Consider the following 115,343-nt stretch of genomic DNA (forward strand, 5'->3'; position numbering starts at 1 on the left):
TCTGAAGTTTTTTATTGAGGTCATCCACTTCCAGCCAGTTGTAAATGGGGAGTCCAAAAGTGCTTTCCGTGACAAATTCATTGCAACGTACGAGTTCAAAAGGAGTACTTAATCCGTCATCCTGTACTTTATAATCTCCGGAAACCACGCTTACATATCCTTTATATTCCAGCCTTATTTGTGCCGAACCGATAATATGACCGGCAGGATGCAGCGATACTTTTACGCCGTTGATGTTTATGACTTCACCATATCCTACGCTCTGGCATTCAATATCTTCACTGATTCTTTTATATAAAATTGGTTTTGTAAAATGATGGCAAAGATATTTTTTCATTCCCCAACGGGCATGATCGGCGTGTCCGTGGGTAATGACAGCCATATCGACCGGCCGCCAAGGATCAATGTAAAATTTTCCCTGGGGGCAATAGATACCTTTGTTTGTAAATGTAATTAATTTCAATGGGTAAAGATTTAAAATTCTATATTCAAAAATTCAACCAAAAACAGAATGTTTTACTTATTATCTCCATTAAGGATGCTTTTTACATTCTCTGAAAGAATTTCAACCGATTTTTCCATTTCATTACATGTAAAATTTCCGAAACCCAGACGCATCGCCGTACGATTTCTGTCTTGATAGAGTAAGGTTTTAGGTATAAACAGGTTATTCTGTGAACATTTTTTTGAAAGCTTCATAAGATTTACCGGAGTTTTCCATTCTGCCCAGAAAGCGAGTCCGCCGGAAGGTATTTTAAAATCGATGTATTCATTCAGGTGCTGTTCGAGTAAAGAAGCAAAATGATCTCTCCGTTCTTTATAGATTTTCAGGGATTTTTTCAGGTAACGGCTGATTTCTCCTTCCGCAATCATTTCGCCAAGAACATGTTCCATCAAAATATCACCCTGCCTGTCGATAATACCAAGATATTTTCTCATTTCAGCCATAAGATTTTCAGGAGCTACAATAAATCCCGTACGAAATCCCGGAGCCAATAATTTCCCAAAAGATCCAATGTAAATCACCATGCCTTTTGTATCAGCGCTTGCTAAAGGCAGAATAGGGCTTTTATCATAATGGAAATCATAGTCGTAATCGTCTTCAAGAATAATAAAACCGTACTCCTGTGAAAGGTTTAAAAGTTCCAGTCTTCTTTTTGCACTCAGCGTTACCGTAGTAGGATAGTGGTGGTGAGGAGTGAGATACAGCATTCTGATTTTTTGCTTTTTACAGATTTTCCGTACTTCTTCCACGCTGATGCCTTCTTCATCAATCGAAACAGTACGGATATTAACTCCGGTACGCTGAAAGATCATATTAACGGAAAAATAACTTAGCTCTCCTACCAGTACGATATCGCCCGGAGACAACAAAATTTCCGAAACAATATAGATGCTCATTTCCGTGCTTCTTGTAATGAGAAGATTATTTTTTGAAATAGGCAATCCTCTGGACAAGTTTAAATATTCTGATAGATGCTCCTTAAAAAATTCACTGCCGTCATAATTGTACTGTCCGATTTTGTGAGCTTTTCTCTTTAATATTGAACTGTAAATACCGGAATACTGATCTACCTGCGTAAGCCGTATATCCGGGATTCCATCATTAAAAATATACTCGCAGGCAGAATGTTCAAAAGGATTATCGAGAATATTGGAAGTTTTGAAAGAAAATCCAGCTTGTTTAGGATAGTTTTCCAGATTATTTTGCCCGGAAGTCTGTATTATTGATGCATTTTTTTGTTCATTTCCTATTACAAAAGTTCCTTTATTTGGAAAAATTTCTATCCACCCCTGAGCCAGAAGCTCTTCATATACAGAAACAATTGTATTGCGGTGAACTTCCAAAAGTATGCTCAGCGTCCTTGTTCCCGGAAGCTTTGTACCAAACGGAAGAAAACCGCGCTGAATGGCATTGATCAACTGATTGGAGATTTGCATATAGACAGAAACATTGGAAGATCGGTCTATTGTTATAATACTTTGGTAAGGAATTAAAACCGGACTATTCATTATCTTAAAACTGGCACTATACAACCATCCGGCAATATACTACTTTTAAAGCAAAACTATAAAAAATGACACTTTATAATCTTCTGGAAAAAATTGTCACTGATGATGAAGTTCACGCCAAATGGCTCAATACATTATCTTATATGGAAAATGCTGGCGCCCGAAAAATTTCGGCATGTGAGCATCCTTCCGATGTAAATCTTATTCAGCTGAAGCATGCAGCAGAAGAACATCGCCACGCCTATTATCTTAAAAAACAAATTCTTAAGATTAACTCAAATACTTGTGAAAATTACCAAAGAGAACATTTGCTTGCATCTACTGCTACCAGGCAATACCTTAAAAATCTTGACATAAAAACTTGTAAATATTTACAGAATGAATTTTCGTTGACTAAGGAACAGTTGAAGTATGCCGCATATCTTTTTGTGACGTATGCAATTGAAGTTCGTGCAGATGAATTATATCCGGTTTATCAGGAAATTCTTACGAAATATAGCTCAAAGATCATGGTTAAATCCATTATTCTTGAAGAAGAAGGCCATCTGGAAGAAATGATCAGTCAGCTGGATAATTTTTGCGAGCAATGGAAAATTCATGCAGAACATATTCTAAAGATAGAAAACGATCTGCACCAGCAATGGATTGACAGCATTTCACAGGAAGTTTTGAAGACAGAACATGTGTAATCATTTTTTACCGTTGGAGGAAGCTTTAGAAAAAAGAAAACAGGCGGGAATCTTAAGAACGTTACGAAGCAGAAAGGAAGGCGTGGATTTTTATTCCAACAACTATCTTGGATTTGCAAAAAATAAAACTTTCCTGAAACTGCTTTTAAAAACGGTTCAGGAAAACCCTGAATTACTCGAAGGAAGCACCGGTTCAAGGCTCATTAGCGGAAATACTTCTGTGGTTACAGAAACGGAAGAATTTATTACCAAAGAGCACCAATATGAATCTGCACTTTTGTTTCCTTCCGGATATAATGCTAATCTTGCTTTATTTGCTGCACTTCCGAACCGTCATGACACGGTTATTGTGGATGAAAAAATTCACCGTTCGGTACATGATGCCTGTAAAATGTCAAATGCTAAAAAAATAAAATTCAGGCATAATGACTGCGGACATCTTGAAGATATTCTGAAAAGACAACAGGGTACTGTTTATATTGCGATTGAAAGCCTGTATTCCATGGACGGAGATTTTTCTCCTATCTCGGAGATTGCAGATCTTGCCGTAAAATATAACGCCGCTCTTATTGTGGATGAAGCTCATGCTTTCGGGGTTTTCGGATATGGTCTTGTCGACAGATTTCATCTTCAAAAGAACGTTCTTGCAACAGTCGTGACTTACGGAAAGGCATTAGGAACACACGGAGCCGCCGTGTTGACGAATGATATGATAAAATCTTACCTCATCAATTTTGCCTCATCTTTCATCTATACCACTGCCGCCCATGATTTCTTATGGATGAGCATTAGAAAAGGATATGAATTTTTAAATGAAAACAATACAGCACCTGTTCAGCTACAAAAAAATATCAACATTTTCCGAAGAGGTAATATAAAGAGTCCTTCCGACGAAAACAGTCCGATACAGGCCATCATAATTCCTGACAATCATCAATTGAAGATGCTGGCAGAAACATTATCTGATAACGGTTTTTTGATCTATCCCATTTTCAGCCCGACCGTAAAAGAAGGTACCGAGCGACTGAGAATCTGCCTGCACAGCTTTAATACAGAAGAAGAAATCGTCATGCTTACAAAAATTATTAATGAATTTATCTGAAATAAAATGCAACAAGAAGAACTTTCAGTACAGAAATTATTCGTTACCGGAATCGGGACCGAGATAGGAAAAACCGTTTGTTCTGCAATTTTAACGAAATTTTTTAATGCAGAATACTGGAAACCCATACAATCCGGAGATCTTGATTTTTCCGACAGCATGAAAATAAAGAGCTGGACCGGTGAAAATACAATTTGCCATCCCGAAACATACCGTCTGAAGTTGGCGGCGTCACCTCATCAATCGGCAAGAGAAGAGGGGATTACTATTGATTTGAACAATTTTAAGCTTCCTGAAACACACAATAATGTAATTGTAGAAGGAGCAGGAGGCCTCATGGTTCCATTAAATGATGAAGATGTAATGATAGACCTTATTCAAAAACTTAATATTCCCGTTGCATTGGTGGTCAAAAATTATTTAGGATGCATCAATCATACACTATTATCGCTTATGGCCTTAGAGCAAAGAAAAATCAAATTAAAATACATCATGCTGAACGGAGATTTTCCAGCGGATACTGAAAGAATCATCCTTAAAAACACCCAACCTGAAACTGCTGTCATTAGAATTCCTCATTTAGATGAAATAACAACTGAAAATATAGAAACTGCTGCAAAACAATTAGAAAAGATATGAAAGAAAACACAACGTTACGAAATGACTGGACCCGGGAAGAGATCGAACAGATCTACAATCTTCCACTTCTTGAGCTTATCTACAAAGCTGCTACCGTACACCGCGAATGGCATAATCCCGAAGAAGTTCAGATGTCTACTTTACTTTCCATAAAAACAGGAGGGTGTCCGGAAGACTGTTCTTACTGTGGTCAGGCAGCCAGATATCACACCGATATCAAAGTTCAGGCATTGCTGCCTACGGAAAAGGTTATTGAACACGCCAAAAAAGCAAAAGAAGGAGGCTCTTCGAGATTCTGTATGGCCGCGGCGTGGAGAGAAGTTCGCAATAACCGGGACTTTGACCGTGTCATTGATATGGTAAAAGGCGTTAACGAACTGGGAATGGAAGTATGCTGCACACTGGGAATGCTTACCGAAGAACAGGCAATTCGTCTGCAGGAAGCAGGTTTGTATGCCTATAACCACAATCTTGACACTTCAGAACAATATTACGAAGAAATTATTTCAACCAGAACATTCGACAACAGAATCAATACGATCAATAATGTAAGAAAAGCCGGAATTACGGTATGTTCAGGGGGAATTATCGGATTGGGAGAAACACACGGCGACAGGATCTCCATGCTTTTAACCTTAGCAACAATGCCTAAGCATCCGGAATCAGTTCCCATCAATGCATTGGCAAGAGTGAAGGGTACACCACTCGAAAATAATGAGAAAACGGATACATGGGAAATGGTAAGGATGATTGCTACAGCGAGAATTATTATGCCTTCATCAATGGTTCGCCTCAGTGCAGGAAGAATTGAAATGACTGATTTTGAACAGGGCTGGTGTTTTATGGCAGGAGCAAATTCCATTTTTACCGGAGAAAGAGAGACCCTTCTTGTCACCCCGAATCCGGGAGTCTCTGAAGATATGCAGCTTCTGAAAACATTAGGATTAAAGCCTATGGTGAAAGAGAAAACAATGTGTTAAAATAAATGGTGAATGGTCATTTGTTAATTTTTTAAATTGGATTTATGAATTTATCTGAACGCGATAAAGCCGTCAACTGGCATCCTTATACCCAGATGAAGACGGCCGATGATATTATTCCGATTGTGAGAGGAAAAGGTATCTATCTTTTTGATGATCAAGGCAAACAGTATATTGATGCAGTTTCTTCATGGTGGGTTACTCTTCATGGTCATGCCCATCCTTATATTGCAGAAAGAGTTTCCGAGCAGCTCCATACTTTGGAGCAGGTTATTTTTGCAGGGTTTACCCACGAACCTGCCATACAGCTTTCGGAAAACCTGCTGAACATTCTGCCGGAAAACCAGAAGAAGGTTTTTTATTCTGATAACGGATCCACTGCTGTAGAAGTAGCTTTAAAAATGGCCATTCAGTATGCCTACAATGAGAACCATAAAAAAACGAAAATCCTCGCTTTAAAGAATGCTTACCATGGAGACACTTTCGGAGCCATGTCCGTAAGCGGAAGAAGTGTATGGACACAGCCCTTCAGCGAAATGCTTTTTGAAGTTGTTTTTATTGATGCTCCGACTACAGAAAACCTTGACAGCTTAAAAAAATTCATTAAAAATATTTCCGGGGAAATCGCGTGTTTCATTTACGAACCTCTTATCCAGGGCGCTGCAGGAATGCTGATGCATAAGGCAGAAGATCTTTCGGAATTAATGAAATTCTGCAGAGAACAAAAAATTCTGATGATCCAGGATGAGGTGTTTACCGGTTTTGGAAGAACAGGAAAACTATTTGCTGCCAATCATCTTTCTGAACAGCCGGATATGATGTGTTTTTCTAAGGGACTTACCGGAGGCACAATGCCGATGGGTATTACCAGCTGTTCTCAGGAAATTTTTAATGCTTTTTTATCTGATGACCAATACAAAACATTGTTTCACGGACACTCTTTCACGGCAAATCCGCTGGCCTGCACAGCAGCTCTGGCAAGTATGGAGCTTTTACTGAAAGAAGAAACCCGGCAGCATATTGAGCATATTGTAACAAAACATTCCGAATTTTCAGAAATATTAAGACAGCACCCAAAAGTTGAAAATATAAGGCAGACCGGTACAATCCTGGCATGGGAAATTATAAGTGGTCAGCAAACCTCCTATTTTAATGATATTGGTAAACTGTTGTATAAAGAATTTTTGAAAAGGGGAGTGCTTCTTCGTCCGTTGGGAAATATCATGTATCTGGTTCCGCCTTACTGCATTACAGGAGATGAGCTGGATCTTATTTATCATCATATTATAAAAGTTCTGGATGATTTTTAAAACCTTTAAATTCAGCATATACTCTTGGCTCATTATTTGAATTTTAAGAGCAAATATTTAATATGCTATCTGTATTTCTTTTACAATTTGACTTGAAAGAACTTCTTCTGGGACAGGAAGAATGGTCGTTTCTCTTGGAGATTGCGCTCAGGACCATTATTATGTTTGTGACGATTATTATCGGCCTGCGGGTTTTGGGGAAAAGAGGGGTAAAACAGCTTTCTCTTTTTGAGCTGGTTGTTATTATTGGTCTGGGGTCTGCGGCAGGCGATCCGATGTTTTACAGAGAAGTAGGTATTGTTTCTTCAATTCTTGTTTTTGTACTGATTATTTTAATGTACACTCTGGTTACTTATCTTATAGGAAAGAGCAAGAAATTTGAGACCCTTTTGGAAGGTAAATCAATATGCCTCATTGAAAACGGAGAATTTTCCATTGAGAACTTTAAAAAAGAAAACCTTGGAAGTGATGAGTTTTTTGCTGAATTAAGGCTGAAAGGCATTTCTCATCTGGGACAGATTGACCAGGCTATTGAAGAGGTTTCCGGTGAAATAAGCGTTTTTTATTTTGAGGATGAAAAAGTGAAATACGGTCTTCCAATTATGCCCGATTCTTTATGCAATCCTTTAACGTTTATAAATGATGGCGGATATTACTCATGCATATTTTGCGGACATACGGAGGAAAAAAATCCGGGAGTCGCAGGCAAATGCCAGAAGTGTAAAAAGGAAAAATGGATCCCGGCCAGCAACAGAAAGCGTATTACATAAAAAAAAGGCCCCTAACGGAGCCTAAAAAAACACAAATGATGAAAAAAAATTATTTCGATTCACAAATATAGTAAAAATTTGTATAAGTCAAAACTTAATTCAACTTATTTTATAAAATCTAAACCCCGCTAAAAACTTTATTTTACCCTGCATTCAACCTCTGTGATGTGGTACAAAAGCCAGTTGCAAGCAGAGCTAAAACCCCTACAGCAAAAATTTTCGCTGTATTTTTTATTCCTTCTCCAATTATTAAATTCTTTTTCGGAACCTGAAGAGATGCTGTTGTTTTCATATATTAAAGTTACAAAATAAATCATATAATATCAGGAACATATCTAATAAAAATTAGGTTAACAAAATACGTTTATGATTCCGGTCATAAAATAAGCTATGCAAAGCTTCCTATTTTTGAAGCATAGATATACTCTATATTTCAAGTTTTAAAAGGCAAACAAACTTCTCTGCAAAGAGGAGTTTTTTTTTGGAAGTATACATAAAGATATTAAATAAAAATCCCCTCCCGGAAAGGGAAGGGACTACACCCAATAGTAAGAAATTATTTTAAACAATAAATAATGATGCAATGGTTTGGGCATCACTACCCGTTAATATTTCATCATAAGCTGCAGAACCCGCTGCTGCTCCGAAGGCTGCAGCCGTATTAAATCCTGCCTGTACAGTGTTCTGCTCTCCTGCATACACCGGATTTGTTGCTGCAGGCATACTTCCGCCATCGGCAAGTTCTATCCATCCTTTGTTAGCCCGCATTCTTCTTACCTGTGAGGCATGCCTTGCTTCCACGGAATGTATTTGTAAAGCTGCCTGCAAAACTGTCTTATTGCTCATTACATTTCCCGCCTGTCCTTTATATGCACGCACTCCCGTGTCTTCAAAAGCCTGTGCCAATATCAAGAACTGGCTGTAATCGGTAAAAGGAGCAAAAGCACCTCCAGCGGTAAAATCAAAAGTAGGTTTTGCACCCGGTATAACATTTAGCGAAGTGAGGGTATTTTTAAGGAACGTTACGTGTGCAGATTCATGCTTGGCAATCTGCATGAAAACTGTCCTGTCCGAATTCGGAATCAGCCCTGCGGTGGAAAGTCCCATTGCATAATATTCGTTTTCCAGATATTCAAGAACCAAAGCGAGCTGCAGAGCATCGGTTAAAGTATTTTTATACGTATTTCCTCCGGTTAGATCTGCCGCTTTTGCAGGAGTGGTCATTATTGCACCCAGCCCGAGCGGAATAGAAGCTACCGCTGCTTTCTTCCCAAAAGCGGAAATGCTTGTTAACGTTTCTAATCTTGAAGCCTCTTTGGTAAAAAATTTATCGTCAGAAAGCTTATCCAGTAATTTAAGAATGTTCATAATGTAATTTTTTTGAAGTGAGTAATTATCCGATTCCCTGTTCTTTCCATGTGAAAGGTGTTTTTATGAATCCTCCCGCTGCCATAACGATATCTTTAGGTTCTTTAGCCAGATCAAGCCCGTTGTTGTCGATAATATCATCACCGGAAAATGCTGCCGTTCCGGGATTGATAAGATTCCTGATAGCTGATGCATGCCTTGCTTCCACAGATACAATTTTTCCGGCAATTACAAGATAATCCGGATTGGTAATGAATTTCCCTGCTCCGTTGTAAGCGGCAACCCCCGTATCTTCCAATGCTTTTGCGGTAGCCAATACAGAGTTTCGGTCGTTAAAATTTACATTCGGATATTGGAATTCCAGTGTTGGTAAAACATTGGAAGTAGCCCCGCTGATGGCTGCTTTAAAGAAATCCCGGTGTATCACTTCATGATGATAGAGATCGGTAAAAAGTTCTTTTTCTGCAGCTGAAATCCCGGAATAAAAATTATTGACCACCTTAGTGTAAAAATCGGCTTCCAGTTGTTCCAGGGCGTATGCATAATTGAGAACGCCTACATCGCCTTTACCAAGGTCGAAAACATCGGTTTGCATAAAATCGTATGCATCGTTATCGTCACAACCAACCAGTGCAAGTCCTGCTATAGCCAGACCCACGCCGCTCAGCTTCAAAAAATTTCTTCTGCCTGTATCCAGAGTAGCACCCTGGTTAGAAACATTAATTGTTTTTTTCATAATATTATTGGTTTAAGTGTTATACTTTTCGATAGAGAATAAAAAAACAGCATAACAAGTATGCTGTTTAACAACTAACACCACTACGGCATTAAAACCGTATCTATTACATGAATCACTCCGTTTGACTGATTAACATCAGCTATTGTAACGTTTGCATCATTTCCTTTAGAATCTCTCACGTACAGATTTTTACCTTTGGTCCAGAACGTAAGCTCTTCGCCTTCTACTGTTTTCATCATGCTTTTACCGTTGCCGGCTTTTACCGCAGCCCAGATTTCTTTAGCACTGTATCTGCCTGGTAAAACATGATAGGTAAGGATTTTTGTAAGCATCGCTTTATTCTCAGGCTTCACAAGGTTTTCTACTGTTCCTTTCGGTAACTTTGCGAAGGCTGCATCAGTAGGAGCCAATACCGTGAAAGGACCTTTTTCCTGTAATGTTTCAACAAGCCCGGCTGCTTTTACAGCTGCAACCAATGTCTTATGGTCTTTAGAATTTACGGCATTCTCAATGATATTTTTCGACGGGTACATCGGTGCTCCGCCAACCATTACCGTTTTTTCTTTCATGCTCTGGGCGGCTGCGTTACCACTGAATGCAAATGATAAAGCCATCATACCCAATACTGCGATTTTTGATTTTGTGTTCATTTTTTGATTTTTAAGTTAATATGTATTTGAATATATTTTTGTGTATACATCCATTTACGAGGGCGGTTCTATTTTAGTTTTAAAAAATTTAAAATAAATTATAACTCGTTAAAAACCAAGTAATTATTTTTGTAATAATTCATACATATCAACATAAAATTATTTAATTCAAGGTTTTTAACTATTATATTTGAAGATTATTAAACGGGTGATTAATTTTAATAAGCATTTAAAAGATGGTGTGAGTATTGCTTATTATCTGTTTTATTTTATTACATTTGAAAACAAAAATATTCGCTATTAAAACACAGTATTCGGAAGAGCAGCTGATCGTTTTGCTAAAAGAGAAAAACGAAAATGGTTTTCATTATCTGTATGACCATTATTCCGGCGCACTTTATGGTGTGATCCTCCGAATCGTTCAGTCTAAAGAGTACACCGAAGAAATCATTCAGGATGTTTTTGTAAAAATCTGGAATTCTATCCACCAGTACGATTCATCAAAAGGAAGGTTTTATACCTGGATGATCAATATTGCCAGAAACACAGCCATTGATTATTTAAAATCAAAAAGCTTTCAGAACGAACTCAAAAACCAACCGTTGCCGGATTTCGTATATAACTCTGCAGAACTTTCCACTACAAACAACTCATCAGATTTTATCGGGTTCAGTAATGTGCTGGAAAGTTTGGAGACCGACAAGAAGGAACTTATCGATCTTGCATATTACCAGGGATATACCCAGAATGAAATTTCCGAAAAGCTGAAGATACCCCTGGGAACGGTAAAAACAAAGATGCGTAACGCACTGATGAAATTAAAGGATTTATTAAAAGATTATCAATAAATTGAACACTAAAGGATACATATCATCCGGAATTATAGAATCTTATATTCTAGGTCTTGCTTCTCCCGAGGAGGCAGGTATTTTGGAGTGTGTGATGAAGAATAATGCTGAAGTAAAAGCAGCTTTTGAAGAGGCGCAGAAAACATTGGAAGACCTGGCCACAGCACAGGCAATAACGCCTCCCGATGATTTGCGGGCCAAGATCTGGAATAAAATTCAGCAGGAACAGAGTGCCGAAGAAATATCACCGGTCGTTTCCACAGTTATCCCTGCCGCCAAACCTCAGGAAGAAATCAGGATTCAGGGGAATACAAACTGGAAAACATATGCCGTTGCCGCATCCGTATTATTCCTGATAAGTATCGCCGGAAATATTTTCTGGATGAATGATCAGGCAAAAGCGAAACAGGAAATTGCCAGAATGAGCACTGAAAAGAAAAATCAGGATCTGGCCATGCAAAAGATGAATCAGAAAATGGATATGATTTCAAATCCCGACATGAAAATGGTGATGCTGAAAGGGGTAGAGAAGCATACGGAATCAAAAGCAATGGTTTTCTGGGATACCAAAACGAAAGCAGTGTATGTAAATGCAGACAAACTGCCGAAAGCTCCTGAAGGAATGCAGTACCAGCTTTGGGCAATTGAAGACGGGAAACCGGTAAATGCCGGAATGTACACGGAAGAAAAGGACAGCAAAATTGCACTCGCCAACATACCGAAAGCTCAGGCTTTTGCCATCACACTTGAAAAGCAGGGAGGAAGCCCGGTGCCAACGATGGAAAACATGTATGTAATGGGAGAGATTTAAAAAGCAAAAAAACAATAATAAGAAGATCAGCAAAAAGCTGGTCTTTTTTATTGATCAAAATATTTAAGAGCTATTTAATTTTATTCAATAAATTTTATAGCTTTCTTAATTTTCTAAATTAAATAAACGTTGTTTTTTCTTAAAATTAATAATGAGAATGTCAGTAAGTTGAACTGATTAAAGAATCAATATATTAATTTATATTTTTTAAGCTGAAGTATCTTAATGCCTAATGGAAAAAATAAATTTCAAATTAAACAAAGCTCTAAATTAAAAGTTCTTTGGTATGAAATTCTCTGTTAAAAGCAGTAAACCAATCATTAACTAATATGGAAAAACGGACAATTAAAAATACAGATTTACAGATAGCTCCCATTAACTTCGGAGGAAATGTTTTCGGATGGACACTGGATGAGAAGCAGTCTTTTGATATTCTGGACAGGTTTACTGATGAAGGCTTTAATTTTATAGATACTGCAGACACCTATTCCTGGTGGGTAAATGGGAAAGGAGGGCAGTCGGAAGAAATTATCGGAAAATGGATGAAAAACCGCGGAAAAAGAAATGACCTGGTGATTGCTACAAAAGTAGGTTCCGAAACCAAGGAACATGGCTTTGATATCAGCAAAAAACATATCCTCAAATCCGTAGATGAATCTTTACAGCGATTACAGACTGACCATATTGATCTGTATTATACTCATTTCGATGACAAGAAAACACTGGTAGAAGAAACACTTCAGGCTTATGATGAAATTATAAAAGCCGGGAAGGTACGTTATATTGCTGCTTCCAATGTTTCTTCTGAAAGGCTCCGAGAATCATTTGAAGCAGCAGAAAAGAATAATCTGCCAAAATACGTTGCCCTGCAGCCCCATTACAACTTAATGGAAAGAGAAGGTTTTGAAAAAAATTATGCTCCGTTAGCCGAAGAATTCGGATTGAGCGTTTTTCCTTACTGGTCGCTGGCTTCAGGATTTTTAACCGGAAAATACCGAAATGAAGATGATTTAACGAAAAGCCAGCGAGGAGAGGGCGCCAGAAAATATCTGAACCCGAAAGGAATGGAAGTTTTGAAAGCTTTGGATGAAATCAGTTCGAGACATAATGCGAAACCTGCAACTGTAGCATTAGCGTGGTTACTTTCTCAGCCTTTGATCACAGCTCCTATTGTAAGCGCAACAAGCGAATCTCAATTGGAAACTTTATTTGCAGCTCCAAAACTTCAACTGGAAAAAGAAGATCTTGATTTGCTCAACAAGGCAAGTCAATAGTATTATAAAAGCCGTTCAGAATCATCTGAACGGCTTTTTATTAATGCAAGGCTTAATCTATTAATATTATTATTCCGAATATTCTTTCAGCAATTGCCTGTAGCTCATCAATATGGTTGATTTTGAAATAAAACCGATAAACTTATTCTGAGCATCGACAACGGGTAGATTCCAGACACCAGTATCATCAAAGATCTGAAGAATTTCTAAAGGCTGATTTTCAGGGTGAATAATCGCAGGGGGCGCTTTCATGATCTGGCTTACCGATGTAGAAACTTCATCATTGGTAAACAGATAAGGACGGATATCATCAAGCGTAAGAATTCCCCGTAAGGTTTTGTTTTCATTAACAACAGCAAAAATATTCTTATTACCATTTTTTACCAGTTCAAATAATTCTTCAACCGGAGCAGTTTCGTTAATAACCTGAGAATACCGGTCGATAAAATCTTCCGTTTTTAAAGAAAATAAGATATTCTTATCATGTTTATTGGTGAAAATTTTCCCCTGGTCTGCCAGAGATTTTAATTCAGGTGAGATAGGCGAGAACCATTTAGCAATGAGGTAAGAAATAATGGAAGCAATCATTAAAGGGATAAAAAGATCATATCCGAAGCTGGATTCCGCAATCAGGAAAATAGCAGTCAGCGGTGCATACATTACACCGCTCATGGCCCCGGCCATTCCGACCAAAACGAGATTGGTAACAGGTACATCCGGAAATCCGATCTGTTGGCAGATTAAGGCAAATAAATACCCTACGGTACCTCCCGCAAAAAGCGAAGGTGCAAAATTACCTCCGTTTCCGCCACTAAAAATGGTGAATGAAGTTGCAAATGCTTTTAACAATAATACGAGGATTAAAAAGACAATAATCGTAAAATTGCCGATCTCAAAATACCTGAAAAGGCTGTTTTCTATAATTCTGTGCATATCGCCGTTGGTAAAAGCCTTTACCGTTTCATATCCTTCCCCGAACAGGGGTGGAAAAAGCACACACAATAATGATAAAACCGCGCCGCCGAACATTGCTTTACGCAATCTCGACATATTTAATTTTTTAATGAAATGCTCGACTTTCTGGGAAATTACCACAAAATATCTGGCATATAGGCCAGTTACAATTCCTAAAATAAGATAATACGGAACATTTTTATAGTTAAAGGCTTCCCTCGTATAAAATCTGAACAGTACGTCTTCCTGCAAAAGGATTCTTGACAGCAAACTGCCGCATACAGCAGCCACAACGAGCGGAATAAAGTCGGTAAAGACAACTCCCGTAAGAAGAATTTCAAAGGCAAACATAATCCCTGCAATCGGAGCATTGAAAGCTGAAGCAATCCCGGCTGTTGCACCTGCGGCGAGCAGCAAAGTTCGTTCTTTATAACTCAGTCGGTATGTTTGGGCAAAATTAGATCCGATGGCAGCACCCGTTACAGCGATCGGGCTTTCAAGCCCAGCCGAACCTCCAAGACCTACCGTTACCGCACTTTGTACAATCTGCGAATACATTTTTACCGAAGATACAATACTGGAATTCTGTGCAATTTCGTATAAAATAGCGCCAATTCCTTTCCTGTCCTGACCTTTGAAAATGGTAAGAACAATACTTGCCGTTAAAACAATTCCCAGAAAGGGAAAAATAATATAAAAAAGAATCTGATACTCAAAATGAACCTTTGTCGTAATGAAATGGTGAATGGCATGAACCAGCGACTTCAGCAAAACACCTGCTAAACCTGCCGTACAGCCCACCAATATCCCGGACAGCACAAGAAACTGGTTCCTGCTTAATCTGTTGTTGAGCCAATGTAGGATGAGTTCGTAGCTGCGTGCTTTTTCGAGCCCGTACTTTTGAAAGTCTCTTTTGAACTTGAGAAAGCTCAGAAACTTTTTCTTATGATGGATATTCACTTTTGAGATTTTATACCGTAAAAGAATGTTTACAGTTCTGTAAATTTATGAAATATATCATGAATATTAAAATCATGAATGCTCCGTAGTATCTCTTTTCGGTCTTAGAATTAATCTGATCGACGGATTATTGGTGATGAAAAGGCGCAGCCAGTTGAATGCCAGACGCACTTTGCTGCTAAAGCTTACCAATGGAATAATATGAATAAATAACCATGTAAGCCATGCCGTAAATCCTTTAAATGAAAATTTCGGCAGGTCAACTACCGCATCAAATTTTGAAATAATAGCCATGCTTCCCTTGTCGTTGTATTCAAAAGGGATAAGTTTTTTCTCATCTTCAATTCTTTTGAGATTTTTGCCTAAATTTTTAGCATGCTGAATTGCAACCTGTGCCAGCTGAGGATGTCCTTTAGGATATTTTTCTTCAGTAAGCTGCAACGCGATATCACCCAATGCAAAAACATTGGCTGTTCCGTTTACTTTATTGTAAGCATCTACCAAAAGCCTTCTACCTTTTCCAATAGCTTCCTCCGGAAGTCCCGGAACTTCCCGGCCAATGACACCTGAAGTCCAGATCAGAGTTTCAGTTTCAATTTCTTTTCCGTCGGAAAGGAGAACTTTGCAGTCTTTATAATCTTTAACCGCCGTATTCAGGATAATTTTAACACCAAGCTTCTTGAGTCTCTCGTGAGCCGCTTCCTGTGCCATTTTACTCATAGGAGAAAGAAGGGTAGGAAGGGCATCGATAAGGTAAATATTGGAAAGACCGAGTTTTATTTCAGGATATTCTTTTTCTGCGATATAACTTCCCATTTCTGCAATCATCCCTGCAAGTTCAACTCCTGTAGGACCGCCTCCCGCAATTACAATATTCTGAAGCTTTTGAGCTTCTTTTACATTTTTATTTCTTGCCGCTTCCTCCAGTGTAAGAAGCATGTGATTTCTCAAATAAAGTGCTTCATCAATTGTTTTCATAGGCAAAGCACATCTCTTAACATTTTCCATTCCGAAGAAATTAGATTCTGTTCCCAGCGCCAAGACAAGATAATCGTATTTTAAAGTACCGTTATCGGTTTCCAGAATATTATGCTCCGGATCTACTTTTACCAGACTTCCCATGTGAAAATTAACGCTTTTATAGTTTGAAATTAACTTCCTGAACGGATAACTGATATTGGATGCTTCAATAAATGAAGTTGCCACCTGGTAAATCAGCGGCGGAAAAAAATGATAATTGTTTTTATCAACCAAGGTAATTCTGAAACGGCTGTCATTCACCAAAGACTTGATAAGGTTAATTCCTGCAAAACCTCCTCCTACAATAACGATATGTTTTTTCATAAATATTATATTGAAATGGTAATTGATGAATCCAATAATAAAGCCAAAAACCGCATGTGGTACCAACCGCTATAAGTTATATGAATTTAAATTGAATAATACTCTTCCTGGTCACGGGCAACTGCACGATGTTTGTATCTTATAATTCACCAAATATTAAACAGTATTATATGAAAGCAGACATTTTAACGGAAAAACACAGATTAGGATTAGGGGGAGTTGCCATAGGTACCGCTTTTGAGCCGCTTACGGACGGGGAGTCGTATGAAGTTTTGCAGAAAGCATGGGATCTTGGAATACGATATTACGATACTTCGCCATGGTACGGACTTACAAAAAGTGAAAGACGATTCGGAAATTTTCTTCATGGCCAGAACAGGGAAGAATTTGTTCTTTCTACAAAAGTGGGAAGATTGTTTGTAGAAGTTCCGGAAGATGAAGTTCCACCGACGATGTGGCAGGATCCTCTGAACTTTGATTTTGAGCATAACTATACCGCTGATGCCATCAAAAGATCTATCGAAGATAGCCTGGAGAGATTGCGGCTGGATCATATCGATATTGTATATGTTCATGATCTTTCGGAAGACCAGGTGGGCGATCGGTATCCATATTTCCTGAAACAAGCAAGGAAAGGAGCTTTCAAAGTATTATCAGAACTGAGAGATCAGGGGATCATTAAAGCATGGGGAATGGGCGTTAACAAAATAGAACCCATTCTGGACTGTCTCGATTCTGCAGATCCCAATATTTGTCTTTCTGCCACTCAGTATTCTATTCTGGAGCATGAGGATGCAGTAGACAGGCTGTTACCAGCCGTAAAAAAAGCAGGCGTAAAACTTGTGTCGGGAGCGGGGTACAATTCAGGGTTTATTACCGGAAGACCGAGATATAACTATAAAGATGTTATCCCAAAAGGAATGACTGAAAAGCGCGACCAGATTTCAACGATCGCCAAAAGATACGATATTGATATTGTAGATGCTGCACTTCAGTTTGTATTGGCTGCGGAGGAATTTGCTGCGATTATTCCGGGAGCAAGTAAACCCGAACAGGTAGAAGACAATATAAATGCTCTTCAGAAGAATATTCCTGCAGATTTCTGGAAAGAGCTGAAATCGGAAGGATTGATTTACGAAAAAGCCCAGGTTCCTGGTTGATAACATTAACGGTCTTGAAAGTCAAATAATTTGATTTTTGAGACCGTTTTTATTTAGTTAATTCTTCTTACGTAAATATAATTTAGTTACAATTCATTGCACAAGCGTTAGTACTCATGGAATGCATGTGCGAATTCTTCGGTGAATTCCAAGCACTACAGGAAAAAATTATGGGAAACCTTAATTGAGTGAGTAGACTATTAATTAAGCAAAAAAAGCTGGAAATTAAGAATGTATATCTTCCCATTTCCAGCTTTCTATCTTCAGTTTTTTACGTAGATCTAATCGAGGGGTCTTCTACCTGATATAAGATTATAAAGAATAACTACAATTGCAATAACCAGCAATACGTGAACTAAATATCCTGTATCCATTCCCGGTACGATACCCAACATTCCTAAAAGCCACACTACTATACAGATAACTGCGACTAACCATAATATACTTCTCATAACTAAATATTTTAAGTGATTCGATTAACTATATACACATATTGTGCCTTTTTATAATTAATCTGTTAAAAAGGTACCACAGCGCATATAAATAAGTATGAAATACCGGAAATTACATTAAGATTAAAGAACTCCAAAATAAATAAGAGCAGATTCAATTCCATGATTGTCAACATCTTCAGTAATATAATCTGCTATTTTTTTAACATCCTCATTCGCATTGCCCATAGCAACACCAATTTTGGTAAATTTCAGCATCGCGATATCATTTCCGCCGTCTCCGAAAGCCATTGTCTCCGAAATATCAATACCGAAGTACTCGCAAAAATGCTTAATTCCAGTACTTTTTGTGATTCCTCCATGATTTACATCTGCGAATAACGGACTCCATCTGGAAGCTGAGGAATTTGGCATAACATTTTTCATAAAAGTTTCTTCATCGTCCTGCTTCAGAAAAATATTTGCCTGAAGCACATGATCCGTATCAATATTTTCTTTATCATGAACAGGCGGAACGGGAAGATTGATATGCGCATACATTCCCACAACTTCAGGGGCAGCATCATTAATCTCAACTTTGTTTTCATACATTAATGAATAACTTAACGGAAAGTTCTCTGCGTACCGTACAAGACTCTTTATATCGGAAGGGTCAATAAAATTTTTATCCATAACCTGTCCTTCAGCTGTTATGCAATAGCTACCGTTGAATGTAATAAACCCGTCAAAAGTAATATGCCCGATGTGGTCTAATGAATTAATGGAACGTCCGGTAGCAACAATTACTTTTATTCCTTTTGCACGAAGGCTTTGTATGGCTTTGCGGGTAGATTCGGGGATTGTATTGGTCTTAAAGCTGATGAGGGTGCCGTCAATATCAAGAAATACGGCTTTAATATTTGGATTTTCTGATGAACTCATATTGATGTTTGTGAAATTTATACAAAAATACACACAATAAAATTGTAGTAAGTTTTATAATTGTTAAATCATTTCTTTATAATACAAAAATATGGCATCATGATGATGACACTAGGTACAGTTCTTGTACATGTTTGAGGACACCAAATTACAATATTATGAAAAACAAAGAAGAAGCATCGGTATTGAATGACCTGCTCCATATCACCAATGACAGAATCGAAGGTTTTGCCAAAATAGAAGGGAAAGTCTGGGAAAATTATCCTGATGTAAAACCAGAATACGCCAAGTTGAATTCCCTTGCCAGAATAATGAAAAATGAGCTCATTGATCTTATTCAGGAAGATGGGGAAGAGGCAGATGACACGCCATCGGTTGCAGGAGCACTACACAGAACATGGATAGATATCAAAAACTCTTTTACTATAGGAAACAGGGAAGAATCTACCATAGGAAATGTTATATTCGGGGAAAAAGCAGCCGCTGAAGCCTATCAGAATGCTATAGACAGTGGAAAACTGAGCCAGAGAAGCCTAGATATTGTATCGGAACACCTGAAACACATCAAAGATTCTTATCATCAGTTCAGCAGGATGAGCGAGTACAAAAACGAATAACTCATAAATTTTACATTTAAATAAAACAGGACGCTTTTTCCGAAACGTCCTGTTTTTTATATCAATTAAAAATTTCATTCATCTCCGTAAGGATGATCGGCCGACCGTCCGTAATGACAATAGTATGCTCATGCTGTGCCATATAACCGCCTTTATTTCCGGCCATTGTCCAGCCGTCTTTCAGTTCAACTGCAATTTGTGAAGAGGTGGAAATAAATGTTTCGATGGCTACGACAGAATTTTTTCTGAACCGTCTGTTATCAAAACGGTTTCTGTAATTCAACAGTTCGCCCGGTTCTTCGTGGAGCCTTCTGCCGATACCATGTCCGCCAAGATTTTTAATCACTTTAAATCCGCGTTTCTTAGCTTCCGTTTCCATCAGCGAACCAATATCCGAAATTTTAATGCCGCCTTTAATATTGCTTATTGCTTTATGCAGGATATCTTTAGAAGCATTCACCAGTTTGTTATGGTTTTTAAGATCTTTTCCAATAACAAATGAATTGCCGTTGTCCGCCCAAAATCCGTTAAGTTCCGCAGAAACATCTATATTAATAAGATCTCCTTCTTTCAATACCCGCTGATCTGATGGAATCCCATGGCAAAATTCATTATCCACACTGATACAGGCACATCCCGGAAATCCATAAGTAAGGGCTGGAGCAGACCTGGCTCCGAAACCGTTGAGAATTTCAGCCCCAAAATCATCGAGTTCCTTAGTAGTTATTCCCGGCTTTGCAAAACGTTTCATTTCCTTTAAAGTATAGGCAACCGCTTCGCTTACTTTTCGCATTCCGATTAATTCTGATTCGTTGGTAATAGACATATTGATAATTTCATGCAAAGATAGTGACTTATTAATACGCGTCTTGTAACCTGTCAATACCAAATCCGTATTATTACCGAGACTGTATTTTAAGTAAAATTACGGTTGATCATATACTCATTTCTGTGGTATCTTTACAAAGACTAATAACCATGGAGACCAGAAACCATTTCAAACGGGGCGCATCCTGAAAAGCCTTACGAGTAAGGAGAAAAACACCTTTTTATGAATCACGTAAAGTACAGGGTTGGAAAATGGCTTCCATCCGACAGAAATTTCCTGAATCGCTGGATCGAAAAAAAAGTGGCTCAGGTACAGGCAAATCCGCTTCCGTTAAATCCTGCTATTGAAGATCTAAGAAATGCAATTTATAATGATGCCGTGCTCTATATGGGCTTTACCAGTATGTATGACCAGGTTCCTCAGGGTTATAATGATCAGGTAAAAAACTTTGAAACCATGCTCCAGATCATGAATCAGATTCTTCAGGAGGGACCTTGCTATAGCCAGATTGAAGACAAAATAGGGTTGGTAGGATTTCCTATCAATGCTATTCTGGACTGGGCTATGGGAACAGAAGGAGGATATCTTACCTTTACCAATTCTCTGGTCAATGAAAAACTGCAGATCATCCTGAATGAATGGAAAAACTTTCTCAGCTCTCCGGATTCTTGTTATGTATTGGTAGATGGTCCCGTCGACCAACCGCAGCCCGACTATACCAATCCTGTAGGGTGGTTTTCCCCAGAGGCCCTGGAAGCCATTGCCAGCATGGACCCACTGAGAGGTCAGGGAAATGACCCGTACGATGCGCTTAAAAATTTTATTTATAATTATCAGTGTCAGCCGGATCAGCCGTACTTCGGTTATAAAAGCTGGGATGATTTTTTCACCCGGGAATTTAATCCCGGCGTTCGTGAAGTCAGTGCAGAAGATCAGGATCCTTCCGTGATTGTGAATGCCTGCGAATCAGCACCGTATAACTGTGTTACCAATGCCATGATGAAAGATAAATTCTGGATGAAAGGGCAACCGTATTCACTTCTGGATATTATGGATAATCATGAACTTGCTCAGGAATTTGGTGATAACAGTACTGTTTATCAGGCCTTTCTGTGCGCAAAAACATATCATCGCTGGAACAGTCCGGTAGATGGGAGAGTGGTAGCAGTTCAAAATGTTCCCGGTACCTATTATTCTGAAGCACCTGCTGAAGGATATGATCCTGCAGGACCGAATGATTCTCAGGGATATATTGCTGAACTGGCTGCACGCGCATTAATCTTTATTCAGTCTGATAATGAAAAAATTGGTCTTATGTGCTTTGTAGCTATCGGAATGGCTGAAGTTTCCAGCTGTGAAATTACTGTTAAACCAGGAGATTATGTAAAAAAAGGAGATCCGACAGGTACATTTCATTTCGGAGGATCAACGCATTGTCTGATATTCCGGCCGGGAGTAAATATTAATTTTGATTTCCACGGACAGACTCCAAGTTTAAATACTTATAATATTCCTGTAAAAGCAAGAATTGGTGTGGTTGAATAAATCACAGACTATACAATATAAATTGTACTAAATTTAATATTATAAATTATTGTATAGAAATTATTTCCAAAGATCATTTCACAGAATAAATAATAAGACAGCTGTAACGGCTGTCTTATTTACTTTAAAAGCAGATACATAAGCTTCAAAATCATCTATTAAGATAATATTCAGTAAAATCAGAAATACACTCTATTTAACATAATATAAATTATAGGACTTTTTATAATGAGCATATTTTAATTTTTATCGTAACAAATTTGTGTAGTCAAATAACTTCATATATATTTGTAGCCAAATAACTACACATGAATTTAAGACGTGATGTATTTCAGGCCATTGCAGATCCAACCCGCAGATCAATTCTGATGCTGCTGGCTACTCAATCGATGACAGCCGGCGCAATCGCTTCCAATTTTGATACGGCAAGACCCACCGTTTCTAAACACCTTCAGATCCTTTCTGAATGCGAACTTTTGAAGCCTGAACAAAACGGCCGTGAAATCCTTTATCATCTCAACGCCGGTAAAATGAAAGAAATTGCGGACTTTATCGAACCATTCCGTAAAATGTGGGACGAACGCTTCAATAAGCTTGAAAATATTATGAAAAACTATAAACAAAAATAATATGGAACTCAAAACAAAAATCACCGCCGAAGACGGCAGACAGGAAATTTTTATTACCAGGGAATTTGATATTCCTTTAGAACTTCTATTTAAGGCCTATACAGACGCTGAAATCATCGCTCAGTGGATGGGAACTAATGTGTTAAAATTGGAAAACAAGCAGCATGGCAGTTATCAGTTTGAAACCAGAAACAACAACGGAGATGTTGTCTTTAAAGCACATGGAACGATTCACGATATTATGCCGGAACAGATAATTGTCAGAACTTTTCAAATGGAAAATACCCCATTTCCGGCACAGATTGAATTTTTAACATTTGAAAAAATTTCAGATGATAAAAGTAAAATCACTATTCAGACGATTTATAAATCGGTAGAAACCAGAGATCAGTTGCTTAAGCTGCCATTTGCCCAGGGGATTAATATGGCTCACAACAGATTACAGGAAATTGTATTATCTTCCGTAAATTAATATTAAAATAAGATCATTATATAAATCACTTTAAAGTGATAAATTTTAAATAATTCTTTAATAAAAACAAAATGGCTATAAAAACTTTATCTGAAGAACAAATAGAATCACTAATGGAAACTTTACGTACACGATTCACAAAAAATATGAACCTGCATAAGGATCTGGAATGGAATCCTATAGAAGAAAAACTGCGTAAAAATCCCAAAAAACTTTGGTCTTTGTTTGAAATGGAAACCACAGAAGGCGAACCCGATGTTGTAGGACGCGATGAATCCACAGGTGAATATTTGTTTTTCGACTGTTCTCCGGAAAGTCCGAAACGCAGAAGCCTTTGCTACGATTATCAGGCCTGGAATGCCAGAAAAGCCAATAAACCCGAAGGAAATGCTATTGATAAGGCTGCTGAAATAGGCATAGAAATATTGACTGAAGAGCAATACCGTAAGCTTCAGGAGCTTGGAAAATTCGACCTTAAAACTTCAAGCTGGATCAAAACCCCTGAAAAAATTAGGCAAATGGGCGGAGCTGTTTTTTGTGACAGAAGATATGACACGGTTTTCCTATATCATAACGGTGCCGACTCTTATTACGCTGCAAGAGGATTCAGAGGTTGTCTTAAAGTTTAATTTTTATATTTAATGTTGTTGGACTGCAAATTGATTTGTTTACTTCAAATTAATTTTGAAATAAAATAGTATTGCTATTTTAGCATTATTGAAATAATTTAATTCAAATAAAAAGGGATATGAAAAAATTAATCTTATTAGGTTCACTGTCGGTTTTTTTATTAAACTGCAGTAAAAAAACAGAGGCTCCTGCTGCCGACACAACCCAGACCGATACTGCGGTCACGTCAACAAAAACAGCCGATACGTTAAACGCTAAATCTTTCTGCTATATGGGCATTACCGGGAAAGATACCGTTTTTGTAAGTATTGATGATAATCTGGGAACGATAACCGGAAAAATGGCAACAAAAAACAGTGAAAAAGACAGTAATAAGGGCGAATTGTCAGGATTTAAATCCGGAGACACGCTGAAACTTACCTATGAATTTGCGTCAGAGGGTAAAACAGGAAATAAAAATGACATCTATTTCCTCCAGACCAAAGACGGCCTGAGTGAAGGCATCGGGGACAGAGATCCGGAAACGGGTACAAAATATGCCAATGAAAGCAAAATCAAATACGCCGGCGGAAGAGTCCTAAAAATTGCAGACTGTAATCTTGTAGCAAAAGCTTTAGAATAAAAACCTTCAGCAAGGGAGTCCTGAAAGGAGGACTTACCCAAGGATAGGATAAAATCCTATCACAAAATAAGAAAACAGCCTTTCACAGGCTGTTTTTTTTATAATTCATTGTTAATAATCTCAATAAATTCCTCAACCGGTTGATCCGCAGTATTCCAGGAAGTAATGAGACGTATTGCTGAAAAATCATCATCCATTTTTTTCCATACATAAAACTCGAATTTTTCTGAAAGTTTATCAATAAGACTGTTGCTCAAAACAGGAAAAATCTGGTTGGTATACGTGTCCGAAAGAAACTGTACTCCCCTTTCCTTCAGCGCATTTTTAATTTTCATTGCCTGTCTGTTGGCGTGTCTGGCAAGCTCAAAATACAGATCATCTTTCATCAGTTCCAGAAACTGAATTCCCAAAAGTCTGCCTTTTGCGAGCAGGGCACCTTTCTGTTTGATATTAAAAGCAAAATCCTGCTGCAGTTCTTTATTGTTGATAACAATAGCCTCCCCGATTAACGCCCCGTTTTTGGTGCCTCCAAGGTAAAAAACATCAGTAAGTTGCGCGACTTTTTCGAGAGTAAGATCAGTGGTTTCGGCAGTAAGCCCGTGTCCCATTCTTGCTCCGTCCATAAAAATATAAAGATTATTTTCTTTACAGAAGGTTGAAAGTTTTTCCAGCTCATCAAGCGTATAAACGGTTCCCAGCTCTGTAGAATTTGAGAGATAAACCAACTTTGGCATTACCTGATGCGGAACATTTTTATGGCTTTCCAGTACCGGAATAATGTCTTCCGGTGTGAGTTTTCCGTCTTCCTTTTCTATTCCCAGGATTTTATGCCCTGTTGCTTCGATGGCTCCGGTTTCATTGTTTAAAATATGTCCTGTGGATGCTGAAACCACACACTGATAAGGTTTTAATATCGAAGAAATTACAATCAGATTAGCCTGTGTTCCACCCGAAACAAAATAAACATCAGAATGCGGGTTGTTAATTTTTTGTTGTATCAGCTTTTTAGCCCGAACAGAATATTGATCTTCTCCATAACCCGGCTGCTGATCTTCATTATAAGTTAATAAAGCCTGTAATATATTGGGATGACAGCCTTCTGAATAGTCGTTTTTAAATGAAAATTTCATGATGTAAAATTAAAAAAACTAATAGCAACGAACATATATTATTAATAATATTTTGTTAGATTTGTAATTAAAATCATCTAACATTTTGAAAGCAACTCTTACGGAAGAAAATTATCTGAAAGCTTTATTTCACCTTGTCGACAGTGAAAGTAAAGTGACAATTAACGAACTCAGCAAGTTTTTGTCCGTAAAAATGCCGAGTGTAAACAATATGATGAAGAAGTTTGCAGACAAAAACTGGGTCATCTATGAAACGTACAAGCCGCTCATCGTTACCGAAAAAGGAAGACGCGAAGCCGCTCTGGTCGTTAGAAAACATCGGCTGACCGAAATGTTTCTGGTAAAAAAAATGAATTTCGGCTGGGAAAATGTGCACGAAATTGCCGAACAGCTGGAGCACGTGCATTCTACTCTATTTTTTGATAAGATGGATGAAATTCTTGATCACCCGAAATTTGATCCTCATGGTGAGCCAATCCCAGATAAAGACGGAAATATCATAGCTCAGGATCTGCAGAAGCTAAGTTCCTGTGATCCAGGAGAAACTGTAATTTTTGCTTCTGTAACACTTTCAGATGATTCCTTTCTCAATTACCTTACCGAAAGAAATTTACTGCTCAATAAGAAAATAAAAATCTTAAAAATCGAAAGCTTTGATAAATCTGTTACTGTAGAAGTCGACGGAAAACAGGAAATTTTAAGCAGGAAAGCTACCGATAAAATTTTGGTTAAAAGGTAGCTTCTACTTATCCACATTTTTTTGTGGATAACTTGTGAATTTTAACATTAAATTATTGTTTATAATGATTTTTATTTCTACATTTACTATGTAATACTACTGAAGTGGAAACATATTTTGCTTTTTTCAGTTCTAAAATCGCAATTAAATTTATAAAAATTTAAGCACAGCATTGTCGGCTGTGCTTTTTTATTGTTGTCTAATTAAAAAAATGAGATGTTTTATCTACTGAATCCGTTCCTAAAGAGCGGATTCTTTTATTAAATAAAAATATTTCAATAAATTTGGACCAAGGTCTCATAGTTCAACGGATAGAATAGAAGTTTCCTAAACTTTAGATCCAAGTTCGATTCTTGGTGAGACCACAATTTTATAGTGTTGCTAAAAAAACCGGCGTGTTGAGCCGGTTTAAAACAAAAATTGATATGGATATGATTAAGAAATAATCTACTATCTCTTAAAAACTAACATTACAAATTTATGTTTATTTAGAACAGGTAAAAATAATAACGTAATGATATTTGTCACTTTCTAATTATCAGTGCAAATATTATTCTATTCGCGTAAGCTGATCCAGCTTTTTAAGGAGAGTCGGAATTCTGAAATTTCCGTGCATCTGTTCTACTTTTACTTTAACCTCATCCACATACACTCCTATCGCTGTAACGAATAACGGAGTTTTACTTTCTCCTCTAAATACCGTCCTTCTCTGATCGTCCGACGAAATGAATTCGTTCTTTGCAATACCTATCACCGGAATTTTTCCTTCCAGCGCTTCAAATAAATGTCCTCCCAATCCTATTTTCCCTTTGTTATCTAAGGTAACGTATCCGTCAACAATAATCATATCTCCCTCATTCAGATTAATTTTATTTAAAAGGCTTAAAATACACGGAAGCTCTCTTTTATAAAAAGCTCCGCTTTCATAACCGGCGGTAACTGTTGTTTTTTCGGTAAAAATTTCGGTTTCTGTTTCAGAATCCCATGCTTCAAAAGCAATACACACTGTTTTTGCAAAGTTTTCGAAATAGTAGGTATCGAATGCGTAAATCATTATAAAGGCAATAGAATAAACTAATTTATGGTGAGTTTATTGGTTAAAAAATTCACCGAAATGCCACAGAACACCGGATGGATCATGAACGAAACATTCTTTTCCCCATGGCATTGTTTTCACGGGTAATATTTTGACGCCATATTTTTCCGTAAGATTTAATGTCTGAAGATAATTCCAGAACTCATCTGTATTTTCTACTTCGATGAAAAGCATGGTATTGTCGATCCAGTCTTTTACATAGGCATCCTGAAGATAAAAGGAAATCTCTTTCCATCTGAATAAAGAAAGTTTCGGCTCTAAAATTACTTCTTCAAAGCCAAGATCTTTATAAAAACTTCTGCTGATTTCAAAATTTTCAGATCCTACGAAAGGACGAATAGATTTCAGATTCTGATTCATAATATATTATTATTTGAAATTAAGATGAAATAAAAGGCAAATTGCATTAAGCCATCTGCCTTTATATTAGTATTAATATTTATTTTTTATCAACGATGATTCGTTCTGGCCTGTTGGCAATTTCCCACGCCGTTGCAAAAACAAGCTGGGTTCTTTTTGCGAGCAGATCGTAATCGATTTTTTCAACGTCGTCAGTTGGCTTATGATAATCTTCATGAATACCGTCGAAGAAAAAAGCAACCGGGACATTATTTTTAGCAAAATTATAATGGTCAGATCGGTAGTACAATCTCTGAGGATCACTCGGATCATCATATTTGTAATTCAGCTCCAGGTTATTGGTGTTTTTATTAGCTTCTTCGTTAATTACTTTCAGCTGGGAACTCAGCATTTCAGATCCGATCACGTAAACATATTGTTTCCCACGATTCTCCGGATCATCGCGACCGATCATATCAATATTAAGGTCAACAACCGTATTAGCAAGCGGGAATACCGGGTTGTCCGTATAATATTCCGAACCGAAAAGGCCGTGTTCCTCTCCTGTTACATGGAGAAATAAGATCGATCTTTTAGGGCCGTTTCCTGCTTTTTTTGCAGCCTGGAAAGCTTTGGCAATTTCCATTACGCCCACGGTTCCGCTTCCGTCATCATCTGCTCCATTGAAAACTACTCCATTTCTTGTACCGACATGGTCATAATGTGCGGAAACAACAACAATCTCGTCAGGTTTTTCAGATCCTTCAATAAATGCCAGAATATTTTCAGAGTCAGGAAGATTTGATCCTCCCCGTGCTTTCATGAATTCGGCAGGAACTTTCTGATAGTAGGAACCAAGTGCTTTAGGAAATGAAATTCCAAGGTTTTTATAGTAATTAACCATATATTCTCCTGCTTTTTTCTGTCCCGGACTTCCTGTGTCACGACCTTCCATTTCGTCGGAAGCAATAACGTATAGGTTTTTCTTCAGGTCAGCCGCATTAATCTCTTTATAAGCAGCAAGAAAGGCTTTGTCACCTTTCACAACCGGGGACTTTTGAGAAGAAGAAACATCAGAAACAGTTTTAGCAGTTCCACAGCTTACCAATACAACTGCTGAAAATATAGGAACTAATAGTTTTCTCATTTTTTTATTTAATTTCTCTAAAAATAACAAAATTTATTTACATTCCTACGCATGCGTAAATTTCTTATATTTGATTTAAATGCAAAGTATATGGAGAAAGTTTACGGATTTACACATTATTCCTTTTTTTCTGAAATGTCTGAGCTGGCGGTTAAAAATAACAGCTTCGATCTTTCACTGGGTCTTGCCGATTTTGATATAGATCCAAGCCTGAAAGCGTTTCTGAAAGAAGCAGCCGATTATTCCACGCATCATTATGAACCGCTTGCGGGAAGTCCTTTGCTGATCGAAAGCATTATACGCTATAATTCAAAAAGGAACAACAGTATTTTCCTTAATGAGAAGGAAGTTACCATTACCCCATGTGCAACTTTCACATTATATACCGCCCTTAAATGCATTGTAAATCATGGTGATGAAGTGATTGTAATTCAACCGTCCTACTATACTTACGCCCCTTCGATTGTTCTGAATCATGGAACTCCCGTTTATTATGATCTGGACAGTGATTTTAAAGTCAACTGGGAAAAATTAAGCAGCTGTATTTCGGATAGAACCAAGGCAATCATTGTTAACTCCCCACAAAATCCTACCGGAAAAGTATGGTCGCAACATGAGTGGAATCAGCTCTATGAATTGATAAAAGACCGGGAAATATATCTTATTTCCGAGGAAATTTATGATACATACTGCTACGACGGAGCCGAGCATTACAGCGCGTTTCTTCATCCTGAACTCCGGAAAAGATGCTTCTGCATTTTTTCTTTCGGTAAAATGTTTCATTCTACAGGATGGAAAGTGAGTTATCTTTTATCATCAGAAGATCTTACGGCAAAATTCAGATGTCACCAACAATATATTTCTTACAGTGCCAATGCTCCCTGCCAGTATGCAATAGCCAAATATCTTGATATTTTTGATCCTTGTAAAAACCAGATACTTATGCAGGAAAAACGTGATCTATTTAATGATCTTATTAAAAAAACGCCTTTTGTGGTTGAACATACCACCGAAGGTGCCGTTTTCCAGGTCGCTAATTTCAGAAATATCTCCAAGACCATGACCGATGTAGAGTTTTCCAAATGGCTTACTGTTGATAAAGGAGTAGCCTGCCTTCCGCTCTCTGCTTTCTATAATTCAAAAAATAATTCGGATTATGTGCGTTTCAGCTTTGCTAAAAATGATGAGCTTATCATTAATGCTTTGGAGCATCTTCGAAAAAATCTTTAAGTTATTATCTTGGTGAAATTACCATTGGTAAAACAGTCATAAAAAAGCACCGCTTTTGCAGTGCTTATTTATTTAATATTTTTAGAGGCTTAAAACTCTTACATCTATTCTTCTGTTCTTCGCCATACATTCATCGGTATCGTTTGCTTCACAAACAGGATGTTGTGCTCCGTACCCTTCAGCTTCTATCCTGTCACCGGCAATTCCCAGTTCCAGAAGTTTCAGTTTTGCCGTCTGTGCTCTCAGATTTGAAAGTTTCAGGTTGCTTGCTTCATTCCCTGAATTATCTGTGTAACCACCCAATTTTACCCTCATCGTCGGATACGCATTAAGTATTTCCACAAGATTTAAAAGCTGCGCGTCAGCACCTGTTTTCAATTCGCTTGATCCCGTTTCAAAATAAAGATTTTCTATGGTGAACCATCTGTTAGGATCCAAAACAGCCTGATCTTTACTTTTCACCAGATTATACATGGTGTATAACTGACTGTTTTCTCCGATGGAAATTTTTTTACCATCATTTAACTGAACTTCTTTCAATGCTCCTGTATCGTATACAAAATCTCCGTTTTCATTCAGGTATCCTTTTACTTCTGCAGGAGCCACAACCATAGCTGTATTGCCTGAAGCAGTGTTAAAACTTTTCGTTCCCGTTAAGCTTTCAATTTTTGCCTTTCTGTTAGCTTCAATTTTATCTTTATGCAGAACAGCCAATGTAGGAGCAATAACCAATGAAACGATAGACATCAGCTTAATTAAAATATTCATAGAAGGTCCTGAAGTGTCTTTAAATGGGTCTCCCACGGTATCACCTGTTACAGACGCTTTATGCGGATCAGAACCTTTATAATAAGTCTGCCCGTTAATATTCACTCCTTTTTCAAAAGATTTTTTGGCGTTATCCCAGGCTCCTCCGGCATTATTCTGGAACATTCCCATCAACACACCGCAAACCGTTGCACCAGCTAAAAATCCTCCCAATACTTCAGGCCCGAAAATAAAGCCGATAAGTAAAGGTGAAACGATGGCAATTGCTCCGGGAAGCATCATTTTTTTAATAGAAGCATCGGTAGAAATAGCTACACATTTTTCGTATTCGGGCTGGGCCTTCCCTTCAAGGATTCCCGGAATCTCCCGGAACTGTCTTCTCACTTCTTCCACCATCGCCATAGCTGCCTGTCCTACCGCAGTAATCGCAAGAGAAGAGAAGATAAACGGAATCATTCCGCCAACAAAAAGACCGGCAAGAACATCGGCTCTGTAAATATCAATTCCGTCGATGCCTGCAATTCCTACAAAAGCAGCAAATAATGCCAGAGCTGTTAAAGCTGCTGAAGCGATTGCAAATCCTTTTCCTGTGGCAGCCGTTGTATTTCCTACGGCATCCAGAATATCTGTTTTTTCACGGACTTCTTTTGGCAGTTCGCTCATTTCGGCAATTCCTCCGGCATTATCGGCAATCGGTCCGAAAGCATCAATGGCAAGCTGCATCGCTGTAGTAGCCATCATTCCTGCTGCTGCAATAGCAACTCCGTATAATCCGGCACAAAGATAAGAACCGTAAATACCTCCCGCTAAAACAATAATCGGTAATAAAGTAGATTCCATACCGACAGAAAGTCCTCCGATGATATTCGTAGCATGACCCGTGGAAGACTGTCTCACAATACTGGAAACCGGTCTCTTGCCCATTGCTGTATAATATTCCGTAATGATGCTCATTAAGGTTCCTACAACCAACCCTACCATGATAGCTCCGAACACACCCATTTTAGTGAATTCGTGGCCTCGAAGAACCATTTTATCAGGTAAAATATAATTAACTAAGAAATAGGAAGAAATGGCTGTAATAACAATACTTCCCCAGTTTCCTAAATTCAGTGCATTCTGAACGTTTGATGTAGACGAATCATCGTTATCATTTATTCTCACAAATAAAGTTCCTATGATAGAGAAAATAATTCCCGTTCCGGCAATAAGCATTGGTAGAAGAATCGGTGCGAATCCTCCTAACGAATCTTCGGAAATCGTTTCTCTTCCCAATACCATGGTTGCTAAAACCGTCGCTACATAAGAACCGAAAAGGTCGGCCCCCATTCCTGCAACGTCACCTACATTATCTCCTACATTATCGGCAATAGTTGCCGGGTTTCTGGGATCATCTTCCGGAATTCCGGCTTCTACCTTTCCGACAAGGTCAGCACCAACATCTGCTGCTTTAGTATAAATACCGCCACCTACTCTTGCAAATAAGGCAATAGATTCAGCACCCAGCGAAAAACCGGTAAGGATTTCTATCGTCCTTTCCATCTCTTGCGAATCTACATGCGCGTCAGGAGCAAAAATCTGTTTGATAATCAAAAACAAAGTTCCCAGACCAAGAACAGCCAGACCGGCAACTCCCATTCCCATAACCGAACCTCCGGTGAAAGAAACTTTTAATGCTTTTGAAAGTGAAGTTCTTGCCGCTTCGGCAGTTCTTACATTGGCTTTTGTAGCGATCTTCATCCCTATAAAGCCTGCAAGTGCCGAAAATACGGCTCCCACAACGAAGGCCAGGCCTATACTCCAGTGAGAATCGGCATTACTGGAACCCATTATCGCCAAAAGAATGGCTACAATCACTACAAAATAGGTTAAAATCTTGTACTCGGCCTTGAGAAAAGCCATTGCACCGTCAGCAATATGTCCGCTGATTATTTTCATTTTCTCGTTTCCCGCATTCTGCCTGGTTACCCAGTTACTTTGAATAAAAGTATACAGTAAGGCAACGACACCGAAAACAGGAATTAAATAGAACAGATCCATAGTTTAATATTTTTTTGGTAATAGAGTACTAAATATAATGAATTATTCTGATGTATTTAATGAAAAATATCATAGTTCTTTAAAAACCAATAATTTAAACGGTTAAGCTCTTGTGTGAATTGTTTTGAGTGATCACTTTAGCCCGGATTGAGCGGCATGTTTGAGCTCTTTTTGTTTCTGCGGCGCGGCTAAGCCGCGCCGCAGAAACAAAAAAGCGAGTAGCGAAAGCCGGAAATAGCTCCTAAATAAAATTCGGGAAATAAAAAAGGATAAACAATCTCGTTTATCCTTATATCAGATGGAGTTATTATTACCCTCCGTATTTGTTTGCATAATCTTCCTGGGAAGCCTTGATCACTTTTTTAGCGTGCTCCGCTCCGTATACTTCCTGGATTCTGCATTTTGCAGGCTCATCCGGTAGGTTTTTGTAGGTTAAGAAATAGTGCATTAATCGTTTCACTTCTGCTTCAGGCAATTCTGAAATATCTCTGAAATGTCCGAAAGCGTGGTCACCGATCATTACAGCAACGATTTTATCGTCAGCCTCTCCTCCGTCGATCATTTTGAAACCACCGATTGGAATAGCTTCCATCAAAAGACCTCCTGCATGAATATTGTGTGAACTTAAAACACAGATATCAAGCGGATCATGGTCTCCCATAGTAACATCAGTTGCTCCTCTTTCAACAGCTAAATTCATAACGGCAGCATCACAGTATGTTCTTGGAACAAAACCATATAATGCCGGAATAATGTTGGAGAATTTCTGAGGCCTGTCTACTTTCAAAAATCCTGTTTCTTTATCTACTTCATATTTAATGGTATCAGAAGGAACGATCTCCACGAAAACATTGACAACATTTGGCGCATCTTCTCCTGCAGAAATACCGTGCCATGGATGTGCTTTAAAATTTGGAATCATTATTTAATTTAATTTATTTTTTTAGTTAACTTATTATTAAAATTTCTCTTCTCAGGTCTTCTATTGTGGCAGAAATATAATCTTCGCCGTTTATAAAATTCATGATAAAAATGGTCTTGAACTCATCGAGCGTAGCATTTCCGCTGATTTCACTATAAGTTTTGTGAAGAAGTTCTATGATGGCATTTTTGGAATCAACAATATTCTTCCAGGAATTTTTGGTAATGTAAAGCTGTTGGGAAGCATTATAATCAAATTCTTCATTAATGTTTTTCTCTGTAAGGAAGATGAATTCATGAACAGCAAGGTCTTTATCAAAACGCTGAATAAGATTGGATGGCTTTATCCTCTCCATAAAGAGCGTCATTCTTTCATACGACTGTGCCTTGTTTCCGCTGTTCGACTTTACGGTGAGAAGTTTGATTTCCTGCTCTTTAAGCCTGATGTATGTAAATACGAATTGTCTCAGCAACACCAGAAAAGGTATTGCAATAATCAATGCAAATGCATAAGGTAAATATCCTGAAAAACTAGCCATAATTGAGGTAGCAAAATTAGTGATATTTTCTGAATTTATCATTGAAAATGATATAAGTATTCCCGATTCTTTTCTGCCTGATTTCCTGCAGAACAAATCGGGAATATTTGTTTTCCAATTGCTGTTAATATTTTAATTTTCATCTATATGATTGTCATAAATCGTATTTAATGAAAATTAAATATATTCTGAATAATTTTAAGAAAGTTTCTTTAAAATTTTACTTTGCAGATAAGGATATTCCTGAAGCTCACCTCCAAAGCTTTTGAAAAAAACTTCTATTCCCCGAATATTGCTCCCCATAAAATTAAATTCTTTCTCATGAATGTAATGATTCAGGATTTTATCGATTAAAAATGAAGGACCGTTTTCTGTTTTATAGGTTTCATCATTTATTAGTCCTAATAAAGAAAGCTTGCTGTTTTCATCTACTAAAACAGCGACATTGATCAGCTTCTCTTCCAGATAAGCAGCACAAAGTTTCAGTGAATTGCTGTGATGAAGAAACTTCAGATAGTCTTTAAACTTCTTAATATCGGTTTCTTTTTTAAGGCCTTTAAAATGTTTTTCAACAAAGGAAATGTGTTCCACATTCAGTTCAATCTCTTTATAAATGAGATGCTGCGCGCATTTTGCCGTTGATTTTCTGCCTTTGAAATATTTTTTTCTTCTTAAGATCACGTAATCAGAAACAGGAATCGTATAGTTCTTTTTTTTATCTAAATGCTCTGAAAATGAATTGTGATGATTAAAAGAATACAAAAAGACTTTATAATTTTTTTTCAGGAACTGTAAAAACTGATTATTAATCTCAATATCATCCTTCTCTGAAAAGACGCCCAATTGCTGGCAGAAAAGCGGCATAATGACAAAATTGATCCCAAACTTCTTTTTCAAAGGAACCGGTAAAACGGCTTTATAATCTTCATACACGAGAATCTCCCAGTTTCCCGAGAGCTCATCCAAAACTTCTTTTTTTGCATACCAGTTTTGTTGTGCAGAATTTTCCAGGCATTTTGAATATTTTTGGAAATCAATTTCATGATATTTAAGTCTTTTCATCATAATAATCCGTCGTCTGAAAAGCTAAAATAAGAATTCTGAGTAATGATAAGATGGTCCAGAAGCTGGATATTGAGTGTTTCACCGGCAATTTTTATTTTTTTGGTAATCTCAATATCTTCTCGGCTCGGCTGCAGACTTCCCGAAGGATGGTTATGGGCAATGATAATTCCCGTTGAAAAGTGATCCAGAGCTGTTTTAAATAAAACCCTGACGTCTACAATAGACTGATTGATACCGCCTTGTGTCAATTGTGTGAAATGAATTACTTTATTGCTCCTGTTCAGAAAAATTGCCCAGAATTCTTCTGTCCGTAAATCCGATAAATGGTTTCTGAAAATTTCGTAAGCCGTTCTGCTGCTCGAAATGACAGCTTTTTCTGGAACTTCCTGCCCCGCTCTTCTTCTGCCGATTTCCAGGGCAGTAGCAATGGAGATGGCTTTTACTTCTCCCACACCTTTAAATTTCATTAAATCCTTAACTGATAGCAGACTGAGCTGATTCCAGTTGTTATTCACGGAGGCCAGAATCCTTCTTGCCAGCTCTACTGCTGTTTCGTCCCTGTTTCCGCTGCCCATGATGATGGCCAGCAGTTCGGAATCGGAAAGTGAGCTTCTGCCTTTCAGCAAAAATTTTTCCCGGGGTCTGTCGTCTTCAGCTAAAAATTTAATGGACATGATAAAATGATTAATTAAAAACCCTGAATTTTCGGAGTAATGGTAAACGTTGCGGTACCGCCGCCCATCTGAACCGGCATGTTTCTTTCCGCAGAAATCAAAGCCTTTGTTTTGCTGTCGAAAACATATTTTCCCTTAATATCGGTATCTTCCATCACTCCTTCCACACCCTTCATCGTTGAATTGATGGCAAATTCAACCTTGTTATCTTTCGTACCTTTATACGTAAAACTGCTTGTAACAGGCATAATAGATTTCGTGAAAGGATTGGAAGTATCAACTTTCCAGGTAAAGCCTTCTTCCACCGTTTCTCTCGGAAAGGCAAACGGAATAATATTGTATTGGCTTAAAGCACTTTCATCTGCACTTTCTTTGGTAAATTTCTGCTTTTCAAGAATATTACCGAATTTATCTATTTTGAACGTAAACGGATTATTGATCATTGTTTTAAATTCCTCTCCCATTCCGTCATCGTTATCAGATGTTTCTCTTGAGTCAAAATGAATTTCTTCCCCAAACATTTTTTGGTTAAAAGTCATTCTCATGATTTCTCCTGTAATATAATAATTGGAACTTTTGTCTACAGAATCTACTCTGAATTTTATTTCTGTAGCATCATTCATACCTCCGTTATTATTGCCTTCCGTAGATGATGTATAGATCAAGGTCTGCTCAAAACCTTTAGGAAGGCTGAGTGATAGGTTTTCTTTCTGAAGTTCTTTTTTTTGGCAAGATATCACCATTAATAATGATGCAGCAAGAATAGAAATGTTTTTCATGAATTATTTAGTTTTAATAAAATGTATATAAAATTATTGTTTTTTCTGACCGATCGATAAATTTTGAAGTTTCATTAAATGCATTTTTTGAAAGCATGGGACATCCGAAACTCAAGCAGGCAGGGGCTGCAGACTCCTTATCCGGAATACAGTAGTAAGAATGCAGTACAATAGCTCTTGCTCTTGCATTGCTGTTGGTTTTATCCAAACCGTTCAGACGGTAAGCCTTTCCGAATTTCCCGTTGTAACTTTCGCGTATTTCATATTTTCCTAAAGAAGATTGATGAGAGCCATCAACATTACTGAATTGCAGCGAAGAAGAATTTTTTACGACAGATCCGTCACCGTGCGCAACAATGGCTTTCTGCAAAATTTTATCATTCTTCAGATCGTACACAAAATAGCGGTATTTGCCTGAAGGGATTTTAAAATTGATAAAAACAGCAAGATCCTGATTGTAATTTTTCCCTTTGATGAAATTTTTAAGTTCTGAAATTCTTGATGCCGGCAAATACGCATATTTATCTGAATTCTGGGATTCAAATTTTGAGCAAGACATTAAGAATAATAGTAAAAAAATAAAGGTTTTCATCATTTGCGGAACTTTTATTCGATAATCATTCCGTCTTTCATTATTAATTTCCGGTCGGTGATCTCTGCCAGATTCGGGTTATGCGTAACAATTACAAAGGTCTGATTATATTTATCCCTAAGATCAAAGAACAACCGGTGAAGATCATCCGCATTTTTAGAATCGAGATTTCCCGTGGGTTCATCGGCAAAAATAATCTTCGGAGAATTGATTAAAGCTCTGGCAACAGCGACTCTCTGAGCTTCACCTCCCGAAAGCTGATTGGGCTTGTGATGCAGTCTCTGCTCTATTTTAAGATCTTCAAATAAAGCATACGCTTTCTCCATGGCTTCCTTCTCGTTGGCACCAGCAATTTTTGTCGGCAAAAGCACATTTTCCAGGGCAGTAAACTCCGGAAGAAGCTGGTGAAACTGAAATACAAAACCAATATTCTGGTTTCTGAATTTAGAAAGCTGTTTATCATTCATATTTATGAAAGATTCTCCGGCAATGGTAATCTCCGTATCATATTTTGATGACGTTGTAGGCTGGTCCAGCGTTCCCAGAATCTGTAAAAGCGTAGACTTTCCAGCTCCTGATTCGCCCACAATTGAAACAACCTCACCCATTTTGATATGAATATCAACCCCTTTTAATACTTCTAAATTCCCATAAGATTTATGGATATTTCTTGCTTTAATCATAATCCAAAAATAGTGATTTGATTTGAAATCTGAACAGCAATAAAGAGGAATTTTATTATGTTTATATTTCCTTGAGCTGAGATCTTTTTTCAATTCTGTTCGCAAGCCAGCTTACATAAAACAGCTGAAAACTGTGATAGATCATGACGGGCAACAGGAACAACACTTTTTGATCTTCCGCAATTCCGAGAACCATTACAAAAAGACTTCCGTGAACCAAAGATTTCTTTGATCCACAAAAGGTTGTCGTTATAACATCTTCTCTATTAAAAAGCAGTTTTTTAGAAATCAGTTTCAGGATTTCGTATACTGAAAAAAATAAGATAACCACACTTGCGGCGATGATGATAAAAACTGTTGGCGCTACCGATGCAAAAACATTTTGGGTAAAAGCTTCTGAAAAACTTTCATAAACAATTAAAAGAATAATCATTTTATCAAATTCTGCAATGATCTTACTGTATCTGGTTACCCAGTTTTTCAGTAATGGATTTAAAAGCAGACCCAGAATGATCGGCAACAAAACTTTGAGTAATAATTGCTGAATAATTTCAGAGTTATCCATATTTTCCTGTCCGGGCTGAATGAAAAGGCTCATTAGCAAAGGCGTCATTGCAATTCCTATAATTCCTGAAATTGATGCATTAAATATGGCCGAAGTAACATTTCCTTTAGCAATGGAAACCATAACAACCGATGATGATACGGTGGACGGAAGACACGCAAGAAAAAATATGGAAAGCCAAGTGATATAATAGTCAGTATCTTTTGCAAATCCATAAAACAAAAAAACAAGCAACGGAAATATAATAAAAGTTCCGCACTGTATCAGCAGATGCAGCTTCCAGTTGGAAATATCCTTTACGATTTCTTTTATGTTCAGTTTTAAACCATACAGTAAAAAAATTGCGGCTATTCCCCAATCTATAAATCCTGATAAATTAAAATACAGATTATACTCGTCTTTGAAAGGAATTAGCTTTCCGGCTGCAACCATTATGATCAGTAATAAAAGAAAAATATTTTGTTTGTCTAATGTTATTTTACCCAGCTTCATAAATTAAATATAGCAATCATCATTCTAAAATTTACAGATAGTCATTAAAATTAGCTTAAAAATAAAAAGCTTACCAAAAATACTGGTAAGCTTTCTAATTATTTAAAATTTTCCTGAATTACAGTAACAATGTTAAAGGATTTTCAAGATATGTTTTTAATGTCTGTAAGAACTGAGCGCCTGTAGCGCCATCTACCACTCTGTGGTCACAAGCCAATGAAAGCTTCATAATATTTCCTACTACGATCTGTCCGTTTTTCACAACTGGTTTCTCAATAATAGCTCCTACGGAAAGGATAGCTGAATTCGGCTGGTTGATGATGCTTGTAAACGTTTCGATTCCGAACATTCCCAGGTTGGAAATAGAGAATGTAGAACCTTCCATTTCGTTTGCTTTAAGACCTTTGTTTTTCGCTCTCGCAGCCATATCTTTTACTGCAGCAGAAATCTGGGTATAGTTCATCTGGTCTGTATTCTTAAGAACAGGAACTACCAGTCCGTCCGGAATTGCAACCGCTACACCCACATTGATGTTTCCTCTGTGAATGATCTTGTCACCTGCCCAGCTTGAATTTACCTGCGGATGTTTTCTCAATGCAACCGCAGTCGCTTTGATGATCATATCATTAAAAGAGATTTTGGTATCCGGTAAAGAGTTGATTTCTTTTCTTGCTTCGATTGCCTTGTCCATGTTAATCTCCACCATCAGATAATAGTGAGGAGCTGTGAACTTGCTTTCAGAAAGACGTTTCGCGATAACGTTTCTTACCTGTGAATTCGGAGTTTCCGTATCTTCACCTTGTACAAAGCTTAATGCTACCTGAGCCGCAGCTGAACTTGCAGCAGGAGCTGAAGCACTTGGCTTAGAAGCAGAAGGCTGGTAATTTTCAATATCTTTTTTAACGATTCTTCCGTTTTCTCCTGAACCCTGAATGCTGTTGATATCTACTCCCTTTTCTTGAGCCATTTTCTTTGCTAGCGGAGAAATGGCTACTCTGTCTGTAGATGAAGTATTGGCAGCAGCAGCTTTTTCTTCTTCTTTAGCTTCAGGTTTCTGTTCAGCAGGTTTTTCTGATGATGCAGTAGCAGCCTTCGGAGCACCAACTGCTGAAACATCTGTTCCTTCTGGTCCGATGATCGCTAATACCGAATCAACAGGCGCAGCACCTCCTTCTTCAACACCTTGCTTCAACAATACTCCATTGAATTCGGATTCAAAATCCTGAACGGCTTTATCGGTTTCGATCTCAGCAAGAAGATCTCCTTCTTTTACGGTATCGCCGACATTTTTATGCCACTTGGCCACTTTCCCTTCCGTCATTGTATCGGAAAGTCTTGGCATTGTAATCACTTCCACTCCTGCTGGAACCTCAGCATCAGCTTGTTCTATACTGGTTGCATTGTTTTCGGTTTTATGGTCTTCATCCGTTTTTTTCTCTTCAGAATCACCAGACTTAGGAGCTTCACCACCGGTTAATCCTGAGATATCTTCTCCTTCATTACCAATAATTGCAAGTACGGAATCTACAGCAGCAGCTCCGCCTTCTTCTACTCCTACATATAAAAGGGTTCCTTCTACTTCAGATTCAAAATCCTGAACGGCTTTATCAGTTTCAATTTCTGCTAAAATATCTCCTTCCTTTACTTTATCTCCTACTTTTTTATGCCATTTAGCCACCTTACCTTCCGTCATTGTATCGGAAAGACGTGGCATTGTAATTACTTCTGCCATAATTTATTTTAATTTGAAAATTTGGTAATTTGTTAATTTGAAAATTAAAAAAGATATGATAATAAATCATTTTCAAATTTTCAAACTTTCAAAATTGACTTATTATCTTTTAGTTTTCTAATTTATCTAAGAACGGATAATCTTCCTGAGCATACACATACTCGTAGATTTTTTCTGCATCCGGATATGGTGAGTTCTCCATGAATTCGATACACTCTTCCACAAAATCTCTCGATTTGTTATCTGTTGCTTCCAATTCTTCCTCGGTAGCCCAGTTGTTCGCAAGAATTCTCTGTTTGATCAATTCAATAGGGTCATCATTTTTGTGGATTGCCACTTCTTCTTTAGATCTGTAAGGCTCTGCATCAGACATAGAGTGGCCTCTGTATCGGTACGTTCTTGCTTCAATGAAAGTAGGCCCGTCTCCTCTTCTTGCTCTTTCGATTGCCTCATAGGCAGCTTCAGCTACTTTTTCAGGATCCATTGCGTCTACCGCAAGGCATGGCATTTCATATCCCAGACCTAATTTATAGATGTCTTCGTGATTGGCAGTTCTTTTTACGGAAGTTCCCATTGCGTACTGGTTATTTTCTACAACGAAAACCACAGGAAGTTTCCAGTTCATCGCCATGTTAAACGTTTCATGTAATGAACCCTGTCTAGCCGCTCCGTCTCCAAAGAAGCAGATATTTACCGCTTTTCTGTCAAAATACTGATCTGCAAAAGCAATACCGGCACCCAAAGGAATCTGACCACCTACGATACCGTGACCTCCGTAAAACCTGTGTTCTTTGCTGAAGATGTGCATAGATCCACCCATACCTCCGGATGTTCCCGTAGCTTTACCACAAAGTTCGGCCATAATTCTTTTAGGATCTACTCCCATCGCCATCGGATGGATGTGGCATCTGTAAGCAGTGATCATACTGTCTTTGGTTAAATCCATTGCATGTGTAAATCCGGCAGGGATCGCTTCCTGACCATTGTACAAATGTAAAAAACCTCTGATTTTTTGCTTTAGATAAAGAGAACGGCATTTGTCTTCAAACCTTCTCCACATTGTCATATCTTCATACCACTTCAGGTATACCTCTTTAGAAAATTCTTTCATGTGTTGAGCTCTTGCTTATTTATTATGAAATAGTTGAGCAAAATTATAAAAAAAACTTTGTTTTTATTGTATACCTGCCCATTGTTTTTTTGGTTATAATATTATATTTACATAGTCAAACTTAATTATGGAAGAAAAACAGCCTTCATTTATTCATAAAATTTCAAGAATTATATCCGATTTTTTTAATCCTCTGGTTTCTTTGATCATTTTTTTCATTTTTATGAGTATTAAAAATTACTCTCTTCAGGATTCTCTTTTATATTTTCTTCCCATCTTATTAATGATAATACTTCCTGTGATCATCTGGCTGGTGTGGAACGTGAGAACAGGAAGATATACCAATATGGATGTTTCCAACCGAACCCAGCGCAAAAGCTTATATTTTTTTATTGCAGCCTGTGTAATCGCTTATTTTGCTTTCAATTACTTCAAAAACGGATATATTGATTTTGTCATGCTTTTTATCCTGATACTTCTTTTTGCCATGCAGATCAGTAATTATTATATTAAAAGTTCCATGCATACAGCTTTCAATATCTTCGTTGCAGCGTTATTTTTTGCTATTGATACAGTCACAGGACTGGTGTGGCTGGGCATTGCAGCTTTGGTAGGAATCACAAGGGTTATTTTAAAAAGGCACACACCACGGGAAGTGTTCATGGGTGCCGGAATTGCTATTGTGGTATCTTTTATATATCTTTATTGCAACATTCAGTTTCAACATTAAGAATTTCATATGAAAATAAATCATCTTACATCCGCTGAGGAAAACTTAATGAGACTATTGTGGAAACTCGGATCTTTTTATCTAAAAGACATTATGGAACAGCATCCGGAACCCAAACCACATCAGAATACAGTTTCTACCTATTTAAAAATACTGACTGAAAAAGGATATCTCTCGACGGAAAAAGAAGGAAGAATATTCAGATATCAGACTATTGTACCGGTAGAGGACTACAAAAAATTTCTGCTTGCCCAGCTTTCCGATAATTTCTTCAACGGTTCGGGAAAGGAAATATTAAGCTTTATGATTCATGAGCAGTTAATTTTAACAGAAGATCTTAAAGATTTTAATATTGAGGCAGACCCTGTACAAAAAAAAGAACCGGAGTTTGAATACGTCAATGAAATTCTCAATCCTAAAAAGACAAAAAGAAAAACAAGGAGAAAAAAAAGAAGAAAAGGAAAGAAAAGGAATAACCTCTCAACATATATAAAAGGCTGCCTCGCATAGAGACAGCCTTATTATTTGGCATGTATTATACAGATTACTCTTTAACTATTTTAAAGGACTGGTCTTTTCCTTCAGATTTAACTCTTAACAGATACACTCCCTTTTTAAGATCGGAAACATTTACCTGTTTGGTGTCTTTATCAATTGTTTTAATAAGCTGGCCGGTAAGCGAGAAGATTTCAATACTATTCAGCTTTTTGTCAGAATTGATGTTCAGTACATCTTTTACCGGATTAGGATAAATTTTAATATCTGTAGTATTTCTTGTTAAATCATTTACAGCCAGTGAAGACGCATCTACAACAGATACATTATCAATATCGATTCCTCTTGCCCAGTTTGAAGTTCCTTCAAAAGCAATCATATAGTTTGCAGACTTATTCGGAAGCGGTATGCTTACGTCAAGCCATGCTGCATTTTCTGTTGTATAAGAACTTCCTAACTGCGTCCAAGCATCCGAAGGATTTGCTTTGTAATAAATTCTCAGTTCATCCACATCACCGAACCAGTTAACATTCGCAAGACTGAATCTTAATTGAGGTGTGGCAAGTGCAGAAATATTAAGAGGCGGCAATAATAATTTTGCTTTATTCCCTGCCGTTGTCGTTCTGAATTCTGCCATTCTTGGAGCTGATTTAGGTGTTATTGAGCTGTTGCCGTTTGCCGTTACGTAACTCCAGGTAGCAGTTCCGCCTCCTGTAACGGCTTCATTTGCCCAACATGATGGGATTGTTGCTGTGTCGAAGTTTTGGGTATAAGGGAATGATGAAACCGGAGCACAGGTAGTAGTGAAAGATTTTACCGCCGTCCAAGCACTGAAGCCGTTTGTACCGCAATTGGACCGTACATAAAACTGATAACCGGTGGCAGCTGTAAGATTAGGAATAGTAGCAGATGCAGTAGACGAAGTAATTACAGTACCAGTTCCCTGGGTAAATCCTGTTGGTCCATACTCTATCTGATACGTTGCTCCTGCAGTAGGAGAAGCCGTCCAGCTTACATTGGCAGAACTAGACAGAACAGTATTCACGGTAACACCTGAAGGCGAACCGCATGAAGGAATTGGCCCCACAGAAATATCGTCCAGGTCAAAATAGAACATATCCGTCGTAGAAGAATAAAAACCTACATAGATGGTCTGCCCTACATACGCTGAAAGATTATAGGTATATCTATAAAAGTTAGCGCCGCTTGCGGGAGCTACCGATGCAGCTAATGTAGTGGTAAAAGCAGCAGCCGTAGGTGTGGTAGTAGAAATTTTCACACTGATGGTTTCAGGATATAGAGGATCCCGGCTTCTGGCATAAAAAGATAGGAAATCGCTCACGCCGGCAGTAACGGTAATGGCCGGAGTTACCAAATAATCATCGTGAGCTGAAGAGCTATAACCGATAGAAGCAGTATTGGCGCCACTGTAGGCCGTAATATTTCCTCCGGTATAGTCTACAATAGACCATGTATTGGTATCTCCGCCATTTAAAACGGTCCAACCTGTCGGAATTGTTGTTCCTGCATCAAAGTTCTGGGTAAATTGCGCGTTGGCAATAAAAGGCATTGCAAGCAATGCCAAAAGTAATTTTTTTCTCATAATTATTAATTTAATTTTGGTATGTTAACTTACAAACTTTCTGTGAGTTAGCCAAATAAAATATAAAAAATGTGAGAAAAATACATTATACTTACATAATTAATAAAATGATATAAATAGTATAATATAAAAAAAAGCGGCTCTTAAAAGAGCCGCTTATATTTTTACCAACGTTTTCCGCCGCCGTTACCGCCACGGTCTCCACCGCCGTAACCTCCACCGCTTCTGTTGTTACCTCCGTAACCTCCACTTCTGTTACCACCTCCGTAACTTCCGCCGCCTCTGTTTCCACCGCCTGCGTTGTTACTGAAAGTTCTTCTTGGCTTTTCTTCTCTTGGTTTAGCCTCTGAAACATTAAGTGTTTTTCCGTTGAATTCTTTCTGATTAAGAGCCTCAACAGCCTGCTGACCTTCAGCGTCTTCCATTTCGATGAAACCGAAACCTCTTGAACGGCCAGTTTCTTTGTCTGTAATGATTTTTACTGAAGAAACTTCTCCAAATTCTGAAAATAGATCTTGCAACTCGTAGTCTTTAGTTGCGTAATTGATGTTTGAAACAAAAATGTTCATCTGAGTAAAAAATTAAAAATGTTAAAAATGATTTGGTTTATAAAAGAAAAACAACATAAAGAATGAACAAATATTGATTCCAGATATAAGACAGGTGCAATATACAACTTATAATTTCATATCAAAAGCTTTTTTAAAAATATTTTAATAAAATTTTCAACTAAAACATAACTTTGTTAAAAAGTATTAATTCATCGTGAAATTTTTATGAATATTTAGTAAAGTTATAATTATTGTCAATATTTTACATTATGCTTAACACAGATTAATTTGCTTGCGTTGGCATCATTGAGGAAATAAATAATTTTCTTTCAGACTGTAAATGCCTATTGCTTGGATGGAGCTATATTTTAACACTAAATTTGCACCGGAAATATTACAACTATGAATTATCACACAAGAAAGTGGGTAAAACCCGAAGATCTGAATCCCAACCAGTCTTTATTTGGTGGCAGGCTGTTACAGTGGATTGATGAAGAGGCAGCTTTATATGCAGTTATTCAGCTTGAAAATAAAAAAGTAGTTACAAAATTCATCTCAGAAATCAATTTTGTTAGTTCTGCAAAACAGGGAGATATTATCGAAATCGGGATAGAAGTTTCAGCTTTCGGGTCTACTTCTCTTACATTAAAATGTGATGTTAGAAACAAAATGACACACCAGACCATTATTACGGTTGATAAAATTGTTATGGTAAATCTTGATGAAAGTGGCAATCCTGCACCTCACGGAAAAACAAAAGTGGAGTTTGTAAAAGACAGACTCAGTAAACAGGAACCCGAATGAAAATCTATATAAAAAATATGGTGTGTGAAAGATGCATCACTGCGGTTTCAGGTATTTTTAACGAAATCAATATCAACGTTAAAAATATCACTCTTGGTGAAGCAGAAACAGCATCTGAGGTTTCGGATGAGAAACTTCTTCTGCTGGAGAAACGCCTGGAAGATATAGGTTTCGAAAGAATTAAGGACTCGTCCCGACAGCTTGTTGAAAAAATCAAAAACCTCATCATTAAAAAAATCAGCGAACTGGATATTGATGAGGATTTTCTTCTGTCGGAATTTTTAAGCAGCACGCTCAACAAGGATTACAGCTCCGTTTCCAGAACATTCTCCCAAAACGAAAACATTACCCTTGAACAGTTTTTTATCCTTCAAAAAATCGAAAAAGTAAAAGAACTACTTCTGTACAATGAATTCACGTTAACAGAAATCGCAGGGAAACTGGGTTATAAGAGTGTTCAGCATCTATCTTCACAGTTTAGAAGCAGTACCGGTTTTACCCCATCAGAATTTAAAAAGCTTAAAGTTCATAACCGAAAACCACTGGATCAGGTCTAACTGAATCTGAGTGTTTTAGGTTTAAAGGTTTGAGTGTTTTAGTGTTTTAGTGTATTTATTTTATGGTAACATTATAATATTACAACTCCTACTTTCATACTCTACAACTTTATAACTCTACAACATAAACAAAATTCTATAAACATTATCCTTAAATTTATAACAAGCTTCGGAATACATTTTGGAAATTTGTTCTATAAATAAAGGATTATGCAATATCAATATACAATTCTCGGGATGACCTGCTCCGGCTGTCAGAAAAAAATTTCCGAAAAGCTAAACAGCCTGGAAGGAATAACAGCCGAAATAAATCTCGAAAATAACACGGCGATCATCACTTCAGATAAGGAAGTAGATCTGGATTTTTTAAATGAAGCCCTTAAAGAAGCCGGTAATTACAGACTTGAAAATCCAGGTCAAGCAGAGCAGGCTTTTATAAAACCTCAGGATCGTGTCTCCCCCTCATCGGTGTACTACTGCCCTATGGAATGTGAAGGTGAAAAAGTGTACTTTCAGCAGGGAAAAAGATGCCCGGTGTGCAATATGTACCTTGTTCCTATTGAAGAAAAACTTGCAAAAGATCCAACTTATAAACCTGTATATTCCTCTTCCCATCTTCCTGAAAATTTTAAAGATAATATCGGGAAATATTACTGCCCGATGTTTTGTGAAGGCAATAAAGTTTATCCTGAAAAAGGAGACTGCCCGGTCTGCAACATGCACCTGGAAGAGATTACAGAAGAACTCGTTAATAACTCAGCGCAACATACCCATCATCATTCTCAACAGCACGACCATCACCATCATGAACCGCCTAAGGTAACCGATGCAATGGCTGGTAAATATTATTGTCCGATGTTTTGTGAGGGCGATAAAGTCTATGACTCCAACGTCGGCTGTCCGGTCTGCGGAATGGGTCTGGTGAAATATCCCGAAAAAAAGGCGGCGCAATATACCTGCCCGATGCATCCGGAAATTATCCGCAACGAACCGGGAGACTGCCCGATCTGCGGAATGGACCTCGTTAAAATACCTGACAAAGAAGATGATAATGAAGATGAAACCTATAAGATCCTGAAAAGAAAATTTATTATTTCATTACTCTTTACCATACCTGTTTTTATTCTTTCTATGGGAGGAATGATGATCGATTTTCCGTTTTCTCATCAGATCCAGGGAGTCATTGAGCTGTCATTAACGCTTCCCGTGATTTTTTATTCGGGATGGTTTCTGATCAAGAGAGGCTGGGTTTCATTTAAAACCTGGAATTTAAATATGTTCAGTCTTATTGCGCTGGGTGTTGCCGCCGCATTTATTTTTAGTATAATAGCATTGGTTTTTCCTGGTATTATTCCTCACGAAATCCGAGGAGCGCATCACGAAACGCCTCTTTATTTTGAAGCCGTATGTGTAATTTTAACGTTGGTAATTTTAGGCCAGTTAATGGAAGCGGCAGCTCACAAGAAAACGGGAAATGCCATCAGGGAATTAATGAACCTTTCCCCTGACGAAGCCAATATTATCGTTAACGGAGAAGAAAAAAGAATCCTGCTTTCACAGGTTAAAATCGGTGACCTTCTGAAAGTAAAACCCGGTGAAAAAATACCCGTTGACGGAAAAATCACAGAAGGAAATTCTAATGTCGATGAGAGTATGATTACAGGCGAACCAATTCCTGTTGAAAAAAAGGTAAACGATAAAGTATCTTCCGGAACTATCAACGGAAATCAGGTTTTTATTATGAAAGCTGAAAAAGTAGGTGATGATACCCTGCTTTCACACATCATCAGAATGGTGAATGAAGCCAGTAGAAGCAAAGCTCCTATCCAGAAATTGACGGATAAAGTTTCAAAAATATTTGTTCCTGCCGTTATCCTGGCGGCTGTTCTCACCTTTATTCTTTGGCAGATTTTCGGTCCGGAAGGTAAAAAAAGCCTTTTTGCTTTTGTGAATGCTGTTGCTGTTTTAATAGTTGCCTGCCCGTGTGCTTTGGGTCTCGCCACGCCGATGTCTCTTATGGTAGGAATCGGGAAAGGTGCCAAAAACGGAATTTTAATAAAAAATGCGGAAGCACTTGAACAAATGAATAAGGTAAATGTTTTAATTACCGATAAAACAGGAACTTTAACCGAAGGAAAACCGTCAGCAGAATATATAGAAACATTGGATAACGATAAAACTTTCATTTTAAAACTAGCGTATTCTTTAAACCAAAATTCGGAACACCCTTTATCTACCGCAGTTATTAAAAGAGCAAAAGAAGAAAACATTAAACCAGAAAAGGTCGACGGCTTTGAAAATATTTCAGGAAAAGGCGTAAAAGGAAATATTAATGGAAGCACAGTATATGTAGGAAACGAGAGCCTTCTTGCTGCCCATGATATTTCAATTCCTGAAAATCTCAGACAAAAAGCTATCGAAGTACAATCGAAAGCGCATACCGTTTCTTATGTGGCAGAAAACGAAAATGTTTTAGGCTTCATCAGTTTTACTGATAAAATTAAGGAAAATGCTAAAAATGCAATTCAGCAATTGATCAAAGAAGGAGTTGAGGTAATTATGATGACGGGAGATAATGAACACACAGCAAAAGCAGTTGCTGATGAACTCGGAATCAAACATTTCAAAGCCAATTGTCATCCTGAAGACAAACTCAATGAAGTAAAAAGATTACAGCAGCAGGGAAAAATTGTTTCTATGACCGGCGACGGAATCAACGACTCTCCTGCCCTCGCCCAGGCCAATATCGGGATCGCAATGGGTACCGGAACCGACGTTGCCATGGAAAGCGCTGAAATTACTTTACTGAAAGGCGATATCTCGGGCGTTGCAAAATCAAAGCTTCTAAGCGAGAAACTGTTGAGAAATATTAAAGAAAACCTCTTTTTCGCCTTTATTTATAATGTTTTGGGAGTTCCGGTTGCGGCAGGATTATTGTATCCGTTTTTTGGAATATTATTGTCACCGATGATCGCAGCGGCAGCAATGAGTGTTAGTTCACTTTCTGTTATTTTAAATTCATTGCGGTTAAATTCGGTTGATTTGAATAAATAATTTAATCTCCCGCAGATTTAACAGATGTCTGAGAAAATTTAAAATCACCTATGGAAAATATGAAAAAAGAAAATCTATACATCGGCTGCTCAGGTTTTTACAATAATGACTGGAAAGGATCGCTGTACCCGGAAGATGCCAAAAGTAAAGACTTTCTTACCCTATATTCTCAGGAATTCAACTGTGTGGAAATCAACTCTACTTTTTACAGAAAACCGACTGCAAAAACATTGATCAAATGGACGGATGAAACACCGGATAAATTCAGGTTTTTTATTAAAATTCCGAAAACTATTTCTCATGAAAAAAGAATGAAGGACTGCAAAGAAGAAATAAATGTTTTCTGCGAACATATTGGATCTCATCTGAAAGAAAAATTGTCCGGTTTTCTGTATCAGTTTCCGCCTTCGTTCAAAAATACTCCGGAAAATCTGGAACTCATCTTAACTAATATTGACTTCAGCTATGTAAACGTTATTGAGTTTCGCCATGATTCCTGGTGGGATCAGGATGTTTTTGGTATACTTAAAGAAAATAATATTGTCGTTTCAGGTGTTAGCTTTCCCGGAAACCTGCCGGAAGATGTCATCATCAACCATCCTGCTATTCTCTATTACAGGCTTCATGGTAAACCTGTGCTCTACAAATCCGAGTACAGTGAGGAATTTCTGAAAGAATTAGCACAAAAAATTAAAAACGCTCAACATCAGACTTTTATATTTTTCAATAATACCTGGGGAACTTCAGCTGTCAAAAACGGATTGTATTTAAAAAGTATTTTGGAATAAAACGCTTCGTAAAAAATTTATTAAAATAAAATTAAAAAGTAAAATAAGCCTATAAAGAGGCATAATTTTTGTTAACAATTATTTGGATTTTTTAACAACTTTTAACAACTCAATTCCTTTTAATTTTATGACAAAAACCTTTGGGGAAAAGTCTCTAAAAAAGACTTTTCTTGGGATGTTTGCATTGATGAGTGCAACTTCAATTCTATGTAACAGCTGTAACCAGAAAAAAGACAAGAAAGAATCAGAAAAAATGATTCATAAAAACCATCCCGTCGCAAAAGCTGTCCCCAAAATCGATGAAACTGTTCCGCCCGATAAAAGAGTGATCTACCTTACATTCGATGACGGCCCCAACCATGGAACAGAGAATCTTCTTAAAATTTTACATAAAAGAAATGTCTGTGCTACCGCTTTTCTCGTCGGAAAGCATGCGTACGGCAGCAAAAAACAACAGCAGGATCTTCAGCTTCTGAGAAAAGATAAGCTGATCGAACTTGCCAACCACAGTTTTACCCATGCTCACAACAAATACACCGATTTTTATAAAAATCCTGTGGAAGTAGTTCATGATTTTGATACGGCCAAAGACAGCCTGAAACTCTACGATAAAATTGCAAGAACACCCGGGAGAAATATCTGGAGGCTCAACAATATTACCGTTACCGATCTGAAAAGTTCAGGCGATGCAGCAAACAGTCTGAAAAAAGCAGGTTACAAAGTAATCGGATGGGATCTTGAATGGAAACCAACCAATAGAATGGTATTAAAAGGAAACCATGAAGCCATGCTGAAAAAAGTAGACAGTATCTTTTTTAACGATCTTGAAAAAACCTCAAGGCATCTTGTTTTTCTTACTCATGACCAATATTTAACCGATGCCGATTCTATCAACGAGCTGGATCTTTTTATTGAGAAGCTTCAGAAAAGCAACCGTTTCGTTTTCAGAAAAATCTCGGAATATCCGGGAATTAATGAAATACTGAACTGAAATATTTCTTTAAACTTTATTTGATTTTTATTTACCACAAAAGGCCCAAAAGATTAAAAATATATTTAAAATTGTTTACTAGTAAGATTGATAATAAGATCTCATAAGTTTTTAAAATCTTTAATTTTTATTTTTTGTGATCTTTGTTTATCTAAAATAATTAAAACTAATCTTTTGTGTCTTTTGCGGTTAAATTAAAATTGACAAGATCTGATTACATTTTAATTTAAAATTCAGAAATTTGCAGGTATGAGTATTCAGGAAAATTACAACGATATCAAAAAACAGCTTCCTTCGGATGTACAGTTGGTGGCCGTATCAAAAACCCACCCCGTCTCCGCTATACAGGAAGTTTATGATTTGGGCCAAAGAGTTTTCGGAGAAAATAAAGTACAGGAGCTTGCCGAAAAATATCCTCTTCTTCCAAAAGATATCCAATGGCATCTGATTGGCCATCTGCAAACCAATAAAGTAAAATACATCGCTGAATTTATTGACACCATCCAAAGTGCAGATTCAGAAAAACTGATCATGGAAATCAATAAAGAAGCAGGTAAGCACAACCGTACCATCAATGTTTTGCTTCAGGTAAAAATTGCAGAAGAAGAAACAAAGTTCGGACTTGAGATTGAAGAAGCAAAAAACCTGTACAGAAAATACCTCAACGGTGAATTTCCCAATATCGTTATCACCGGACTGATGGGAATGGCAACTTTCACCGAAGACAGGGATCAGATAAAAAAAGAATTTCTGATTCTTAAAAGACTTTTTGACGAATTAAATCAGCTTCAGCCTTTACAGACATTATCAATGGGAATGAGTGATGACTTCCCGATTGCCATTGAATGCGGAGCTACTTCAATACGCGTAGGATCGGCAATTTTCGGAAGGAGAGATTATTCAAAATAGATGATTAGGTATAGTTTTTGCTAATAATTCAATCAAAAAATCTAAATTTGCAACTATGCAAAAAATCCTTATTGTAGAAGACGAAAAAGCAATCTCAGGAGTACTCCAAAGTATTCTTTCCGATGAACTTACTGACTATGAATTTGTAATCGCCGAAGACGGCCTTGAAGGTTATAAACAGGTAGAAAAAGAAGATTTCGCATTGGTGATTTCCGATATTAAAATGCCTAAACTTTCAGGAACAGAACTTTTGAAACAGAGTTTATCCCTAAAACCGGAATCCACTTTTATTATGATCTCAGGACACGCAGACATCGATTCTGCCGTTTCCTGCCTTAAAGACGGCGCATATGACTTCATTTCCAAACCTATCGATATCAACAGACTGATTACCAGCGTAAAAAATGCTTTAGCCAAAGAAAGCCTGAAGAAAGAAAATAAAAATCTTCAGACCGAAAACAAAACGCTCAAGAGAAAGGTAAGCAAAAAGTACCAGATGATCGGTGAATCAGCAGGTTTAAAGAAGATTCAGGATATGATTGAGAAAGTAGCCGCATCTGATGCAAGGGTTTTGATCACGGGACCGAACGGAGCCGGAAAAGAGCTTGTAGCTCATGCAATCCACAATCAGAGTGACAGAGCAAGAGGTCCAATGATCGAGGTAAACTGTGCTGCAATTCCTTCTGAATTAATTGAGTCTGAATTATTCGGACACGTAAAAGGGTCTTTTACCGGAGCGATCAAGGATAAGCAGGGAAAATTTGAGCAGGCCAACGGCGGAACTATTTTCCTGGATGAGATCGGTGATATGAGTCTTATAGCACAGGCAAAAGTATTGAGAGCTTTACAGGAAAGCAAAGTATCTCCTGTAGGAAGCGATAAAGAAATAAAGGTTGATGTAAGAGTGCTTGCCGCTACCAACAAAAATATGCAGAAGGAGATTGAAGCCGGAAGATTCCGTGAAGACCTTTACCACAGACTTTCTGTGATCGAGATTTACGTACCATCTCTGGACGAAAGAAAGGAAGATATTAAATCGCTTGTTGAGCATTTTGCCGGAATTATCTCTGATGAGCATGGAACTGCTCCGAAGAAATTTGATGACAAAGCTATTGATGCCCTAAAAGCACTTTCATGGACAGGAAATATCAGAGAGCTGAGAAACGTAGTGGAAAGGCTCATCATTTTAGGAGGAAACACTGTTTCAGCTGACGACGTTGCAAGTTTTGTAAGGAAATAATGTAAGTATTACTTCAGATAAATTATAAAATTGCAGTATCTCTTGTTACTGCAATTTTTTTTGATTAAAACTATGACCCATCAATTATTATGAACTTTTTACATAAAAATTATACCAAAGAATGCCTTACGCTCGCCCTGCCGGTAATGCTGACCCAGGTCGGCCAGGTATCAGTGAATCTTTTTGACAATATTATCGTGGGAAAGCTGCTGGGAGCCGATGCACTGGCTTCGGTTTCCTTAGGAAACGCGGTATTTTTCTCGATGTTTGTGCTGGCGTTAGGATTTTCTTTCGCGATTCCGCCGCTTGTTTCGGAGGCTCATTCGAAGCATGACCATAAAACCATTAACTCGGTTTTCAGTCATGGTTTTGTCATCAACATGACAGTCGGAATTATTTTAATGGGAATTCTGCTTTTAGCAATGCCGTTGCTCTACCATTCGGGGCAGCCGGAAAAAATTATTCCGGATACGGTAGATTTCCTTACCATTATGGCCATCAGCATTGTTCCGTTTATGGCATTTCAGACGTTGAGAGAAGTTTCGGAAGGTTTATCATATACGATTGGTGTCACAAAAGCCACAATTATCGCGAATATTATCAATATTGTTTTAAATTACATTTTTATCAAAGGGCTTTTCGGAATTCCGCCGATGGGGGTAAAAGGTTCCGCTTTGGCAAGTTTGATCGCCAGGATATTTATGGTCGTTTTCCTGTATTTTGTACTTTTAAAGCAGAGTAAAACACGACGGTATATCAAAGATTTCACTTTAAAAATCGAAGTTTTTTCAAAAAAAATGTTTGATAAAATGGTACGATTAGGTTTGCCGACTGCCCTCCAGATGTTTTTTGAGGTAACGGCTTTTGCCGGTGCGGCTTTTATCTGCGGACTGATTTCAGCACATGATATCGCTTCCCACCAGATTGCTTTGAGCATGGCATCATTTACATTCAATTTATGTATTGGGTTCAGTGTTGCTTCTACAGTGATGATCGGCAGAAAGCTGGGCGAACAAAACTTTACGGAATTAAGAAAAGTTGGAATCAACAACCTGAAGATCGCTTTTATTTTTATGGCCATCTGCGGAATTGTTTTTATTTTGGGAAGAAATATTCTCCCGACTTTTTTTACTAAAAAAGAAGAAGTCGAAGTCATTGCCTTAGCTGCAAAATTAATGATCATTGCTGCTTTATTTCAGCTTTCGGACGGAATTCAGGTAACGGCTTTAGGAACACTCAGAGGCATGCAGGATGTTAAAATTCCCTCCATTTATACCTTTATTGCCTACTGGATCATTACCATACCTTTAGGATATTTTCTTTGTGTGACCTTACAAATGGGTGCTTTCGGAATGTGGATCGCATTGGGTCTCGGACTTACCATTTCCGCTTTATTTCTGGTAAAAAGATTTCTCAATCTGTCTGCGAAAAGAATTAAGAGTAATAGGGAAAGTGAATTAAAAGCACAATAATCAACAAGTATTCTGAAAAGAATGAACGTACAGACAAAAAAAATAAAGATCCGTCAGGAAACATTTACCCTTACCAATCAAAGAGCTTTATTCTGGGAAGAGCAGAAAGCCCTTATTCTTTCGGATCTGCACATCGGAAAAACCGCCCATTTCCGGAAAAACGGAATTGCTTTGGCCAACCAGATTATGAAAAATGATCTGGAGCGGCTTTCGATCCTCATTGAATATTTTAAGCCAGAAAAATTTATTGTTGTAGGAGATCTTCTTCATGCAGGCGACAATTCGGACGTTGATGAATTCTGCAGTTGGAGAAACCAGTACACCGATCTTCAGTTTCATCTTATTGAAGGCAATCACGACAGGATTACCAAAAAACTTGAATCTAAACTGTGTCTGAATTTTAAATCTGAGCTGCTGGAAATTGAAGATTTTATGCTGATTCATGATTTTGAAAAAAAGCATCCTAAATTTCAGATTACCGGACACATCCATCCGGGATTTGTTATTAATTCCGCCGTTAAAAAAATAAAGCTTCCCTGTTTTGTGGTCACAGAAAATCAGCTTCTTTTGCCTGCTTTTAGCGAATTTACAGGACTGGATACAAAAAATCTTCCTAAAAAAGGAAGATTCTACGTATTTACTGATGCTGAGATCTATGAGATTTAATCTAATTAATCCAGCGTTTTTTTCATCATCAGATCGGTCTGCGCATCATTTCCTAACCGGAAGATGTGCTTATCAAATTCTGTAAAACCATTTTTAATATAAAAGCTTACGGCTCTTTTATTTTCTCCCCAAACGCCCAGCCAGATGTATTTTTTGCTTTGTTGCCGGGCAATTTCCAAAGCTTTATCAAACAGAAGCTGCCCTACTTTCTTACCTTGATGGGAACTTTTCACATATATTCTTTCGATTTCAAGAGAAGTTTCGTCCTGAAGTTCGGTTTGAGATCCTCCTGAATTTACTTTCAGATATCCTACCGGGCTTTCTTCCTCCCAGGCTATAAAAAACCGGGAATCCACAGTATTGAGTTCCTTTAACAATTTTTCTGAAGCAAAACTTTCGGCCAGATATTTCTGCATTTCTTCCTCTGAGTTATGTTTTGAAAACGTTTCGTAAAAAGTTTCCTTTCCCAGCTGCTGCAGGGTTTCAAGATCTTCCGCAGAAGCTTTTTTCAGAACTATTGATGTCATATTATTGTAAAAATAAAATTTTATTAAATGCTTCTGAAGCAAGATGCACCTGTACCGTCCAGTCATCGGCAGCGTCGCTTCCCGCATCATCAGAAATGTATTTCAGGCAAAGAAACGGAATGTTTTCTTTCATGGCAATCAGCGCCAGCGGATAAGCTTCCATATCAACGACATTGTAATCGGCTTCAGAATGATTCATTTCGAAACTATCGCCACTGCCGCAGATTCCTTCCGGAAGACCGTTTCTTTTCAGTCCATACTCAAGCAATGGCGGAATACCGGACAAAGGTGTTTCGTATAAACTAAACCCAAGCCCTCTCACATCCATATCCCGCTGGATAAATTGTGTACAGCAAACCACTTCCCCTTTGTGGAAACTTTTGCTTCCTGCAGAGCCGAGATTGACTATTAATTTCGGCCTTCTTCGATGAATTTCTTTAGTGAGTTCCATCGCCGCATTTACTTTGCCGATACCCGTGATGAGTTTATTTTTATCATTAAAAACCTTTCCCGCTTCAGAATCAAGGGCAAAAACAAAGAGCGTTTCATCTAAAGGAAACTGATGGTTTTCATTTACTGTAATCATAAAAAAATTGAATATTAAATTTAAAGATTATATGCTGCATCCATCGGCATCACAGGAATTATCTCCGCCCGAAATATTTTTCAGCGGAATAACCGTTTCTTCATAGGTCTGCTGAAGAGCATTGGCAAAAAATTCGACTGGCTGTGCTCCGGAAACTGAATACTTTCCATTAAGAATAAAGAAAGGCACTCCTGAGATCCCGTGACTTCCCGCTTCAGAAAAATCGTTTTTTACCTCATCATTAAATTCTTCTGATGTTAAAACCTGGCGTGCCTCATCCGTATTTATTCCCAGAGATCCGGCAATTGCCACGAGTGTATCAATATGTCCGACGTTTTTTCCTTCGATGAAATGCGCTATAAAAAGTGCTTCTTCCATCTCATTGGCTTTTTTATACTTCTTTGCTAAATGTAATAATTTATGCGCAGAAAATGTATTGGTAATTAAAGCTTTATCAAAATTAAATTTAATTCCTGACTTTATTCCCATTTGCGACACCTGTCCTATCATCTGCTTTGCCTGAGCCTCCGGAAACCCTTTTTTCTCCCTGAAATATTCGAAGGTTGTTTTTGTTTGATCAGGATCGAGGGTCGGGTCAAGCTGGAAGCTTTTCCATTCTACTTCGATTTCATCTTTAAAAGGAAGATCTTCAAGTGCTTTCTCAAAGTTATTTTTCCCGATATAGCAAAACGGACACATTACATCCGACCAGATTTCTACTTTCATCGTATTTATTTTTAATTGAATTATACTTTTTCTTTTATTTTTCTGCTAAAAAGGAGATGCACCGTTAAAGCCAGAACACCCATTGCTGTTCCTACAAAGCAGACACCACCCCATTGGTAATACTGCCACGCAACGGAAGCCAGCCATGTCCCAAGAGAACCACCGATGAAATAAGACACCATATACACTGTATTCAGTCTGTTTACAGCGCTGGATTTTATAAGAAAGAAATCCGTCTGATTCATAATATGGGCAGACTGAACACCGAGGTCCACCAGAACAACTCCCGCTATCAGTCCCCAATAAGTTTCACCTGCAAAGTAAGTGAATGCCCAACTGATTAATACTACTGATAAGGCATAAATTACGATTCTGTTCAGATCAAAAATTTTTTGCAGCTTCCCTACCCTTGCGGCAGCTAATGCTCCCGCCGCCCCGGCCAGGCCAAAACTTCCCACTACCGAAGAACCGGCGTTAAACGGTGGTTTCTCCATATGGAAAGCCAGCGTTGTAAATAAAGCGCACATAGAACCGAAAGCCATCGCTCCACGGAATGAAGCCAGTCGCAAAACAGGCTGGGTTGCTGCAAGGTGAAATACTGATTTCATTAAATCACCATACGTTCCTTTAAAGTTCGGATGAATGTCAGGAAGCATTTTATAGACGGCAATCCAAACGAAGATCATCATTCCGGACGCTATTCCGAACATGGTTCTCCAGCCCCATATTTCTCCCACAATACCTCCTATGAAACGCGACAAAAGTATTCCCAGCAACAGCCCGGACATTACCAATCCTATATTTGATGACTTTTCTTTATCCCCCGAAAGTTCTGCTGCAATGGGTACAAACAGCTGCGGAATTACCGACGTTACTCCGATAAGCAAACTGGCGGCATACAGCATCCACAATTCTTTGGCAAATGTCATCCACAATAATGCAGCAAATACAAGCAGAAGATCAATAAGAATAAGTTTTTTACGGAACAACTTGTCTCCCAGCGGAACAATCAGCAAAAGGCCGGCCGCGTATCCCAGTTGGGTAAGAACAGAAATCTTTCCTGCCGCAGCTTCGGAAACCTGTAAGTCTTCTGAAATTAATGAAAGTAAAGGCTGATTGTAATAAATATTTGCCACAACAAGTCCTGAGATAACGGTCATCAGCCAGATTACAGTACGTGAGATGCCACCGGTAGAATTCAACTGCATAGATTTTGTTTAAGAATGTGCGAAATTGCTGTACAAAAATACTTATTTTACCATAAACAGAAATGAAGATTTTATCGGTTTTAGCGATGATTTTAATTGATGGAAAAGGTTTTCCGGATCAGAATTTATGAAGAAATTTGCACTATGAAAATTATACCGCTGAAAGAAGGAAACTTTTCAACGAACAGGACCAAAGATTTTACACTCTTAACAGATGAAAATGCTGCTACGGTAAAAGGAATAAAAATGTCTGTAACCCCTTTCCTGATCATTACGGAACATGATGTGATTCTCCTGGATGCCGGCATCGGATGGAAAAATGAAGTAGGACAAACCGTTATCTCTGAAATCCTGAAAAGTGAAGGTATTAATACGGAAGACGTGACGAAGGTACTGCTTTCCCATCTCCACAAAGATCATATAGAAACGACTGTAACACGCACAGAAAACGGCTTTAGGGCTACCTTTCCCAATGCAGAAATTTTTATCCAGAAGCGGGAACTCGATTATGCCATGAACAATCGGGAAAGCTATTCTTTTGATTTTGATACGCTGGAAAAGCTGGTCAGCCTGGACCATATCGTATGGATGGACGAAGACAGAGGATTTATTACGAATGAAATCTATTTTGAAGTTGCCGGCGGCCATACTCCTTTCATGCAGGTTTTCCTGATACGGGAAGGCGATGAAACGGTGTTTTACGGAGCAGATGACCTGCCACAGGCATCCTACTTACAATATCATCTGGCTTATAAAAGTGATTTTGACGGAAGAAAAGCGATGGAATTGAGACAGAAATGGCAAAAAGAAGCAATTGAAAACCACTGGAAAATTCTTTTGTACCATGACCTTAATAAAGCTGTTCTGCAATTTTAAAAAGAAAAAAATGGTTTAAAGTTCATTAAACCATTTATAGATATCAACCGTTGATGCAATATTCAACTTTTTTCTCAGCCTGTTTTTCCTGTTCTGGATGGCTTTAGGAGTAACAAATGTATAAGTTGCAATTTCCTTCGTTGTTAAGTTGAGCTTTAGATAGATACAAAAAATAAGCTCAGAATTTTTTAAATTAGGCTGAATAGAGGACAACTTTTTAAAAAAGTCCGGATCCACTAATCTGAATTTACTCAACAGACGTGGAGAATTCTCTTTCGCTAATGCCAAAATTTCGTCCTGCACAAAAATTTTTTGGTTTAAATCTTCTAAATTGAATTCAGTTTTTTCGTTTTTCATAATATTTTCTCATCTCTACTAATTCCTGGTGCTTTAGTAAGCTTCAGCATTAACACTCTTCGCATATACTTCATTCAGATTCTATTTCTGCTTTTTGAAGTTTTTATATTTATGCTTGATATTTTATCATTTTGAAAATTGGCCTGTCTTAGTAGTAATTACGTTTTTCTTGCTTTTTGCATTTAATATTAAAATATTTTCACAAAAATTGCGATTATATTTTTAGGTAAAGACAAAGAAAGAAAAAATGATTAAAATTTTCCTGAATTAAAATACCACATACATACCACGCCAATTCCTTTAATGCTGCCTTTATCCTTTACATCAGGTCGTTTAAAATATTTCAATAATCTGAGAACAAAACTAAAGTTTTCTGAAATTGTTTTTTATGATTGTAATCAATAGGTATAAAAAATGTGAGTTATATTTAAGAATAAGCAGATAAAGTATTAATTTATAAGATAAAAGAGTACCAAATCATCGTAATATTATCCTGTTTTCACCATAATATAATTTTATTCTAGATAAACAGCTGATTCTGGTATGAAACAGTTATTTTTTATGAAAAATTTATAGCATAAATGAATTGTACAATTGGTGCGGTTTACCTAAAACTCGCAAAATTCAATGTTGAAAACATAAGAGTTGAATTTTTAAATTAATAAATAATCATTTATAATTTTGAATTTTTGATAATGATTATTACAGCTAAGCAAGGGCTTAAGATGTTGAGATACCTAATTATTTTTTGTCGAATATTTTAAGAATTTTTTCGAAGGTATTGATATTTCTGCTTGTAAACTGATCCTTCAAACTCTTCTTTCCCAGGATTTTGCCAAAGGTGGAATCAAGTGTATTTCCTTTAGGTACCTGCCAGTAAAAAATAGTATTGATTATTTTTGCTTCTTCGTGTTCTGTTTTCGATGCCGCTTCAAATTCATTCATCAGAATATTCTCAACGCCTTCATTTCCTATAAAGGTGTAGCAATGTAGCTTCTCGTCTTTCGTAAAAGGATTTCCGTTCCAGAAGTTTTTTATCTCCTGCTGAGATTTGATGAACAAAAATGCATCATACGAAAAATGATCGGACATTGCTTTTTCGAGAATAGCTTTTAATTGTTCCGGGCTTTTCTCAGAGGTAAAAAGTATATTTCCCGAAGCCAATACCGAAGTAATATCCTGTACTCCCGTCTCTTTGAATACCTGGCAGACTTCGGCCATTTTCATGTTGGTTCCTTTTACATTAACACCTCGTAAGAATGCACAGTATTTCATTTTTTGAACTTGATAGTTATTATTTGAGATTCAGAAGTTTACTTATCCAATTTTTTAGGCTAACTTAAAATTCTGTTATCCCGCCAAATTAATCAATTCTTTCATATAAATTGTAATCTGACCCGGAAGGTTTTAAAATATAAATTTTTTCTAAAATTTTGTAATTGCTTTTGAGATGGTCCTTTACCCGGAATTCTTTGATCAGTTTATAATGAAGTTTCAAATATTCTGCGTTTTCCGATTGAAATAAATCATCATAAGAAAGCAGATATTTCGGTTTTCTGTTTTTCACGGTATTCATCCAGAAATTCTTTTTATCTTTTCTGATTTCATCCTGAACTTTTTTATCAACCAACCCCACTTCATCAATTGTTTTCAATCCGGAGAAATAAGGAACATACCCTGCAGGCTCCAGAAAAATCCATTGATTTTTATCTTTTTCATAGGTGTTTAAAAATAGCCCTATTGTTCTTCTATAGTTCCATTCTCCATTACCTGTTGCAATAGAATGAACCGTCTGGAAAGTCAGCATCGGAATGATGTAAAACAATATCAATAATGACAGCCAAAGGTTTCTTTTTTGTTTCTGCTCAAGAACAAATAGCAAAACCGGAGCAAAAAGCAGAATCTGAGGCACCCAGTAATACCAGTCGAAAAGACTTTTCTGGGAAAGAAAGATAATCTGCTTAATCCATCCGAAAATGAAAATAATCCACAGGAAAAAGTTTCTTTTTTCTTTTTGTCGGATTAAATAAATAAAACACAGCCATTCAAAAATCAACAGTAAAACAGTCAGCGGATTAAAATCTCCAGGAAGCTTCAGCATTCCCCAGAAGTTACCGAAATTCTCTAAAAAATTATCAAAGTTTTGATGGAAGGTATACTGTTTGTCGTAAGCCAGTTTTTTAGCCACAATGGTATTATTGACAATTTCTCCAAAATACAGCCAGTTAAAAGCCAATACCCCGGCTACTCCCAAAATTCCTCCAAGAATATAGGTCCAGCGGATTTTTCTAGTCCATAAAACATCTATGATGAAAACAATTCCCAGAAAAATTACGGTGTCGACGCGGGTAAATAAAATAAGCACCGGCAATACAATCTGAACCCACTTTTTACCCTTGCTAAACCCATAATACAACAGCATCATTTCAAGAAAGAACAGAATCCCGTACTCCATCCCAAGAATGGAAATTTTGATAGCCGGTGGTAAAATGCCTATTAAAAAGATAAATATTGCTTTATGCCAAGCATTTTTTAACAGTAAATGGGATAAAAAAAGACTACCCAGGGTGAACAGTACCGAATTGAAGATGAGCAGAGGCTCAATAAAATTTTCTTTTCCGAAAATCAGATTAAACAGATACGAAACAAAAACGTACAAATGTGTTGTAGAAGCAGAAATTTTTTCAGGACCATTGAAGCCGATAACTCCGTAATCCATCAGATGCTGAGCGACTCTCCAGGTAATGAAAGCATCTTCCTGAATATAATGTGTTAATAGAAATAATAATTTAAAAATAACTGTACCGAAAACAGCATAAACCGGGATTCTATGATTTTTTATTTCTGCCATTGTGTTTCTTTAATATCGCAAATATAATCTTTTTAACCATTCGAATCCCACATAAAAAAAACGGAACCGAAGTTCCGTTTTCATTATATTATTGTGTCGCTTTAATTATCGAGTTGGTAATCTGGCTTTCTTTCTCTTTCGAATAAGTAGAATCAAAAGGTTCCATAATATCAAATAAGTATTGGTAGAATGGCGTGATCTTCTGTACCTGCTCAGATTCATTCATCGCTTTTTCCTTGCCCATTTCTTTAAGATTTTCAATGAAGGTGTTGAACTTCTTATCAATCGGCTCAATGGACTTCACAAGATAATCATACGCTTTATCTTTTTGGCCAAGTCTGGTATAAGCATCTGTAACCGCCGAGATCACTAAAGAATATTCCATCGGTTTGGTTCTGATCTGTCTTCGCAGATAGCTTTGATCTGATTTGCTTAGACTCATATAATAATCATACTCTTCAAAAATTCCTTTTTTCAGTACTTCTGCCAGCTTCAATCCTTTGCTTTCCTGACCTGAAACAATGTAACCGTACACCATTGAACTTAATGAACGAGGATCGTTGTACTTTTCGGCAGGAATTTCTCTGGATGCAAGATCAAGAAGTTCAAGCGCTTTTCCTTTTTGTCCCATTGTTGCCAGTGCTGCTGCTGCTCTGCTTGCCGAAGCTCTGTAGCTCATAATGTTGGAAGTTGCTGTTTCATCAAAGTGGGTATTGAGATCTTTAAAATTACCCCATCTGAAGTTTTTAACTACATTATATAAAGAATTGGCATCTACTCTTCCCAATTCACCGTCCGGCGTTTGCGGCGTGTGAATAGGAATCAGCCTGTAACTGAAACCGTCAAACTGAAGATATTCATCCAGATAGAAAACATTCTCGCTGTCATAAATTCCTCCTGAAGAGAAATTGATAGGCCTTTTCCAGTCGAAATTAGCCAGAATATCAAGCATAATCAGGTTATTCTTGTATAATGTATTAGCCTTATAAGTAATCATAATCTGGTCTACCGTATTCGGAAGGTCTGCAGCATTAATGATCCCTGCTTTTACGGCATTTGCTTTGTTTACAGGAAGAATGAATTTATTAACCGGTAAAATATTGTATTTTTCATATTTCTCTTCACCGAAATACATTTTAAGAAGCTCGTTCTTTGCAGGCGATGAATATTTAAGGAAGCTGATTGCTTCTTTCATTGTCATAGAATCCTGAACGAGATATTTTTTAAATTCTGCAAATTCCGTATCAGGTGCACCCTGTTCTTTCAGCATAGAGAACACACCCTGCCAGTCTTCTTTTTTCATCATATAGATTTGGTCGTTGGATCCGTCTCTATAGTCTTCATGAGTTAAAACTCCGGGAACCGGCGCTGCATTATAGGTTCTTCTTTTGATCTGGTCGATATTCCACGGAGTAGACGCTAAAGTAAAATTAACGACTTTTACATCATCTCTGAATCTTTCCGTTTCCTGAATCGCCCAAACCGGATATGTATCATTATCACCGTATACGAATAAAATATCTTCCTTCGGTAATGATTTTAATACAGAATATCCATAGTCGTATGAAGTATAACGATTGTGTCTGTTATGTACATTATAGTTCTGGAATCCCATCATAAAAGGTACTCCAAGCAAAACTATTCCTGCCACCAGATTGGCTGCATTTGATTTGATTTTAGACTGCAGGAACCAGAGAATGGCTGCTGCCCCCAATCCTATCCAAATGGCAAAAACATAGAATGAACCGACCATTGCGTAGTCTCTTTCTCTAGGCTCAAATGGTTTGACGCCGGTATAGAAAATAATTCCTAAACTCATCAATACAAATATTGAAAGCATGGCGTAGAATCTTCCGAAATCTTTATTAAGCTGGAAAAAGAATCCGATTAGTCCTAAAAGTAATGGTAAAAAGAAGAATTTTACTGTACTTTCATTCTTGAACTTCGCAGGCATTTTGTCCTGGTTGGCTACTATATTATTATCAATAAAAGGAATCCCGGAGATCCAGTTACCACGGGTACTTTCCATATTTCCTTCAAGATCGTTCTGGCGTCCTACGAAATTCCACATCAGATAACGTACAAAATAATATGAATTCTGGAATGTGATAAAATAATCTAAATTCTGTCCGAGTGAAGGTTTCTGAACATTAATAAGATTATAAGGTCTTACCTTCAGATAATCTGATGCAGTAATCGATTTATCTTCATATTTCTTTCTCAATTCATCAAAGATCTGCTTTGCCTCCGGGCTGTCTGCAATATCTTCGTTTGAATAATTAAAGCTGAAATCCGGCGCTCCGTACATGGAAATGTAGTTCGCCATAACATCTTTATCTTCATTAAACATTCTCGGCATAAAACCGACATGTGCTTTATTGAATACATAATTGAATCGGTCCCCGGTTTTTCTGTACGTTCCGGTTTTCTCATCTTTTTCGTAGATCTCACCGGTTTTCTGGGTTTTGAAACTGCCGTCTTCATTTTTTTCAATTCCGTTCGCATCAAGATAAGCCGTATAGTTTTGTCCGTAAATGGTAGGCCAGTCACCATACTGCTCCCTGTTGTAGTAATCCAGCATTCCTATGGCGTTGTCCGGATCATTAAGGTTCATCGGAGGATTGGCGTTTGCCCTGATCGGAATAACCATCCAGCATGAAAAACCAATCATCATAAACACCACAGATAAAGCGATGGTCTGGTATACATTTCTTTTCATCTTTCTGGTATACGAAATCAGGAAATAGCATATCGCAATCATCAGAATAAATGCCACGATAGTCCCTGAGTGGAAAGGCAGCCCTAATCCGTTAACAAAGAAAATTTCAAGCTTCCCGAACATCGTCATGATGAAAGGGAAAATTCCTTTAAAAACAATTGCCAGGATCACAAGTGTAATAACATTTGCCCAGATAAAATTTTTCCAGGTAAATGTGTATTTTCTTGCATAATATATAAAGCATACTGCAGGTATTGCCAGCATACACATCATGTGCACCCCTACAGAAAGTCCGAGAATAAAGAAAATTAAGATAATCCACCGTTCATTGTCAGGCATCTGGTATTCATTCTCCCATTTGGTAATTAACCACACTAAGAGTGCAATAAACATTGATGCCATTGAATATACTTCTCCTTCTACCGCAGAAAACCAGAAGGTATCTGAAAAGGTAAAGCACAAAGCACCAACAACGCCGGCAAAAAGAATGGAAATCTCCTGATGTTTCGTAATGTCGTCAAAATCCTTATTTAAAAGCCTTCTGACCAAATGGGTAATGGTCCAGAATAAAAACAGGATTGTAAACGCACTGAACAATGCAGACATTGCATTGATGACGATAGAATAATTTTCGCCTTTCCCCAGCGCAAACATGGCTGCCACAGCGCCAATAATCTGGAATAATGCCGCTCCCGGAGCGTGCGTTACTTCAAGTTTTACCGCAGAGGAAATATACTCGCCACAATCCCAAAAACTGAAATTGGGTTCTATGGTGGACAAGTATGTGATAAATGAAATGACGAAAACCACCCATCCGAGAACGGTGTTCCATCGCCTGAAAGTCCAATTTTTCATAGTATTAAATCAATTACGCGAAAATAAGGCTTTTCTATGATTTTAGGCGGTTTTTAACAAAATTTAAAGAATTTGGCTCGTTTTTTGAAAAGTTTCATCGTTGGATGATGATACAATTTTTTTTTTATCTATTTTAGAGGGTAGAAATCAAAACAAAAGTTTAGAAATAAATTTATTTTTTTGTATTTTTGCCGACAGATTTTTATTGAAAAATAACAAATAATGAGTAATGTTTACGATAATATACTTGGCCTAATAGGAAATACTCCTATGGTGAAGCTTAACACTGTGACGAAAGAAATTCCTGCAACTGTTTATGCCAAGTTAGAATCATATAATCCTGGACATTCCACAAAAGATCGAATCGCACTTCATATTATAGAAAACGCTGAGAAAAAAGGTTTATTAAAAGAAGATTCCGTAGTTGTAGAAACTACATCAGGAAATACAGGATTCTCAATTGCTATGGTTTGCATTATTAAAGGATATAAATGTATTCTTGCAGTAAGTGATAAAACAAAGCCTGAGAAAATTGCCTATCTGAAGGCATTGGGAGCTACCGTTTATATTTGCCCGGCAAATGTTCCTGCAGATGATCCCAGATCATACTATGAAGTTGCTAAAAGAATAGCTTCAGAAACTCCAAATTCAGTGTATATCAATCAATATTTCAACGAGCTGAATATTGATGCCCATTATCAGACCACAGGTCCTGAAATCTGGGAACAGACACAGGGTAAAGTTACTCATCTTTTTGCGTGTACAGGAACCGGCGGAACATTGTCCGGATCAGCAAAATTTTTAAAAGAGAAAAATCCGGATATCAAAATCATTGGGGTTGATGCAGACGGATCTATTTTAAAAAGTTATCACGAAACAGGAGAAATCCATAAAGAAGATGTTCACCCTTACCAGATTGAAGGTATGGGAAAAAACTTAATTCCTTCTGCCCTTCTTTTTGATAAAGTAGATGAATTTGTAAGAGTAAACGATGAAATGTCAGCTTACAGAACCCGTGAAATCGCTTTGAAAGAAGCTATTATGGGAGGATATACCACCGGAGCGGTTACACAGGCATTAATACAGTATGCCCAATCTCACGAATTTACAGAAAACGATATTGTTGTGCTGATTTATCCTGATCACGGTTCCAGATACATTACCAAAGTATACAGTGATAAATGGATGGCCGAACAGGGTTTTGTAAACAACTGTGTTCACAACTACGATGAAGTTTTCAAAACTGAATTTATTAAATAAGGATAAAAAAATTAATACAAATCAAGCCTTTTTGTAACTACAAAAGGCTTTTTTACTTAAAATATTAATAAAATGTTGGATATTTTTGACAGAATAAAAGAAAATCCAGGACCTCTTGGACAATTTGCAGATTATGGTGAAGGGTATTTTATTTTCCCGAGATTAGAAGGACCTATCGGGCCCAGAATGAGGTTTCAGGGAAGAGAAGTTATTTTCTGGAGTGCTAATGACTATTTAGGGATGTGTAACCACCCGGAAGTTTTGGAAGCTGATGCAAAAGCAGCTGCAGAATTCGGAATGTTTTACCCGATGGGCGCAAGAGCAATGTCCGGAGAGACCGAGCAGCACCTGCAATTGGAAAAAGAACTGGCTGATTTTGTTCAGAAAGAATCTGCCTATTTATTAAACTTCGGATACCAGGGAATGGTGTCTACCATTGATGCCTTAGTTGGGAGAAATGATGTAATTGTTTATGATGTTGATTCTCATGCATGTATCGTAGACGGTGTGAGACTTCACGCAGGAAAAAGATTTACGTACAGACACAACGATATTGCTAGTCTTGAAAAAAACCTTGAAAGAGCAACTAAAGTAGCTGAAGAAACCGGAGGCGGTATTCTTGTAATTACTGAAGGGGTTTTCGGGATGAGAGGACAGCAAGGTAAATTAAAAGAAATCTGCGAATTAAAATCAAAATATAAATTCAGACTACTTGTTGATGATGCACACGGATTCGGAACTCTAGGTGAAACCGGGGCCGGGGCTGGTGAAGAGCAAGGATGCCAGGATCAGATTGATGTATACTTCTCTACTTTTGCCAAATCAATGGCTGGTTTCGGAGCATTTATCGCCGGTGATAAAGAAATCATTCGATACCTTAAATTTAATTTAAGATCTCAGATTTTTGCTAAATCTTTAACGATGCCAATGGTAATCGGAGGTTTAAAAAGACTTGAGCTTTTAAGAACCAGACCGGAAATAAAAGCAAAACTTTGGGAGAATACCCGCAAGCTGCAAAACGGTTTAAAAGAAAGAGGTTTCAATATTGGAGACACCAATACCTGTGTAACTCCGGTAATGATGCAGGGAACTCCGGTGGAGGCAACACTCTTAGTGAAAGACTTGAGAGAAAACTACGGAATCTTCACATCTGTAGTGGTTTATCCTGTAATACCTAAAGGAATGATTCTACTAAGATTAATTCCTACCGCATCTCATACTGACTCTGAAATTAATGAAACGCTTGCAGCTTTCGAAGCTATACATGATAAGCTCGTAGGCGGTCACTATAAAGATCAGGAGCAAAAACTGCTTGCCGAACAAGGTTTAAGTTTTAAAGAAATTTAATTTAAGTACAAAAAATAAATTAAAACCACTGACCAAAATCAGTGGTTTTGTTTTAAAAAAATATCACAAATTTTCAGAATCTGAATATTTAAAATAACTTTGCAAAAATTTTCTCTTGAAAGATCTGCTTCTTATCACTCCGCCTTTTACCCAACTTAATACCCCTTATCCTGCTACTGCTTATATTAAAGGTTTTTTGAATACAAAAAATATTTCAAGTCATCAGGTCGATTTAGGAATTGAAGTTATTCTGGAATTATTTTCAAAAGAAGGCATCAGAAAAGTTTTTGAAAAGAAAATCGATATTCTGCAGGTTTCAGAAAATTCACAGAGAATCTTTACTTTGAAGGAGGAATATATTAAAACGATCGACCAGGTTATTTCTTTTCTCCAAGGTAAAACCCCTACGCTCGCCAGACAGATCTGCTCAATGAATTTCCTTCCGGAAGCTTCAAGATTCAATCACCTTGATGATATGGAATTTGCTTTCGGAAACATGGGACTGCAGGATAAAGCTAAACACTTGGCAACCTTATATTTAGAAGACCTTTCAGATTATATTGTAGAAAATATAGATTCCGATTTCGGCTTCAGCAGATATGCCGAACGTTTGGGGAAAAGTGCCAATTCGTTTGATGAGCTTTATGCAAAAATTATTGGAAATCAGACATTTATTGATGATATTACTTTAAAAATTCTTAACGAAAAATTAGAAACTGTTCAGCCAAAATTGGTTTGCTTTTCGGTTCCCTTTCCCGGTAACTTATATTCTGCATTCCGGTGCGCTAAACTTATTAAAGAAAATTATCCGTACATCAAAACGGCGATGGGTGGCGGTTTTCCGAATACTGAACTTAGAGAAGTTAAAGATCAAAGGGTTTTTGAATTTTTTGATTTCATTACACTGGATGACGGAGAACTTCCGATCGAACTGCTTTATGAAAATATTTATCATTCTGAACAAAGTGAAGAATCTCAGTTCAAAAGAACTTTTTTACTTGAAAACGGAGAAGTTACTTATAAAAATAATTCCATAAGACACGATTATAAGCAAGTCGATATCGGAACTCCGGATTATACTGATTTACAATTAGATAATTATATTTCGGTAATTGAAATTGCCAATCCGATGCACAGTTTATGGAGTGACGGGAGATGGAATAAGCTCACCATGGCTCACGGATGCTATTGGGGAAAATGCACTTTTTGTGATATTTCTTTAGATTACATAAAAATTTACGAACCTATTTCCGCTAAAATTTTGGTTGACCGAATGGAAGAATTGATCCGGACAACCGGAGAAACGGGATTTCATTTTGTAGATGAAGCTGCTCCGCCGGCTTTGATGAGAGAAGTTGCTTTGGAAATTTTGCGGAGAAATCTTGTGGTAACCTGGTGGACGAATATCCGTTTTGAAAAAAGCTTCACCCGGGATTTATGTTTTCTTCTAAAACTTTCAGGTTGCGTTGCGGTTTCCGGAGGTCTTGAGGTAGCGAGTGATCGATTATTAAAATTAATTGACAAAGGGATTTCTGTGGAACAGGTTGCGAAAGTAACCAGAAATTTTACGGAAGCCGGAATCATGATTCATGCTTATCTTATGTATGGCTATCCGACGCAGACTGTCCAGGAAACGGTGGACTCTTTGGAAATGGTTCGTCAGCTTTTTGAGATGGGAATTTTACAAAGCGGATTTTGGCATCAGTTTGCAATGACAGCCCACTCGCCTGTCGGATTAAATCCTGAAGAATTTGGAGTCACACCGATTAAACAGGAAATCCTTTTTGCGAATAACGATGTTGATTTTATGGACAGGACTGGAATCGATCACGGAAAATTTAGCTTTGGTCTGAAAAAATCACTTTTCAATTATATGCACGGAATTAATTTTGAACTTCCTCTTCAGGAATGGTTTGATTTTAAAATTCCGGAAACAACCGTTCATCCGGATTATATTCATGATGCGTTGCTCGAAAATGATGATTTTACTTTTAAAGGGAATTCAAAAATCATTTTTTTAGCTAAAAACGTAATCGCTGAGAATCGAATAAAAAATAAAAAGAAATATAATTATACGTATACGAAAATTACAGTGCACTTAAAAACAAATGTTGTGAGCATAGAAATGGATCAGCAACATGGGGAATGGCTGACAAAAATATTTGATGAATACACCGTTGAAAATTTAAAAAAGCCTACACTTCAGCAACTTAAGGCTGATTTTGAAAAAAATTTCGATAATTTTGAACTGTTCTGGTTTTCAAAGCCGATACAGCAATTAAAAGAAAACGGAGTAATTTTGAGTTTGTAGATTTATAGTTTTTAAAGAAATAGCATAAATTCAGTATGGTTATCTTTATTAATAAATCCTGAAATTCTGCATCACTTTTTTACGATTTGGCTAAAAAATAAAAACGGGCTAAAGCCCGTTCCTATTGATATATTATTTTTAATTATTTCTGAACACCATCTTTTGTAACTTCACCTACAATTACTTTTTCCTGGATTTTGATAAAATTCGGATCCAGAATTGCCATTCTCTCTGCAATAGCTTTGTACGTAGGAAATTTCAGAATAGATGCACGACCAGACATTTCTCTGTATAAGGTAAATGTTTTTCCACCCGCTGTTTTTATTTGTTTTGTAGTGGTAATATATTTTCCGATGTATCTGCTGTTGGCATCATATATTTCGATATCCACAAAAGTCTTATCGGTAATTGTATCTTCAGAACCAAAACTAACGGGCAGATTGGTAAAATAACCTACTGGTTTACCGTTACTTAATATCTCACCAACGGTATTAACGGTTATATTTAGTTTGTCAATTTTATTTCTGATGGTATATGCATCTTTTGTTTTGTTATCCAGTTTTCTTTTCGGATTGTTTTTGAAGAGTTCATCAAGATTTTTTATATTAATTCCTCTTTCGTCAATAATTTTCAGGCTTTTAACACAGGTATAAGCTGCAGACTTTTCTTCTCCCGAAAATGCCGATGGTGAAATATAATCCAGTTCGATCGTTTTATCTTTATTATATATCCTGTTAATTTTTATATAACTATCTCTTACTGAATCTACTACACTTTTATCTACAAATTCAACGGTATAAATTGGCGTTTCTTTAAGATCCATGAAAGTATATATATTGGATTTGTTTGAAACCTTCGCAACATGTACTCCTTCAAGCGTTACAATTCCTCTTTTAATTTTTACCGTTTGAGCATGAAGCAAAAAACCCAGAATTGTAAACATGATAATCAAATTCTTCTTCATAAAACCAGATTTTTACATAACATAAAAAAAGTGTAACCATAGTTACACTTTCTTGAAAATATATTTAGCTTTTCATTTAATTATTCACAAAGGATAATTCCTTTATTATGATTAAATTCTACAACACCGCTTTTGATAGGATAAGAGAAGACAGAATCTTTTTCATTTTCTTTAGTAAAATATTTTGTATAGGCCTCATCCACAGATTTGGTATACAATTTAACTTTACCACCGATCAGAGAAGAAACAACTCCTGCGTGATTTTTCATGATGTGAAATTCACCATTTTTTCCAGGCAGCAATACCGAGTCTACCTCTCCTTCAAAAACTACGTATTCTGGTGTTAAAATTTTTATATTCATTGTAATTGCTTTTGGCTTTTGGCTAATAACTTACTGGCTATCAGCAATTAGCATTATTATGCGTTATCAGCTAACATTTTTTGTCCTGCTTCAATTGCTTCTTCGATAGTCCCTTTCAGGTTGAAAGCAGCTTCCGGTAAATGATCTAATTCACCATCGATAATCATATTGAATCCTTTGATGGTATCTTTAATATCTACCAAAGATCCAGGAATACCTGTAAACTGTTCTGCTACGTGGAAAGGCTGAGACAAGAATCTCTGAACTTTTCTTGCACGGTAAACAACAGATTTATCTTCTTCAGAAAGTTCTTCCATCCCTAAGATCGCGATGATATCCTGAAGCGCTTTATATCTCTGAAGAATTTCTTTTACTCTCTGAGCACAGTTATAATGTTCTTCACCGATAACTTCCGGAGCAAGGATTCTTGAAGTAGAAGCCAATGGATCTACCGCAGGATAAATACCCAATGAAGCAATTTTTCTATCTAGTACCGTTGTAGCATCCAAGTGGGCAAACGTAGTTGCCGGAGCCGGGTCAGTTAAGTCATCCGCAGGTACGTAAACCGCCTGTACTGAAGTAATGGAACCGTTTTTAGTGGAAGTAATTCTTTCCTGCATCGCCCCCATCTCAGAAGCAAGTGTCGGTTGGTAACCTACCGCAGATGGCATACGACCAAGAAGTGCAGATACCTCAGAACCAGCCTGTGTAAAACGGAAGATATTGTCTACGAAGAAAAGTACGTCTCTACCTTGTCCGCTTTCTCCACCGTCTCTGTAATACTCAGCTAATGTAAGACCGGAAAGTGCTACTCTCGCTCTTGCACCAGGTGGCTCGTTCATCTGTCCGAAAACGAATGCTGCTTTAGATTCTTTCATAGCTTCCAAATCTACTTTAGAAAGATCCCAACCTCCGTTTTCCATAGAGTGCATGAAATCTTCACCATACTTGATGATTCCTGATTCCAACATCTCTCTCAAAAGGTCATTTCCTTCTCTCGTTCTTTCACCTACTCCGGCGAAAACAGAAAGACCACCGTGCCCTTTTGCAATATTATTAATCAACTCCTGAATTAATACTGTTTTACCTACACCGGCACCACCGAACAAACCGATTTTCCCCCCTTTTGCATAAGGCTCGATAAGGTCGATTACTTTGATACCTGTAAATAAAACTTCAGCAGAAGTTGAAAGTTGATCAAATTTTGGAGCTTCTCTGTGGATTGGAAGGCCTCCATCCTTAGAAATATTCTGAAGCCCGTCGATAGCATCACCAACAACGTTGAAAAGTCTTCCGTTCACAGCCTCTCCGATTGGCATTGTAATAGGATTTCCGTACCCGATTACATCCTGCCCTCTTTTAAGACCATCAGTAGCGTCCATTGCGATACATCTTACCGTATCTTCTCCAATATGCTGTTCTACCTCTAAAACTACTTTTTCACCGTTATCCTTTGTAATTTCTAACGCGTCATAAATGCTTGGAACTGCTTCCACATCAGTAAAGACAACGTCGATTACCGGACCAATAATTTGAGAAATTTTACCTTTAATTTGGTTTGCCATTGCTAAATTTTTTCTTGGTGCAAATATAATGATTCTTGCTTAACCCGCAATTGGTAAAAAACAGATTTTTATCATACTTTTTCAGCAATGTTAAAATATAACAATATACCGGTGTAACAATAGATATTATTGAAATTATTGATACGCTGTTATATTAATACATTGTTACATTATTTCCTATATTTGCAGTCAAAATTTTTTCATTTTGAAAGTTTTCAGGAATTTTAACGATTATACTTCTCAGAAGCCTTTAGCATTATCTTTAGGGATGTTCGACGGGGTGCATCTCGGGCATAAAAGTATTATTGATGAATTAATAAAGGTGGGCTCCGAGAATAATCTTGAAACTGCAGTCCTTACATTCTGGCCTCATCCGAGATTTGTTTTTAACCCGAACGAAGATTTAAAGCTTCTCAATACGCTGGAAGAAAAAAAATCTTTATTGGATAAATATGGCATTGATACTTTATTTTTAAAAGAATTTGATGAAGAATTCAGAAATCTTACCGGTGAAGAATTTGTAAGACAGATTTTAGTGGATAAGCTTCATATTAAATATCTTATCATCGGATATGATCATTCTTTCGGGAAAAACAAAAGCGGAAATTTTGAATTGCTGCAAAAACTTTCCAAAGAACTTGATTTCGAGGTTGAACAGATGGAAGCCATTAACATCCATGAAAACAATATCAGCTCTACCAAGGTCCGCAATGCTCTTTTAGCAGGAAATATAAAGGAAGCAAACGAAATGTTGGGATACTCTTATCCTGTTTCCGGAACGGTGGTGCACGGTAAAAAAATAGGAAGAACAATTGGCTATCCGACTGCCAATATCGAGACAGATCCTGTAAAACTTTTGCCTAAGAAAGGGGCATACATTGTAGAAGTTTTTGTAAAAAATCAGCAATATAAAGGAATGCTCAGTGTCGGCACAAATCCTACTGTAAACGGAGAAAAACTTACCTTTGAAGTGTACATCCTTAATTTTAACGGAGATATTTATAACGAAGAAATAACGGTGAAATTCCGGGATTTTCTGCACGATGAAATTAAGTTTGAAGGGCTGGAAAGGCTTATTGAAAAACTGGATGAAGACAAAAGATTAACTGAAGAATTTAACTTTTAAGAATTTCCTCTTTTATTTTTTTTGTCAGAGAGCCGAACACAAGATCATAAGAATGATCAATCATTTCTAAAATAAGTTCCTGTTTCAAACCGTCTGTCTGAACTGAATTCCAATGGGTTTTGTTCATATGATATGCACCTGTGATCTGGGGATATCTCTCGCGAAGTTCTTCGCTCCACTCAGGATCAGTTTTTAACGTGATTTGCAGCGGCTGTCTTTCTAAAGACATTAAAAGAAACATTTTCCCGCCAACCTTCAGCACAAGGGTTTCGTTATCAAAAGGAAAACCCTCTGTTACAGCTTTCTTCGCACTACAATACTTTAAAATTTCGTTGGCATCCATGGCTTTTTATGAGTAATAGATAATTGGTAATGAGTAATTTTTTATTAACGGTTAATAATGATTGATTAATGATCTTACTTAAAGTATCTTTTATCTGCTATTTATTGTTTCAAATTTAGTAAATTTAATAAGGAAACAACAACTTCGCAAACAAGATTATTATGAAAGCATTAGTTATCGGCGCTACAGGTGCTACCGGAAAGGATTTAGTCAATCAACTGCTTAATGACAGCGATTTCGGGGAAGTTAATATTTTTGTGAGAAAGCCTGTTGATATTCAGAATGACAAGCTGAAGGTTCATGTTGTGAATTTTGATCATCCTGAACAATGGAAGGACAAAGTAAAAGGTGATGTTGCTTTTTCCTGTCTGGGAACCACCTTAAAGGCTGCGGGAAGTAAAGAAGCGCAGAGAAAAGTGGATTTTGATTATCAGTACGAATTTGCCAAGGCTGCCAGAGAAAACAATGTCGGAGATTATATTCTGGTTTCCGCATACGGTGCCAATCCTAAATCTAAGATCTTTTATTCCCGAATGAAAGGAGAGCTGGAAGAAGCTGTAAAAAAACTGCATTTTGAAAAAATTACCATCTTCAAGCCGGGCATGCTGGAGCGAAAGGACTCCAACAGAACAGGAGAAGTTCTTGGGAGCAGGATTATCAAATTTGCAAATAAATTAGGACTCTTAGAAAGCCAGAAACCTTTACCTACAGATGTTTTAGCAAAGGCTATGATTAATTCTTCAAAGATAAAAAGCAACGGCTACTCCAGTATAAAACTGGGAAATATTTTCTGTTTTGCTGAGAAGTGATACATAATGGTTGTAAAAAGAACAGTGTAACAACGTCCGGATTCGAATTGGTACATTGTTACACTGGATATGTAATATAATATAATTTTCTAACTAAACTCAGCAGTTAACTTTTTTTTGATTTCAGGAACTCCTGCTTTGTTCTTTATTTTATTATACATCTTATTAGCTTTCTTAATCATTTTTTCATCATTTCTGTTTTTGCCGACTTTTATTAATGAGAGCGAATACAGTGAAAGATATCCTTCGTCATTTTTATAGGTACTATAGGCGTCTTCAAGGTATGGAAGCCCCGTTTCATAATCTTCTTTCATGGAATATAACATCCCATACATATAAGTTACATCATCCTTCACCTTACCAGTTTTTTTATAAATATCTTCAGCCTGCTTAAGATTTTCCAGGCCTTTGTCATAATCTCCTATTACAATAGAAGTATTCCCGATTCCATAATATCCTTCAGGATTATCCGGAAAATATTTCACCATTTCCTCATATTTTTCTCGCGCTTTATCAACTTTTCCGAATCTCATAAACTGTATGGCAAGATTTTGCTTAAATATCGGAGCTTTATTTTGAGATAGACTGTCTGCTGCATAATATAAAACCAAAGCTTCCTTGTGCAGATTTTGCAGTCTGGCATAATATCCTGCAAGGAAAAAAACATCACAATATTTAGGATCTTCTTTTGCCGTTTTGAATAAAGCCATTGTTGTTGGAAGATAGAGTTTAGGAAAATTAAGAGCCGTCATTGCGCCTTCAAATATTTGTTTTGAATCTGCTTTTTCCGGTGTGCAATAGTTTGTTTTTCCTAAAAAATAAGAATCCTGAGAGAATCCTTTTATGGAAAGCATCAGGACAAAAATGATCAATAGTTTTTTCATGGTTTAAAATTAAAAAAGTGGATAAAAATCCACTCAATAACGATATTTTTTGATATTTATTTCAAATATTTCGTAATTGCTTCATCGGTAGGTTTTGTGGTACTTACAAATGAATCAATCAGTTTTCCGTTTTCATCAATTAAGAATTTTGTGAAATTCCAGAGAATGGTAGTATTTTTAACTCCGTTCAAATCTTTTTCAGTTAGATATTTAAAGATTGGCGCCGTATCGTCACCTTTTACGGAAACTTTTGCCGCCATCGGGAAAGTTACCCCATAATTTTTCTGGCAGAAAGCACCAATTTCCTTATTGGTTCCCGGCTCCTGACCGCCAAAATTATTAGCCGGAAAGCCTACCACTACCAATTTGTCTTTATATTCTTCCGAAACTTTTTCCAGGTCGGCATACTGAGGCGTGAATCCGCATTCCGAAGCCGTATTTACGATAAGGATTTTCTTTCCTTTGAAGTCTGAGAAATTAATCTGCTTTCCTTCTTCCAGGGCGTCTACCTTGAAATCATATATTGATTTTCCCATAAGTTGATTGGTTTTAGCTTTAGATTCTTCACTTTTTTTCTGAGCACAGCTGTTGAAAAATGCAACAACCGAAAGAAACATTAAAAATAACTTTTTCATAACTCCATTTTATTATTTGATTAAAATTTAAATGTATTAGCCGGAAATACCTTATTGACATCAACCCTGTTAATCAGCATCACATAATCTCCGTCTTTTTTTACGCTTGACGATTCAATCCTGAAAGGCAACGCCAAATTTCCTACTTTTTTGTAGTCTGAATATAATAACGTTTCGTCTTTTTTTACTTCTTTTACAAGCATGTAATCTTTTGTATCGAAGTAATAGATGTTTTTATTTACGTTTTTCGTTAATTCAACTTTATGACAATATATATTCCCTATTTTTTCTTTGCCCAGATACTTGGCTTCAAAACCTTTGTTTTCCCAGTCTATGAAATCATTATCAAAGCTTTCCGGACTGTAATCCGGGTATTCCTGAACTTTGTTGGCCGCATAATTCATAGCATATCCTTTGGTCCCGTCGTAACCTTCAATTGCTGTATCTTTTCCGCCGATGGTGATCACTGTTTTCGTAAGATTCGGGCGCTGCTGGTAAATTTTTATAGGATATTCATCTTTAACACCTAAAATCACTTTTCCCTGCAGCAGTATGGAATTTAAAAGTTTCCAGTTGGTCAATCCTCCGGATAATTCGATGTTTTTGTCAATAATTTCCTTTGCGGTCTGGGCAAAAACTGAGTGCGAAAATATCAGGACGAATACGAATAGCAACTTTTTCATTAATTTCATTTATAAAATCAAATATAAGGTTTTATTAAATTTACCAATATATCAGTCTAGCAATTTAACAATTAATTAGATAATAAATTCCTTGCTTTTTCAAGATCTTCCGGTGTATCTATACCGACACCCACAAAATGGGTTTCTATCAACTTGATTTTCATACCGTATTCAAGATAACGGATGCATTCTATTTTTTCCGAAATTTCAAGAGGCTTCATTTCCAGCTTTGAAAACTGTATTAATGCATGTTTTCTGAAAGCATAAACGCCGATATGTTTAAAATAATCCACATTATAGGAAGTCTCCCTGTGAAAAGGAATTACAGAGCGGCTGAAATACAGCGCAAAACCGTTGTTATCCGTAATTACTTTTACATTATTCGGATTTTCAATTTCCTCTTTTTCGTGAAGTTTAATTTTCAGGGAAGCTAAAGAAATTTCCTGGTTTTCATCGTTATGAAAAACTTCAATTAATTGCTGTAACGGTTCTAATTTTAAAAAAGGTTCATCTCCCTGAACATTGATAACGATATCGCAATCGATATTCTGTACTGCTTCCGCAATACGGTCGCTTCCGGTTTCGTGCTGCCCGGTCATCACTGCTTTTCCGCCGTTCTTTACAATTTCATCAAAAATAATTTCCGAATCGGTAGCTACAAAAACTTCGTCAAATAAACCTGTTTCCACAACATTCTGATACGTTGTTGTGATAACGGTTTTTTCTCCTAACATTTGCATCAGTTTTGCCGGAAAACGGCTTGCTTCATAACGTGCCGGGATAACTGCGATGATTTTCATTTTTATATTTTTTGATGTAAATTTAATTTAAATAATTAACCAGAAAAATGATTCCATAAATCCAGGATAGATATAAAAAAGAGTAAAATAACCCAAAACCTAAACTTTTCGCTAAATTTCCTCTACAGTATTTTGAGTTTTTAAATACCAACCGTAAAGCACGGAAAAAAATCCAGTACAGCATTGCTGCGAACAATAAAATTACAGCCCAGAAAAAAACGCCCAGAAAATATAAAAGAAAAACAAGAACTATAGAAAATACAAGCCAGGCGATAATTGATATAATAAGCCCTCCGATTCCATCTCCCCCATCAGCTATATCAAAATCAAAATTTCCAATTTCGGGAGTTTTGTCTGACAGCTTTTTTATTTTTTCTTTTGTCAAAACATGCCCGATATTATCTTTTAGTTTTATACCGTAATATAATCCTAAGCTTATAAAAAGTAAAAATGCAGTTCCTAAAATCGAGGTAGAAACAATAGAGTTTTGAAATAAAGACCTGTGGGAACTATGTCCTGAAATCCAGACACATATAATTACCAATGAGATAATTCCTACTGTTGAACGAGACAGTAATTTTGTATCTATAAAATATCTTTGCGGAAATTTCATCGTTATAAATACGGATTTGAAATTCAAAAAACACTTCGACTCCGCTCAGCGTGACCTCTAAAATAAGCTGTTAAATAACATTTAGAATTGTCATGCTGAGCCTGTCGAAGCATCTATGTTTTAAAAAATTATTTCAAATCATTCAAAGCTTTTTCCAGTTTCGGCATCATGACTTCAATTTCATCAATAGCCAAACCTCCTACAGAAGCTCTGAACCAAGGCTCAGACTTATCTTCTCCGAAAGCAGAAAAAGGAACAAGCGCAACGCCTGCTTCATTGATCAGGTAGAAAACAAGATCTGAAGAATTTTCGATAACCGTTCCGTCCGGTTTTGTTTTTCCGATGTAATCTAATTTAATGGTAAGATAAAGTGCTCCCATCGGTTCGATGCTGTCGACAGTTAGGCCTTTACCTTTCAGATCCTGGATTCCTGCGTGCAGGACTTTCAGACTAGCTTCTAATTTTCCTTTAAAATCTTCAACAAAAGCATTTACATCATCAGGATTTTCATAATATTTTGCAGTAGCTTCCTGTTCCGGTTTTGGAGCCCACGCTCCTACGTGTGTAAGAAGCGCTTTCATTTTGTCCATGATATGAACCGGCCCGAATCCCCATCCTACGCGAACTCCCGTTGCGGCAAGACATTTTGAAATACCGTCGATATACACCGTATATTCTTTCATTTCCGGGAAAAGGGAAACCGGATCTACGTGCTCCGAACCGAAAGTAAGATTAGAATAAATCTGGTCATACATCAGGTACAGCGGTTTTTCATCTTCACCTCTTTTCTTATTTTCCGCTAAAACCAATTCGCAGATTTCTGAAAGCTGATCTTTGGTGAACATCGTACCTGTAGGGTTCAAAGGCGAACAAAGAGCCAATAAAACAGCGCCTTCCAAGTGTGGTCTTAAATCGTCTGCTGTCGGAAGGAAATTGTTTTCAGGGGTGGTCTTTACTTCTACTGCATTTGCAGAAGTAAGATACGCATAGTGATTGTTGTTCCATGAAGGAATCGGGTAAACTACTTTATCTCCTTCGTCAACAATGGTTTTGTATACGGCATAAATTAAAGGTCTTGAACCTGCCGTAATGAGAATATCATTAGGAGAATAATCCAGATTCCATCTTGTTTTCAGATCTTTGGAAACTTCTTTTCTTAAAGATAAAAGTCCGTTAGCAGGCGGATAATTCGTCAGATTATTCTGATACGCATTCTGAATTTCCTCCTTTAATTTGGCAGGAATCGGATAAATATTAGAATTAAGGTCACCAATCGTAAGGTTGGCAATCTCCGCACCTTTTGCCTTTAAATCGTTTACTTCATTACCTATTTTTACAATTTCAGAACCGATCAGGTTCGCCGCTAATTTTGAAACTTTCACTTTATTTAATTTAAATTTATTTAATATAATAATTTAACAATATACTCATGTAACAGTGTAACAATGTTTTAATTGGTAAACTGCTAGATTGATACATTGCTATATTTTAATTGAGTTGTAAATCTCTTCTTACCTCCTGAATTTTTGCTTCTAAAGACTTTAATTTATCTTTAAAATCCGCTTCAGAAGTAATTGAATCTTTAACAGAAATATAGAACTTAATTTTAGGTTCCGTTCCGGAAGGTCTTACACAAACTTTGGTACCGTCCTGAGTATAATAAATCAATACATTCGACTTTGGAATGTCGTTCATTACTTTCTTCTCATTTTTTGAAACAATGAAATTCGTCTGTTCTTTAAAGTCTTTTACTTCTTCTACCAGTGATCCTGCTAATGATTTTGGCGGGTTTTCACGGAAATTTTTCATCATATTCTGAATTTCTTCTGCTCCATCTCTTCCTTTTCTTACCAGATTTACCAAACCTTCATAGTACATTCCGGTTTCCTGGTAAATTTCGATAAGATATTGATACATCGTTCTTCCATTGGCTTTACACCATGCTGCGATTTCACAAGCTAAAACAATACTTCCGCAGGAATCTTTATCACGTACGAAATCTCCTGTCATGAATCCGAAACTTTCTTCACCACCGCAAACGAATTTTTCTTTCCCTTCAAAATCACGGATCATTTTTCCGATCCATTTAAATCCAGTTAATCCCACTTTGCAGTCTACCCCGAACTTTTGAGCAATATCAAAGAAAATATCGGATGTTACGATGGTAGACCCAATGAATTCCTTCCCGGTAATTCTTTCCTGCTTTCTCCATTCATTCAGAATGTAATAGGTAAGAATAGTATTGGTTTGATTTCCGTTCAAAAGCTGAATTTCTCCGTCAAGGTTTCTTACGGCAATTCCCAATCGGTCTCCATCCGGATCTGTTCCGATTACAATATCGGCATTGGTAATTTTTGCCAGATCCATCGCCATTTCCAGCGCTGCAGGTTCTTCCGGATTCGGAGAATCTACTGTCGGGAAGTTTCCGCTTGGGATCATCTGTTCTTTTACAAGATCAATTTTCTTGAAGCCTGCTTTTTCCAAAGCCTTTGGAACGGTGGTATAAGTCGTCCCGTGAATGGATGTAAAAACGATATTTAAATTTTCCTTTCCTACATTCTGATAGGTAGAATGTTCAATACAGGCGTCAATGTAAACATCATCCTGCTCCTCTCCGATCCATTCGATTAAATCATCGTTACCATTGAATTTAATTTCTTCAAATTTTACAGCATATACTTCATTAATGATCGCTTCATCATGTGGCGGAACAATCTGCGCACCGTCATTCCAATATACTTTATAGCCATTGTATTCCGGTGGGTTGTGAGATGCCGTTAAAACAATTCCTCCGTGACAGTTTCTGTTTCTCACCGTAAATGACAGTTCCGGAGTTGGCCTGTGATTTTTGAACAACAACACTTTGATTCCGTTTGCCGTCAAAACATCAGCTACCAGTTTTCCGAACTCTTTGGAATTATTTCTTACGTCATAGGCAATTGCCACCTTGATCTCTTCTCCTTGAAATTGCTTTAACATATAATTCGCAAGTCCCTGTGTAGCTTGACCTAAGGTATATTTATTTAAACGATTGGTTCCTACACCCATCACTCCTCTCATTCCTCCTGTACCAAACTCCAATTCTCTGTAAAAAGAATCTTCCAGATCCGGCGAATTGCCTTCAATTAATAATTGTACGGCACTTCTTGTTTCTTCATCAAATGATTCGTGCAACCAAAGTTTTGCTTTTTCTAATGTTGTCATATTTGTATTTTGTTATTTTTTACAATTTTGCTGAAATAGTTCTTTTCCTTGAATCTGATCAAGATCCTTTAATTTTTCCCAAGTTTTACAAGCATTAAGAATATCATTTTGCATAGTGTAAACTGTAGCAATATTATATAAATTATCAATATTAGAATTATTTAATATATATGATTCATTAAAAAATGATATTGCATTGTCATACTTTTTTCTCTTAGTTGCATTAATTCCTTTAACAAATAGATCGTTTGATTTTTTTAAATTTTGGTATAATATTCCATTTACACAATTAAAATCATTAATATTTTGAGTCAAAAAGTTTAATGAAACTCCTTTATAAGTATATCCATCACCAAAATTTTCGTTTTTAATCTCTAAAATAAAAGGAAGTGTAACAGAGTCATAATTACTAAAATCTTTTAAATCCCAAATATTAAAAGTATGATCAATAATATATTTTATATAATCAATCCTTTCTGTATTGTTATCCGAAGAATATTTTATTTCTGTAGATACTTTGTTTTGTTGCGGATATATTATGATTGATCCTACAAAATTTAAGTTAACATATTTATATTTCCTTTTAAAAAATTCATTTAAAACCAAACTCAAATTCTTTTTCATTGGAGGAAAAAATAAGCTGTTTGCAAAAATATTTTTTCCCGTGTTAATCTTTTTTTGCTGATCTAAAACCTTTTCTTGTCTTAGAAAATACATTCTTTCTAATTTATCATCTTCAACTCCAACTATTGATTGAACAATAACTAATGAGTCAGAGTTGACTTTTTCTATTATATATCCCGAGTTTTCTGAAGTTTTTATAAAGTTTTTGATTATTGTAAAATCTATACAGAGATTATTTTGCTTATTAATACAAAATTTATCATCAACAAAGATAAATTTATTTGGAAAAGGATTGCATGATTTAGGAATATAGGAACTACCATCTTTCATCTCCTTAAAAACAGTAATCCAAGTCCCTTGTATATCTTTATTATAATTTTGAGCTAACATTAAATTAAAGATACAAATAGCAATAAAAAATAATAATCTTGCTCTCATAGTTTTTACTCCAATCTCTTATTCTCTACTCTGGCACCTTTATCAATTTTAAATGCACGGATCGGGTCATTATAATAAATAAATTTTGCTGTATTCTGAACATTTCCTTTCAAAGAATCTTTCACATTCACTTCAGCATAATTACCGTTTTTAGAGTTTATATTCAGGTTTTCGATTTTCCAGTAAGGAGCAATAAGGCTTGCCGTATCGGAAATCTTTATCACAGCATCTTTAGTCTGCCCCAAAAAGTTGGCCCTGCTTTTATTCAGCATCTCAACTTCTGCCCTTCTTGTGTTTACCGAACCCATAAAAGTAGCATAATTTTTTAAATTAAGCCTAAAATTATCAGTCTTAATTTCGCTTGAAATATTCATTTCTACCGAATCGGAAATCGCTATTTTTTCCAGGTTATATTTTGAATAAATGGTCACGTTATAAAAGTCAACTCCCTTTGTACCACGCTTTTCTTTAATGGTTAATGTTTTATCACTGACATCCACATCAAGATTGTCTGCAACGTTCGGGTAGGTTTCGATTTCTACAAAGTTTTTTGTTCCTCTCGCATAAAACACCCGGAATTTTCCTTCCAGATCCAGGTTTACAAATTCCGGAACATCCACATCTTTTCTTTCAATATTCCCTTTAGGAGAAATTTTTCCGCAGGACATTACTGATGCTAATAAAAATGTGTATACTATACCTTTCATATTCATTTAAAATATTTCATATAAGATTAAACCTATAACCGTGCTTTCCAGTCCCATCAGAAAATACAATCCCACCACTCTCCAAACCATTCCCCATGATGTGTATGAATTTTTAAATGCATTCCAATACGTAACAGCAGGAAAAAGAAGAGCAATGCCGAATAAGAGTTGGTCGATGACAAAGAAAATCTTTGAAACCGGTTTCCACAAGCCGATCAGACTCACTATATCGTCCAACAAAAATAGGATTAAAATTCCTAAAAGACTAACAGTTCCGATGATAAAATGTTCGGCAATATTCAATTTTATTCTTCTGAAAAGAAAATATGCATTGACCGCAAGCATCGGAATGATGACAAATAAAACAGCCTTTGAATACTTCGACAGGAAATCTTTAACTTCGGAATCGTCGGCAAGAACCTCTGCCGATGCAAATTTTTCATAATAATGCAATCCTAATACATTAAAACTGAAAAGAACCAGTAACAACGGGATAAAATTGTTGTATCTGATTCTTTTTCCTGCAATATAATCCATTGCCGTTTTGCCGGGCCTGAATATAATATCTTTTAAAGTATTGAAAAACCTGGCCTCAACGTGCCAGATTGATCCTAAAATATCATTTTTGATAATAGATTTCGGAGTTATTCTTGCTGTGTCGGTCTTCTGTCCGCAATGAGGACAAAACTCATCGGAAACTGAATGGCCACAGTTTAAACAACTCTTTTGATTCATCTTAAATCACCTCATCTATATTATAATTTTTATGCTCTCGGTTTGTTCTGATGATCATTTCTCCTAAGAACCCCGCGATAAAAAGCAATGTTCCCATCAGCATCATTGTTAAAGCAATAAAAAACCATGGGTTATCGGTAATCAGATGACCGTACATACCTCTTGCCACATCAATCAATTTTGAAATGCCCAGCCAAAGTGCCGAAAGGAAACCTACAATAAACATTAATGTTCCTACTGCCCCAAAAAAATGCATCGGTCTTCCCCCAAAACGACTTACAAACCAAAGGGTTACCAAATCCAGGAAACCTCTGATGAATCTTTCGGTTCCGAATTTTGAAGTTCCGTAAGGTCTTGCCTGGTGCTGAACTTCTTTTTCCGTAATTCTTCTGAACCCGGCATTGGCAGCCAAAACCGGAATATAACGGTGCATATCACCATACACATCGATGGTTTTTACCACTTGTTTTTTGTATGCCTTCAATCCACAGTTGAAATCATGAAGATACACTCCGGAAACTTTTCTTGCAGCTGCATTGAACAATTTTGACGGTACATTTTTCGTCATTACGTTATCAAAACGTTTCTTCTTCCACCCCGAAACAATGTCGTAATTTTCATTAACAACCATTGAATACAATTCCGGAATTTCTTCCGGGAAGTCCTGAAGGTCTGCATCCATGGTGATAATCACATCGCCATTGGTTCTTTCAAAGGCAGCATGAAGCGCCTGGGATTTTCCGTAGTTTTTAGAAAATTTAATGGCATGGATCTGAGGATTCTGAACTTTCAGATTTTCAATAATACTCCATGACAAGTCTGTGCTTCCGTCATCTACAAACCAGATCTCATACGATAAGCTGTTGGATCTGCATACATTATCAATCCTTGAAAAAAGCTCTTCCAAAGAATCTTCTTCGTTTAATAACGGAATAACTATAGATAAATTCATTTAATTTTAGTAAAAAATTATTCTTTAATTTCTGGTTCCTGGTAGATTGTTCTGGTTCTGAAAAACGCTCCGAAAAACAACGACAAAACTACGTAAAATATAAGTACCGCGGCAAAATATCCTGAAAAATGACTCGCGGTAAGCATATCTTTTCCTTTAACTGCTTCCGGCGTAAAACTTTGAAGTCGTTCTTTATATTTCTGATCGAGCTCATCAATATCTTTCTGATGTTTTAAAATTTTTCTTGCAGAAGTATATTCTTTATCCAATTCCGACTTCTGTCTTGTTACATATTGGTAATTTAACAGTTTTTTCGCATCGGTATCAACGAAATTCAGAAAGGCGTAAATGCTTAAAATCGATAAAATTCCACCGATAAACATTGGCACAAAAGCTCTTTTAAAGGCTTCTTTAAAGCTTACTGTTTTATGGCTGCTCCAATATGTTTTAACAGACCAGAACGCTGCACCGGCATAAATAATGGGCAAAACAAAAGCATTGGCTTTCAATGAAATATCAAAATATTCGACTCCTGAAAAGAAGTAATACACTGCGAAAAAAACGATCATCGTAGCAGCAAACAGTAAAATTCCTAAGGTGGAAGGGCTTTTCGTCATATCTAATTTTTTAAAAAAATATTGAAAAATTATTGGTCTTACATTCAGCAATTTAGCAGTGGTAAAGCCATTTTTCAATTATTTTTTCTGTCATATTATTTTTAAGTTTACAAAATAATGCTATCTTTGCACCGGCAAGTCCTAAACAACCAGCTCCTGAGAATCCTCCAGGGTGGGAACGCAGCAAAGGTAATTGGTCGTAGCGGTGTGATTTAGGTAGCTTGCCATTTTTTTTTGGTTTAAGTTGAAGAGAGGTAATTTGAAGATTATCTTTTTTTGTTTCCGACAACTTCAACATTTCTTTTTTGTTTTTCAAATTACCTCTCAACATTTATTTAAAATTCGAACGTTTCTCCTAATTTCGGTAAAACAAGTTCCACATTTTTATCTGCAAAATGCTTTAGCGCACTTTCATGATTAATTTCAATAGCAGGGAATGTATCAAAATGACATCCGATCACTTTCGGTGTTTTCAATAATTCTGCTGCTGCAAAAGCTGCTTTTCTCGGACACATTGTGTAATGACTTCCAACCGGAAGGATAGAAAGGTCTAAATTTCCGTATAATCTTGGAAACAGTTCCATATCTGCCATTACACCGGTATCGCCTGCAAGATATAGGTTTCTGCCTTCAGGTAGCCTGAAAATGTACCCTACGGGAACACCTCCGTAGCTTCCGTCAGGAAACGAGCTTGTGTGATGGGCAGGAACCATGGAAATTTTAAGATCGTCGATTTTTGCCGATCCTCCTAAGTTCACATCATCCGTATTTTTTGCACTTTTAAAATATCCGCAGATTTCAGGAACTGCTATAATTGTTGCTTCAGGATGATGCTGTAATACTTCTTCCACATCAGCGATATGATCCCCGTGCGCATGAGTCAGTAAAATATAATCGATTTTCTGTGCAGAAATATCAAATCCTGATTCCGATTTTTTGTAATTGTAAAAAGGATCCGATAAAATTGTTTTGTTTTTGTAGGTGAACAAAAAACAGTTTTGTCCCAGATATTGTATTTTCATTTTTAATTTATTTTTGAATTGTTTATAACTAGATGCGTCGACAAGCTCAGCATGACAGATCATGCTTTATTTAATGAAAGAAGTTAAGTCCTAAAGCTGTAAGAACTGCCATCATAAACGTCATAATTCCCACCTGCTTTAAGAACGGATCAAGCTCTCTCGGGTTTTTAACAGCCATAATCTGCCTTCTGATTTTCATTAACGGAAGCATCAGAATCATCACGATAAAAACATAATAATTCTGAGTCTGAAAGAACCCGTTGACCGCTAAAAACATCAACATTAAGATTAAAGGAAGCTGCAACAGAATCATTTCGTAAATCATTGCATTTTTAAATCCGATCCTCAATGCAAAGCTGTTTTTTCCTGATAATTTATCGCTTTCGATATCTCTCATATTATTAAGATTCAGGACGGCCATACTCATCATTCCTACTGCCGTTCCGGGCAAAAGCATATCCCAGCTGAACGATTTTGTAAACAGGAAATAACTTCCGCAAACTGAAACCAATCCAAAGAAAATGAATACGAAGATATCTCCCAGTCCCATATAACCATAAGGTTTTTTACCAACCGTATATCCGATAGCTGCTAAGATACTTGCAACACCAAGGCCTATAAAAATGTAAAATTCATTCATATAATCCGGGATGAAAGCTGCATACAGAAGCGCCACTGTTGCCACAAAAGACAAAATTGAAAGCAGGATCACTGCATTTTTCATCTGTTTCGCCGTTATTCTTCCTGAGGCTACCGCGCGTGATTCCGCTTCGGTAACTCTTTTCGCATCGGTACCTTTTACCCCGTCGCCGTAATCATTGGCATAGTTTGATAAAACCTGATACAATAAAGTCACTAAAAGTGCGAGTGCAAAAATTTTCCAGTCCCATATTCCGCCTTCACCGTACAATCTCCATCTGGCAATGAAAGCACCCATAATAATTCCGCTTAAAGAGAGCGGCAATGTTCTAAGCCTTGCGGCTTTTATCCAGTCAGTCATAGTTTATAAGTAATGAGTAATTGGTAATAAGTAATGCCGTTATTGCTCATTACTTATTACCAATTGCCTATGTTTAAGATATCCATTGATCTTCCCCGAAATTAGGTTTTCTTTTTTCAAGGAATGCATTTCTCCCTTCTTTCGCTTCTTCCGTCATGTAGGCAAGACGCGTTGCTTCTCCGGCAAAAACCTGCTGACCAACCATTCCGTCGTCAGTAAGGTTCATGGCGAATTTCAGCATTCTGATGGAAGTCGGGGATTTGGCTAAAATTTCCTGTGCCCATTCGTAAGCCGTGTCTTCCAGTTCTGCATGAGGAACCACTTTGTTTACCATTCCCATTTCTAAAGCTTCCTGCGCAGAATAGTTTCTACCTAAAAAGAAAATCTCACGGGCTTTTTTCTGTCCTACCATTTTTGCCAAATATGCAGAACCATAACCTCCGTCGAAACTGGTAACATCAGCATCCGTTTGTTTGAAAATAGCGTGTTCTTCACTCGCTAATGTTAAATCACAAACTACGTGAAGAGAATGTCCGCCTCCGACAGCCCATCCCGGAACCACTGCAATAACGACTTTCGGCATAAAACGGATCAGTCGCTGAACCTCCAGAATATTCAATCGATGTCTGCCATCTTCTCCCACATACCCCTGATGACCTCTTGCTTTTTGATCTCCACCACTGCAGAAAGCCCAGCCTCCGTCTTTAGGACTTGGCCCTTCTCCCGAAAGCAGCACAACTCCTATCGAAGGATCTTCATAAGCATCGTAAAAAGCATCATATAATTCCGATGTCGTTTTGGGTCTGAAAGCATTGCGAACTTCCGGTCTGTTGAAAGCGATTCTTGCGACACCATTACTTTTTTTATAGGTGATATCTTCGTATTCTTTGGCGGTTTTCCACTCAATCATTTTTGTAAAAATTTTTCCCAAAGATACGGAATTGCACAGAATTTTAACATTGATTTCTCATGATAATGATGGAAAAATATGACTTCTGAAAGAAAGTTGAACCCAGTAAATCCGGCGCATAAAAAAAGACGCTGATCGAGCGTCTTTATATGGTTGAAATTACTTCAATTAAAGCATTTTAAGATTGTTTACTTCCAGTTCTGTAAGGATTCTCCAGTGTCCTCTTTTGATGTTCTTTTTCGTCAGTCCTGCAAACATTACTCTGTCTAAGGCTTCCACTTCATATCCTAATCTCTGGAAAATTCTTCTGATAACACGGTTCCATCCGATATGGATTTCTATTCCGACTTCATTTTTAGGTTTTCCTTCAATAAAAGAAATCTGATCTACCACAGCCACTCCTTCATCAAGACGAATCCCTTCAGCAATCAGCTTCATGTCTTCATGCGTCAGTTTTTTATCTAAAGTAACATGGTAAATTTTCTTTGCATCGAAAGACGGATGGGTTAGCTTTTTGGTCATGTGCCCGTCATTGGTTAAAAGGATAACTCCGGTTGTAGAACGATCCAGTCTTCCTACAGGAAACAGACGGTATGGCGAAGCATTGGCTACAAGATCCATCACTGTTTTTCTGGCTTTATCGTCTTTGGTGGTAGAAATATATCCTTTCGGTTTATTCAAGAGAACGTACACCGGCTTTTCAGGTGTGATATTCTGTCCGTCAAATACTACTTTATCGGTTTTCTGAACCTGATAACCCATTTCAGTGATTACTTTTCCGTTGACCTCAACCAATCCCTGAATAATCAAATCATCTGCTTCTCTTCTGCTGCAGATTCCGGAATTAGCGATATACTTGTTCAGACGGATAGTGTCTTTATGAATATCTTTATCGAGTTTGGTCAGCCTCCTTTTCTGTACAAAAGATTTATTTTTATCTTCACGGTTCTCTGTTCCCGGTCTTTTTCCGTATTTCAGGCTGCCTCTTTCGTATTTATCTCTGGTATCAAAGTTATTGGGTCTACTTCCCCCTCTTTTCGGTGCAGATTTTCCAAAAGATTTCTTTTCTTCCCCGGCACCGGTTATATAAGGCTCCTGTTCGGTTTTTCCGTATTTCTTATCCATTCGAGCCTGGTAACTGGTATCACCGCTTCTTCTAGACTCCGAATTTCTCTCTCCTGCTTTCGGGAAAGATTTTTTGAAAGGTTTTGATTCTGAAGAATTTCCAGATCTGGAAGCACGAGAATTATCAGAATTTTTCTTGGTTGAAATTCTTGGTCTCTTTGGTCGTTCTGAATTATTATTATCTCTGCTCATTCTAAAAATTTCTGCAAAGATAGTATATTTAACAACGAGTTAAAAATTAAGAATCATAACTTTGCATATCGTCTTACGATTAATACAACAGAAAATCCGGAAATGATAACAATATTAAACGACAACTTTTCGCAATTAAACGATTTCTTACAATCAAAATCTTTCAGCAAAATTTTTATTCTCGTTGATGAAAACACGCATGAATACTGTCTTCCTGTTCTTCTGGGAAATATGGAAACGGATCTGGCTTTTGAGATTCTTGAGATTGAGCCGGGCGAAGAAATGAAAAATATTCAGACTGCCAATCAGCTTTGGGAAATTCTTACCGAAATGCAGGCAGACCGCAAAGCGCTTGTCATTAATCTTGGAGGCGGCGTGATTACAGACATGGGTGGTTTCGTGTCTTCCACTTATAAGAGAGGAATACAGTTTATTAATATTCCTACTACCCTTTTATCAATGTGTGATGCTTCCATTGGAGGAAAAACGGGAATTGACCTGATGCATTATAAAAATATGGTGGGAACTTTCACTTTCCCTGAACAGATTTTTATTTATCCTAAATTTTTGGAAACACTTCCCTATAAAGAACTCAGAAGCGGCTTTGCGGAAATGCTGAAACATGGACTAATTGCGGATAAAAAACATTGGGAAAACCTCATCCATATTTCCAAACTGGATGTAGAGGCCATTATTCCTCATATTGGGACTTCTATGGAAATTAAACAAAGTATTGTGCAGCAGGATTTTCAGGAGAAAAATATCCGTAAGACCCTTAATTTCGGACATACGATAGGACATGCCGTTGAAAGCCTGTGCCTGAGCCAGGGAAATCCTATTCTTCACGGAGAAGCTGTTGCGATGGGAATGATTACTGAAACCTATCTTTCTTTAACGGAAGGGCTTATTCCTGAAGAAACCTGTACCGTTATTATTGAAAATATTCAAAAGCATTATCCTTACCTTGATATCAGTGACTTTAAAGACGATGATATTTTTGAGCTTCTCATTAATGACAAAAAGAATACGGACAGTAAAATTAATTTTTCATTGATTTCAGAAATCGGTTCGTGTACTTTTGATTATCAATGCAGCAAAAAAAGCATTGCTTCTTCCATAGAATTTTATAGAAAATTAAATGATCCTGACGTTATTTAGCCCCAAAAAAAGTTTAAAATAAAGTCAAAGCTAGAGGAATTTTTGAATTTAGAATATTTCTAAAAATGAATTATATTTATTTTGTAAATATTTGAAATACAATTTTTTATATGAAAGGTAAATTCTCTTTAAAAATCGCTATATCCTGATATTTATCATGATTTTATTTTTTGGCAAGCAATTTGAAAGATACTCCCCGTCAATTTAGTTGACAGTAGTAAAATTTAAAATTAGAAAGTAAATTATCAAAAATTAAAGTTATGAAAAAATTAATTTTAGGAATAGCACTTACAGCTGGTTCATTGGCATTTGCCCAGACTACGACTACCACTTCCACTTCGTCTGCTTCTCCTGTAGCATTCGGTGTTAAGGCAGGAATGAACGTTTCTTCGTTAACAAATGAATCAGGATTAGATGACCAAGGATCTAAAATAGGTTTCAACGCGGGTGTTTTTGCAAATATCCCGGTAGCGACTTCTTTCAGCATCCAGCCGGAAGTTTTATATTCTCAGTATGGAGATAAGTATGACCAGACTATTGCAGGAACACGTTATTCTAGTGCAAGACATTTAGACTATATTGCTGTTCCGGTAATGTTTCAATATAACATTATTCCAAATCTTTATTTAGAAGCAGGTCCTGAATTTGGTTTCCTGGTAAATGCTAAGAATAAATTAAAAAATGAAACTGATAACAATACAATTAATGAATCTGGAGATTACAAGGATAGCTTAAACAAATTCAACTTTGGTATTGGTCTTGGTGCAGGATACTATTTCACAGATAATATCGGTATTACAGCAAGATACGTGGCTGGTCTTACTGATATTGCGAAAGACAGACCAAGCAATTCTGATGCAATCAGAAACAATGTATTCCAGGTTGGTTTAGCATTTAAATTCTAAAACAATTTTGATTTCAATACTAAAAAGGTCAGGCTTCTTCGAAGCCTGACCTTTTGTTTTGTATTCGGCAAAATTTAATTAAATAATTCTATTTCTTCTCCTTTACCTACAGGATATTGCTCTGTAAAACACCCGAAACAGTGGTTGGCAGAACCAAGAATTTCTTTTAAATTTTCAACACTTAAGAACTCAAGTGAATCTACTCCAAGATAGTCTCTCAACTCGGCAGTTGTCATGTTAGCAGAGATAAGATCATCTTTGGAAGGGGTATCTATTCCCAGATAACAAGGAGCGATAATTGGCGGAGAAACACTTCTGAAATGAATCTCTTTTACTCCTGCATCTTTTAGAATTTTCACCAGCCTTTTCGATGTTGTCCCACGAACGATGGAATCATCGATAATTACAACACGTTTGTCTTTAATTTCAGAGATGATTGGATTTAACTTTAGATTTACTACTCGCTCCCTCATTTCCTGAGTAGGAACGATAAAACTTCTTCCGATATACCTGTTCTTAATCAAAACAGGACGGAACGGAATTCCTGAAGCTTTAGCAAAACCAATAGCGGCCGGAACACCTGAATCCGGAACACCTATTACCACGTCGGCTTCTACCGGTGCCTGATGCCAGATTTTTTCTCCGGATTTTTCCCTGATTTCATAAACATTTATATTTTCTAATGAGGAGTCAGGTCTTGCAAAATAAATGTACTCGAATGAGCAGATTCTCTGTTTTCCTTTTTCTTCATCAGCCATATAAGAGTGAAGTTTTCCAGGCTCGTTTTCATTAGTGTAGACGATTTCTCCCGGTAAAATATCACGGACATATTGCGCACCAACTGCATCCAAAGCTACAGATTCTGAAGCTACGACGTATGATTTTTCATCGATCGCTCCCAATACCAAAGGTCTGATTCCATTAAAATCCCTGAAAGCAAAGAATTTGTTTCTTGTCATCCCGACAACAGAATATGCTCCCTCAATCTTTTCCATCGTCACTTTAATAGCTGCGCGAAGTCCGAGATCAAGGTTTTTCTGAATTAAACGGAGGATAACCTCAGAATCGGAAGTAGCTCTGAAAACTACACCTTCTGCTTCCAGTTCGGCCTTCAGTTCTTTTGCATTGGTAAGGTTACCGTTGTGCGCAATAGAAAGAATAATCTGGTCGTATTCGTTTTTGGCGAAAAAGGGCTGGAAGTTATATTTTTTCTTATCTCCTGCAGTCGTGTAGCGGGTATGCCCGATTGCAGAATTTCCCATAAAAGTTTCCGGATCCGGGATTTCTTTATAAACGTCCAAAACCAACCCTTCATCTTTCATGTTGGTGATTCTTCCGTTCTTCAGAACAGAAATACCACATGCTTCCTGACCTCTGTGCTGTAATGCAAAAAGACCAAACTGTGAAAGCGAAAACGTGTCGAGGTCGTTATCAGAATACATCCCGAAGATCCCGCACTCCTCATTAGGAGCATCCAGTCTTTCTTCCTCCTGCGTTCTGAAGAGATTTCTTCCGTAGGTTTGGGTTTCAAACTGTTTTAAATATTCACTTTTATGAATGTCTAAACTTTTCATTTCTATTTTTTCTAATCTAGATTTTATTTGGTAGATCTTTTAATTAGATGAAAAATTAAATATTATGTTAAATAAAAAACTTACATCTCATTAGTGTCTGAGTTTATTTACCCAAAGCTTCTTTCAGTCTGTTGTAGATCTCAACATAGGCTTCAGTAACTTCACCAAGATCTCTTCTGAATCTGTCTTTATCCAGCTTTTTCATGGTGTCTTTATCCCAAAGTCTGCACGTGTCGGGAGAAATTTCGTCTGCAAGGATAATTTCGCCATCTGAAGTTTTTCCCAATTCGATTTTAAAATCAACCAGGATAATATTCATTTTATCGAAAAGATCGATCAGAATGTCATTGATATCAGAAGTAAGCTCATACATTTCGTCAAGCTCCTCATACGTTGCAGCACCTAAGAAAACTGCGTGGTGATCGTTGATAAGCGGATCTCCCAACTCATCTTTCTTGTAGCAGATATCGAAAATGGTAACCGGAGATTTGATTCCTTCTTCCACTCCAAGTCTTTGAGCCATGCTTCCTGCAGAATAGTTTCTTACAACCATTTCTAAAGGAATGATGGATACTTTTCTTACCAGCTGCTCTCTTTCGTTCAATTGTTTTATGAAATGAGTCTTGATTCCTTTTTCATTTAAGTATTCAAAGATAAGCGTTGTGATGGCGTTGTTCATTTCGCCTTTCAGGTCAACAGATCCTCTTTTCTGAGCATTAAATGCAGTAGCATCGTCTTTGAAACGCACGATTACCTGATCAGGATTATCGGTAGCAAATACCTGTTTTGCCTTACCTTCGTACAACATTTCTTTCTTTTCCATTTCTAAATTGTCTTTATTAGATTTATATTTATTTGATTACAATTCCCGTTAAAACTGCTATTCCGAAACTCAGGAGCGTACCGATGAGTACATATTCCGTAAGCTTTCTTTGCTTAGCCTGTGCCAGATCGCTGAACCTGAACACTGATTTTGCTGCTACCATAAATCCTACACCTTCCCAATGATCTACGACAATGAAGGTAAAAACCATGAGTCGTTCCAGGATTCCTATATATTTTCCGGCATTGGATAATGATTCGGTCTGAATATTGCCGGCTGTTTCCGGAGCCGGTGTCCAGGAAGACAGTAATATTCTGATCATCACGGATGCCGGTGTCGTTAAGAACAAGGCAGCCCCTAATATTTTTAAAATGGTGAGATCTTTAAGAAAACCAAAACTAAATTCGTTGTGATAAAAAGATATTCCCGCAATTACTAAAATATGCAAAGCCTGATCTGCAAAAAACCAGTTTTTTTTATTCTGTACTTTCTGAAAGCTGAGTTTTGCAGCATCTATTATAAAATGTGAAATGCCTATCAGAGCGGCAACCCACCAAAGCTGTATATTCCAAAGAAAGATAAAACTCAATACGGTATGAATGAGTACATGAAAGTACAGATATATACTTTTCAGTTTTTTGCTTTCTTTATCTGCAACCCATGAATTTGGCTGGAGAATAAAATCTCCGAGTAAATGTGCCAATATGAGCTTAATAAAAATCATGCTTAAAGTTCTGCTATTTTCTTTCTGAAATATTGATTGGTTTCCACGATCAGCTCGTAGTTGGCGCGCTTTAGCCTCTGGCTTACCGAAGACTGTGAGATGGCAAATTTTTTCGCCAGATCTTCCTGTGTAATTTCTTTATTCATGATCATTTCATGGATAATCTCGGCAGTAGCCATCGTCCAGTTATCGAAATCTTTTGAAGACCATTTGAGTAAAATATTAAGATCCCTGTTGACAGAGTCATTGGAAGTTTTTACGGAAACAGTGTGTCCGTCATTTTTAAGATCATTGAGTAATCTTCCTGAATGCACGTAAGCGGTTCCGTTTGATTCGGTGATTTTATCGGAAGAAAAATTTTCCTCACCTATACCGATAGCCATTCGTACGTCTAAGTTTTCCTGACTCTTAATGAGTGATTTAATCGCTAAAAAACGCCAGAAGACATCATCAATATTACATTTAAACTGAAATTCGTCGCCTCTGTAGATTTCCCATGTCTGGGGAGCACTTCCCCACTTTTCGAGAAGATTTTTCAGTCTGGTAATCCAAACTTCCGTATCCGCATGCTGTGAATTAATAATATCTCCGGTAATGACCGCTATCATTCTGCAAATATAAGCATAATTACTTATAAATAAAAAATATAAGCCCGGAGACTTATAGATATTGCATATTGCTGCATGTTTGTCTATCAATTTTAATGATTTATGGTCTGAATCTTTGGGAAATATCAGTCACCGTGTGAATTAATAGCCCGGATTGCAGCGGCATCCTTTAATATTTTGGTTTCGGCGGCTTTGCCGCCGAAACCAAAATATTAAAGATACAGCGAAAAGCCGGATCAGCTTCTAAAAACAAAAAAGTGTTTAACAATTAAACACTTTGATCATTTATTCCTGAACTTTATTTTTACGATTGATAAAATAATATACCGGAAGCCCAAGCAAAACCATTACGAATCCCGGCCAGGTGTACTGCTGTTTATAGATCAGCAACAGAATACAGAATCCAGTACCGATCAGAAGATAGATAACAGGTGTTAAAGGATACAGCCAGGTTTTATAAGGCCTTTCTATTTCCGGTTTTTTAAATCTCAGATAAATAACTCCGAAAACGGTAATCATGTAAAATAATACAATAACAAAAGAAATCATATCCAAAAGGTTTCCATACTGGCCGCTTAGACATAATATCGAAGCCCAGATTCCCTGCATCCACAGTGCATTCTCCGGAACTTCATTTTTATTGTTTCTCTCCGCCTGTCTGAAAAACATTCCGTCTTTGGCCATAGTCTGAAAAACTCTTGCTCCTGCGAGAATCAACCCGTTGTTGCATCCGAAAGTGGAGACCATTACAAGGACGGCAATAATGGCAGTACCCGCACTTCCGAAAATAAAGTGTGAAGCTGCTACCGCTACTCTGTCATTTTCTGCAAATGCAATGGAATCTCTGTCAAGAGCATTCAGGTAAACATAATTAACAGCAATGTATAAGATCATAACGGCTGTTGTTCCGTAGATCATCGATTTAACAACATTTTTTTTAGGATTTTCAATTTCTCCCGAGACAAATGTCACACTTTCCCACGCTACGGAGCTGAACACAGAACCCACCATAGCAGCGGCAATTCCTCCAAGAAGAGTCATTCCTCCGATAGGTTCCCAGCCTTCTTTCAGAAAGTTTCCGAGGCTGTCTTTGTTTAGATTGCTGAAAGATTTGTATTCTAAGCTGAAGTTTTCCGCCAGATGAGAAATGTCTACCAGGATAAAGCCTGCAGCAATTAATCCCAATAACGCTATAATTTTTGAGCCTGTAAAGATATTCTGCAATAATTTACCGCTTTCTACTCCTCTTGTATTAATGTAGGTAAGCAAAAGGATAATGGCGATGGCAAGCATCTGAATCCATGTAATTTTAAATTCGCCACTTTGGAAAATTGGGGCTGCATCGTTGAGAGCCGGAATAAGGTAGGCCGTGAATTTTCCGAATGCCATTGCAACGGCAGCGATGGTACCTGTTTGTATCACTGTGAAGAGCCCCCATCCGTAAAGGAATCCCATTCTTTTACCAAATATTTCTTTAAGGTAGGTGTATTGTCCGCCCGCTTTCGGAAATAACGCTGAAAGTTCGCCGTAGCTGATAGCCGCAGCAACCGTCATGATCCCTGTGATGACCCAGACAACAATCATCCAGAAGCCTGACCCGAGGTTACGCATCATGTCTGCGCTGACAATGAAGATTCCGCTTCCGATCATTGAGCCCATTACCAACATGATGGCGTCCCAAAGTTTTAGTTTTTTCTGCATAGTGAAGTATAGGCTTCAAATATAAATAAATATAGAATTAGTTTTTATTTTGTTTTTGAATTAAGATAAAATATGATTGAAAGGTGTATTTTTTTAAACGCTAAGGGCGCAAGGGTTATTTTAATAATGAGAACCTTATTTTTGAGCGCAAGGGCACTCTGTTTAGCAAATGATAGCAGTGTATTATGTGGGAATACCTTGGCTCTGTAAAACGCCATTACGAAAGGATTATGCAAGATAATTGGCTGATTTCTTTGTGGGCGTTACGTTAAAAAAGAATTAAGAAATAGCGAATTAATTGGCTGAAAAGCTAACCTGCATTTTGTCAGTTTACAGCCTTTTTAAGATTCAGATTTTATTAGTACTTTTGAAAAAAAATCAATATGAAATTCAAATCATTATTATTTGCAGTAGCAGTGAGTGTTTCCACTTTTGCTTTTGCACAGGAATCAAAAAAATCCGGTCCGCCTGCAGGAAATGCTGTTGTAGGTGATGTTTACGGAGGAGGCGTTGCTTCCAATGCAGAGTCTAAGGCAATTTCCGTAGATAAATTAAGCAAAAAACTAAAAAAGAGTGACAAAAAAGTGGAGAACGTTGCCGTAAAAGGTAAGGTAACTGATGTATGTGATAAAAAAGGTTGCTGGCTAACTATCCAGACAGAAGATAATTCTCAGTTTTTCGTAAAAATGAAGGATTATGCATTCTTCGTACCTACTGCATTAAAAGGGAAAAACGTAGTATTAGAAGGTACTGCCGAAAGAAAAGTAACCTCTGTGGATGAACAGAAGCATTACGCGGAAGATGCTAAAAAACCACAATCCGAAATCGATGCCATCAAAGCTCCGAAAGAAGAGATCAGGTTTGTTGCCAATGGAATCAAGGTTGTTAACTAAGAGTTTCTCTATAATAATAAATCATTTCTGTAAACAGAAGAAAAATCATAAATGCAAAAGCGGAACCTTCGGTTCCGCTTTTGCATTTTAATCTTCAATGAGAAAATTTACCTCTGCATCCAATTTAGGATATTTAGTCGGGCAAATAAATTTTTTACCGGTACAGTCTATTTCCTTCCATCCTTTGCGCTGTTTTACATCACCTACTTCCATCACAAACGGAACAAAAGAAATTTCATCCATTCCTTCTTCTTTTACCTCCCGGTATTGAACAGCAATATCCAGCACACATTCATGGTCCGTATTGAGCTTTACATTGCGGTAGATGATATCGTAATGTGTTTCTTTATTTTCCGGAATTTCAAGATAAGCTTCCCAACCTTCTGTATCAGAATTTAGCTCAATCATTGTTTTTAATGCATAATAAAAAGCAATAGTATAGTATTTCCGGGTTCCTGTTCTCGTGTAATCATCTGCAAAATGTCCGCCTTCAAAAAGAATCGTAGGCATTCCGGCTTTGATAAAATTATCGCCCGTAGAAGCAGGGTAAAATTCATCGGAATACCTTCCGATCTGGTTTGGGATCAGTTCCTTTAAATGAGTATAAATACCGGCTATTACAGCCATACATTTCTTTCTGTTTTCGGTAACGGTACGTTCAACATTTTCAGAGGGAGCAAGAAATGAAAGAGTAGCCGGATGAATACCGTCTGTAGTAAAAATCGTTCTCTGCTCGTGAAGGTTCAGTGCATAATCATATTTTTTATTTGTAACAGCAGCTTTCAATAATTTGATTTCCTTGCTGGCTTCATTATGGAAATCTCTGTTCAGGTCAATATCTGAGGCATTCAGCCTGGTCCACCTTTCAGATCCGTCAGGATTGAGCATGAATATAAAGTCGAGTTGTATATTATCAAACAGTTCATCTCTTAAATCAGGAGCCTTATTTAAAGAAAACAACAAATCGAGCATGGCATGGGTGGCATTCGATTCATTTCCGTGCATCTGCGACCAGGCAAGAACATTAATGTTTCCTTTTCCTATTGTCAACTGATAAACCGGTTTTCCCAGATAAGATGTTCCGATCTCCCGAATATAATCGCCGAGATTCTTATGTAGGTACGAAAATAAATTTTCAGGGGAAATATAGCGATTTGGGAAATCAGGATTTTGCTGATAAATCTGTTCAAAGTTCATTGTGTAATAATTTACAAGAGTCAAATTTAGCCATTTTTTATTAGAAAATAAAATTAACATATGTAACATAGTTAAACAGTGTAAATTGACAGTTTGTCTGTGGATAAAATTGTGGATTAACAATAATTTAATCACTTAGTATTAAAATATTTAAAATCATAAATTTACAACATTTAATTAAACTTTAATTTTAAAATTACTTTAAGTAATAAAAAGTATAGTTATCTACATTTGGGCGTAATTCTCTTAAACAAGTTAAGCTGTGGAAAAAAATAAAAATACAGCAATATACAAATGTTAATTGTTGATAATTTAGAAATTTTAAATCAATTTTTTCTTGAGATTTAATGACATTTTAAAAATGTAAATTAAATAGGCAATAGAAAAAGTTTATCGTATCTTGTTTTGATGCAGATATGCAAAATCTCTTTAATAATAGTATCTAACCACTGCTTTCTACATCTAAAAGAGCTATAAAAATATACTTATTACGTTTAATCAGATATTTACCTGCTTCTACTCTATTCTTGTCGATTAACAGAATAAAAACACTGCTATTAACGATGAATACTAAGATATCTATCATCACAAAACCGGAGTTTTATCATTAAAGAGTTTACTTAATGTATTACTTTAAGTAAAACGTTCTGAAGGAGCATATGTGGAAAATTTGTTAAATAATAATTCTTGCATCTAATTAGTATAAATATAATATACTGAAAATCAGACATATATTAATTTACAGTTGTATACTAATAAATCATATTCTTATTTACATTTGTATTTGTCAATTGTAAATTTTATTTTTACATTTGTAAAGTGACTGAAACGCTTATTTTTATGAGTTTAAATGAAAGAATTTCCAAGGTTATCGAATATTCAGGATTGACGCCTTCTGAGTTTGCCGATGAAATCGATGTACAGCGCTCTTCTATTTCGCATGTAACTTCCGGAAGAAATAAACCTTCCCTGGAATTTATTATTAAAATAAAATCCCGGTTTCCTGAAATTCTTTGGGACTGGCTTGTAACCGGTGAAGGTCAGATGCTGAAATCGGATTTACGGGAAATTGATGAAACAGAAACTAAAGTACCTGATATTACTGAGGAAGAAAAATCTAAACCAACCTCACTTCCCGATCTTTTTACCATGATGAACGATGATGAAGATTTTGGTGCGGAAGAAAGTGAAATAGAGACTCCACCACAAATTCCCACAGAATCGTTTACAGCGTATCAAAGTAAAGCTGAAGAGAAAATATCCGATTCTCAGCGATTAGAAAATTATATTCCTGCAAATACGATTCAATCATCTGAAAACAAAGGCGTTGCAATAAAACGTATTGTTATTTTTTACGAAAACGGTAAATTTGAGAGTTTTGAACCTTAAGCTGCAAATTTTATATAAAAAAAGCCTTACAAAATGATGTAAGACTTTCTATTTTACAAAAGAGAAATTTATTTGTTCTTTCTTCTTTCAAGTTCTTTTTTAATAAGTCCGAGTTCTCTTCCGGTCTGTCCGGCTACGGAAGTATTTTCCTGTGCTCTCCTTGTAAGGTAAGGAACGACATCTTTTACAGGGCCGTAAGGAAGATATTTGGCAACATTATAACCTTTATCAGATAGATAGAATGTAATGTTATCACTCATCCCGTATAACTGTCCGAAATAGACGTGATTATTGCTGTTTTCAAGGCTTTTCGCCTTCATTTTGTCCATCACAAGTTCAGAGGAGATTTCGTTATGGGTCCCAAAAAATGTGGAAACTTTATCAAGGTGATTCATCACAAAATCAATTCCGGCATTGTAATTTTTATCCGACGCTTCTTTAGTCGGCTGAATCGGATCATGGTATCCTTTCTCAGCAGCTCTGGCTCTTTCTTTTTCCATGTAAGCACCGCGAACGATCTTGTAGCCGATAAAATACCCTTTCGCTCTTGCTCTCTGTACATGCTCTTCCATATACTCAAGCCTTCCGGTACGGTACATCTGAATGGTGTTCCAAACGATAGGTTTTTCCTGATTATATTTCTCCATCATCTCTTCACAAAGCTGGTCGGCAGCATCCTGCATCCATGTTTCCTCCGCATCTACCATTACTTTTTTGTCATTTTCGTGACATAATTTACATACTTCATCAAACCTTCTGACTACTCTTTCCCATTCTTCTTTCTGGCTGGTAGTAAGTTCGGCATTCTTTCCAACCGCTTCATACAAATCAATTCTTCCAAAAGCAGTAGGTTTAAATACAATAAAAGGAATGGCAGGATTTCCCACAGAAAATTTTACGATATCTTTAATCTCTGTACAGACTGCATCAAAGGTTTTTTCATCTTCTTTGCCCTCAATAGAATAGTCGAAAATACTTCCTACACCTCTTTTGAAAAGCTGTTTCACTACTTTCATACTTTCTTCCCGGGTTTCGCCGCCGCAAAACTGCTCAAACAAGGTTTTTTTTACGATTCCGGTTACGAAAGGAAAATTGTTGTGAACGGTGAAATTAAGAAGAGAAGTTCCTACTTTTGTGAGTGAAGGCTGCTCAATCATCTTGAACATCCAATACGCTTTTCTTAACTGTGTATCAGATTTATCTGCAAATGCGATTTTAGTATCGTTAAAAATGGGCATTACTTATATAATTTAAGGTTCTGCAAAGGTAAGAATAACCGCAGGTTTTTTAAAGAAATTTTTCCTACAATTTGCCCTCCAATCCGCTCAGCAGCATGGCTATAATTCCTGCAAAAACCCAAAATCTGAGAATATTGATGATAAAAAAATTGTTCCTTCTGGAATGGCTGATAATCAAATAAATACACAGAATGAAAATAAAAAGGCCTGCAGCAAAATAATATGCCATAAATCCTGCAATTCCCGTTCGAAGAATCAATTTCATCGAAACAGCCATCGTAATCATCAGCAATGAAACAATGATTGCATCTGCCGTTTTATTACCAAAATAATTGGGGATCGTTGTATAACCAAATGCTTTATCCACGCTTTTTGTAAGAGTATCTTTCACAATATCAATGCATAATAAGATAAGGAAAAGAAATACAGCCATCAGGAGAACTTTCTTTGAAAATGTTTCATAATATACCATCATTCCAAAAAAAGGATATAGGGTAAGGCTGACGAAAGTAAGGTTATTGAGAATTAAAATACGGCTCAGCTTGTGGCTGTAGAACCACATAAAAAACTGATAAACAATAAAAAAAATAAATACATTATGAGAAATCATCCATGCAACGCCTAAAGAAATCACACTCAAAGCAAGATAAGCGTAAAGGAAATATTTCTGCTTGATAAAACTCTGAATCCTTGTCCTGAAAGGTTTTACAATATGATCTTTTTCAAAATCATAAAACTGATTGATAATGCCTCCCGCCAGAATGGTAACTACAGTACAGAAAATAATACCATGAACTTTAAAATCAAAGACAAATTTCCTGAAGCTCTCATCCTGATTAAAGAGGAAGAATGTTGAAACATACAATGCTAATGTAAGGAGTGCCGCAACAAAAAAGCGAGCTCCCAAAAGAAAGCCCACAAATTGTGAAAATCTGTAAATAAGAGATTTTTTAGTATGATTTTTCTCTTGGAAATTTTCTTTTTCAGAATTCATTTCCGGTTGTTTAGAATCTGTATATGACTTCTTTATTGAAGCCGTCAAGCATTTTTTCCGCTTTTTCGTAATCTTTGGTAAAGCCTAAAATATAGCCTCCACCACCGCTTCCGCAGAGTTTTAGATAATAAGCATTAGAATCAAGACCTTTTTTCCAAACGTTAAATAAACTTTCGGGAATCATTGGTCTGAAATGTTCATAAGCCCAATGGGAAAGCTTTTTAAGATTTCTGAAGAAAGGATTCATATCTTTTTTTAGGAAAGCATCAATACATGCATTGTTGTAGCGTATAAATTCCTCTTTCAGAGTTTTTCTGAATCCTTCGGTTTTCATTTTCTCAAAGAAAATCTGAACCATAGGCCCGGTTTCTCCGGTCATTCCGGAATCAATAAGGAAGATAGCACCTTTTCCGGCTTCGCTTGCAGGAATTGCCACTTTATCAACACTTTCTTTGCTTTCGATTAAAATCGGAAGATTCATATAACAGATAAGGGGATCAATTCCGGAACTTTTTCCGTGAAAATAGCTTTCCATCAATCCAAAAACATGTCTAAGACTTTTCAGTTCATCTTTGGAAATATTTTCAGGTTCATGTTTTGAGATTGAATATCGCTCAAAAATAGCGGCAACCAATGCGCCTGAGCTTCCGATTCCATATCCCTGAGGGATATTGCTATCGAAGAATAACCCGGAAGAAATTTCTTCTTTAAACTTTGAAACATTGAGTTCAAAATTTTCGGGAAGCTTCAGATCTTCAAGATATTCAGCGTATTTGTGTAAATGTTCATTAGATTTTTTTTCAAATTCGGAATCTAATGATGAGAACTTGAGGGTACCTTTATAGAAGCTATAAGGTAATGTCAAACCTTGGGAATCTTCAATGATTCCGTATTCTCCGAACAAAAGAATTTTTGCGTAAAATAATGGGTTTGTCATTTAGTTTAATAAATTTTTTTGCAAATGTAAAATTATTCTCCTGAATATAAGCAAAACCTGAGCCGAATTCTGATGTTTTTTAACATTCGTTATCAGTATTGATTTTTAAAATATTAAAAAAATCGGTTTCTTATCTTAAAGTTAATAAAAAAGCCTGAAATAATCAGGCTTATATTATAAAATATTTAAAATTATTGTTTTATTAATTTCTTGGTAACTTTTTGCTTTTCTGTTTCCACGGTTATCACATAATTTCCGGTCTGCATGGAGGAGATATTAACGTCCAGCCTGCTCCCTTTTAATGATGATTCTGCTCTTACAAGTCTCCCCGCTTCATCGAAAATCTTCAGTGATTTTAAAGCTTCTTTAGAAGAGATCGTTATTATGCTTTTAGCCGGATTTGGATAAATGCTTACTGCATTATCTTTGATATCAGCATCTTCAACAGCCAGCACAGAACATGAAAAATTGGCTTTCCAGCCGATATCATTTTCTGATTCATCTGAAACAAATCTTACTGTAAGGGCACCGGAGGGATGTGTGGAAGTAAATGTTCCCGGCAAAGTTGCTCCTGTTAAGCCATTTCCATTGGCAAATAACGGTGAACTTGTAGATGGTCCGTTATAAACATACATGAAATCATAATCCTGCTCGAGTCCGAATTCCGTAAAAGTCATAGACAGAGCTCCTGCTGTAGGATAAAATGTTTTTATGAAGGTCTGGTTGTTTCCATAGTTTGCGGTTGTTCCGCCTGTATCCGTAAATAAGGCTCCATTACACCAGTTGCCATCAGTCATAAACAATTGTGTTCTCTGGTATGCTGCCGAACAGTCTGTTCCCACCGATAGCAGGTAATAGGTTGCCGGCTGAAGATTTGAAAAACTCAAAGATTGAGAGGTGGTATTTCCGCTGCTGACAGAAGTTCCGTCAAATTTTGTCAGTTTATATTTCCAGGAAATGGATATCGCATCATTAAAACTGGCATTGGCGGAAGTCTGGGTAATATTAGAAACAGATAATCCTGAAATTGTAGTGCTGCAAGCCGTTATACAATCCGTCCCCAAACATGGTTTTGAATCTACCGTACTTCTTATCAGTGCACCAGGCTGAGAGCCGAAGCCGTTGGCAAAATTGACCCCTACTCCTGCAATAAGGTGACAATAACTCATGATTGTTCCTTTCACCGCAGATGAAGGAATCGGACCTGTAGGACATGTTCCTTCGGGAAAACCAGCTTGGGCTCCGCAGCCATCGATTGCTGTGGAATTTCCATTCCAGGCGCATGCATGTGTATGGGGAGAACCTAAACTATGTCCCATTTCGTGGGTCATCGCTGAGACTGTCCATGAATAAACAGGAACATTGCTGTAAGTTTGAGACGCTCCTGAATATGCGTGTCTGCTTGTTGTACAAAGTGAATTTACGTAGGCTACACTTGTTGTAGAAGGCTGGTTTACCAGGTGTGCAAGATCGCCATTGAAAGTTTGTCTATTTGTCCTGAAACTTGCAAGGTTTGCATTTGGAGTCCCTGTATAAGGATCAGGTGTAGTCCATACAAAAACCTCATTGAGAGCAATTTTTACATCATCATTGTTGTAAAGCGTAGCAATGTTATTATGAATGGCAGTAAGCCAGTTTGTTGTAGCAGTGATATCCGAACTGTTGTTTACATAAGGAGCATAGCATATTTCGTAATAAATTCTTACACAGTTTTGTGTGAGTACTTTACCTGCATTCTTTTGTGTATTCGGATCGAAGGATATTTTTTGATTTTGGTTTTCTGCCAACTCATCTACTCCGCAGATAAAAGGATTAAGACCTGTAAGTTTTGAATCTGAATAACTTACAAAATCGTTAGAATTTTTTGCTTTTCCTACAACAATATTTCCCAATTCAAGAGTAGAGGCTACCCCAACAATATCAGTATCGAAAAAGCTGAACGCTACTACCGACTGATTATCACCTTTTACAATTCCCTGATAATAAACTCCCGGAGTGTAGTCAGCTACTTCCCCTTTGCTTGTGGTCACTTTAAAATCTCTTGTGAAAATTTCATTTCTGTAAATTTCCATCGTGATTTGTTTTCCATCGAATGGAAAAGAAACTTCCAGATATTCCGGTTTGTCGTGAACAAGTTTTTTGAGTTGTTTAAGATCAATGCTCAAGACAGAAATATCTGTTGCTGCTCTTTTATATTCAGCAAGTTTTTCTGAATTATCGTTGACTGTAAACAGATTGTATTTTTCAAAAGTTTTCTTTTGAGAGTGGTATTCTGAGACTTTAGCTGCAACGGGCCTAAGATTCTGAGAAAAACCGAATACTGCACATTGTAATATACAGATCGTTAGTAGCTTTTTTATCATTATTTTAAAAGATTTAACAATTTGCAAATAAACAAAAAAAAAGACATGATTACTGTAAATATAATATGTATTATATAATAACCACGTATGGTTTCACAGAAAGTTTTAGATATAAAAAAAGACGCGTTTAAGCGTCTTTAATAATTAGTTTGTGTTAATCATTTTTAGGGGTATTAAGCCTCAGGAATCTTATGAGAATCAATCCTACAAAGAAGAATATTGCCATGGAGAAAGCTGCAAACCTCATCCCTGATGCAGATGGGAGCATGACATCAATTTTAGCAAAGATTGCTCTTAAAGAATCATACTTGTCAATAAATAATGCGAAAACAAAGGTTCCTACAATAATGGCAATTTTTTCCAGTACGTCATAAAAGCTGAAAAATGTAGTATTCTCCATAGAGTTTTCCGGCAGAAGTTTGGAATAGGTTGATCTGGACATTGCCTGAAGACCTCCCATTACAAGCCCTACTACTGCTGCAACACCGTAAAACTGGTATTCCACCGTAGGGTTTTCTTTATTAAGGAAATATGCCCAGATACAGGCAACGATCCATAAGACAACTGCAATTGAGATGACATTTTTATTTCCGATTTTTCTTGAGAGTCTGGAGAAGATTACAGCTCCTATTATCGCTTCGATCTGTATAATGAGAAGAGTACCGATCAGCTTATCCTGCGGAAGGTTGATTTCACTTTTCCCGAATAAGGTTGCCATCAGGAAAATCGTCTGCATTCCTACACTGTAAAAGAAAAAACTGGACAAGAAGAATTTCAGGTTTCTGTGTTTGAACAGCTCCTTTCCAACTTTAAAAAGCTCATTGAAACTCTCTTTTGCAATATCTTTATAAAAGCAAAGATTATCTTTCAGTACTTCAAAAAAACCGCCCTGCTCTTCATGTTTTTTAAAGATATTTTTATAGTTTAACAGCACAAGATCTTTCGGAAGCTTCTCTTTAACATCTCCAAACTGAGGCAAATGTTTAAAAGTATATTGTGAAAAGCCAAACCACCAGGCTCCTGTAAGCAGGAAGCTTACTCTTGTGAATAGCAGCTGTTTTTCCGGGTCTCCTTTTGCGACAACCTGTATCAACAGAAGACAAATGATCACCAGTACTACTGAACCGATATAACCGTAAACATATCCTTTTGCAGATAGTGCATCCTGTTTGTCCCGAGTCGCGATATCCGGCAGGAAAGAGTTATAAAATACAAGACTTCCCCAAAATCCTACACTCGCAGTTATACTGAAAAGAAGTCCCAGAAATACGTTGTGCATGCCGGTAAACATCGCTAATCCCATACAGGATGTTGCCCCAAGATAACAGAAAAACTGTAAAAAAGATTTTTTATTTCCGATGGTATCTGCCAAAGAGGAAAGAAATGGTGACAGCAATACCACGATAAAGAAAGAAATCGTAAGCGAATATCCGTACACGGCATCCGGCTGGTATTCTTTCCCGAATATAGTAATCATGTGCCTTACCGGAACATCGATCCAGGCTTTTGTTTCTTCAACATACTCTTTTTTTTCGTACGCAGTGGTAAGAATGGAATAGTAAATCGGAAAAATGGTAGAAGTAATAACCAAAGAGTACACTGAATTGGCCCAGTCATAGACTGCCCAGGCTTTCATAATCTTCGGATTATTCTTTATGTTTTGAGTTTCGTGGTTCTCAATTTCAGACATTTCAAATAATATTAGTAGCACAAAAATAGGAAAAGGATCGAATATTCTAATGTATTTATTTTGTTTGAGAGAAATTTTATTGATTTATTAAAATTAAGTTAGTATTTATAATAAAAAAACCAAAAACACGAATGCTTTTGGTTCTTAAATTTATTGATTTAAAGAGTCTTTTAACTTTTTTTACTTATTACTATTTGAATTATTAGTAATATAACCCCTACAATCTGAATAATTGTACCAATTGTCAGACTTACATTTCCATTGAGAGGTCCAACTGACATATGAGTAATTTTCAGCCACGCACCGAGTAGAGTTATTAAAAATCCAACTAAAAAAACAGTTATAGAAAATTTAAATTTCATAAAGTATTATATATTTTCAATAACGATTGCGGAAGCACCGCCTCCACCGTTACAAATGGCAGCAGCACCGTATTTACCGTTATTCTGTTTTAAGACATTGATCAGGGTAACAATAATTCTTGAACCTGAACTTCCAAGCGGGTGACCAATAGCTACTGCTCCACCATTAACATTCACTTTAGAAGCATCTAATCCCAGAATTTTATTGTTGGCAAGACCTACTACAGAGAAAGCCTCGTTAAATTCAAAGAAATCGATATCTGTTAATTCTAAGCCTGCCTTTTTAAGAGCAATCGGTAAAGCTTTTGAAGGCGCTGTGGTAAAATCTTCAGGAGCCTGCGCAGCATCTGCATAAGAAATGATCTTTGCTAATGGCTTAAGTCCTAACTCTTCCATTTTCTCTTTAGAAACAAGGACCAAAGCAGAAGCTCCGTCGTTTAAGGTAGAGGCATTGGCAGCCGTTACGGTTCCTTCTTCTTTTTTGAATACGGTAGGAAGCGTAGGAATTCTGTCGAAATTTACGGTCTTATATTCTTCGTCTTCAGCAAAAACTACAGGCTCTCCTTTTCTCTGAGGAATTTCTACAGGAACAACCTCATCCGCAAATTTCCCGTCGCTCCAGGCTTTTGCAGCTCTTTTATAAGATTCTATAGCGAAATTATCTTGTTCTTCTCTTGAAATGCTGTAGTCAGTAGCACATTTTTCTGCACAAACGCCCATGTGAACTTTATTGTAAACGTCTGTAAGCCCGTCTAAAACCATTCCGTCCTGCATTTTTACGTCACCTAATTTGGTTGCGTTTCTTGCGTTATAATAATGCGGAACTGAAGACATGTTTTCCATACCTCCGGCAACGATTACATCGGCATCGCCTGCTTTTATAGCCTGTGCAGCCATGGTTACGGCTTTCATTCCTGAGGCACAAACTTTATTTACAGTAGTGGAAGGCGTTTCGTTTGAAAGTCCTGCCCCCAAAGCAACCTGACGTGCAGGAGCCTGCCCTTCTCCAGCCTGCAAAACATTTCCCATATAAATTTCCTGAACCTGTTTCGGGTCAAGACTGATTTTGTCTAATGCACCTTTTACGGCAACAGCTCCCAGCTTTGTAGCAGGAACAGCTGATAAACTTCCGAGAAAGCTTCCCATTGGAGTTCTTACTGCGGAAACAATGAATACTTCTTTCATTTTTTATAATTCTATTTTTATATAAATATACGTTAGGATTTTATGCCTATAAAATTTATGCTTATGTTTATATTGATCTTTACTATTTTAAGAATCAATCATATTTTCTTTCTGGCTGAAAAAATGATAATGAAAGCTCCTAAAAACTCAATGATCCAGCCCCATTTCAGTTTCACAATACCGGCAAGCTTGTTCTGCCATGATTTAAAGGGCATAAAACTGAAATACTGAGAAGCCTGAAATTTCACTGCAAACAGGGTAAATAAAAATAATATAACCAGCAGAACAGCAAAAATTCTTGCGGTCTTGGCACTGTTATTAACGATACCAAAAAGTGATCCTGCGGCAAGAACCCAGCATGCAATGGCCAAAAAGTGATCCAGCTTCCAATAATTCCAGTTTCCGATGACAGGAACGTGAACGAGCGGCAGAAAACTTCCTGCCACGACCAATATCAACCCTAATAACTGAATATTTTTCATAAATCTTAAAGTGCCAAAATACAAAAAAAAACACACTTACAATAAGTGTGTCTGAAAACTAAATTTTATTCAGCAATCATCCATGAATGATAATACAATTAATAAAAATTTAACTATTATGTAATATAAAACCAAAATCATTAGGTAATCAGAAATTAATATTCATAATCTCTATGCCAATCTGAAGTCCGTATTTGTGAGTAAGGGTTGTATTATTATTAAATGCCGGCGTAAAATCTTTCTGAACATAAATATTGAATCCGGCATACCCTATTCCTAATTTCGCTCCGAAAATCAGATCATTAACTCCATGATTGATCCTTTCTCTTTCTACGATTCTTTTGCTGTAATCGTTAGAATAGCGGTTGTAGATGTTGCTGGCAAGCCTTACACCTCCATATACTCCGGCAACAACACTGAACTGGCCGGTTTTATTGTCTAAATATTTTGTCCCGTTATACTCTACGTACTTAGGGTTAAGTACAAATCTGAAATCAACAGGAACAAAAAGATAATGGTTATTGATATGCGTGTCTTTAAGGTCTCCTTTAGTAAAGTCTTTAATATCTAAAATATTATTTTCCTGAGTAAAAGTTTTTCCGTATTTGGCCTTCGACTGATCCCAGCGGTATCCGAGCCCAACCCGATAAAAGACAGGACTACGAAATCCTCCCAGTTGATTTTCGTAGCGTACCATATACATCGCAGAATTAAAAACCGTATTTTTAAATTTTGATGTATTATTAAAAAATGCGAAAGGTTTATCTTTTGTAGTATACCCTGTCCCTACAATCGCAACGATATATTCCCATGAATGGAGATAATCTTTAGAGGTTTTCTTATCGTCATCCATACGGATTTTCATACCTCCAAGTCCGAAAGCGATTTGATTTTTATCGTTTTGAAGAGAATCAATTGGTTTCAATACTGCATCTTTTACCATCTCCCGGGTAGCCTCCTCAAATTCTGTTTTGTGGGCATCTATTTTTTCATTGATAGACTGTTCATATTTTGAAGCAATATCAGCTCTGAGCTTTTGCTTTTCATCTGCCCCGATTTTATTTTTTTTAAAATCTTTATCAACATCATCCAGTTCTTTATTCATTTTTATTTTCTCCGAAACCACAATGCTGTCGATTTTTCCTGAATAACTTTTAAGTGCTGGATTCACCGGTGGATTTTCCTGCGAAAACGCATATGAAAATGCCATAAAGGCCGTCATTAAAGCAATTTTTGTTTTCATATAAGTAATTTTTTAAGACACTGTTTTAGTGCTGGCCATTGTATGGCCAGTCATTTATTTTGTAAAAGATTATAATTTTTTATTTGGGATCTACGTAAACAGTTACTCCGAGAACGGTTACATTTTCCACTTTGGGCTTAGGTTTTTCGAAATTAAAAATCCCGAATTTTATATCATTTTTCTGAGAACTTTCCCTGGTTTTATCAAATTCTCTTCCTAGCAGCAGTTCGTTTGAATTAATATAAACAGGTTTTGTCGTTTTATTTTGCACGATCACCGGTGTATGGCTGTCTATTTTTGCAGGAGCAATTTCCATTTTTTCAGGTTTGCTGAGCGCAAACTGTTGTATTTCGACTTCAGAAATTACGGTTTTCTGTACTTTTGCTTTTTTCTTAGTATTTAAAGTTGAATTGGTCTCTTTTTTCTCATCCTTAAGTGCTACGTGAACATCAGTGGATTTTACAGGAATAACCTGTGGTTCCTTGTAGCTGCCCTGATTTTGAAATTCTGGATTGATTGGGCTGACGGTCTTTTCTAAACCCTTCTTCACCATGTAGTCGGTTTCTTTATAATTAAAAGCACTTTTGTTGGTATTGAAATAGAACCCGGCACCCACGGAAACGAAAATCAGTAGTACGGCAGCATATTTCCACCACTGGAAAGGCTTTTCCTTGACTTTTTCAGGCTTCTCATTGAGTTTATTGTCCAATCTGTTCCAAAGTTCGGAAGAAGGCCCTATTTCGAGCTCTTCGTAATCGGATTTTAATTTATTTAGCATATTGTTTTTCATCCTTTTTCTGTTTTAAAAAATCAGTGATCCATTTTTTGGATTTGCTTAGCTGGCTTTTGCTGGTGCCTTCGGAAATGTTAAGAATTTCAGCGATTTCATGATGCTTTCTTTCTTCAAAAACGTAAAGATTAAAAACGATTCTGTATCCATCGGGCATTTTAGAAAAAATTTCATCAAGATTTATATCCTCACCTTCGTCATTCCATTCGGGTTCATGATATTCAAATTCGCTCATCTCAACATCTGAGTAAAGGATATTTTTGCTTTTCCTGATAAAATTGATGGAGTTGTTAACCACTATTTTTCTCAGCCAAAAAGGAAAACTTTTCCATTCTCTGCATTCTTCAATCTTCGAAAAACAGACGAAAAAAGAATTCATTATAATATCTTCTGCATCATGAATATTGTTAACATAAGAATTTGCAATGGCCAGCATTTTTGCCGAAAACATTTCGTAAAGTGCCTGCTGCCCTTTGCGATCATGTTTTTGTGCCCTTTTGAAATGCTCTTCTAAATGCTTCATGTATCTGTTTCTATCTATAAGACGGAATGTTTGCTAAATAGTTGCCTTTAAAAATAAAAAAATTGCACTTTCTTTAAAAGTGCAATCTAATATATTCATTATCAATACGAAAATTAATGTTTAATATCTGCTAATTCTTCAGGTTTATGTTTATGCTTAAACAAAACAGCAAACAAAACCGCCAGAATTAATGCATATGCTGCAAAAGCGATCCATATATTCGGCCAGTCTCTCAGCATTACCGCAGTAGATAATGTTCCGTCTGCATTTACGGCTGAATTGAATGTGTTTTTAAGAATCTCAAGAAACGTAGCATTATTGGTTGTGGTATCCAAATGGGCTGCTAATTCTGAAGCATTTGTAAATTTATGGGTAAAGAATTTATCAATGGCCCAGCCCGCGATATTGCTCCCGAAATACGCACCGAAACCATTGGTCATCATCATAAATAACCCCTGAGCTGAAGAACGGATTTTTTTATTTGTGGTTGTTTCCACAAAAAGGGATCCGGAAATATTGAAAAAATCGAAAGCCATTCCATAGACGATACAGGATAAGATAATTAGTGTAACCCCATATCCTTCAGGACTTCCGTAAGCAAAGAATCCGAATCTTAGCACCCATGCAATCATGGAAATCAGCATTACTTTTTTGATTCCGTAGCGTTTTAAAAAGAAAGGAATTGCCAAAATAAATAAGGTCTCGGAAACCTGTGATATAGACATCACAATTGTAGACCGCTGAACCACGAAGGAATCAGCATATTTCGGAAAATGTGAAAACTCACTCAGGAAAACATCT

General features: G+C 36.9%; 112 protein-coding genes, 1 tRNA gene and 1 other RNA gene (2 of these 114 only partly in view). 41 read left to right on the plus strand and 73 right to left on the minus strand.

All coding sequences use genetic code 11. The features are described from left to right. A protein-coding gene (locus tag HHL20_RS07865) for a ligase-associated DNA damage response exonuclease (RefSeq protein ID WP_169230597.1) crosses the window boundary here: on the minus strand, positions 1-463 show its start. Its footprint begins 554 nt before the window's first position; 463 of the gene's 1,017 nt are visible here — the first part of the coding sequence; it begins with the start codon at positions 461-463; the stop codon falls past the left edge of the window. 53 nt (positions 464-516) lie between these two features. After that, on the minus strand, positions 517-2,013 hold the full coding sequence (locus HHL20_RS07870) for an aminotransferase-like domain-containing protein (RefSeq protein ID WP_169230598.1): 1,497 nt from the start codon (positions 2,011-2,013) through the stop codon (positions 517-519). Between the two features lie 65 nt (positions 2,014-2,078). Between HHL20_RS07870 and HHL20_RS07875 the strand changes: the two genes are divergently transcribed. From HHL20_RS07875 to HHL20_RS07900, 6 genes are all read left to right on the plus strand, one after another. Next, positions 2,079-2,702, plus strand: a complete 624-nt coding sequence (locus HHL20_RS07875) for a hypothetical protein (RefSeq protein WP_169230599.1) — start codon at positions 2,079-2,081, stop codon at positions 2,700-2,702. Then, complete coding sequence (locus HHL20_RS07880) at positions 2,695-3,804, plus strand: aminotransferase class I/II-fold pyridoxal phosphate-dependent enzyme (RefSeq protein WP_169230600.1); 1,110 nt, start codon at positions 2,695-2,697, stop codon at positions 3,802-3,804. The genes HHL20_RS07875 and HHL20_RS07880 overlap by 8 nt, the downstream gene beginning before the upstream one ends. 6 nt (positions 3,805-3,810) lie before the next feature. Continuing rightward, a complete protein-coding gene (bioD, locus tag HHL20_RS07885; protein WP_169230601.1) occupies positions 3,811-4,443 on the plus strand; it encodes a dethiobiotin synthase in 633 nt (210 codons plus the stop codon). Further along, positions 4,440-5,423 (plus strand): biotin synthase BioB, encoded by a 984-nt coding sequence (gene bioB, locus HHL20_RS07890; protein ID WP_169230602.1) that lies wholly within the window; start codon positions 4,440-4,442, stop codon positions 5,421-5,423. The genes bioD and bioB overlap by 4 nt, the downstream gene beginning before the upstream one ends. 44 nt (positions 5,424-5,467) lie before the next feature. After that, the gene (gene bioA, locus HHL20_RS07895; protein WP_169230603.1) at positions 5,468-6,733 is read left to right on the plus strand and encodes an adenosylmethionine--8-amino-7-oxononanoate transaminase; all 1,266 of its coding nucleotides are present in this window, start codon (positions 5,468-5,470) and stop codon (positions 6,731-6,733) included. Positions 6,734-6,795: 62 nt separating this feature from the next. Next, positions 6,796-7,503 (plus strand): DUF421 domain-containing protein, encoded by a 708-nt coding sequence (locus HHL20_RS07900; protein WP_169230604.1) that lies wholly within the window; start codon positions 6,796-6,798, stop codon positions 7,501-7,503. A gap of 142 nt (positions 7,504-7,645) precedes the next feature. Here HHL20_RS07900 and HHL20_RS07905 read toward each other — a convergent pair whose 3' ends face one another. The 4 genes from HHL20_RS07905 to HHL20_RS07920 form a co-directional block, all read right to left on the minus strand. Further along, positions 7,646-7,795 (minus strand): hypothetical protein, encoded by a 150-nt coding sequence (locus HHL20_RS07905; RefSeq protein ID WP_169230605.1) that lies wholly within the window; start codon positions 7,793-7,795, stop codon positions 7,646-7,648. 269 nt (positions 7,796-8,064) lie between these two features. Beyond that, positions 8,065-8,871 (minus strand): ferritin-like domain-containing protein, encoded by an 807-nt coding sequence (locus tag HHL20_RS07910; RefSeq protein WP_169230606.1) that lies wholly within the window; start codon positions 8,869-8,871, stop codon positions 8,065-8,067. Positions 8,872-8,896: 25 nt separating this feature from the next. After that, the gene (locus HHL20_RS07915; RefSeq protein ID WP_169230607.1) at positions 8,897-9,607 is read right to left on the minus strand and encodes a ferritin-like domain-containing protein; all 711 of its coding nucleotides are present in this window, start codon (positions 9,605-9,607) and stop codon (positions 8,897-8,899) included. 83 nt (positions 9,608-9,690) lie between these two features. Further along, positions 9,691-10,260, minus strand: a complete 570-nt coding sequence (locus tag HHL20_RS07920) for a fasciclin domain-containing protein (RefSeq protein WP_169230608.1) — start codon at positions 10,258-10,260, stop codon at positions 9,691-9,693. A 278-nt stretch (positions 10,261-10,538) separates the two neighbouring features. On the opposite strand from HHL20_RS07920, the gene HHL20_RS07925 reads away from it, so the two are divergent. From HHL20_RS07925 to HHL20_RS07935, 3 genes are all read left to right on the plus strand, one after another. After that, on the plus strand, positions 10,539-11,108 hold the full coding sequence (locus tag HHL20_RS07925; protein WP_228463127.1) for an RNA polymerase sigma factor: 570 nt from the start codon (positions 10,539-10,541) through the stop codon (positions 11,106-11,108). Position 11,109: 1 nt separating this feature from the next. Next, positions 11,110-11,919: an anti-sigma factor gene (locus HHL20_RS07930; protein WP_169230609.1), complete on the plus strand. Its 810-nt coding sequence runs from the start codon at positions 11,110-11,112 to the stop codon at positions 11,917-11,919. A gap of 329 nt (positions 11,920-12,248) precedes the next feature. Further along, positions 12,249-13,193, plus strand: coding sequence for an aldo/keto reductase (locus HHL20_RS07935; protein ID WP_169230610.1), 945 nt, complete (start codon positions 12,249-12,251; stop codon positions 13,191-13,193). Between the two features lie 69 nt (positions 13,194-13,262). Here the strand turns inward: HHL20_RS07935 and HHL20_RS07940 are convergent, their stop codons facing one another. Together HHL20_RS07940 and HHL20_RS07945 are read right to left on the minus strand one after the other, a co-directional pair. Further along, a complete protein-coding gene (locus HHL20_RS07940; RefSeq protein WP_169230611.1) occupies positions 13,263-15,107 on the minus strand; it encodes a chloride channel protein in 1,845 nt (614 codons plus the stop codon). 72 nt (positions 15,108-15,179) lie between these two features. Continuing rightward, complete coding sequence (locus tag HHL20_RS07945; RefSeq protein WP_169230612.1) at positions 15,180-16,451, minus strand: NAD(P)/FAD-dependent oxidoreductase; 1,272 nt, start codon at positions 16,449-16,451, stop codon at positions 15,180-15,182. Between the two features lie 170 nt (positions 16,452-16,621). Between HHL20_RS07945 and HHL20_RS07950 the strand changes: the two genes are divergently transcribed. Beyond that, positions 16,622-17,611, plus strand: coding sequence for an aldo/keto reductase (locus HHL20_RS07950; RefSeq protein ID WP_169230613.1), 990 nt, complete (start codon positions 16,622-16,624; stop codon positions 17,609-17,611). A gap of 281 nt (positions 17,612-17,892) precedes the next feature. Here the strand turns inward: HHL20_RS07950 and HHL20_RS07955 are convergent, their stop codons facing one another. Both HHL20_RS07955 and HHL20_RS07960 read right to left on the minus strand, forming a co-directional pair. Beyond that, positions 17,893-18,063, minus strand: coding sequence for a lmo0937 family membrane protein (locus HHL20_RS07955; protein WP_169230614.1), 171 nt, complete (start codon positions 18,061-18,063; stop codon positions 17,893-17,895). Between the two features lie 123 nt (positions 18,064-18,186). After that, positions 18,187-18,984 carry a Cof-type HAD-IIB family hydrolase gene (locus HHL20_RS07960; RefSeq protein WP_194306232.1) on the minus strand — a complete coding sequence of 266 codons (798 nt, stop codon included), beginning with the start codon at positions 18,982-18,984 and terminating at the stop codon, positions 18,187-18,189. Between the two features lie 158 nt (positions 18,985-19,142). Between HHL20_RS07960 and HHL20_RS07965 the strand changes: the two genes are divergently transcribed. After that, on the plus strand, positions 19,143-19,601 hold the full coding sequence (locus tag HHL20_RS07965; protein ID WP_169230615.1) for a PA2169 family four-helix-bundle protein: 459 nt from the start codon (positions 19,143-19,145) through the stop codon (positions 19,599-19,601). 61 nt (positions 19,602-19,662) lie between these two features. Here HHL20_RS07965 and map read toward each other — a convergent pair whose 3' ends face one another. After that, positions 19,663-20,427 (minus strand): type I methionyl aminopeptidase, encoded by a 765-nt coding sequence (map, locus tag HHL20_RS07970; RefSeq protein ID WP_169230616.1) that lies wholly within the window; start codon positions 20,425-20,427, stop codon positions 19,663-19,665. A 225-nt stretch (positions 20,428-20,652) separates the two neighbouring features. Here map and HHL20_RS07975 point away from each other — a divergent pair, with 225 nt between their 5' ends. The 5 genes from HHL20_RS07975 to HHL20_RS07995 all read left to right on the plus strand — a co-directional run bounded on the left by HHL20_RS07975 (position 20,653) and on the right by HHL20_RS07995 (position 24,328). Continuing rightward, complete coding sequence (locus HHL20_RS07975) at positions 20,653-21,975, plus strand: phosphatidylserine decarboxylase family protein (protein WP_169230617.1); 1,323 nt, start codon at positions 20,653-20,655, stop codon at positions 21,973-21,975. A gap of 308 nt (positions 21,976-22,283) precedes the next feature. After that, positions 22,284-22,604, plus strand: coding sequence for an ArsR/SmtB family transcription factor (locus HHL20_RS07980; RefSeq protein WP_169230618.1), 321 nt, complete (start codon positions 22,284-22,286; stop codon positions 22,602-22,604). Between the two features lies 1 nt (position 22,605). Then, complete coding sequence (locus tag HHL20_RS07985; RefSeq protein ID WP_169230619.1) at positions 22,606-23,076, plus strand: SRPBCC domain-containing protein; 471 nt, start codon at positions 22,606-22,608, stop codon at positions 23,074-23,076. A 113-nt stretch (positions 23,077-23,189) separates the two neighbouring features. Continuing rightward, on the plus strand, positions 23,190-23,705 hold the full coding sequence (locus HHL20_RS07990; RefSeq protein ID WP_262888422.1) for a DUF4256 domain-containing protein: 516 nt from the start codon (positions 23,190-23,192) through the stop codon (positions 23,703-23,705). Between the two features lie 119 nt (positions 23,706-23,824). Further along, positions 23,825-24,328 (plus strand): hypothetical protein, encoded by a 504-nt coding sequence (locus HHL20_RS07995; RefSeq protein ID WP_169230621.1) that lies wholly within the window; start codon positions 23,825-23,827, stop codon positions 24,326-24,328. A 98-nt stretch (positions 24,329-24,426) separates the two neighbouring features. Here the strand turns inward: HHL20_RS07995 and HHL20_RS08000 are convergent, their stop codons facing one another. Continuing rightward, positions 24,427-25,458, minus strand: coding sequence for a threonine aldolase family protein (locus HHL20_RS08000; protein WP_169230622.1), 1,032 nt, complete (start codon positions 25,456-25,458; stop codon positions 24,427-24,429). A gap of 85 nt (positions 25,459-25,543) precedes the next feature. Here HHL20_RS08000 and HHL20_RS08005 point away from each other — a divergent pair, with 85 nt between their 5' ends. Both HHL20_RS08005 and HHL20_RS08010 read left to right on the plus strand, forming a co-directional pair. Beyond that, on the plus strand, positions 25,544-26,197 hold the full coding sequence (locus HHL20_RS08005; RefSeq protein ID WP_169230623.1) for a metal-dependent transcriptional regulator: 654 nt from the start codon (positions 25,544-25,546) through the stop codon (positions 26,195-26,197). Positions 26,198-26,490: 293 nt separating this feature from the next. Then, positions 26,491-26,562, plus strand: a tRNA-Arg gene (locus HHL20_RS08010). Positions 26,563-26,747: 185 nt separating this feature from the next. Here HHL20_RS08010 and HHL20_RS08015 read toward each other — a convergent pair. The 3 genes from HHL20_RS08015 to HHL20_RS08025 all read right to left on the minus strand — a co-directional run bounded on the left by HHL20_RS08015 (position 26,748) and on the right by HHL20_RS08025 (position 28,779). Then, complete coding sequence (locus tag HHL20_RS08015) at positions 26,748-27,251, minus strand: endonuclease V (RefSeq protein ID WP_169230624.1); 504 nt, start codon at positions 27,249-27,251, stop codon at positions 26,748-26,750. 36 nt (positions 27,252-27,287) lie between these two features. Then, positions 27,288-27,653: a VOC family protein gene (locus HHL20_RS08020; RefSeq protein ID WP_169230625.1), complete on the minus strand. Its 366-nt coding sequence runs from the start codon at positions 27,651-27,653 to the stop codon at positions 27,288-27,290. A 79-nt stretch (positions 27,654-27,732) separates the two neighbouring features. Further along, entirely contained in the window at positions 27,733-28,779 is a 1,047-nt protein-coding gene (locus HHL20_RS08025; RefSeq protein WP_169230626.1) for a M28 family metallopeptidase, read from the minus strand. A gap of 90 nt (positions 28,780-28,869) precedes the next feature. Between HHL20_RS08025 and HHL20_RS08030 the strand changes: the two genes are divergently transcribed. Continuing rightward, positions 28,870-30,009: an aminotransferase class I/II-fold pyridoxal phosphate-dependent enzyme gene (locus HHL20_RS08030; protein ID WP_169230627.1), complete on the plus strand. Its 1,140-nt coding sequence runs from the start codon at positions 28,870-28,872 to the stop codon at positions 30,007-30,009. 81 nt (positions 30,010-30,090) lie between these two features. Here HHL20_RS08030 and HHL20_RS08035 read toward each other — a convergent pair whose 3' ends face one another. The 11 genes from HHL20_RS08035 to pdhA form a co-directional block, all read right to left on the minus strand. Further along, on the minus strand, positions 30,091-32,817 hold the full coding sequence (locus HHL20_RS08035; protein WP_169230628.1) for a sodium-translocating pyrophosphatase: 2,727 nt from the start codon (positions 32,815-32,817) through the stop codon (positions 30,091-30,093). 310 nt (positions 32,818-33,127) lie between these two features. Beyond that, positions 33,128-33,739 (minus strand): inorganic pyrophosphatase, encoded by a 612-nt coding sequence (locus tag HHL20_RS08040; protein WP_169230629.1) that lies wholly within the window; start codon positions 33,737-33,739, stop codon positions 33,128-33,130. A 25-nt stretch (positions 33,740-33,764) separates the two neighbouring features. Next, positions 33,765-34,277 (minus strand): DUF7935 family protein, encoded by a 513-nt coding sequence (locus HHL20_RS08045; RefSeq protein ID WP_169231151.1) that lies wholly within the window; start codon positions 34,275-34,277, stop codon positions 33,765-33,767. Positions 34,278-34,475: 198 nt separating this feature from the next. Then, complete coding sequence (locus tag HHL20_RS08050; protein WP_169230630.1) at positions 34,476-35,342, minus strand: hypothetical protein; 867 nt, start codon at positions 35,340-35,342, stop codon at positions 34,476-34,478. Next, positions 35,339-36,016 (minus strand): RadC family protein, encoded by a 678-nt coding sequence (gene radC / locus HHL20_RS08055; protein ID WP_169230631.1) that lies wholly within the window; start codon positions 36,014-36,016, stop codon positions 35,339-35,341. The genes HHL20_RS08050 and radC overlap by 4 nt, the downstream gene beginning before the upstream one ends. A gap of 14 nt (positions 36,017-36,030) precedes the next feature. After that, on the minus strand, positions 36,031-36,795 hold the full coding sequence (locus HHL20_RS08060; RefSeq protein ID WP_169230632.1) for a DUF6263 family protein: 765 nt from the start codon (positions 36,793-36,795) through the stop codon (positions 36,031-36,033). Between the two features lie 13 nt (positions 36,796-36,808). Beyond that, positions 36,809-37,390: a murein L,D-transpeptidase catalytic domain-containing protein gene (locus HHL20_RS08065; protein WP_169230633.1), complete on the minus strand. Its 582-nt coding sequence runs from the start codon at positions 37,388-37,390 to the stop codon at positions 36,809-36,811. Positions 37,391-37,401: 11 nt separating this feature from the next. After that, positions 37,402-38,070 (minus strand): ABC transporter ATP-binding protein, encoded by a 669-nt coding sequence (locus HHL20_RS08070; RefSeq protein ID WP_169230634.1) that lies wholly within the window; start codon positions 38,068-38,070, stop codon positions 37,402-37,404. 61 nt (positions 38,071-38,131) lie between these two features. Then, complete coding sequence (locus HHL20_RS08075) at positions 38,132-39,127, minus strand: bile acid:sodium symporter (protein ID WP_169230635.1); 996 nt, start codon at positions 39,125-39,127, stop codon at positions 38,132-38,134. Between the two features lie 118 nt (positions 39,128-39,245). Continuing rightward, positions 39,246-40,859: a pyruvate dehydrogenase complex dihydrolipoamide acetyltransferase gene (locus HHL20_RS08080; protein WP_169230636.1), complete on the minus strand. Its 1,614-nt coding sequence runs from the start codon at positions 40,857-40,859 to the stop codon at positions 39,246-39,248. Positions 40,860-40,968: 109 nt separating this feature from the next. Then, positions 40,969-41,970, minus strand: coding sequence for a pyruvate dehydrogenase (acetyl-transferring) E1 component subunit alpha (gene pdhA, locus HHL20_RS08085; protein ID WP_169230637.1), 1,002 nt, complete (start codon positions 41,968-41,970; stop codon positions 40,969-40,971). Positions 41,971-42,097: 127 nt separating this feature from the next. Here pdhA and HHL20_RS08090 point away from each other — a divergent pair, with 127 nt between their 5' ends. Then, positions 42,098-42,700 (plus strand): phosphatase PAP2 family protein, encoded by a 603-nt coding sequence (locus tag HHL20_RS08090; RefSeq protein ID WP_169230638.1) that lies wholly within the window; start codon positions 42,098-42,100, stop codon positions 42,698-42,700. Between the two features lie 9 nt (positions 42,701-42,709). Next, complete coding sequence (locus HHL20_RS08095; protein ID WP_169230639.1) at positions 42,710-43,210, plus strand: BlaI/MecI/CopY family transcriptional regulator; 501 nt, start codon at positions 42,710-42,712, stop codon at positions 43,208-43,210. A gap of 34 nt (positions 43,211-43,244) precedes the next feature. Here the strand turns inward: HHL20_RS08095 and HHL20_RS08100 are convergent, their stop codons facing one another. Further along, positions 43,245-44,798 carry a T9SS-dependent choice-of-anchor J family protein gene (locus HHL20_RS08100; RefSeq protein WP_169230640.1) on the minus strand — a complete coding sequence of 518 codons (1,554 nt, stop codon included), beginning with the start codon at positions 44,796-44,798 and terminating at the stop codon, positions 43,245-43,247. A gap of 164 nt (positions 44,799-44,962) precedes the next feature. Next, the gene (locus HHL20_RS08105; protein ID WP_072882544.1) at positions 44,963-45,367 is read right to left on the minus strand and encodes an RNA recognition motif domain-containing protein; all 405 of its coding nucleotides are present in this window, start codon (positions 45,365-45,367) and stop codon (positions 44,963-44,965) included. 384 nt (positions 45,368-45,751) lie between these two features. Here HHL20_RS08105 and HHL20_RS08110 point away from each other — a divergent pair, with 384 nt between their 5' ends. From HHL20_RS08110 to pdeM, 9 genes are all read left to right on the plus strand, one after another. Further along, positions 45,752-46,153, plus strand: coding sequence for an acyl-CoA thioesterase (locus HHL20_RS08110; RefSeq protein ID WP_169230641.1), 402 nt, complete (start codon positions 45,752-45,754; stop codon positions 46,151-46,153). Beyond that, on the plus strand, positions 46,150-46,710 hold the full coding sequence (locus HHL20_RS08115) for a helix-turn-helix domain-containing protein (RefSeq protein ID WP_169230642.1): 561 nt from the start codon (positions 46,150-46,152) through the stop codon (positions 46,708-46,710). The genes HHL20_RS08110 and HHL20_RS08115 overlap by 4 nt, the downstream gene beginning before the upstream one ends. Positions 46,711-46,920: 210 nt before the next feature. Further along, complete coding sequence (locus HHL20_RS08120; RefSeq protein ID WP_169230643.1) at positions 46,921-49,764, plus strand: heavy metal translocating P-type ATPase; 2,844 nt, start codon at positions 46,921-46,923, stop codon at positions 49,762-49,764. Between the two features lie 50 nt (positions 49,765-49,814). Further along, positions 49,815-50,552: a DUF72 domain-containing protein gene (locus tag HHL20_RS08125; protein ID WP_228463129.1), complete on the plus strand. Its 738-nt coding sequence runs from the start codon at positions 49,815-49,817 to the stop codon at positions 50,550-50,552. A 127-nt stretch (positions 50,553-50,679) separates the two neighbouring features. Further along, complete coding sequence (locus HHL20_RS08130; protein WP_169230644.1) at positions 50,680-51,543, plus strand: polysaccharide deacetylase family protein; 864 nt, start codon at positions 50,680-50,682, stop codon at positions 51,541-51,543. A 249-nt stretch (positions 51,544-51,792) separates the two neighbouring features. Continuing rightward, positions 51,793-52,452 (plus strand): YggS family pyridoxal phosphate-dependent enzyme, encoded by a 660-nt coding sequence (locus HHL20_RS08135; protein ID WP_169230645.1) that lies wholly within the window; start codon positions 51,793-51,795, stop codon positions 52,450-52,452. A 55-nt stretch (positions 52,453-52,507) separates the two neighbouring features. After that, entirely contained in the window at positions 52,508-53,692 is a 1,185-nt protein-coding gene (locus HHL20_RS08140) for a sigma-54-dependent transcriptional regulator (RefSeq protein WP_169230646.1), read from the plus strand. Positions 53,693-53,781: 89 nt separating this feature from the next. Further along, entirely contained in the window at positions 53,782-55,164 is a 1,383-nt protein-coding gene (locus HHL20_RS08145) for an MATE family efflux transporter (protein ID WP_169230647.1), read from the plus strand. A gap of 21 nt (positions 55,165-55,185) precedes the next feature. Further along, entirely contained in the window at positions 55,186-55,830 is a 645-nt protein-coding gene (pdeM, locus tag HHL20_RS08150; RefSeq protein ID WP_169230648.1) for a ligase-associated DNA damage response endonuclease PdeM, read from the plus strand. Between the two features lie 5 nt (positions 55,831-55,835). Here the strand turns inward: pdeM and HHL20_RS08155 are convergent, their stop codons facing one another. From HHL20_RS08155 to HHL20_RS08170, 4 genes are read right to left on the minus strand one after another with little or no spacing between them, the layout of a single operon-like run. After that, complete coding sequence (locus tag HHL20_RS08155) at positions 55,836-56,357, minus strand: GNAT family N-acetyltransferase (protein ID WP_169230649.1); 522 nt, start codon at positions 56,355-56,357, stop codon at positions 55,836-55,838. A 1-nt stretch (position 56,358) separates the two neighbouring features. Further along, the gene (locus HHL20_RS08160) at positions 56,359-56,943 is read right to left on the minus strand and encodes a 5'-methylthioadenosine/S-adenosylhomocysteine nucleosidase family protein (RefSeq protein WP_169230650.1); all 585 of its coding nucleotides are present in this window, start codon (positions 56,941-56,943) and stop codon (positions 56,359-56,361) included. 27 nt (positions 56,944-56,970) lie between these two features. Next, positions 56,971-57,669, minus strand: coding sequence for a DsbA family oxidoreductase (locus HHL20_RS08165; RefSeq protein WP_169230651.1), 699 nt, complete (start codon positions 57,667-57,669; stop codon positions 56,971-56,973). Between the two features lie 20 nt (positions 57,670-57,689). Further along, positions 57,690-58,877, minus strand: a complete 1,188-nt coding sequence (locus tag HHL20_RS08170) for an MFS transporter (RefSeq protein WP_169230652.1) — start codon at positions 58,875-58,877, stop codon at positions 57,690-57,692. A gap of 144 nt (positions 58,878-59,021) precedes the next feature. Here HHL20_RS08170 and HHL20_RS08175 point away from each other — a divergent pair, with 144 nt between their 5' ends. Further along, on the plus strand, positions 59,022-59,753 hold the full coding sequence (locus HHL20_RS08175; RefSeq protein ID WP_169230653.1) for an MBL fold metallo-hydrolase: 732 nt from the start codon (positions 59,022-59,024) through the stop codon (positions 59,751-59,753). Between the two features lie 15 nt (positions 59,754-59,768). Here the strand turns inward: HHL20_RS08175 and HHL20_RS08180 are convergent, their stop codons facing one another. The 4 genes from HHL20_RS08180 to HHL20_RS08195 all read right to left on the minus strand — a co-directional run bounded on the left by HHL20_RS08180 (position 59,769) and on the right by HHL20_RS08195 (position 66,535). After that, the gene (locus HHL20_RS08180; protein ID WP_169230654.1) at positions 59,769-60,110 is read right to left on the minus strand and encodes a helix-turn-helix transcriptional regulator; all 342 of its coding nucleotides are present in this window, start codon (positions 60,108-60,110) and stop codon (positions 59,769-59,771) included. 741 nt (positions 60,111-60,851) lie between these two features. Then, a complete protein-coding gene (locus tag HHL20_RS08185) occupies positions 60,852-61,385 on the minus strand; it encodes a DUF1697 domain-containing protein (RefSeq protein ID WP_169230655.1) in 534 nt (177 codons plus the stop codon). 88 nt (positions 61,386-61,473) lie between these two features. After that, positions 61,474-62,961, minus strand: a complete 1,488-nt coding sequence (locus tag HHL20_RS08190; RefSeq protein ID WP_169230656.1) for a hypothetical protein — start codon at positions 62,959-62,961, stop codon at positions 61,474-61,476. A gap of 88 nt (positions 62,962-63,049) precedes the next feature. Continuing rightward, positions 63,050-66,535 carry a glycosyltransferase family 117 protein gene (locus HHL20_RS08195; RefSeq protein ID WP_169230657.1) on the minus strand — a complete coding sequence of 1,162 codons (3,486 nt, stop codon included), beginning with the start codon at positions 66,533-66,535 and terminating at the stop codon, positions 63,050-63,052. A 222-nt stretch (positions 66,536-66,757) separates the two neighbouring features. On the opposite strand from HHL20_RS08195, the gene HHL20_RS08200 reads away from it, so the two are divergent. From HHL20_RS08200 to HHL20_RS08210, 3 genes are all read left to right on the plus strand, one after another. Then, a complete protein-coding gene (locus HHL20_RS08200) occupies positions 66,758-67,795 on the plus strand; it encodes a PLP-dependent cysteine synthase family protein (protein WP_169230658.1) in 1,038 nt (345 codons plus the stop codon). Positions 67,796-67,867: 72 nt separating this feature from the next. After that, positions 67,868-69,142, plus strand: a complete 1,275-nt coding sequence (locus tag HHL20_RS08205; protein ID WP_169230659.1) for an aminotransferase class I/II-fold pyridoxal phosphate-dependent enzyme — start codon at positions 67,868-67,870, stop codon at positions 69,140-69,142. A gap of 115 nt (positions 69,143-69,257) precedes the next feature. Continuing rightward, positions 69,258-71,453, plus strand: a complete 2,196-nt coding sequence (locus HHL20_RS08210; protein WP_169230660.1) for a B12-binding domain-containing radical SAM protein — start codon at positions 69,258-69,260, stop codon at positions 71,451-71,453. A gap of 142 nt (positions 71,454-71,595) precedes the next feature. Here HHL20_RS08210 and HHL20_RS08215 read toward each other — a convergent pair whose 3' ends face one another. The 3 genes from HHL20_RS08215 to atpD all read right to left on the minus strand — a co-directional run bounded on the left by HHL20_RS08215 (position 71,596) and on the right by atpD (position 74,344). Next, complete coding sequence (locus HHL20_RS08215; RefSeq protein ID WP_169230661.1) at positions 71,596-72,417, minus strand: hypothetical protein; 822 nt, start codon at positions 72,415-72,417, stop codon at positions 71,596-71,598. A gap of 80 nt (positions 72,418-72,497) precedes the next feature. Further along, positions 72,498-72,779, minus strand: coding sequence for a FoF1 ATP synthase subunit delta/epsilon (locus HHL20_RS08220; protein WP_169230662.1), 282 nt, complete (start codon positions 72,777-72,779; stop codon positions 72,498-72,500). Positions 72,780-72,835: 56 nt separating this feature from the next. Next, positions 72,836-74,344 (minus strand): F0F1 ATP synthase subunit beta, encoded by a 1,509-nt coding sequence (atpD, locus tag HHL20_RS08225; protein ID WP_169230663.1) that lies wholly within the window; start codon positions 74,342-74,344, stop codon positions 72,836-72,838. Between the two features lie 205 nt (positions 74,345-74,549). Between atpD and HHL20_RS08230 the strand changes: the two genes are divergently transcribed. Then, complete coding sequence (locus HHL20_RS08230; RefSeq protein WP_169230664.1) at positions 74,550-75,470, plus strand: bifunctional riboflavin kinase/FAD synthetase; 921 nt, start codon at positions 74,550-74,552, stop codon at positions 75,468-75,470. Here the strand turns inward: HHL20_RS08230 and HHL20_RS08235 are convergent. Beyond that, positions 75,460-75,813, minus strand: a complete 354-nt coding sequence (locus tag HHL20_RS08235; protein WP_169230665.1) for an MmcQ/YjbR family DNA-binding protein — start codon at positions 75,811-75,813, stop codon at positions 75,460-75,462. The genes HHL20_RS08230 and HHL20_RS08235 overlap by 11 nt on opposite strands. 161 nt (positions 75,814-75,974) lie before the next feature. Here HHL20_RS08235 and HHL20_RS08240 point away from each other — a divergent pair, with 161 nt between their 5' ends. Further along, complete coding sequence (locus HHL20_RS08240) at positions 75,975-76,622, plus strand: NAD(P)H-binding protein (protein WP_169230666.1); 648 nt, start codon at positions 75,975-75,977, stop codon at positions 76,620-76,622. 89 nt (positions 76,623-76,711) lie between these two features. On the opposite strand, the gene HHL20_RS08245 is transcribed toward HHL20_RS08240, so the two are convergent. The 12 genes from HHL20_RS08245 to HHL20_RS08300 form a co-directional block, all read right to left on the minus strand. Then, positions 76,712-77,506, minus strand: coding sequence for a tetratricopeptide repeat protein (locus HHL20_RS08245; protein ID WP_169230667.1), 795 nt, complete (start codon positions 77,504-77,506; stop codon positions 76,712-76,714). A gap of 56 nt (positions 77,507-77,562) precedes the next feature. Continuing rightward, complete coding sequence (locus HHL20_RS08250) at positions 77,563-78,141, minus strand: glutathione peroxidase (RefSeq protein ID WP_169230668.1); 579 nt, start codon at positions 78,139-78,141, stop codon at positions 77,563-77,565. 20 nt (positions 78,142-78,161) lie between these two features. Beyond that, positions 78,162-78,824 carry a histidine kinase gene (locus tag HHL20_RS08255; protein ID WP_185194800.1) on the minus strand — a complete coding sequence of 221 codons (663 nt, stop codon included), beginning with the start codon at positions 78,822-78,824 and terminating at the stop codon, positions 78,162-78,164. A gap of 71 nt (positions 78,825-78,895) precedes the next feature. After that, entirely contained in the window at positions 78,896-79,624 is a 729-nt protein-coding gene (kdsB, locus tag HHL20_RS08260; protein WP_185194801.1) for a 3-deoxy-manno-octulosonate cytidylyltransferase, read from the minus strand. Positions 79,625-79,646: 22 nt separating this feature from the next. After that, positions 79,647-80,237, minus strand: coding sequence for a hypothetical protein (locus HHL20_RS08265; RefSeq protein ID WP_169230670.1), 591 nt, complete (start codon positions 80,235-80,237; stop codon positions 79,647-79,649). Positions 80,238-80,365: 128 nt separating this feature from the next. Further along, the gene (locus HHL20_RS08270; protein ID WP_169230671.1) at positions 80,366-81,619 is read right to left on the minus strand and encodes a pyridoxal phosphate-dependent aminotransferase; all 1,254 of its coding nucleotides are present in this window, start codon (positions 81,617-81,619) and stop codon (positions 80,366-80,368) included. A 106-nt stretch (positions 81,620-81,725) separates the two neighbouring features. Beyond that, on the minus strand, positions 81,726-83,441 hold the full coding sequence (locus HHL20_RS08275) for a phospho-sugar mutase (protein WP_169230672.1): 1,716 nt from the start codon (positions 83,439-83,441) through the stop codon (positions 81,726-81,728). Positions 83,442-83,453: 12 nt separating this feature from the next. Further along, a complete protein-coding gene (locus HHL20_RS08280; protein WP_169230673.1) occupies positions 83,454-84,503 on the minus strand; it encodes a tetratricopeptide repeat protein in 1,050 nt (349 codons plus the stop codon). 5 nt (positions 84,504-84,508) lie between these two features. Beyond that, entirely contained in the window at positions 84,509-85,210 is a 702-nt protein-coding gene (locus tag HHL20_RS08285; protein WP_169230674.1) for a GIN domain-containing protein, read from the minus strand. 6 nt (positions 85,211-85,216) lie between these two features. Continuing rightward, the gene (locus HHL20_RS08290; protein ID WP_169230675.1) at positions 85,217-85,945 is read right to left on the minus strand and encodes a DUF3667 domain-containing protein; all 729 of its coding nucleotides are present in this window, start codon (positions 85,943-85,945) and stop codon (positions 85,217-85,219) included. 1 nt (position 85,946) lies between these two features. After that, positions 85,947-86,897 carry a glycosyltransferase family 2 protein gene (locus HHL20_RS08295; protein WP_169230676.1) on the minus strand — a complete coding sequence of 317 codons (951 nt, stop codon included), beginning with the start codon at positions 86,895-86,897 and terminating at the stop codon, positions 85,947-85,949. A 17-nt stretch (positions 86,898-86,914) separates the two neighbouring features. Further along, complete coding sequence (locus tag HHL20_RS08300; RefSeq protein ID WP_169230677.1) at positions 86,915-87,514, minus strand: DUF4199 domain-containing protein; 600 nt, start codon at positions 87,512-87,514, stop codon at positions 86,915-86,917. 132 nt (positions 87,515-87,646) lie between these two features. On the opposite strand from HHL20_RS08300, the gene ffs reads away from it, so the two are divergent. Beyond that, an RNA gene (gene ffs, locus HHL20_RS08305) (signal recognition particle sRNA small type) lies at positions 87,647-87,744 on the plus strand. Between the two features lie 105 nt (positions 87,745-87,849). On the opposite strand, the gene HHL20_RS08310 is transcribed toward ffs, so the two are convergent. From HHL20_RS08310 to HHL20_RS08325, 4 genes are all read right to left on the minus strand, one after another. Further along, complete coding sequence (locus tag HHL20_RS08310; protein ID WP_169230678.1) at positions 87,850-88,536, minus strand: metal-dependent hydrolase; 687 nt, start codon at positions 88,534-88,536, stop codon at positions 87,850-87,852. A gap of 70 nt (positions 88,537-88,606) precedes the next feature. Continuing rightward, positions 88,607-89,536, minus strand: coding sequence for a 1,4-dihydroxy-2-naphthoate octaprenyltransferase (gene menA / locus HHL20_RS08315; protein WP_169230679.1), 930 nt, complete (start codon positions 89,534-89,536; stop codon positions 88,607-88,609). Between the two features lie 73 nt (positions 89,537-89,609). Next, positions 89,610-90,446 carry a 1,4-dihydroxy-2-naphthoyl-CoA synthase gene (locus HHL20_RS08320; RefSeq protein ID WP_169230680.1) on the minus strand — a complete coding sequence of 279 codons (837 nt, stop codon included), beginning with the start codon at positions 90,444-90,446 and terminating at the stop codon, positions 89,610-89,612. Positions 90,447-90,614: 168 nt separating this feature from the next. Further along, entirely contained in the window at positions 90,615-91,571 is a 957-nt protein-coding gene (locus HHL20_RS08325) for a pseudouridine synthase (RefSeq protein ID WP_169231154.1), read from the minus strand. 294 nt (positions 91,572-91,865) lie between these two features. Here HHL20_RS08325 and aroB point away from each other — a divergent pair, with 294 nt between their 5' ends. Continuing rightward, entirely contained in the window at positions 91,866-92,921 is a 1,056-nt protein-coding gene (gene aroB, locus HHL20_RS08330) for a 3-dehydroquinate synthase (RefSeq protein WP_169230681.1), read from the plus strand. A 260-nt stretch (positions 92,922-93,181) separates the two neighbouring features. Next, entirely contained in the window at positions 93,182-93,826 is a 645-nt protein-coding gene (locus tag HHL20_RS08335) for a porin family protein (RefSeq protein WP_169230682.1), read from the plus strand. Positions 93,827-93,900: 74 nt separating this feature from the next. Here HHL20_RS08335 and purF read toward each other — a convergent pair whose 3' ends face one another. The 5 genes from purF to HHL20_RS08360 all read right to left on the minus strand — a co-directional run bounded on the left by purF (position 93,901) and on the right by HHL20_RS08360 (position 99,256). Next, entirely contained in the window at positions 93,901-95,400 is a 1,500-nt protein-coding gene (gene purF / locus HHL20_RS08340) for an amidophosphoribosyltransferase (RefSeq protein ID WP_169230683.1), read from the minus strand. 103 nt (positions 95,401-95,503) lie between these two features. Continuing rightward, positions 95,504-96,223, minus strand: a complete 720-nt coding sequence (gene purC / locus HHL20_RS08345) for a phosphoribosylaminoimidazolesuccinocarboxamide synthase (RefSeq protein WP_169230684.1) — start codon at positions 96,221-96,223, stop codon at positions 95,504-95,506. Between the two features lie 28 nt (positions 96,224-96,251). After that, positions 96,252-96,947 (minus strand): DUF3307 domain-containing protein, encoded by a 696-nt coding sequence (locus HHL20_RS08350; RefSeq protein ID WP_169230685.1) that lies wholly within the window; start codon positions 96,945-96,947, stop codon positions 96,252-96,254. Positions 96,948-96,949: 2 nt separating this feature from the next. Beyond that, complete coding sequence (locus HHL20_RS08355) at positions 96,950-97,555, minus strand: SatD family protein (RefSeq protein WP_169230686.1); 606 nt, start codon at positions 97,553-97,555, stop codon at positions 96,950-96,952. A 285-nt stretch (positions 97,556-97,840) separates the two neighbouring features. Next, positions 97,841-99,256 (minus strand): APC family permease, encoded by a 1,416-nt coding sequence (locus HHL20_RS08360; RefSeq protein WP_169230687.1) that lies wholly within the window; start codon positions 99,254-99,256, stop codon positions 97,841-97,843. A gap of 383 nt (positions 99,257-99,639) precedes the next feature. Here HHL20_RS08360 and HHL20_RS08365 point away from each other — a divergent pair, with 383 nt between their 5' ends. Further along, positions 99,640-100,149, plus strand: a complete 510-nt coding sequence (locus tag HHL20_RS08365; RefSeq protein ID WP_169230688.1) for a DUF4920 domain-containing protein — start codon at positions 99,640-99,642, stop codon at positions 100,147-100,149. Positions 100,150-100,236: 87 nt separating this feature from the next. Here HHL20_RS08365 and HHL20_RS08370 read toward each other — a convergent pair whose 3' ends face one another. Continuing rightward, positions 100,237-101,346 (minus strand): M14 family zinc carboxypeptidase, encoded by a 1,110-nt coding sequence (locus HHL20_RS08370; protein ID WP_169230689.1) that lies wholly within the window; start codon positions 101,344-101,346, stop codon positions 100,237-100,239. An 840-nt stretch (positions 101,347-102,186) separates the two neighbouring features. On the opposite strand from HHL20_RS08370, the gene HHL20_RS08375 reads away from it, so the two are divergent. After that, positions 102,187-102,735 (plus strand): helix-turn-helix transcriptional regulator, encoded by a 549-nt coding sequence (locus HHL20_RS08375; RefSeq protein WP_169230690.1) that lies wholly within the window; start codon positions 102,187-102,189, stop codon positions 102,733-102,735. Positions 102,736-102,803: 68 nt separating this feature from the next. On the opposite strand, the gene HHL20_RS08380 is transcribed toward HHL20_RS08375, so the two are convergent. The 11 genes from HHL20_RS08380 to HHL20_RS08430 all read right to left on the minus strand — a co-directional run. Continuing rightward, positions 102,804-103,973 carry a proline dehydrogenase family protein gene (locus tag HHL20_RS08380; RefSeq protein WP_169230691.1) on the minus strand — a complete coding sequence of 390 codons (1,170 nt, stop codon included), beginning with the start codon at positions 103,971-103,973 and terminating at the stop codon, positions 102,804-102,806. Positions 103,974-104,037: 64 nt separating this feature from the next. Next, the gene (locus tag HHL20_RS08385) at positions 104,038-104,967 is read right to left on the minus strand and encodes a UbiA family prenyltransferase (protein ID WP_169230692.1); all 930 of its coding nucleotides are present in this window, start codon (positions 104,965-104,967) and stop codon (positions 104,038-104,040) included. 10 nt (positions 104,968-104,977) lie between these two features. After that, on the minus strand, positions 104,978-105,904 hold the full coding sequence (locus HHL20_RS08390; protein ID WP_169230693.1) for a mevalonate kinase family protein: 927 nt from the start codon (positions 105,902-105,904) through the stop codon (positions 104,978-104,980). A gap of 191 nt (positions 105,905-106,095) precedes the next feature. Continuing rightward, positions 106,096-108,267, minus strand: coding sequence for a T9SS type A sorting domain-containing protein (locus HHL20_RS08395; RefSeq protein ID WP_169230694.1), 2,172 nt, complete (start codon positions 108,265-108,267; stop codon positions 106,096-106,098). A gap of 154 nt (positions 108,268-108,421) precedes the next feature. Next, positions 108,422-109,957 (minus strand): MFS transporter, encoded by a 1,536-nt coding sequence (locus HHL20_RS08400; RefSeq protein ID WP_169230695.1) that lies wholly within the window; start codon positions 109,955-109,957, stop codon positions 108,422-108,424. Between the two features lie 368 nt (positions 109,958-110,325). Next, a complete protein-coding gene (locus tag HHL20_RS08405) occupies positions 110,326-111,504 on the minus strand; it encodes an acetyl-CoA C-acyltransferase (protein ID WP_169230696.1) in 1,179 nt (392 codons plus the stop codon). Between the two features lie 98 nt (positions 111,505-111,602). Next, complete coding sequence (locus HHL20_RS08410; RefSeq protein ID WP_169230697.1) at positions 111,603-111,986, minus strand: hypothetical protein; 384 nt, start codon at positions 111,984-111,986, stop codon at positions 111,603-111,605. 148 nt (positions 111,987-112,134) lie between these two features. Next, a complete protein-coding gene (locus tag HHL20_RS08415; RefSeq protein ID WP_169230698.1) occupies positions 112,135-113,229 on the minus strand; it encodes a hypothetical protein in 1,095 nt (364 codons plus the stop codon). Positions 113,230-113,308: 79 nt separating this feature from the next. After that, positions 113,309-114,019: a hypothetical protein gene (locus HHL20_RS08420; RefSeq protein WP_169230699.1), complete on the minus strand. Its 711-nt coding sequence runs from the start codon at positions 114,017-114,019 to the stop codon at positions 113,309-113,311. Then, the gene (locus HHL20_RS08425; protein ID WP_169230700.1) at positions 113,997-114,542 is read right to left on the minus strand and encodes an RNA polymerase sigma factor; all 546 of its coding nucleotides are present in this window, start codon (positions 114,540-114,542) and stop codon (positions 113,997-113,999) included. The genes HHL20_RS08420 and HHL20_RS08425 overlap by 23 nt, the downstream gene beginning before the upstream one ends. Before the next feature lie 113 nt (positions 114,543-114,655). Beyond that, positions 114,656-115,343, minus strand: the end of a protein-coding gene (locus tag HHL20_RS08430) for a nucleoside permease (RefSeq protein WP_169230701.1). It continues 695 nt past the right edge of the window; only the last 688 of its 1,383 coding nucleotides appear in the window; its start codon lies beyond the right edge, outside the window; the stop codon is at positions 114,656-114,658.

The organism is Chryseobacterium cheonjiense, from assembly GCF_012927265.1.
Classification (GTDB): domain Bacteria; phylum Bacteroidota; class Bacteroidia; order Flavobacteriales; family Weeksellaceae; genus Chryseobacterium; species Chryseobacterium cheonjiense.

Excerpts from the sequence above, each read along its gene's own strand:
- HHL20_RS08275 (WP_169230672.1), bottom strand. The coding sequence starts at position 83,441 with ATGACAACATTAGAAAAAGCAAAACTTTGGTTGCACGAATCATTTGAT.
- HHL20_RS08000 (WP_169230622.1), bottom strand. The coding sequence starts at position 25,458 with ATGAAATTTTCATTTAAAAACGACTATTCAGAAGGCTGTCATCCCAAT.
- HHL20_RS07870 (WP_169230598.1), bottom strand. The coding sequence starts at position 2,013 with ATGAATAGTCCGGTTTTAATTCCTTACCAAAGTATTATAACAATAGAC.
- HHL20_RS08405 (WP_169230696.1), bottom strand. The coding sequence starts at position 111,504 with ATGAAAGAAGTATTCATTGTTTCCGCAGTAAGAACTCCAATGGGAAGC.
- HHL20_RS08400 (WP_169230695.1), bottom strand. The coding sequence starts at position 109,957 with ATGTCTGAAATTGAGAACCACGAAACTCAAAACATAAAGAATAATCCG.
- HHL20_RS08140 (WP_169230646.1), top strand. The coding sequence starts at position 52,508 with ATGCAAAAAATCCTTATTGTAGAAGACGAAAAAGCAATCTCAGGAGTA.
- HHL20_RS08280 (WP_169230673.1), bottom strand. The coding sequence starts at position 84,503 with ATGAGAGCAAGATTATTATTTTTTATTGCTATTTGTATCTTTAATTTA.
- radC (WP_169230631.1), bottom strand. The coding sequence starts at position 36,016 with ATGTCCATTAAATTTTTAGCTGAAGACGACAGACCCCGGGAAAAATTT.
- HHL20_RS08390 (WP_169230693.1), bottom strand. The coding sequence starts at position 105,904 with ATGACAAACCCATTATTTTACGCAAAAATTCTTTTGTTCGGAGAATAC.
- HHL20_RS08185 (WP_169230655.1), bottom strand. The coding sequence starts at position 61,385 with ATGAAATACTGTGCATTCTTACGAGGTGTTAATGTAAAAGGAACCAAC.
- HHL20_RS08195 (WP_169230657.1), bottom strand. The coding sequence starts at position 66,535 with ATGAAAAATTGGACTTTCAGGCGATGGAACACCGTTCTCGGATGGGTG.
- HHL20_RS08135 (WP_169230645.1), top strand. The coding sequence starts at position 51,793 with ATGAGTATTCAGGAAAATTACAACGATATCAAAAAACAGCTTCCTTCG.
- HHL20_RS08120 (WP_169230643.1), top strand. The coding sequence starts at position 46,921 with ATGCAATATCAATATACAATTCTCGGGATGACCTGCTCCGGCTGTCAG.
- HHL20_RS08065 (WP_169230633.1), bottom strand. The coding sequence starts at position 37,390 with ATGATGAAAACCTTTATTTTTTTACTATTATTCTTAATGTCTTGCTCA.
- HHL20_RS08160 (WP_169230650.1), bottom strand. The coding sequence starts at position 56,943 with ATGATTACAGTAAATGAAAACCATCAGTTTCCTTTAGATGAAACGCTC.
- HHL20_RS08295 (WP_169230676.1), bottom strand. The coding sequence starts at position 86,897 with ATGAATTTATCTATAGTTATTCCGTTATTAAACGAAGAAGATTCTTTG.
- HHL20_RS08060 (WP_169230632.1), bottom strand. The coding sequence starts at position 36,795 with ATGAAAAACATTTCTATTCTTGCTGCATCATTATTAATGGTGATATCT.
- HHL20_RS08070 (WP_169230634.1), bottom strand. The coding sequence starts at position 38,070 with ATGATTAAAGCAAGAAATATCCATAAATCTTATGGGAATTTAGAAGTA.
- HHL20_RS08090 (WP_169230638.1), top strand. The coding sequence starts at position 42,098 with ATGGAAGAAAAACAGCCTTCATTTATTCATAAAATTTCAAGAATTATA.
- HHL20_RS08175 (WP_169230653.1), top strand. The coding sequence starts at position 59,022 with ATGAAAATTATACCGCTGAAAGAAGGAAACTTTTCAACGAACAGGACC.
- HHL20_RS08115 (WP_169230642.1), top strand. The coding sequence starts at position 46,150 with ATGAAAATCTATATAAAAAATATGGTGTGTGAAAGATGCATCACTGCG.
- HHL20_RS08020 (WP_169230625.1), bottom strand. The coding sequence starts at position 27,653 with ATGAATCAGAATCTGAAATCTATTCGTCCTTTCGTAGGATCTGAAAAT.
- HHL20_RS07975 (WP_169230617.1), top strand. The coding sequence starts at position 20,653 with ATGAATCACGTAAAGTACAGGGTTGGAAAATGGCTTCCATCCGACAGA.
- HHL20_RS08380 (WP_169230691.1), bottom strand. The coding sequence starts at position 103,973 with ATGCCCATTTTTAACGATACTAAAATCGCATTTGCAGATAAATCTGAT.
- bioB (WP_169230602.1), top strand. The coding sequence starts at position 4,440 with ATGAAAGAAAACACAACGTTACGAAATGACTGGACCCGGGAAGAGATC.
- HHL20_RS08180 (WP_169230654.1), bottom strand. The coding sequence starts at position 60,110 with ATGAAAAACGAAAAAACTGAATTCAATTTAGAAGATTTAAACCAAAAA.
- HHL20_RS08170 (WP_169230652.1), bottom strand. The coding sequence starts at position 58,877 with ATGCAGTTGAATTCTACCGGTGGCATCTCACGTACTGTAATCTGGCTG.
- HHL20_RS07875 (WP_169230599.1), top strand. The coding sequence starts at position 2,079 with ATGACACTTTATAATCTTCTGGAAAAAATTGTCACTGATGATGAAGTT.
- HHL20_RS08125 (WP_228463129.1), top strand. The coding sequence starts at position 49,815 with ATGGAAAATATGAAAAAAGAAAATCTATACATCGGCTGCTCAGGTTTT.
- HHL20_RS08350 (WP_169230685.1), bottom strand. The coding sequence starts at position 96,947 with ATGATTTTTATTAAGCTCATATTGGCACATTTACTCGGAGATTTTATT.
- HHL20_RS07995 (WP_169230621.1), top strand. The coding sequence starts at position 23,825 with ATGAAAAAATTAATCTTATTAGGTTCACTGTCGGTTTTTTTATTAAAC.
- HHL20_RS08165 (WP_169230651.1), bottom strand. The coding sequence starts at position 57,669 with ATGAAAGTAGAAATCTGGTCGGATGTAATGTGTCCGTTTTGCTATATC.
- menA (WP_169230679.1), bottom strand. The coding sequence starts at position 89,536 with ATGACTGACTGGATAAAAGCCGCAAGGCTTAGAACATTGCCGCTCTCT.
- HHL20_RS08420 (WP_169230699.1), bottom strand. The coding sequence starts at position 114,019 with ATGAAAAACAATATGCTAAATAAATTAAAATCCGATTACGAAGAGCTC.
- HHL20_RS08100 (WP_169230640.1), bottom strand. The coding sequence starts at position 44,798 with ATGAGAAAAAAATTACTTTTGGCATTGCTTGCAATGCCTTTTATTGCC.
- HHL20_RS08385 (WP_169230692.1), bottom strand. The coding sequence starts at position 104,967 with ATGAATTCTGAAAAAGAAAATTTCCAAGAGAAAAATCATACTAAAAAA.
- HHL20_RS07965 (WP_169230615.1), top strand. The coding sequence starts at position 19,143 with ATGAAAAACAAAGAAGAAGCATCGGTATTGAATGACCTGCTCCATATC.
- HHL20_RS08045 (WP_169231151.1), bottom strand. The coding sequence starts at position 34,277 with ATGGCTAGTTTTTCAGGATATTTACCTTATGCATTTGCATTGATTATT.
- kdsB (WP_185194801.1), bottom strand. The coding sequence starts at position 79,624 with ATGAAAATCATCGCAGTTATCCCGGCACGTTATGAAGCAAGCCGTTTT.
- HHL20_RS08415 (WP_169230698.1), bottom strand. The coding sequence starts at position 113,229 with ATGAAAACAAAAATTGCTTTAATGACGGCCTTTATGGCATTTTCATAT.
- HHL20_RS08050 (WP_169230630.1), bottom strand. The coding sequence starts at position 35,342 with ATGATGAAAAGACTTAAATATCATGAAATTGATTTCCAAAAATATTCA.
- HHL20_RS08080 (WP_169230636.1), bottom strand. The coding sequence starts at position 40,859 with ATGGCAGAAGTAATTACAATGCCACGTCTTTCCGATACAATGACGGAA.
- HHL20_RS07920 (WP_169230608.1), bottom strand. The coding sequence starts at position 10,260 with ATGAACACAAAATCAAAAATCGCAGTATTGGGTATGATGGCTTTATCA.
- HHL20_RS08300 (WP_169230677.1), bottom strand. The coding sequence starts at position 87,514 with ATGACGAAAAGCCCTTCCACCTTAGGAATTTTACTGTTTGCTGCTACG.
- purC (WP_169230684.1), bottom strand. The coding sequence starts at position 96,223 with ATGGAAAAGAAAGAAATGTTGTACGAAGGTAAGGCAAAACAGGTATTT.
- HHL20_RS08015 (WP_169230624.1), bottom strand. The coding sequence starts at position 27,251 with ATGATTTACGCATTCGATACCTACTATTTCGAAAACTTTGCAAAAACA.
- HHL20_RS08325 (WP_169231154.1), bottom strand. The coding sequence starts at position 91,571 with ATGGATAAGAAATACGGAAAAACCGAACAGGAGCCTTATATAACCGGT.
- HHL20_RS07980 (WP_169230618.1), top strand. The coding sequence starts at position 22,284 with ATGAATTTAAGACGTGATGTATTTCAGGCCATTGCAGATCCAACCCGC.
- HHL20_RS07985 (WP_169230619.1), top strand. The coding sequence starts at position 22,606 with ATGGAACTCAAAACAAAAATCACCGCCGAAGACGGCAGACAGGAAATT.
- HHL20_RS08095 (WP_169230639.1), top strand. The coding sequence starts at position 42,710 with ATGAAAATAAATCATCTTACATCCGCTGAGGAAAACTTAATGAGACTA.
- HHL20_RS08030 (WP_169230627.1), top strand. The coding sequence starts at position 28,870 with ATGGAGAAAGTTTACGGATTTACACATTATTCCTTTTTTTCTGAAATG.
- HHL20_RS08255 (WP_185194800.1), bottom strand. The coding sequence starts at position 78,824 with ATGAAAAAGTTGCTATTCGTATTCGTCCTGATATTTTCGCACTCAGTT.
- HHL20_RS08335 (WP_169230682.1), top strand. The coding sequence starts at position 93,182 with ATGAAAAAATTAATTTTAGGAATAGCACTTACAGCTGGTTCATTGGCA.
- HHL20_RS08425 (WP_169230700.1), bottom strand. The coding sequence starts at position 114,542 with ATGAAGCATTTAGAAGAGCATTTCAAAAGGGCACAAAAACATGATCGC.
- HHL20_RS07960 (WP_194306232.1), bottom strand. The coding sequence starts at position 18,984 with ATGAGTTCATCAGAAAATCCAAATATTAAAGCCGTATTTCTTGATATT.
- HHL20_RS08290 (WP_169230675.1), bottom strand. The coding sequence starts at position 85,945 with ATGAATCAAAAGAGTTGTTTAAACTGTGGCCATTCAGTTTCCGATGAG.
- HHL20_RS07905 (WP_169230605.1), bottom strand. The coding sequence starts at position 7,795 with ATGAAAACAACAGCATCTCTTCAGGTTCCGAAAAAGAATTTAATAATT.
- HHL20_RS08245 (WP_169230667.1), bottom strand. The coding sequence starts at position 77,506 with ATGAAAAAACTATTGATCATTTTTGTCCTGATGCTTTCCATAAAAGGA.
- HHL20_RS08220 (WP_169230662.1), bottom strand. The coding sequence starts at position 72,779 with ATGAATATAAAAATTTTAACACCAGAATACGTAGTTTTTGAAGGAGAG.
- atpD (WP_169230663.1), bottom strand. The coding sequence starts at position 74,344 with ATGGCAAACCAAATTAAAGGTAAAATTTCTCAAATTATTGGTCCGGTA.
- bioA (WP_169230603.1), top strand. The coding sequence starts at position 5,468 with ATGAATTTATCTGAACGCGATAAAGCCGTCAACTGGCATCCTTATACC.
- HHL20_RS08375 (WP_169230690.1), top strand. The coding sequence starts at position 102,187 with ATGAGTTTAAATGAAAGAATTTCCAAGGTTATCGAATATTCAGGATTG.
- HHL20_RS07955 (WP_169230614.1), bottom strand. The coding sequence starts at position 18,063 with ATGAGAAGTATATTATGGTTAGTCGCAGTTATCTGTATAGTAGTGTGG.
- pdhA (WP_169230637.1), bottom strand. The coding sequence starts at position 41,970 with ATGAAAGAATTTTCTAAAGAGGTATACCTGAAGTGGTATGAAGATATG.
- HHL20_RS08105 (WP_072882544.1), bottom strand. The coding sequence starts at position 45,367 with ATGAACATTTTTGTTTCAAACATCAATTACGCAACTAAAGACTACGAG.
- HHL20_RS08240 (WP_169230666.1), top strand. The coding sequence starts at position 75,975 with ATGAAAGCATTAGTTATCGGCGCTACAGGTGCTACCGGAAAGGATTTA.
- HHL20_RS07950 (WP_169230613.1), top strand. The coding sequence starts at position 16,622 with ATGAAAGCAGACATTTTAACGGAAAAACACAGATTAGGATTAGGGGGA.
- HHL20_RS08025 (WP_169230626.1), bottom strand. The coding sequence starts at position 28,779 with ATGAGAAAACTATTAGTTCCTATATTTTCAGCAGTTGTATTGGTAAGC.
- HHL20_RS08075 (WP_169230635.1), bottom strand. The coding sequence starts at position 39,127 with ATGAAGCTGGGTAAAATAACATTAGACAAACAAAATATTTTTCTTTTA.
- pdeM (WP_169230648.1), top strand. The coding sequence starts at position 55,186 with ATGAACGTACAGACAAAAAAAATAAAGATCCGTCAGGAAACATTTACC.
- HHL20_RS08355 (WP_169230686.1), bottom strand. The coding sequence starts at position 97,555 with ATGATAGCGGTCATTACCGGAGATATTATTAATTCACAGCATGCGGAT.
- HHL20_RS08410 (WP_169230697.1), bottom strand. The coding sequence starts at position 111,986 with ATGAAAAATATTCAGTTATTAGGGTTGATATTGGTCGTGGCAGGAAGT.
- HHL20_RS08235 (WP_169230665.1), bottom strand. The coding sequence starts at position 75,813 with ATGGATGCCAACGAAATTTTAAAGTATTGTAGTGCGAAGAAAGCTGTA.
- HHL20_RS08200 (WP_169230658.1), top strand. The coding sequence starts at position 66,758 with ATGAGTAATGTTTACGATAATATACTTGGCCTAATAGGAAATACTCCT.
- HHL20_RS07910 (WP_169230606.1), bottom strand. The coding sequence starts at position 8,871 with ATGAACATTCTTAAATTACTGGATAAGCTTTCTGACGATAAATTTTTT.
- HHL20_RS08035 (WP_169230628.1), bottom strand. The coding sequence starts at position 32,817 with ATGGATCTGTTCTATTTAATTCCTGTTTTCGGTGTCGTTGCCTTACTG.
- HHL20_RS08250 (WP_169230668.1), bottom strand. The coding sequence starts at position 78,141 with ATGAAAAAGTTATTTTTAATGTTTCTTTCGGTTGTTGCATTTTTCAAC.
- HHL20_RS08205 (WP_169230659.1), top strand. The coding sequence starts at position 67,868 with ATGTTGGATATTTTTGACAGAATAAAAGAAAATCCAGGACCTCTTGGA.
- HHL20_RS07880 (WP_169230600.1), top strand. The coding sequence starts at position 2,695 with ATGTGTAATCATTTTTTACCGTTGGAGGAAGCTTTAGAAAAAAGAAAA.
- HHL20_RS07900 (WP_169230604.1), top strand. The coding sequence starts at position 6,796 with ATGCTATCTGTATTTCTTTTACAATTTGACTTGAAAGAACTTCTTCTG.
- HHL20_RS08215 (WP_169230661.1), bottom strand. The coding sequence starts at position 72,417 with ATGAAGAAGAATTTGATTATCATGTTTACAATTCTGGGTTTTTTGCTT.
- HHL20_RS08310 (WP_169230678.1), bottom strand. The coding sequence starts at position 88,536 with ATGAAAATACAATATCTGGGACAAAACTGTTTTTTGTTCACCTACAAA.
- HHL20_RS07945 (WP_169230612.1), bottom strand. The coding sequence starts at position 16,451 with ATGAAAAAACATATCGTTATTGTAGGAGGAGGTTTTGCAGGAATTAAC.
- HHL20_RS08285 (WP_169230674.1), bottom strand. The coding sequence starts at position 85,210 with ATGAAAGGTATAGTATACACATTTTTATTAGCATCAGTAATGTCCTGC.
- HHL20_RS07990 (WP_262888422.1), top strand. The coding sequence starts at position 23,190 with ATGGAAACTTTACGTACACGATTCACAAAAAATATGAACCTGCATAAG.
- HHL20_RS08130 (WP_169230644.1), top strand. The coding sequence starts at position 50,680 with ATGACAAAAACCTTTGGGGAAAAGTCTCTAAAAAAGACTTTTCTTGGG.
- HHL20_RS08190 (WP_169230656.1), bottom strand. The coding sequence starts at position 62,961 with ATGGCAGAAATAAAAAATCATAGAATCCCGGTTTATGCTGTTTTCGGT.
- HHL20_RS08320 (WP_169230680.1), bottom strand. The coding sequence starts at position 90,446 with ATGATTGAGTGGAAAACCGCCAAAGAATACGAAGATATCACCTATAAA.
- aroB (WP_169230681.1), top strand. The coding sequence starts at position 91,866 with ATGATAACAATATTAAACGACAACTTTTCGCAATTAAACGATTTCTTA.
- HHL20_RS08365 (WP_169230688.1), top strand. The coding sequence starts at position 99,640 with ATGAAATTCAAATCATTATTATTTGCAGTAGCAGTGAGTGTTTCCACT.
- HHL20_RS08110 (WP_169230641.1), top strand. The coding sequence starts at position 45,752 with ATGAATTATCACACAAGAAAGTGGGTAAAACCCGAAGATCTGAATCCC.
- HHL20_RS08155 (WP_169230649.1), bottom strand. The coding sequence starts at position 56,357 with ATGACATCAATAGTTCTGAAAAAAGCTTCTGCGGAAGATCTTGAAACC.
- HHL20_RS08370 (WP_169230689.1), bottom strand. The coding sequence starts at position 101,346 with ATGAACTTTGAACAGATTTATCAGCAAAATCCTGATTTCCCAAATCGC.
- map (WP_169230616.1), bottom strand. The coding sequence starts at position 20,427 with ATGTCTATTACCAACGAATCAGAATTAATCGGAATGCGAAAAGTAAGC.
- purF (WP_169230683.1), bottom strand. The coding sequence starts at position 95,400 with ATGAAAAGTTTAGACATTCATAAAAGTGAATATTTAAAACAGTTTGAA.
- HHL20_RS08040 (WP_169230629.1), bottom strand. The coding sequence starts at position 33,739 with ATGATTCCAAATTTTAAAGCACATCCATGGCACGGTATTTCTGCAGGA.
- HHL20_RS07915 (WP_169230607.1), bottom strand. The coding sequence starts at position 9,607 with ATGAAAAAAACAATTAATGTTTCTAACCAGGGTGCTACTCTGGATACA.
- HHL20_RS08395 (WP_169230694.1), bottom strand. The coding sequence starts at position 108,267 with ATGATAAAAAAGCTACTAACGATCTGTATATTACAATGTGCAGTATTC.
- HHL20_RS08145 (WP_169230647.1), top strand. The coding sequence starts at position 53,782 with ATGAACTTTTTACATAAAAATTATACCAAAGAATGCCTTACGCTCGCC.
- HHL20_RS07935 (WP_169230610.1), top strand. The coding sequence starts at position 12,249 with ATGGAAAAACGGACAATTAAAAATACAGATTTACAGATAGCTCCCATT.
- bioD (WP_169230601.1), top strand. The coding sequence starts at position 3,811 with ATGCAACAAGAAGAACTTTCAGTACAGAAATTATTCGTTACCGGAATC.
- HHL20_RS08265 (WP_169230670.1), bottom strand. The coding sequence starts at position 80,237 with ATGAAATTTCCGCAAAGATATTTTATAGATACAAAATTACTGTCTCGT.
- HHL20_RS08360 (WP_169230687.1), bottom strand. The coding sequence starts at position 99,256 with ATGCAGAAAAAACTAAAACTTTGGGACGCCATCATGTTGGTAATGGGC.